114 protein-coding genes and 1 pseudogene are annotated in these 106937 nt (G+C 64.8%); 43 read left to right on the forward strand and 72 right to left on the reverse strand.

The features are described from left to right. Positions 1 to 176 precede the first annotated feature (176 nt). From CA234_RS12985 to CA234_RS13010, 6 genes are all read left to right on the forward strand, one after another. Positions 177 to 1265, forward strand: a complete 1089-nt coding sequence (locus CA234_RS12985; RefSeq protein WP_164521807.1) for a nuclease-related domain-containing protein — start codon at positions 177 to 179, stop codon at positions 1263 to 1265. A 470-nt stretch (positions 1266 to 1735) separates the two neighbouring features. Then, a complete protein-coding gene (locus CA234_RS12990; RefSeq protein ID WP_126001889.1) occupies positions 1736 to 2548 on the forward strand; it encodes a CsgG/HfaB family protein in 813 nt (270 codons plus the stop codon). Positions 2549 to 2617: 69 nt separating this feature from the next. Continuing rightward, positions 2618 to 2875: a hypothetical protein gene (locus CA234_RS12995; RefSeq protein WP_126001890.1), complete on the forward strand. Its 258-nt coding sequence runs from the start codon at positions 2618 to 2620 to the stop codon at positions 2873 to 2875. Beyond that, a complete protein-coding gene (locus tag CA234_RS13000) occupies positions 2865 to 3071 on the forward strand; it encodes a DUF5818 domain-containing protein (protein ID WP_126001891.1) in 207 nt (68 codons plus the stop codon). The genes CA234_RS12995 and CA234_RS13000 overlap by 11 nt, the downstream gene beginning before the upstream one ends. Next, positions 3068 to 3517 carry a hypothetical protein gene (locus CA234_RS13005; RefSeq protein ID WP_126001892.1) on the forward strand — a complete coding sequence of 150 codons (450 nt, stop codon included), beginning with the start codon at positions 3068 to 3070 and terminating at the stop codon, positions 3515 to 3517. The genes CA234_RS13000 and CA234_RS13005 overlap by 4 nt, the downstream gene beginning before the upstream one ends. 852 nt (positions 3518 to 4369) lie before the next feature. Next, positions 4370 to 4546, forward strand: a complete 177-nt coding sequence (locus CA234_RS13010; protein WP_126001893.1) for a DUF3606 domain-containing protein — start codon at positions 4370 to 4372, stop codon at positions 4544 to 4546. 66 nt (positions 4547 to 4612) lie between these two features. Here CA234_RS13010 and CA234_RS13015 read toward each other — a convergent pair whose 3' ends face one another. The 7 genes from CA234_RS13015 to CA234_RS13045 form a co-directional block, all read right to left on the reverse strand. Beyond that, the gene (locus CA234_RS13015) at positions 4613 to 4882 is read right to left on the reverse strand and encodes a hypothetical protein (RefSeq protein WP_126001894.1); all 270 of its coding nucleotides are present in this window, start codon (positions 4880 to 4882) and stop codon (positions 4613 to 4615) included. A gap of 14 nt (positions 4883 to 4896) precedes the next feature. Beyond that, complete coding sequence (locus tag CA234_RS13020) at positions 4897 to 5130, reverse strand: hypothetical protein (RefSeq protein WP_126001895.1); 234 nt, start codon at positions 5128 to 5130, stop codon at positions 4897 to 4899. 8 nt (positions 5131 to 5138) lie between these two features. Further along, a complete protein-coding gene (locus CA234_RS13025; RefSeq protein ID WP_126001896.1) occupies positions 5139 to 5435 on the reverse strand; it encodes a hypothetical protein in 297 nt (98 codons plus the stop codon). Positions 5436 to 5438: 3 nt separating this feature from the next. Beyond that, complete coding sequence (locus CA234_RS13030) at positions 5439 to 8702, reverse strand: error-prone DNA polymerase (protein WP_126001930.1); 3264 nt, start codon at positions 8700 to 8702, stop codon at positions 5439 to 5441. After that, positions 8699 to 10126 carry a DNA polymerase Y family protein gene (locus CA234_RS13035; protein WP_126001931.1) on the reverse strand — a complete coding sequence of 476 codons (1428 nt, stop codon included), beginning with the start codon at positions 10124 to 10126 and terminating at the stop codon, positions 8699 to 8701. The genes CA234_RS13030 and CA234_RS13035 overlap by 4 nt, the downstream gene beginning before the upstream one ends. Before the next feature lie 277 nt (positions 10127 to 10403). Next, positions 10404 to 11165, reverse strand: a complete 762-nt coding sequence (locus tag CA234_RS13040) for a protein ImuA (protein WP_206431190.1) — start codon at positions 11163 to 11165, stop codon at positions 10404 to 10406. A 278-nt stretch (positions 11166 to 11443) separates the two neighbouring features. Next, a complete protein-coding gene (locus tag CA234_RS13045; RefSeq protein ID WP_126001897.1) occupies positions 11444 to 11797 on the reverse strand; it encodes a hypothetical protein in 354 nt (117 codons plus the stop codon). A gap of 91 nt (positions 11798 to 11888) precedes the next feature. On the opposite strand from CA234_RS13045, the gene CA234_RS13050 reads away from it, so the two are divergent. Both CA234_RS13050 and CA234_RS13055 read left to right on the forward strand, forming a co-directional pair. Continuing rightward, positions 11889 to 13252 (forward strand): IS3 family transposase gene (locus tag CA234_RS13050; protein WP_241213488.1). Its coding sequence is split into 2 segments (ribosomal slippage): positions 11889 to 12236 and positions 12239 to 13252, totalling 1362 coding nucleotides; the frame shifts between segments, so codons are not numbered across the junction. 126 nt (positions 13253 to 13378) lie between these two features. Further along, on the forward strand, positions 13379 to 14059 hold the full coding sequence (locus CA234_RS13055) for a GIY-YIG nuclease family protein (RefSeq protein WP_206431191.1): 681 nt from the start codon (positions 13379 to 13381) through the stop codon (positions 14057 to 14059). A gap of 33 nt (positions 14060 to 14092) precedes the next feature. Here the strand turns inward: CA234_RS13055 and CA234_RS13060 are convergent, their stop codons facing one another. Then, a complete protein-coding gene (locus CA234_RS13060; protein ID WP_241213489.1) occupies positions 14093 to 15193 on the reverse strand; it encodes a tyrosine-type recombinase/integrase in 1101 nt (366 codons plus the stop codon). Next, positions 15190 to 16452 (reverse strand): hypothetical protein, encoded by a 1263-nt coding sequence (locus CA234_RS13065; protein WP_126001900.1) that lies wholly within the window; start codon positions 16450 to 16452, stop codon positions 15190 to 15192. The genes CA234_RS13060 and CA234_RS13065 overlap by 4 nt, the downstream gene beginning before the upstream one ends. 179 nt (positions 16453 to 16631) lie before the next feature. Between CA234_RS13065 and CA234_RS13070 the strand changes: the two genes are divergently transcribed. Genes CA234_RS13070 through CA234_RS13085 form a run of 4 tightly spaced genes read left to right on the forward strand, consistent with a single transcriptional unit; the run spans position 16632 to position 19055 of the window. Further along, entirely contained in the window at positions 16632 to 16874 is a 243-nt protein-coding gene (locus CA234_RS13070) for an AbrB/MazE/SpoVT family DNA-binding domain-containing protein (RefSeq protein ID WP_126001901.1), read from the forward strand. Further along, complete coding sequence (locus CA234_RS13075) at positions 16871 to 17260, forward strand: type II toxin-antitoxin system VapC family toxin (RefSeq protein WP_126001902.1); 390 nt, start codon at positions 16871 to 16873, stop codon at positions 17258 to 17260. The genes CA234_RS13070 and CA234_RS13075 overlap by 4 nt, the downstream gene beginning before the upstream one ends. A 47-nt stretch (positions 17261 to 17307) precedes the next feature. Further along, complete coding sequence (locus CA234_RS13080) at positions 17308 to 18192, forward strand: Shedu immune nuclease family protein (RefSeq protein ID WP_126001903.1); 885 nt, start codon at positions 17308 to 17310, stop codon at positions 18190 to 18192. Next, positions 18189 to 19055 (forward strand): restriction endonuclease, encoded by an 867-nt coding sequence (locus CA234_RS13085; protein ID WP_126001904.1) that lies wholly within the window; start codon positions 18189 to 18191, stop codon positions 19053 to 19055. The genes CA234_RS13080 and CA234_RS13085 overlap by 4 nt, the downstream gene beginning before the upstream one ends. 29 nt (positions 19056 to 19084) lie before the next feature. Here CA234_RS13085 and CA234_RS13090 read toward each other — a convergent pair whose 3' ends face one another. Further along, positions 19085 to 19405, reverse strand: a complete 321-nt coding sequence (locus CA234_RS13090) for a hypothetical protein (RefSeq protein ID WP_126001905.1) — start codon at positions 19403 to 19405, stop codon at positions 19085 to 19087. Positions 19406 to 19474: 69 nt separating this feature from the next. Between CA234_RS13090 and CA234_RS13095 the strand changes: the two genes are divergently transcribed. Further along, a complete protein-coding gene (locus tag CA234_RS13095; protein ID WP_126001906.1) occupies positions 19475 to 19678 on the forward strand; it encodes a hypothetical protein in 204 nt (67 codons plus the stop codon). Positions 19679 to 19686: 8 nt separating this feature from the next. On the opposite strand, the gene CA234_RS13100 is transcribed toward CA234_RS13095, so the two are convergent. From CA234_RS13100 to CA234_RS13200, 20 genes are all read right to left on the reverse strand, one after another. Beyond that, positions 19687 to 22518, reverse strand: coding sequence for a conjugal transfer protein TraG N-terminal domain-containing protein (locus CA234_RS13100; RefSeq protein ID WP_126001907.1), 2832 nt, complete (start codon positions 22516 to 22518; stop codon positions 19687 to 19689). Between the two features lie 23 nt (positions 22519 to 22541). Further along, positions 22542 to 23942 carry a conjugal transfer protein TraH gene (locus tag CA234_RS13105; protein ID WP_037448255.1) on the reverse strand — a complete coding sequence of 467 codons (1401 nt, stop codon included), beginning with the start codon at positions 23940 to 23942 and terminating at the stop codon, positions 22542 to 22544. Between the two features lie 65 nt (positions 23943 to 24007). Then, positions 24008 to 24832, reverse strand: a complete 825-nt coding sequence (locus CA234_RS13110) for a conjugal transfer protein TraF (RefSeq protein ID WP_126001908.1) — start codon at positions 24830 to 24832, stop codon at positions 24008 to 24010. A 231-nt stretch (positions 24833 to 25063) separates the two neighbouring features. Beyond that, positions 25064 to 25459, reverse strand: a complete 396-nt coding sequence (locus CA234_RS13120) for a hypothetical protein (RefSeq protein ID WP_241213493.1) — start codon at positions 25457 to 25459, stop codon at positions 25064 to 25066. Between the two features lie 24 nt (positions 25460 to 25483). After that, positions 25484 to 27322 (reverse strand): conjugal transfer protein TraN, encoded by a 1839-nt coding sequence (locus CA234_RS13125; protein ID WP_208413792.1) that lies wholly within the window; start codon positions 27320 to 27322, stop codon positions 25484 to 25486. Continuing rightward, the gene (gene trbC, locus CA234_RS13130; protein ID WP_126001910.1) at positions 27322 to 28065 is read right to left on the reverse strand and encodes a type-F conjugative transfer system pilin assembly protein TrbC; all 744 of its coding nucleotides are present in this window, start codon (positions 28063 to 28065) and stop codon (positions 27322 to 27324) included. Before trbC ends, CA234_RS13125 begins: the two co-directional genes overlap by 1 nt. A gap of 10 nt (positions 28066 to 28075) precedes the next feature. Beyond that, complete coding sequence (gene traU, locus CA234_RS13135) at positions 28076 to 29092, reverse strand: conjugal transfer pilus assembly protein TraU (RefSeq protein ID WP_126001911.1); 1017 nt, start codon at positions 29090 to 29092, stop codon at positions 28076 to 28078. Continuing rightward, a complete protein-coding gene (locus CA234_RS13140) occupies positions 29092 to 29361 on the reverse strand; it encodes a hypothetical protein (RefSeq protein WP_126001912.1) in 270 nt (89 codons plus the stop codon). The genes traU and CA234_RS13140 overlap by 1 nt, the downstream gene beginning before the upstream one ends. Next, complete coding sequence (traW, locus tag CA234_RS13145) at positions 29361 to 30017, reverse strand: type-F conjugative transfer system protein TraW (RefSeq protein WP_126001913.1); 657 nt, start codon at positions 30015 to 30017, stop codon at positions 29361 to 29363. Before traW ends, CA234_RS13140 begins: the two co-directional genes overlap by 1 nt. Continuing rightward, on the reverse strand, positions 30014 to 30550 hold the full coding sequence (locus CA234_RS13150; protein ID WP_126001914.1) for a S26 family signal peptidase: 537 nt from the start codon (positions 30548 to 30550) through the stop codon (positions 30014 to 30016). Before CA234_RS13150 ends, traW begins: the two co-directional genes overlap by 4 nt. Further along, positions 30531 to 31193, reverse strand: a complete 663-nt coding sequence (locus CA234_RS13155; RefSeq protein ID WP_126001915.1) for a type-F conjugative transfer system protein TrbI — start codon at positions 31191 to 31193, stop codon at positions 30531 to 30533. The genes CA234_RS13150 and CA234_RS13155 overlap by 20 nt, the downstream gene beginning before the upstream one ends. Beyond that, complete coding sequence (locus CA234_RS13160; RefSeq protein WP_126001916.1) at positions 31186 to 31545, reverse strand: hypothetical protein; 360 nt, start codon at positions 31543 to 31545, stop codon at positions 31186 to 31188. The genes CA234_RS13155 and CA234_RS13160 overlap by 8 nt, the downstream gene beginning before the upstream one ends. A 3-nt stretch (positions 31546 to 31548) precedes the next feature. After that, entirely contained in the window at positions 31549 to 34140 is a 2592-nt protein-coding gene (traC, locus tag CA234_RS13165; RefSeq protein ID WP_126001917.1) for a type IV secretion system protein TraC, read from the reverse strand. Position 34141: 1 nt separating this feature from the next. Next, positions 34142 to 35188, reverse strand: a complete 1047-nt coding sequence (locus CA234_RS13170; RefSeq protein WP_241213490.1) for a TraV family lipoprotein — start codon at positions 35186 to 35188, stop codon at positions 34142 to 34144. After that, positions 35185 to 36054 carry a DsbC family protein gene (locus CA234_RS13175; protein WP_126001918.1) on the reverse strand — a complete coding sequence of 290 codons (870 nt, stop codon included), beginning with the start codon at positions 36052 to 36054 and terminating at the stop codon, positions 35185 to 35187. The genes CA234_RS13170 and CA234_RS13175 overlap by 4 nt, the downstream gene beginning before the upstream one ends. Next, a complete protein-coding gene (locus tag CA234_RS13180; RefSeq protein ID WP_126001919.1) occupies positions 36041 to 37360 on the reverse strand; it encodes a TrbI/VirB10 family protein in 1320 nt (439 codons plus the stop codon). Before CA234_RS13180 ends, CA234_RS13175 begins: the two co-directional genes overlap by 14 nt. 3 nt (positions 37361 to 37363) lie before the next feature. Then, on the reverse strand, positions 37364 to 38167 hold the full coding sequence (locus tag CA234_RS13185; RefSeq protein ID WP_126001920.1) for a type-F conjugative transfer system secretin TraK: 804 nt from the start codon (positions 38165 to 38167) through the stop codon (positions 37364 to 37366). Further along, positions 38164 to 38730, reverse strand: a complete 567-nt coding sequence (locus tag CA234_RS13190) for a type IV conjugative transfer system protein TraE (RefSeq protein ID WP_126001921.1) — start codon at positions 38728 to 38730, stop codon at positions 38164 to 38166. The genes CA234_RS13185 and CA234_RS13190 overlap by 4 nt, the downstream gene beginning before the upstream one ends. Before the next feature lies 1 nt (position 38731). Beyond that, positions 38732 to 39022 (reverse strand): type IV conjugative transfer system protein TraL, encoded by a 291-nt coding sequence (gene traL, locus CA234_RS13195; protein WP_010339788.1) that lies wholly within the window; start codon positions 39020 to 39022, stop codon positions 38732 to 38734. A 61-nt stretch (positions 39023 to 39083) separates the two neighbouring features. Continuing rightward, positions 39084 to 39404, reverse strand: a complete 321-nt coding sequence (locus tag CA234_RS13200) for a TrbC/VirB2 family protein (RefSeq protein ID WP_126001922.1) — start codon at positions 39402 to 39404, stop codon at positions 39084 to 39086. Between the two features lie 381 nt (positions 39405 to 39785). Between CA234_RS13200 and CA234_RS13205 the strand changes: the two genes are divergently transcribed. Next, positions 39786 to 40250 (forward strand): hypothetical protein, encoded by a 465-nt coding sequence (locus tag CA234_RS13205; protein ID WP_206431192.1) that lies wholly within the window; start codon positions 39786 to 39788, stop codon positions 40248 to 40250. A 102-nt stretch (positions 40251 to 40352) separates the two neighbouring features. Beyond that, positions 40353 to 40940 (forward strand): XRE family transcriptional regulator, encoded by a 588-nt coding sequence (locus CA234_RS13210; protein WP_206431193.1) that lies wholly within the window; start codon positions 40353 to 40355, stop codon positions 40938 to 40940. On the opposite strand, the gene CA234_RS25205 is transcribed toward CA234_RS13210, so the two are convergent. Then, positions 40927 to 41907, reverse strand: coding sequence for a lytic transglycosylase domain-containing protein (locus CA234_RS25205; protein WP_277600216.1), 981 nt, complete (start codon positions 41905 to 41907; stop codon positions 40927 to 40929). The genes CA234_RS13210 and CA234_RS25205 overlap by 14 nt on opposite strands. A 108-nt stretch (positions 41908 to 42015) precedes the next feature. On the opposite strand from CA234_RS25205, the gene CA234_RS13220 reads away from it, so the two are divergent. Continuing rightward, entirely contained in the window at positions 42016 to 43311 is a 1296-nt protein-coding gene (locus CA234_RS13220; RefSeq protein ID WP_126001923.1) for a hypothetical protein, read from the forward strand. Between the two features lie 12 nt (positions 43312 to 43323). Here the strand turns inward: CA234_RS13220 and CA234_RS13225 are convergent, their stop codons facing one another. Beyond that, a complete protein-coding gene (locus CA234_RS13225) occupies positions 43324 to 43662 on the reverse strand; it encodes a hypothetical protein (protein ID WP_341786490.1) in 339 nt (112 codons plus the stop codon). Between the two features lie 502 nt (positions 43663 to 44164). On the opposite strand from CA234_RS13225, the gene CA234_RS13230 reads away from it, so the two are divergent. Then, positions 44165 to 44575: a hypothetical protein gene (locus tag CA234_RS13230; RefSeq protein WP_126001924.1), complete on the forward strand. Its 411-nt coding sequence runs from the start codon at positions 44165 to 44167 to the stop codon at positions 44573 to 44575. An 816-nt stretch (positions 44576 to 45391) separates the two neighbouring features. On the opposite strand, the gene CA234_RS13240 is transcribed toward CA234_RS13230, so the two are convergent. Then, on the reverse strand, positions 45392 to 46135 hold the full coding sequence (locus CA234_RS13240) for an isoprenylcysteine carboxylmethyltransferase family protein (protein ID WP_126001926.1): 744 nt from the start codon (positions 46133 to 46135) through the stop codon (positions 45392 to 45394). Beyond that, positions 46132 to 46374, reverse strand: coding sequence for a DUF2933 domain-containing protein (locus CA234_RS13245; protein WP_241213494.1), 243 nt, complete (start codon positions 46372 to 46374; stop codon positions 46132 to 46134). The genes CA234_RS13240 and CA234_RS13245 overlap by 4 nt, the downstream gene beginning before the upstream one ends. Before the next feature lie 273 nt (positions 46375 to 46647). On the opposite strand from CA234_RS13245, the gene CA234_RS13250 reads away from it, so the two are divergent. From CA234_RS13250 to CA234_RS13270, 6 genes and pseudogenes are all read left to right on the forward strand, one after another. Further along, the gene (locus CA234_RS13250) at positions 46648 to 48108 is read left to right on the forward strand and encodes an MBL fold metallo-hydrolase (protein ID WP_206431194.1); all 1461 of its coding nucleotides are present in this window, start codon (positions 46648 to 46650) and stop codon (positions 48106 to 48108) included. Continuing rightward, a complete protein-coding gene (locus CA234_RS13255; RefSeq protein ID WP_126001928.1) occupies positions 48105 to 49643 on the forward strand; it encodes a thymidine phosphorylase family protein in 1539 nt (512 codons plus the stop codon). The genes CA234_RS13250 and CA234_RS13255 overlap by 4 nt, the downstream gene beginning before the upstream one ends. After that, a complete protein-coding gene (locus CA234_RS13260) occupies positions 49640 to 50524 on the forward strand; it encodes a ribose-phosphate pyrophosphokinase (protein ID WP_062787958.1) in 885 nt (294 codons plus the stop codon). Before CA234_RS13255 ends, CA234_RS13260 begins: the two co-directional genes overlap by 4 nt. A 169-nt stretch (positions 50525 to 50693) precedes the next feature. After that, a pseudogene (locus CA234_RS13265) lies at positions 50694 to 50890 on the forward strand (hypothetical protein); the annotation flags it as partial. After that, positions 50864 to 51139 carry a hypothetical protein gene (locus tag CA234_RS24605; protein WP_206431196.1) on the forward strand — a complete coding sequence of 92 codons (276 nt, stop codon included), beginning with the start codon at positions 50864 to 50866 and terminating at the stop codon, positions 51137 to 51139. The pseudogene CA234_RS13265 and the gene CA234_RS24605, both read left to right, overlap by 27 nt. 344 nt (positions 51140 to 51483) lie before the next feature. Beyond that, positions 51484 to 52104, forward strand: coding sequence for a response regulator (locus tag CA234_RS13270; RefSeq protein WP_030541612.1), 621 nt, complete (start codon positions 51484 to 51486; stop codon positions 52102 to 52104). 143 nt (positions 52105 to 52247) lie between these two features. Here the strand turns inward: CA234_RS13270 and CA234_RS13275 are convergent, their stop codons facing one another. The 10 genes from CA234_RS13275 to atpD form a co-directional block, all read right to left on the reverse strand. Further along, on the reverse strand, positions 52248 to 54014 hold the full coding sequence (locus CA234_RS13275; protein ID WP_037448033.1) for an oleate hydratase: 1767 nt from the start codon (positions 54012 to 54014) through the stop codon (positions 52248 to 52250). 79 nt (positions 54015 to 54093) lie between these two features. Beyond that, positions 54094 to 54942 (reverse strand): F0F1 ATP synthase subunit gamma, encoded by an 849-nt coding sequence (locus CA234_RS13280; protein ID WP_021245233.1) that lies wholly within the window; start codon positions 54940 to 54942, stop codon positions 54094 to 54096. After that, positions 54939 to 56459, reverse strand: a complete 1521-nt coding sequence (locus tag CA234_RS13285) for a F0F1 ATP synthase subunit alpha (RefSeq protein ID WP_037448242.1) — start codon at positions 56457 to 56459, stop codon at positions 54939 to 54941. The genes CA234_RS13280 and CA234_RS13285 overlap by 4 nt, the downstream gene beginning before the upstream one ends. Then, positions 56443 to 57192 carry a F0F1 ATP synthase subunit delta gene (locus CA234_RS13290; RefSeq protein ID WP_037448029.1) on the reverse strand — a complete coding sequence of 250 codons (750 nt, stop codon included), beginning with the start codon at positions 57190 to 57192 and terminating at the stop codon, positions 56443 to 56445. The genes CA234_RS13285 and CA234_RS13290 overlap by 17 nt, the downstream gene beginning before the upstream one ends. A gap of 1 nt (position 57193) precedes the next feature. Continuing rightward, entirely contained in the window at positions 57194 to 57436 is a 243-nt protein-coding gene (locus CA234_RS13295; protein ID WP_017501321.1) for a F0F1 ATP synthase subunit C, read from the reverse strand. Continuing rightward, complete coding sequence (locus CA234_RS13300) at positions 57433 to 58134, reverse strand: F0F1 ATP synthase subunit A (RefSeq protein WP_021245230.1); 702 nt, start codon at positions 58132 to 58134, stop codon at positions 57433 to 57435. Before CA234_RS13300 ends, CA234_RS13295 begins: the two co-directional genes overlap by 4 nt. Next, positions 58131 to 58397 (reverse strand): ATP synthase subunit I, encoded by a 267-nt coding sequence (locus CA234_RS13305; RefSeq protein WP_017501319.1) that lies wholly within the window; start codon positions 58395 to 58397, stop codon positions 58131 to 58133. Before CA234_RS13305 ends, CA234_RS13300 begins: the two co-directional genes overlap by 4 nt. Next, positions 58394 to 58669 (reverse strand): AtpZ/AtpI family protein, encoded by a 276-nt coding sequence (locus CA234_RS13310; RefSeq protein ID WP_021245229.1) that lies wholly within the window; start codon positions 58667 to 58669, stop codon positions 58394 to 58396. Before CA234_RS13310 ends, CA234_RS13305 begins: the two co-directional genes overlap by 4 nt. Beyond that, positions 58666 to 59076 carry a F0F1 ATP synthase subunit epsilon gene (locus CA234_RS13315; protein WP_037448025.1) on the reverse strand — a complete coding sequence of 137 codons (411 nt, stop codon included), beginning with the start codon at positions 59074 to 59076 and terminating at the stop codon, positions 58666 to 58668. The genes CA234_RS13310 and CA234_RS13315 overlap by 4 nt, the downstream gene beginning before the upstream one ends. Further along, on the reverse strand, positions 59073 to 60485 hold the full coding sequence (gene atpD, locus CA234_RS13320) for a F0F1 ATP synthase subunit beta (protein ID WP_037448022.1): 1413 nt from the start codon (positions 60483 to 60485) through the stop codon (positions 59073 to 59075). Before atpD ends, CA234_RS13315 begins: the two co-directional genes overlap by 4 nt. A 329-nt stretch (positions 60486 to 60814) precedes the next feature. Between atpD and CA234_RS13325 the strand changes: the two genes are divergently transcribed. Continuing rightward, entirely contained in the window at positions 60815 to 61180 is a 366-nt protein-coding gene (locus CA234_RS13325; RefSeq protein WP_125964309.1) for a hypothetical protein, read from the forward strand. Positions 61181 to 61207: 27 nt separating this feature from the next. Here CA234_RS13325 and fabI read toward each other — a convergent pair whose 3' ends face one another. The 9 genes from fabI to copC form a co-directional block, all read right to left on the reverse strand. Then, positions 61208 to 61981 carry an enoyl-ACP reductase FabI gene (gene fabI / locus CA234_RS13330; protein WP_037448018.1) on the reverse strand — a complete coding sequence of 258 codons (774 nt, stop codon included), beginning with the start codon at positions 61979 to 61981 and terminating at the stop codon, positions 61208 to 61210. Beyond that, a complete protein-coding gene (locus CA234_RS13335) occupies positions 61978 to 63168 on the reverse strand; it encodes an acetate/propionate family kinase (protein WP_037448015.1) in 1191 nt (396 codons plus the stop codon). Before CA234_RS13335 ends, fabI begins: the two co-directional genes overlap by 4 nt. Then, a complete protein-coding gene (locus CA234_RS13340) occupies positions 63161 to 64588 on the reverse strand; it encodes a bifunctional enoyl-CoA hydratase/phosphate acetyltransferase (RefSeq protein WP_021245224.1) in 1428 nt (475 codons plus the stop codon). The genes CA234_RS13335 and CA234_RS13340 overlap by 8 nt, the downstream gene beginning before the upstream one ends. 3 nt (positions 64589 to 64591) lie before the next feature. Then, complete coding sequence (locus tag CA234_RS13345) at positions 64592 to 66313, reverse strand: alpha/beta fold hydrolase (protein WP_037448009.1); 1722 nt, start codon at positions 66311 to 66313, stop codon at positions 64592 to 64594. Between the two features lie 403 nt (positions 66314 to 66716). Beyond that, positions 66717 to 67115, reverse strand: coding sequence for a Cu(I)-responsive transcriptional regulator (gene cueR / locus CA234_RS13350; protein ID WP_007406402.1), 399 nt, complete (start codon positions 67113 to 67115; stop codon positions 66717 to 66719). Then, a complete protein-coding gene (locus CA234_RS13355; protein WP_037448006.1) occupies positions 67112 to 69469 on the reverse strand; it encodes a heavy metal translocating P-type ATPase in 2358 nt (785 codons plus the stop codon). The genes cueR and CA234_RS13355 overlap by 4 nt, the downstream gene beginning before the upstream one ends. A 107-nt stretch (positions 69470 to 69576) precedes the next feature. Beyond that, positions 69577 to 70251 (reverse strand): class I SAM-dependent methyltransferase, encoded by a 675-nt coding sequence (locus tag CA234_RS13360; protein ID WP_020820524.1) that lies wholly within the window; start codon positions 70249 to 70251, stop codon positions 69577 to 69579. 36 nt (positions 70252 to 70287) lie between these two features. Continuing rightward, positions 70288 to 71232 (reverse strand): copper homeostasis membrane protein CopD, encoded by a 945-nt coding sequence (copD, locus tag CA234_RS13365; RefSeq protein WP_037448002.1) that lies wholly within the window; start codon positions 71230 to 71232, stop codon positions 70288 to 70290. Between the two features lie 4 nt (positions 71233 to 71236). Further along, positions 71237 to 71614 carry a copper homeostasis periplasmic binding protein CopC gene (copC, locus tag CA234_RS13370; protein ID WP_037447999.1) on the reverse strand — a complete coding sequence of 126 codons (378 nt, stop codon included), beginning with the start codon at positions 71612 to 71614 and terminating at the stop codon, positions 71237 to 71239. Between the two features lie 132 nt (positions 71615 to 71746). Between copC and CA234_RS13375 the strand changes: the two genes are divergently transcribed. The 11 genes from CA234_RS13375 (at position 71747) to CA234_RS13425 (ending at position 80692) form a co-directional block, all read left to right on the forward strand. After that, positions 71747 to 72016: a hypothetical protein gene (locus CA234_RS13375; RefSeq protein ID WP_037447996.1), complete on the forward strand. Its 270-nt coding sequence runs from the start codon at positions 71747 to 71749 to the stop codon at positions 72014 to 72016. Further along, complete coding sequence (locus CA234_RS13380; protein ID WP_026109207.1) at positions 72016 to 72456, forward strand: periplasmic heavy metal sensor; 441 nt, start codon at positions 72016 to 72018, stop codon at positions 72454 to 72456. Before CA234_RS13375 ends, CA234_RS13380 begins: the two co-directional genes overlap by 1 nt. Continuing rightward, entirely contained in the window at positions 72453 to 73019 is a 567-nt protein-coding gene (locus CA234_RS13385; RefSeq protein WP_017501305.1) for an RNA polymerase sigma factor, read from the forward strand. The genes CA234_RS13380 and CA234_RS13385 overlap by 4 nt, the downstream gene beginning before the upstream one ends. A 67-nt stretch (positions 73020 to 73086) precedes the next feature. Further along, positions 73087 to 75039, forward strand: a complete 1953-nt coding sequence (locus tag CA234_RS13390) for a copper resistance system multicopper oxidase (protein ID WP_015449251.1) — start codon at positions 73087 to 73089, stop codon at positions 75037 to 75039. Further along, a complete protein-coding gene (locus CA234_RS13395; protein WP_015449252.1) occupies positions 75036 to 76223 on the forward strand; it encodes a copper resistance protein B in 1188 nt (395 codons plus the stop codon). The genes CA234_RS13390 and CA234_RS13395 overlap by 4 nt, the downstream gene beginning before the upstream one ends. Positions 76224 to 76313: 90 nt before the next feature. Beyond that, a complete protein-coding gene (locus CA234_RS13400) occupies positions 76314 to 76787 on the forward strand; it encodes a DUF305 domain-containing protein (RefSeq protein ID WP_015449253.1) in 474 nt (157 codons plus the stop codon). A gap of 58 nt (positions 76788 to 76845) precedes the next feature. Further along, entirely contained in the window at positions 76846 to 78381 is a 1536-nt protein-coding gene (locus CA234_RS13405) for a PAS domain S-box protein (protein WP_030089528.1), read from the forward strand. Beyond that, complete coding sequence (locus tag CA234_RS13410) at positions 78371 to 78994, forward strand: response regulator (protein ID WP_037447987.1); 624 nt, start codon at positions 78371 to 78373, stop codon at positions 78992 to 78994. The genes CA234_RS13405 and CA234_RS13410 overlap by 11 nt, the downstream gene beginning before the upstream one ends. Before the next feature lie 81 nt (positions 78995 to 79075). Further along, positions 79076 to 79483 (forward strand): response regulator, encoded by a 408-nt coding sequence (locus tag CA234_RS13415; protein WP_016743851.1) that lies wholly within the window; start codon positions 79076 to 79078, stop codon positions 79481 to 79483. A 103-nt stretch (positions 79484 to 79586) separates the two neighbouring features. Beyond that, entirely contained in the window at positions 79587 to 79961 is a 375-nt protein-coding gene (locus CA234_RS13420; RefSeq protein ID WP_234703093.1) for a hypothetical protein, read from the forward strand. Then, a complete protein-coding gene (locus CA234_RS13425) occupies positions 79958 to 80692 on the forward strand; it encodes a PepSY domain-containing protein (RefSeq protein ID WP_037447984.1) in 735 nt (244 codons plus the stop codon). Before CA234_RS13420 ends, CA234_RS13425 begins: the two co-directional genes overlap by 4 nt. Before the next feature lie 3 nt (positions 80693 to 80695). Here the strand turns inward: CA234_RS13425 and hutC are convergent, their stop codons facing one another. From hutC to CA234_RS13460, 7 genes are all read right to left on the reverse strand, one after another. Further along, positions 80696 to 81385 carry a histidine utilization repressor gene (gene hutC, locus CA234_RS13430; protein WP_230588639.1) on the reverse strand — a complete coding sequence of 230 codons (690 nt, stop codon included), beginning with the start codon at positions 81383 to 81385 and terminating at the stop codon, positions 80696 to 80698. Positions 81386 to 81576: 191 nt separating this feature from the next. Then, on the reverse strand, positions 81577 to 82014 hold the full coding sequence (locus CA234_RS13435; protein ID WP_004213035.1) for a DUF411 domain-containing protein: 438 nt from the start codon (positions 82012 to 82014) through the stop codon (positions 81577 to 81579). Between the two features lie 68 nt (positions 82015 to 82082). Further along, positions 82083 to 83324 carry an MFS transporter gene (locus CA234_RS13440; protein WP_015449261.1) on the reverse strand — a complete coding sequence of 414 codons (1242 nt, stop codon included), beginning with the start codon at positions 83322 to 83324 and terminating at the stop codon, positions 82083 to 82085. Further along, positions 83318 to 84304, reverse strand: a complete 987-nt coding sequence (locus CA234_RS13445; protein WP_015449262.1) for a copper resistance protein B — start codon at positions 84302 to 84304, stop codon at positions 83318 to 83320. Before CA234_RS13445 ends, CA234_RS13440 begins: the two co-directional genes overlap by 7 nt. Beyond that, positions 84301 to 86007 carry a copper resistance system multicopper oxidase gene (locus CA234_RS13450; RefSeq protein ID WP_015449263.1) on the reverse strand — a complete coding sequence of 569 codons (1707 nt, stop codon included), beginning with the start codon at positions 86005 to 86007 and terminating at the stop codon, positions 84301 to 84303. Before CA234_RS13450 ends, CA234_RS13445 begins: the two co-directional genes overlap by 4 nt. A 25-nt stretch (positions 86008 to 86032) precedes the next feature. Next, positions 86033 to 87058 carry an alcohol dehydrogenase AdhP gene (gene adhP, locus CA234_RS13455; RefSeq protein ID WP_037447976.1) on the reverse strand — a complete coding sequence of 342 codons (1026 nt, stop codon included), beginning with the start codon at positions 87056 to 87058 and terminating at the stop codon, positions 86033 to 86035. Between the two features lie 26 nt (positions 87059 to 87084). Beyond that, positions 87085 to 88605 carry an aldehyde dehydrogenase family protein gene (locus CA234_RS13460; protein WP_037447974.1) on the reverse strand — a complete coding sequence of 507 codons (1521 nt, stop codon included), beginning with the start codon at positions 88603 to 88605 and terminating at the stop codon, positions 87085 to 87087. 318 nt (positions 88606 to 88923) lie between these two features. Between CA234_RS13460 and CA234_RS25340 the strand changes: the two genes are divergently transcribed. Continuing rightward, positions 88924 to 89229: a hypothetical protein gene (locus CA234_RS25340; RefSeq protein WP_206431195.1), complete on the forward strand. Its 306-nt coding sequence runs from the start codon at positions 88924 to 88926 to the stop codon at positions 89227 to 89229. 104 nt (positions 89230 to 89333) lie between these two features. Here CA234_RS25340 and CA234_RS24615 read toward each other — a convergent pair whose 3' ends face one another. From CA234_RS24615 to CA234_RS13525, 12 genes are all read right to left on the reverse strand, one after another. After that, complete coding sequence (locus tag CA234_RS24615; protein WP_015449265.1) at positions 89334 to 89735, reverse strand: hypothetical protein; 402 nt, start codon at positions 89733 to 89735, stop codon at positions 89334 to 89336. 318 nt (positions 89736 to 90053) lie between these two features. Further along, positions 90054 to 90344 (reverse strand): hypothetical protein, encoded by a 291-nt coding sequence (locus CA234_RS13475; RefSeq protein WP_007406388.1) that lies wholly within the window; start codon positions 90342 to 90344, stop codon positions 90054 to 90056. Positions 90345 to 90572: 228 nt separating this feature from the next. Beyond that, complete coding sequence (locus CA234_RS13480) at positions 90573 to 91796, reverse strand: glycoside hydrolase family 130 protein (protein WP_016743863.1); 1224 nt, start codon at positions 91794 to 91796, stop codon at positions 90573 to 90575. Positions 91797 to 92128: 332 nt separating this feature from the next. Beyond that, positions 92129 to 92569, reverse strand: coding sequence for a four-helix bundle copper-binding protein (locus CA234_RS13485; protein WP_015449267.1), 441 nt, complete (start codon positions 92567 to 92569; stop codon positions 92129 to 92131). 14 nt (positions 92570 to 92583) lie between these two features. Then, on the reverse strand, positions 92584 to 93027 hold the full coding sequence (locus CA234_RS13490) for a DUF1622 domain-containing protein (protein ID WP_007406411.1): 444 nt from the start codon (positions 93025 to 93027) through the stop codon (positions 92584 to 92586). Next, the gene (locus tag CA234_RS13495; protein ID WP_007406380.1) at positions 93014 to 93736 is read right to left on the reverse strand and encodes a hypothetical protein; all 723 of its coding nucleotides are present in this window, start codon (positions 93734 to 93736) and stop codon (positions 93014 to 93016) included. The genes CA234_RS13490 and CA234_RS13495 overlap by 14 nt, the downstream gene beginning before the upstream one ends. Next, positions 93733 to 94461, reverse strand: a complete 729-nt coding sequence (locus tag CA234_RS13500; RefSeq protein ID WP_126001929.1) for a hypothetical protein — start codon at positions 94459 to 94461, stop codon at positions 93733 to 93735. Before CA234_RS13500 ends, CA234_RS13495 begins: the two co-directional genes overlap by 4 nt. Beyond that, positions 94461 to 96371: a 2Fe-2S iron-sulfur cluster-binding protein gene (locus tag CA234_RS13505; RefSeq protein ID WP_030089529.1), complete on the reverse strand. Its 1911-nt coding sequence runs from the start codon at positions 96369 to 96371 to the stop codon at positions 94461 to 94463. Before CA234_RS13505 ends, CA234_RS13500 begins: the two co-directional genes overlap by 1 nt. Positions 96372 to 96394: 23 nt before the next feature. Next, entirely contained in the window at positions 96395 to 96715 is a 321-nt protein-coding gene (locus CA234_RS13510) for a hypothetical protein (protein WP_007406382.1), read from the reverse strand. 59 nt (positions 96716 to 96774) lie between these two features. Next, positions 96775 to 96996, reverse strand: coding sequence for a hypothetical protein (locus CA234_RS13515; protein WP_004212658.1), 222 nt, complete (start codon positions 96994 to 96996; stop codon positions 96775 to 96777). Next, the gene (locus CA234_RS13520) at positions 96993 to 97472 is read right to left on the reverse strand and encodes a heavy metal-responsive transcriptional regulator (protein WP_007406417.1); all 480 of its coding nucleotides are present in this window, start codon (positions 97470 to 97472) and stop codon (positions 96993 to 96995) included. The genes CA234_RS13515 and CA234_RS13520 overlap by 4 nt, the downstream gene beginning before the upstream one ends. Positions 97473 to 97612: 140 nt before the next feature. Next, positions 97613 to 97969, reverse strand: a complete 357-nt coding sequence (locus CA234_RS13525; RefSeq protein WP_004212653.1) for a hypothetical protein — start codon at positions 97967 to 97969, stop codon at positions 97613 to 97615. A 243-nt stretch (positions 97970 to 98212) separates the two neighbouring features. Here CA234_RS13525 and CA234_RS13530 point away from each other — a divergent pair, with 243 nt between their 5' ends. From CA234_RS13530 to CA234_RS13560, 7 genes are all read left to right on the forward strand, one after another. Beyond that, positions 98213 to 98575, forward strand: coding sequence for a hypothetical protein (locus CA234_RS13530; RefSeq protein ID WP_007406428.1), 363 nt, complete (start codon positions 98213 to 98215; stop codon positions 98573 to 98575). A gap of 77 nt (positions 98576 to 98652) precedes the next feature. Continuing rightward, on the forward strand, positions 98653 to 98910 hold the full coding sequence (locus tag CA234_RS13535; RefSeq protein WP_007683334.1) for a hypothetical protein: 258 nt from the start codon (positions 98653 to 98655) through the stop codon (positions 98908 to 98910). Between the two features lie 63 nt (positions 98911 to 98973). Beyond that, the gene (locus CA234_RS13540) at positions 98974 to 100236 is read left to right on the forward strand and encodes a TolC family protein (protein WP_013039107.1); all 1263 of its coding nucleotides are present in this window, start codon (positions 98974 to 98976) and stop codon (positions 100234 to 100236) included. After that, positions 100233 to 101723: an efflux RND transporter periplasmic adaptor subunit gene (locus CA234_RS13545; protein ID WP_007406384.1), complete on the forward strand. Its 1491-nt coding sequence runs from the start codon at positions 100233 to 100235 to the stop codon at positions 101721 to 101723. Before CA234_RS13540 ends, CA234_RS13545 begins: the two co-directional genes overlap by 4 nt. After that, positions 101720 to 104863: an efflux RND transporter permease subunit gene (locus tag CA234_RS13550; RefSeq protein ID WP_007406408.1), complete on the forward strand. Its 3144-nt coding sequence runs from the start codon at positions 101720 to 101722 to the stop codon at positions 104861 to 104863. Before CA234_RS13545 ends, CA234_RS13550 begins: the two co-directional genes overlap by 4 nt. Before the next feature lie 11 nt (positions 104864 to 104874). Further along, positions 104875 to 105264 carry a copper-binding protein gene (locus tag CA234_RS13555; protein WP_007683329.1) on the forward strand — a complete coding sequence of 130 codons (390 nt, stop codon included), beginning with the start codon at positions 104875 to 104877 and terminating at the stop codon, positions 105262 to 105264. A gap of 248 nt (positions 105265 to 105512) precedes the next feature. Continuing rightward, positions 105513 to 106808 (forward strand): hypothetical protein, encoded by a 1296-nt coding sequence (locus tag CA234_RS13560; protein ID WP_013039108.1) that lies wholly within the window; start codon positions 105513 to 105515, stop codon positions 106806 to 106808. The last annotated feature ends 129 nt before the right edge of the window (positions 106809 to 106937 follow it).

The following is a 106937-nucleotide window of genomic DNA, read 5'->3' on the forward strand; positions in this document are numbered from 1 at the left end:
AAGGGGCCGCCGGTGCCAGAGAAGAATCTGGGGCTCGAACTGTGACAAGTTGCTAATTCAACAGGGGGAAAAGGGTGATTTCAAAGCCATCTACACGAGCTGAGGAACTGCTCGAGGCGAACGAGCTAATCGCTCGCGCAATGGCGGGGGAACCATCAGATCGCCTCCGCAAGAAGATGCTCGCTCACAGGCGCGGCATCATCGGCGAGAGGGAGACGGCCCATATCCTGGATCGCCTCTTCTTCGATTCAAAAGATCATGTTTTAATCCACGATCTACGAATCCCCGACGGGATCGGGAGCTTTGCTCAGTTCGATCACATCATCCTGTCACGCTTGTCGCGTAAGGCCTCTGTGGTGGAGGTGAAGAACTATTCAGGGCGCATGTCGCGCAACAAGCATGACGAATGGGTTGTCTGGTACGAGGGCCGCCGCAGGCCGGTTCAGATCCCCAACCCAGTTGCTCAAGCGCGCCGGCAGCGCGATGTCTTGCGTGCCTGGCTGAAAGCGCACGATCACGACAAAGCCTTCAGCGAAGTAGGCACCTTCGTCGTTATTCCCGCGGATGGGCAAATCGATCGCACGAAGATCACTGAGGCGCTGCCGGTCTACAAGATCGACAATTTTCACCGTGCCTGGGTGGCGTTCGCCGGCGTCAGCCCGGTCGGCAAGCTTTTCTCGAGTGGTGTACCCAGTGGAACCCTCGTCGCCATCGGCGCACAGCTCGCGGCCTCGCACGTCTCGGACGAGCAAACCATGGCGCAGCGGCTCGGCATCGAACCGAGATCCTATGCGCAGAGGAACGATGGCGCTGCCGAGCAGGTGGATGAACCTGCAGACGAGGAGCAGCTGGCGGCTGAAGCAGCAGAAGACGCCCTGGACCCGGATTGCCCCCTACCGGTGCGAGAGGAAGAGGGGGAGGACGAGGTTGTGGTTACGTCGGCCGAGGCGGAAGAGGCCGATGCTCCCACCCCGACTCTACCCGAACAGGCGGACGAGGAAGCGGTGCCAGTGGCCCAGCGCAAAGCGTCGCCGGCAGTTGTGATCTCGCCGGGCATCGCAGAGCGGGAGTTGCCCGATGGCCGCATCGCCTTCCTCGCTGCCCGTGACAACGAAGCTGCGAAGGCGCGCCTGAGCGCGGCCTGCGAGGGGCGCGCGAGGTGGCAGCCCCTCTTCCAGAACTGGATCTGCAACGACGACGCAGCGGCGCTTGAGATCCGCATGATCGTCGCAAGAGAACCGAACAGCGTCGAAGGAGAAATGTGATGGCAGGAGCACAATTTCCGACTGCAGAATCAATGCACGAAAATGCGAAGAATTGCCCGAGGTACAAGCGACTCACTCGTGACGTCCGAAAGGTGTGCAGTCAGGTTGGCATCGACTTGTCACCTGAGACCCGAGACCAGCTGATCGGTGATCTTTACGCAGAAGGCTATCTCGGCGGCAGAGAAACCCGAAGGGAGATCCGTCCCACGCTTGCGGAGCTCGCCGGCGCTGGCCGGATCGCCGCTGGCGACCTGGACCCATATCTGTGGGTCGTTCTCTGGGAAGCAGTGCTTCTGCCTCTGCTTTGGCTAGCGGCTGCCCCAGCGGGCGCGTCGCTCCGAGACCCGGCAATCGCGATCGTCCTGGCAGGCGCGATAACGACGCCGTTTCTCATAGTCCGTCTCCGCCAGATCTGGAGCCGCTGAAGCGGATCCGTGTCCATGAAATGCAAACACCACAGGAGGAACACCATGGGTAAGGTTCTACTGACCGCGGCCGCGTTGGCCCTGTCGATCGGCACCGCGAATGCACAGAAGATGGGCAAGGGGGGCACCGGCGTCGACGAGACATCCGAGGTGCCGAAGTGCGTGCAGCCGTTTGGCACGATGGCGATCGTCGAGAAGCGCAGCGCAGCGTCGCCGACCGACGGCCTCCCTCCTCAGATCGCGGCTATGATGCGAATGGCAGAGGCGCAGCAAAACGGCGGCCAGGCCCGTGTTGACCCGATCCCCCTCCTGAAGTTGCTAGCAGCCAACTCCAACTGCTTCCTGATCGTGGATCGCGGCGAAGGCTTCGATGCCCTGCAGCGGGAGCGCGAGATGGCCGGCTCGACAACTGCCGGCGCAAAGACGAACACGCTCCGCGCAGCCGACTATCTCCTCACCGCAAGCGTGGTCTACTCGGACGGGGACGCGGGAGGCTATGGCGGCGGCGCCGGCGGGATGTTCGGGGGCGGATTAGGCTTCAAGAGCAAGAAGCTGGAAGCCCAAGTCATGCTGGCGCTCGTGGAAGTCTCCACCGGCATTCAGCGCGCGATCGCCAGCGGCCAGGTCCGCAAGAAGGATCTCTCGATCATCGGCGGCGGGGTGCTCTTGAATGCCGGCATCGGCGCTCTCGGCGGCGGCTACACTAGCACCGACATGGGCAAGATCACCTCGCTCGCCCTGCTAGACGCATATCGGAAGCTCACCACCGACGCGAAGGTGCGGCTTGCACCCCCAGCGGCAGCGGCAGCTCCCGCTCCAGCGCCTGCTGGCGGCAGTGCGGCCCCAGGGCAGCAGTGAGGAGAGGGGGAGAGGAAGGGCGAGGATGCCAGCTGGGTGGCCTCCCCTTCCCTTCCTGAGAGGTGCGTGATGGAGCTTCAGGCTGATCTCTTTTCGGATGTCACCACACGTGAGATGGTCGAGCTGGAGGCCGAGCCTCGGCAGCCAATGGCCGCGCCGTGTGCTTGGCGGGACGCTGCGAACAAGCCTTGCCGGCGTCTCGCGCACGAGCCGGTTCTTATCGACGGCGAGCAGTTCATCTATCGAGGGCATCCGATGCTTCACTGCGTGCCCGAATGCTTTCGAGTGGCGATCAACCCAGCAACGGAGATTGACGATGGCGTCTGATCCCCCGATGCGGCTCTCCGGCAAAATGACCAGGACGCCGCGCGGACGCATGCTCTGCGACAATGGCGGCATGCACTGGCGGCTGACCGGGGAAGCTCTCTCAGAATGCGACGACGCCGACGAGGTAACGATCGAAGGTGTTCGACGCGGCCTCTCCGTGATCGAGGTCTATTACGTCGGAAGGGCCGGCGCATGAATGCTCCCATCCAGATCCAGGCAGCGCACTGCCCCTATTGCAGGAACATCCTGTTCCAGAATCTCAAGCGGCATAAGGTCCGAGGCTGCCTGACTTGCAAGCGGCCGATCGTCATCGCCCGCAGCCCCGTCGGTCGCCCGCGGCTCTACCGGATATACAGCGTGCTGGACGTGGGCATGACCCTCTATGCCCTGATCACCATCGCCCTGATCGCCTTCTTCGTTCTGACCGGACACGGGATCCACGGCTTCGTGAAGGGGTTTAGCATCGCCCTCTTCATCGTCGGCTCTGTGTTCTGTGTGGACGGTGTGCTCGCGATGAGGACGGCACGCGACAAGACATGGGGAAAGCAAAGGCGCGGAGTGGCTGCAAGAATGCTTGGTGTCGGCAAAGTAGCTGCAGGCGTACTTGCCTTTTTTATGGTATTCGTAGGCGTAACGCTGTGAGAATTTTGTAATGAATTGTCGCAGGCGGTTGATCATCGCGAGCCAGATGGTATTCACGCCGCACGACCCAAACTTCGTAGGCGCTCCGTGGTGGAGCGCCATTTTTTTGCCTGCCTTCGTCGAGAGCGCTTGCTGGGATGCTGGTCGTGCGGGTCCGTAATTCGCTGCAACAATCTTCCAGCCATGACGTTGTACGCCCCCGAACGGGGGGAAGTCATGATCGAGAGCCCAGCTTACTGTAACGACCGCGCGCGCGAGCACCGTGAGGCCGCTGAGGCAACGCCGCTCACCAACGTCCGCCAGAAGCACTTGCAGGCCGCGGACACGTGGGAGCGAATGGCTGCGCGGAAACCCACCCTCAGCCGCCATTTGGATACGCCGGCGGAAGACGGATCCTCGGAATAGCCGTAGCCGCCGCGCACGCTTAGGCGTGGCTATCAGCTTGTGCTTCGATCTCCGCTAACTTTGCGCGATGCTTCTCAATCGACCGCATCAGGAAGCTCGGCGCATCGGCGGAGGGGCGTCCGTCCCGCAACCTGCGCGCGCAACGAGAGTTCAGGCCGCATGACAGCAAAGCCGAATAAGAAATCCCGCCCCCAAAACGTCGCAGCCAAACGGCCGTCGAAGGGGTTCCTCAGAAGGAATCGCGGCCTGATTGCAGGAGCCGCAGGCGTGGCCGCCCTTATTGCAGGGGCAATCTACCAAACGCGGAAGGACGCTGATGAGCCGGGTAGCCGCTCAGGCGCTACCACCGCGTAGCGCCGAGCACCCGCTAATTGGCAGCGATCGATATCACCCGCCGAGGCAGCGTTCTCGGCGAGGCGCAGCGCTTTCGCTTCGAGAGGAGAAGATATGGCAGACGACAAGACGCAGGTTGGTGGCCAGGATCGCAAGCGCGTTTCGCTGAGCGAGGACTATGAGGTTCGAGACTGGATGGAGTCCTTCGGGGTATCTAAGGACAAGCTGGTCGAAGCAGTGAACGCCGTAGGGGATCGCGCCGACGATGTGCGAGCTTATCTGAAGCGTTAACCTGACGAGCGGTAGGCATCGCGCTGAGCAGAGCTGAGGCTCGCTCGGAGCGGGTCCGCAGCCCGCTTAACGAGCCGCCCCTCCCGCGCGAGGAGACGGCACATACGGGTAAGCCAAACGCACCACTTCGGCGGCTTTCTCGATTGCTTCCAGTTCCCCTGGTTTACCCTTCGGCTCGATCCGCCAATTAGATCTGGGCGCGTCGATGATCGGCAGAGCGGTCACTGGCCCGATCAGCTTCAGCCAATGCGCTTCATCTTCCCCCGCAGCGCCGGCTAGAAGGTGCGCAAGCAAATTGCGAATGTCGTCGGTCGTTGTGGGCTTCGTCTCCGGCATCGTGCCAACCCTTCCTAGCGCTTCAACACCGGAATGGGAGAAATGGTGGCATGCCCGCGGCGCCGGCACGTTGTGCAGCGCAGGCGGATCACCGCTTTCTGGACGCTGCTATCCCTGCCGAACCGCGAGAGGATCTTGTCGGCGGGCACGTTGATCGTCCGCCCGCATTCGCACACGATCCGCATATCGGCGCGCTCGACAGCCCACTCGCCCAAGGTCGTATATGGGCCTTCCACCTTAGCGGGCATGTCGCGCTCTACCGAAGATCATGCGGGGTCACCTCCTCGTAGCAGCCGGCCCGCCGCAGCTGCCGCACGATGCCGTTGAACGCAGCAGTCACCCCTTGGGACCGCCCGATCTCATTCTCTTGGCCCGCAGCGTCCCAATAGCAGGTCAGCGGCCACTTCTCGGGGCAGTGTGGCAGCAAGCATCGCAGCGCCAAGCGGATCTCCGGCAGATCCACGCGGGAGTTCGCGCACCTGGTCACGCCGGTCCTGAGAATATGCACCGAGAGCGCGATGACGACGCGCTGATGCCTGCCCAGCTTCGGCATCGATCAATGGAAGTCATGCGACTTGAACCGCACCACTTCCTCTGGATCCATGCCGTCCGCGTGGGGCGGCCAATACTGGTTGCGGGGCTCGGGGCTCCATCCCTTGTCGCCGCGATCAGGCGCGCCGGGATGCCGGCCTTCATCGCCACGACCCGTGCGATGCGGGAATGACATTTCGCCAACTCGGTGTAGAAGATCGCCGTGGTCGATGATGCGGTCGCAGATGATGTGGATCACATCACCTTCCTTCTGCACCCTGCCCTTTAGACCCACCATTGACGCCGACATGATGGTGCGGCGTTGGGCCTCGAAGCGGTCGGGCCAGAGGATTCCATTAGCGATATTCGTTTCGTCCTCGATTGTAATGAACAAGACCCCCTTCGCGGAACCTGGCTTCTGGCGGACCAGAACAATGCCGGCGACCTCGACGTGTCGGCCGTCGCGGATGTTCGCGAGATCCGCGCATTTGGTGACGCCACGCCGGCGCAACTCGTCTCGCACGAAGGTCAGCGGGTGCGCGCGCAGCGACAGCTGCAGCGAGCGGTAGTCCTCGATCACCTCGCGTCCGTCGGTGAGCGGCCGTAGGGCCACGTCGGGCTCCAGTCCTTCCGCGCTGAAACGCTCAGCAGCGCGATCAGCGGCTGCGAAGAGCGGCAATGGTGCCTCGCCGAGCCCCCTCACCTTCCAAAGTCCTTGCCGGCGATCGGCGCCGAAAGCGTGGAAAGCGTCGCCCTCCGCCAGCTTCTCGATCGATGCGCGCTGCACGCCCGATCGCCGCCAGACCTCTTCCACGCTGGTGAAGGGTGCAGTGCCCCGCGCGGCCACGATCCTGGCGCCATCGGCATTCGAGAGTCCACGGATCTGCCGTAGCCCAAGGCGCACGGCCAGGTAGCGGCCGCCGGTCTTCTCAAGCGTACAGTCCCAGCGGCTCGCATTGATGCAGGGCGGCCGCACCTCAACGCCGTGCTCGCGCGCGTCGCGCACGATCTGCGCCGGCGCGTAGAACCCCATCGGCTGCGCGTTCATCAGTGCCGCGCAGAACACATCCGGGTGGTGGTGCTTCATCCAGCACGAGGCGTAGGAGATCTTCGCGAAGGAGGCGGCGTGGCTCTCCGGGAAGCCATAGGAGCCGAAGCCTTCGAGCTGCCGGAAGGTGCGCTCGGCAAACTCGCGCGGGTAGCCACGCTCGACCATCCCCTCGATCAGCTTCTCGCTGAAGTGCGAGACCCCGCCGGTGAACTTGAAGGTGGCCATCGCGCGGCGCAGCTGATCGGCCTCGGCCGCGGTGAAGCCGGCGCCGACGATCGCCACGCGCATTGCCTGCTCCTGGAACAGCGGCACGCCGAGCGTCTTCTCGAGCACCGCGCGCAGCTCGGGCCTTGGATATTCCGGCTTCTCCAGCCCCTCGCGCCGCCGCAGATAGGGATGCACCATGTCACCCTGGATCGGGCCTGGCCGAACGATCGCCACCTGAATGACCAGATCGTAGAAGCGCTGCGGCTTCATGCGCGGGAGCATCGACATCTGCGCGCGGGATTCGATCTGGAAGGTGCCGAGGGTGTCCGCCTTCTGGATCATGCCGAAGACCGCAGGGTCATCGTCCTGCAGATCCTTCATCTCGACGTGCAGCCCCTTCTCCGCCTCGAGCAGGTTGAAGGCGCGGTTCATGCAGCCGAGCATGCCCAATCCCAAAATGTCCACCTTCATGAACTTGAGTGCGTCGATGTCGTCCTTGTCCCATTCGATGATCTGGCGATCCTCCATCGCTGCGGGCTCGATGGGCACCAGGTCATCGAGCCGATCATGGGTGAGGACGAAGCCCCCCGGGTGCTGGCTCATGTGCCGCGGCACCCCGATCAGCTTGCGGGCGAGCTCGAGTGTCAGCCGCAGCCGGCGATCGCCGATATCGAGGTTCAGCTCCTCGACCTGCTTGTCCCCTACCCCTTCGGCCGACCAACCCCACCCCAGGCCCGCAAGCGACGAGGTGAGGTCCTCGGGCAGACCCAGCGCCTTGCCGACGTCCCGAACCGCGCCTCGCGCGCGGTAGCGGGTGACGACGGCGGTGAGGGCTGAGCGATCACGCCCGTAGGTCTCATAGATCCACTGGATGATTTCCTCGCGGCGCTCATGCTCGAAGTCGACGTCGATATCGGGCGGCTCGCGGCGCTCGCCGGAGACGAAGCGCTCGAACAGCAGCTCGTGCTTGATCGGATCGATAGAGGTGACGCCGAGGACGAAGCAGACACACGAGTTGGCGGCCGAGCCCCGGCCTTGGCAGAGGATCCCGCGCCGGCGCGCCTCGCGCACGATCGCGTAGACGGTGAGGAAGTAGGGCGCATAGCCCAGCTCCTCGATCAGCTTCAGCTCGTGCGCGATCTGGTTTGTGTATGCCTCCGGCACCTCGCCGTCGAACATCTGGTTCACTGCGTCCGTCGCCAGCTGTTGCAAAGCCTCCTGTGCGGTGAGCCCGTCGATCAGCCGCTCATGCGGGTACTGGTAGGCCAGCTCGCCCAGGTCGAAGGTGCAGGCGCGGGCGATGTCGACACTCGCCTGCAGCGCATCGGGATAGGCGCGGAAGCGTCGGATCATCTCCTCGGGCGATTTCAGCGCGCGATCGGCATTCACCTCGCGCTTGTAGCCGAGCTCGTCCACGGTGCATTTCTCGCGCACGGCCGTCACCACGTCCTGCAGCAGCCGCGCGTCGGGTGCGTGATAGAGCACGTCGCCGGTCACCACGGCGCGCACGCCGGCGCCGCCCGCCTGCCTTGCAAGCGCATCGATCCGCACCGCGTCCCCGGGGCGCCGGCGCTGGAACAGCGCCATGTAGCCGCGGCGCCCGTAGACCGCCCTCAGATCGCGGAGGGCAGCCAGGTTCTCCTCGTCGGCCTCGTGCGGGAGCAGGATGGCAATGACGCCGTCAGACCAAGGCTCGAGGTCGCGCCAGTGCAGAAGGCATCTCCCCTTCCCCGCCCGCTTCTTGCCGACGGTCAGCAGCCGCGTGATGCGGGACCAGGCAGCGCGATCGGTCGGGTAGAGCAGCAGCCGGCGACCGCACGACAGATCCACGCGCGTGCCGGCGATCGAGCGCACGCCCGTTGCCTTCTGCGCCTCCCATGCTCGCACTACACCGGCGACGGTGCCGATGTCGCTGATGCCGATCGCGGGATAGCCGAGCAGCGCTGCGGCCGCGAACAGCTCGTCAGGGCTCGACGCGCCGCGCAGCAGCGAGAAGTGGGTGAGCACCTGCAGCTCGACATAGCGGCTCATCCGAACACACCATGGATCCACCAGGACAGATCCCCGGTGTTGTCCTGAAAGCCGTCGCCGCGGCGAAAGACCCAGTAGCGGCCGCCCTCCTCGTCCTCGACGCGGTAATAATCGCGAACCGCCCAGGTCTCCGCGTCTCTGCGCCACCACTCGCCGTGGACGCGCTCAGGCCCATCGCCGCCGACGATCGTGTAGCGCTTGCCCCGCCACTCGAACCGGCGGGGAGGCTGATCCGGGAGCAGCGCCAGCACGTTGAAGAGCGGCTCGGGCCGAGCGAAGAGGCGGATCGGGCGCTGCCAACCCGGCCACTCCCCCGGCTGCTCATTGGGATCGACCTGCGCGACCGCGCGCTCGGGTACATGGCTCTCGACAGGAGCGATGCGGAAGACCGCGCTGGGGCCGATCCTGCCAGCGATGACGTCGACGAGGCGCGACGGATCGCGCACCATCGTGTCGCCGGCGAGGACAGCGCCCAGGTCCATGGCATCGAGGGGCTCGGTGTGCGGCGCAGCGAGCCAGAACTGCTCGATGCCCATGCCGGGATCGATGCGGTCGATGCGGAGCTTCAGCAGGCGCAGGAGGTGCGTCACCTCTCGCGTCGGCCGCGATGTGCCGATCGCCACCACCTGCTCGCCGCCGTCGACGCGCAGACCCGTCAACCGGAGCGAGCGGGCGCCGAGCCCCCGCTCCTGCAGCACCTGCGCCAGATCACCCAGCAGATCGCCCATGACTTGCTCGATTGCCTCGGCGGTGCCGATCGGCTCGAGCAGCCGGCGCTCGACGAACGGCACCTCGGCGTCTTCGCGCGGCGTGATGGGTTCAGCTACCGCGCCCAGCGCCTGATCGAGGCGGGTGATCGCGGGCAGACCGAGGCGGCGGGCGAGCGGCCCGCGTGCGACGGGCAGGAGATCCGCAATCCGCTCGAACCCGAACTTCCGCGCTGCAGCTTGTGCAGTCGCGGATAGGCGAAGGGCGGCGATCGGCAGCGGTGCGAGCGCGTCAGCCGTCCTGCCAGGCTCAACCCGGGTCAGGTCGTCTCTGCCGTAGCGGGCGAGCGCATGTGCGGCACCAGGGGTATCGGCAATGGCCACGCGCGCGGTGAAGCCCGCGCGGCGGCAGAATGCCTGCAGCCGCCGGCAGAACCGCTCCTCGCCGCCATGAAGGTGCTCGCAGCCCGTCAGATCGATCCATAGGCCGTCGGTCGGGGTAACCGCCGCCGTCGGCGACCAGCGGCGCACGGCGAGCAGGGCGAGGCGATCGAGCAGCGCAGCATCGGCCTCCGGCTCCGCAGGGCGGAAGTCCAGGTCGGACACGAGGGCGCGGGCATGGGTCGCGGCCATACCGGGGCGGATGCCGAGCGCCTGCGCGCCTAGGCACGCGGCCACTACCTCCTCGCGGCGGCCGACCTTGCCCACCAGCGCCATCGGTGCGTCTGATGTGGCTTCAATATGAAAACGCGATGCTTCCGGAGTGCTTACGCCATGAGTTGCCTTGTACGGATTGCTGGCGGGCTCCGAGCGTCGGCCGAGCTCGCGCATCGGAGGCTTTGCATGCGCCGGCAGCGCCGCGATCTGTGCCTCGACGTCGGCGCGGGGATCCGCACCTTGCCGTGCCCAGCGGGCACCAGGTCGCCAGCCCCCGCCGCGCGGGACCGAGCAAGCGCCGGGATCATCGTCGACGGGGAGCTGAAGCGCTGGCCGCTCAGGCGGCCGCGATGCGGGCCGTTCCAACCTTCTCAGCCGCTCGATGGCCAAGTTCGGCAGGAACAGCGAGACGACCCGTCTCATCGCTACCCTCCACAATCAGGGAGAAGGATGCTCCACCACGCTGGCGCGCCAGCTCAACCGACCAGCGCGGCCGCCCCACGCCAGCGACGCTTAGTCGCTCGGACGGGGCAGCGCCGATGCGCCACCGGGTCCATGCAGCCGACGGCTCTTCCAGCGGATCCTGGTCGCGCCCGCGCCGGCGGCGCAGCAGCAGCACCGGCATGTCCGCCTCGGCCGCCACCAGCTGCAGGCGCCGCGTCGCGACCATCGACACCCGGGTTGCCTCGGCCACAACCACAGACGGGGTGCCGTCCCGCACGGCATCCTCAATTACGGCCAGGAGAGCGGCATCGTCACGCGGCTGCGCATAGATCACGCTGGAAGACGGTAGTCCCGCTTGGGCCAGGCCCGGCGCGTAGAGGTCGCTGCGGAAGCTCGCCCAAAGCACCGGGCCATTCGCCTCCGCGGCCTCGCGCGCGGCGATGCCGGCGAGGAACAGGGTCGTGGCGGCGTCGTCGACCACGGCGAGGCTCCGCGCGGACGCCTCGTGGAGCGCGCCGGCACGCAGCCCCCCTGCCCCGAGCCGACTGTCGATCGCGTCGACGCCGAAGGGCAGCACCCGGTAGTCGGCCGCGGGCGTCGCGATCGTGCGGAGGTGCGCTATGCTGGGCGCGAGGGACTCGAGGGCGGCGATCATCGTGTTCTAAGACTCTAAACGTTCCCTCTATGTTCCTTTACGGAGCACCTTTGGTCAAGGAGGGGCGAACACGTAGCTGTGGATTGATGGAACGGAGATGGAACAGGGGCGGCCGCGGAGCGCCGTTGCAGGCGTGGAGCCGACTGCTAGCGTCAGCGCATGTGGATAGAGCCAGCCTACAGCGGTAAACCGGAGCCATTGTAAGTGCGAGCGTTATTCAGGCCTATGACACGTCTCAGCTGGTGGCCGAAACGTGCCTAGGTACCTCTCACTCGTTCTCAGCGTACATCCAACATGCGGTAGATGAACGACAGAACCTTTTCGAACCAGGCCGGCCAGTTCAACGCCTTTCGGGCCTCAGCTGGGCTCTTACGCGCTGCCAGCCTTGTCACTCGCGACTCCATGAAGACGATAAAGACCGCAACTACGACAGAGAGAGTTAGGTTGATATAGACACTGGTGAATCCATCGATCAGTACCGCTTCGTGCGGCCGATGATTGGAAATTAGCATCCACACTGCCTTCCCAAAGAGGCGCATCTCCTCGTGAAGCGCACTGAGCGCGAAGTATCCAAAGATGAGTAGGAGGACGACGTGGAGTCGTGTTAACACTGCCGACAGAAAGCTAGACATAGCATTTGTCCGCCGTCAGCACCGATGGCACAGATTTGAGGTTGTGATTTAAGGAGGATCTGGGCTTCGTCGTAGTGACGAAGGAACGAAGATGAAGCTCAGATCCTCCAATGTAAAATCGCCCGCCAAGGCCCCAGCAGAGCGGGTAGTGAAGGACATCCGCCGACAGACCCGGCGCCACTTTTCGGCCGAGGACAAGATCCGCATCGTGCTGGATGGCCTGCGTGGGGAAGACAGCATCGCCGAGCTATGCCGCAAGGAAGGCATTGCCCAGAGCCTGTATTACACCTGGTCGAAGGAGTTCATGGAAGCTGGCAAGCGCCGCCTGGCCGGCGACACCGCCCGTGCCGCGACCACCGGAGAGGTCCAGGACCTGCGCCGCGAAGCCCGGGCCCTGAAGGAATGCGTGGCCGATCTGACACTGGAAAACCGTCTGCTCAAAAAAAGCATGGTCGCGGATGGGGGCAACGACGAATGAGGTATCCCGCATCCGAGAAGCTCGAGATCATCAGAACCGTCGAGCAGTCGCACCTGTCGGCCAAGCGCACGCTGGACCAACTCGGCATCCCTCGTCGGACATTCTACCGCTGGTATGATCGCTACCTCGAAGGCGGGCCGGAGGCGTTGGAAGATCGGCCATCGGCGCCGAGCCGGGTGTGGAACCGCATCCCGGCGGGCATCCACGACCAGATCATCGAGCTGGCGCTGGAACAGTCTGAGCTGAGCCCCCGGGAACTGGCCGTGCGCTTCACCGATGGGCAGCGCTACTTCGTGTCGGAATCCACGGTTTACCGCCTGTTGAAGGCCCACGACCTGATCACCAGCCCGGCCTATGTCGTGATCAAGGCTGCCGATCAGTTCCACACGAAAACCACGCGGCCGAACGAGATGTGGCAGACCGACTTCACCTACTTCAAGATCATCGGGTGGGGCTGGATGTATCTGTCGACCGTGCTCGACGACTTCTCACGCTACATCATCGCCTGGAAGCTGTGCACCAACATGCGAGCCGAGGACGTCACCGACACGCTGGACCTCGCCCTGGCGGCTTCTGGTTGCGACAGCGCCACGGTGCTGCACAAACCCCGGCTACTCAGCGATAATGGCCCCAGCTACATCGCGGGTGAGCTGGCGGAATACATCGAGGCCCGGAAGATGAGCCATGTCCGCGGCGCCCCGTGTCATCCCCAAACCCAGGGCAAGATCGAGCGCTGGCACCAGACCCTGAAAAACCGCATCTTGCTGGAAAACTACTTCCTGCCCGGCGACCTCGAAGCCCACATCGAGACCTTCGTCGAGCACTACAATCACCAGCGATACCACGAGAGCCTGGCCAACGTGACGCCTGCCGATGCCTACTTCGGCAGGGCTCCGGCAATCATCAAACTGCGCGAAAGGATCAAGCGACAGACCATCGAACATCGGCGCTTGCAGCACCGCAAGTTCGCCGCCTAACATCAACCCCCTGACGAGGTCCGCACTCCGCTAATCTACGCCGCGAGTTGTGCCGAATGTTCTGACGACGGACAGTACCAAAGCTCACAGATGGAGGCTTCGTTCCTCAAGAGGCGTGGTGGCCATTTGGCCTCCTTCATTGAGTACGACTCCGGCAAGGCTGTGTTTGTCGGCTTGTATGATGTGGTGGATGCTAGTCCGATCGGGCGTGAGCAGTTCTGGGCATTACCGGAGCAGATCGAGCTGAAACGCCTAGGAAATCCAGGTTGGACCACCGAAGATGGCCGGGACACCCGGCTCTACTTCGATCTGCGAAGGCTCGAGTATTATCAAGAATGGCGCGGTAAGTTGATCATCGAATGGCCACCGCACCGTTCGTGGGGCCGCCGCGCAAGCGAAACACCAATGTCGATTTTGGCGATCCGCGAAGAAAGCGCCTTCGACGGTGAGCTACCCTCGTGGGACCGACTAAACTATAGCTGGGCCGAACTGCAAATTCTGCCCTCGAAAATGAAATCGAAACTAGAGCAGTGGCGCGGTATCTATCTCATTTGGGATGAGAAGGACGGTAGATCATATGTCGGTTCCGCCTATGGCGGCGCCAATCTTCTCGGCCGCTGGATGGAGTATGCATCCACTGGGCACGGCGGGAACAAGAAGCTTCGCAATCGCGACCCGTCGACGTTCCGCTTTTCGATTTTACAGCGCGTGTCGCCAGACTTGAGTCAGGACGAGGTGATACAGATTGAAGCAACTTGGAAGATCCGCTTGCATACGCGTTCGGAGTTCGGGCTGAACGAAAATTAGACAAAGACTCGGCTCGACCCGACCCGTGTCACCCTACAGGAACCCCTCACCCGCATGCTGCCTGAACCGATCGTGGTCGCGCACATACTCTGCGACCATCTCCAACGAGCTGTGCCGGCTGTGCTCCTTCATCTTAAACAAGTTGGCGTTCTGTCGGCCTGCTTCGGTTAGAAAGCCTGCCCTCAGGCTGTGGGCTGAGAACGAATTCGACGAGTAGCCTGCCGCTGCGGCAGCCGCTTTCACAACCAGCGCCACACCCTGCGCACTCATCGCTTTGGCCGTAACGCGTCCTTGCGGTGTAAGTTTACGGAAGACAGGTCCTTCCGAGATCCCGGCCATTTCGATCCAGGCTCGATAGTGACGTACCGGCTCGAGCCGTTGCCCATCTGGGATTGCGACGCTTTGGCCCCTCCCCTCCTGGTCCGTCTTTGAGGAGCGGATCCGGACCAAAAGGCCGCGGCTATCGGCGGTGACGTGATCCGTCGTAACTGCGACCAACTCAGACCGCCGGAAGGCTCCCGCCATTCCGATGGCGAGCAATGCACGATCCCGGTAAGCACGCAGGCTCTCGCCCGCGACGCTGCGGAGCATATCACGCATAACGTCACTGTCGGCAGCGTGCTTCTTTGCAGGTCTCTCGTCCTTCTTGGCCTTCCGGATCCCCCGCATGACCCGCTCGAGGCGAGCGGCGTCGGGATGCGCCGTAGGTGGCAGCGCATTCGCTGCTCGGTGCGCGAAGACGATCGCCGCGAGACGGCGGCCGATTGTCGCTCTTCCGAGTGGGCGCGGGCCACGTTGAGAGATGACACGGCCTGCTTTGGTGCTAGGCGCTTGACGCGGCACAAAGCCTTCGTCTGCGAGCAAGGTGAGGAAGGCTGCGACGATCGCTGGCGACGCCGGCAGTGGTCGATAGCCGTTTTCAGCACACCAAGCGCAAAAGAGCCGCCAATCCGATCTGTAGGCGCGCAGTGTTGCCTCCGCCGACGCTCGTTCCACATATGCGTGTACCCGAGCACTATCGTGCCCGGCGAGACCGGGGGCGAAAGCCGCAGCCGGGGAGGAGGTTTCACGCACCACCGTCGGTTCGTCGGTATCAAACCCGGTTCCCTTTAAGTGCCAGAACGGATCGGTCACAACCCAGCGTCCCAATCAGGCGTGTCTGCTCGGAGGCCCGCTACCCACTCGAGGTCGGATCCTTGCCGACGCCAATACCCCAATACGCGCTCCTTCGGTGGAGCATAGAAAGGCTCGCGGCTCTCGACGTGGAGGATGGTGACCGCGTTCCAGACCTGTAGGTGGCCTTGACGAAGCACGTACGCAGCGTGACCTTTTGCATTTCTATCGTTGGCAAGAAGCGCCTCACCTTGGGCGTGGGTTCCACCTGCTCCAGCAACCCCTCTGCTGAACACAAATCTATAGGTATATTCGACCGAGGATAGGTCCGCGTCCGTTAGACCGGAGTCGGCGTCGAAATAGCAGCTTTGATCCAACGTGCAGGTGAGGCAGATTTCTTCCCCAATGACATCGCCGAGGCACTCTGGACTATGACAGGGTACCCGCTCAACCTGTGTGGTCTCGCCGCACACAAAGCAGCCCAGCGACTTCGCCTGATGAGTTTTGTCAGTCAGTTGAGCTAGCTTGGGCCAAGTGACCTGCCAGTCGCGATTAGAGGCGCGGTAGCAGTGAGGGCAGACGTACGCGCGCCGCCTCTTATCGAAACCGAAGAAATGTTGCGCTTCGGCAGGTGTGAGATGTCGGACCGCGATATCGAGCTGCGACAGCACCATGTTGTGGGTATCTTTGTCGTAGCCAAATGCCTCATATCGGCCGTCCGCGACCATTTCGGCTAGCCTGTGTTGCCAAGGCGTCTCGGCGAAAAGCTCACATGCTGCCGTCAAGATCGTGCGAACGAGGAGCGCCGGATCAAAGGAATTGACGGTTACCGAGTGCATGATCCTATTGCGGTCACGCCGAACTTGATCCCAGAAATTGCGAAATTGCTCGTCTAAGGGAGATGGGCATACGCAGTTGTGCACTTTAGACAGATCTTTTGCGTCGATGGTGCGGAAATCGCCGAAAGAAACGTCAGAGTTTACGCTGTTCTTAGGCCAATCAGCGGGGTCGCCTAGGAGTAAAAAAGGCGAGACCGCAGCGATCCGCCCCTTCAAAGCGAGTTCCATGCCCTGCTGCACTAGGCTGAACGCGTTTGCCAGAGCGGGCTGCGAGCGCCGCCAGAACTCTTCGACCTCGCGCTGCTCGATCGGCTGAGACCCCTTCTGCGCCGTGGCGCTCTCATAGTCTTGCACGGAGTGCATGGCGATCTGCCAAGCCAAATAGAGCTGGCTCAGTCCCGCAGCCTGAAAATCGTGGGGGCTTGGCACGTCTATGATCATGCCTTGAGCCTATCGGATTGGGTGAAATCCGGCCAGCATCTTTTTAGCGGGAATCACAGTTATCGCTAATTACATCGTTGGCAAGCGGCGCGTAGTGGGGCTTGCTCGACGATGCTGGCCTCAAATCGCCAGATGTGGTATATCGTCGAGCGCTTGCCACATCCGGAGTAATGCGACTCATGACAGTTCAAGTGAACATCACCCCTAACGGACGCATGAGCCTCCCCGCGAGCATCCGCAAGCGCTTGGGTCTGGTGGGCGGCGGCGCGGTGCTGCTGGAGGAAACCGAGGACGGGGTGGTTCTTAGGACCGTTCATCAGGCGGTGGCGCGAGCGCAGGCGATCGCCAAGAAATATGCCGGGCATCCGGACGCATCCGTGGACGCTTTCCTCGCCGGCCGCCGGACGGACAGCGGCGAGTGACGGAGGCGGTTCTCGATGCCTCCGCCATCCTGGCCCTGCTGAAAGGGGAGCGCGGAGGAAGCAAGGTCGCCGGCGTGGTGAGTGAGGCGGCGGTGGGGGTCTTCAATCAGGCCGAGGTTGTGAGCCATTTCGTTCACCTCGGCGCTCCGCTTGACGAGATCAGGGCGATGCTGGGTGCCTTGCCCTACACCGTCGTGCCCGCTGACGAGGCGCTGGGTTGGGAGGCGGGAGCGCTGCGCGCTGCGACCAGCGCGGCCGGGCTGTCGCTCGGCGACCGCTTCTGCCTGGCGCTTGCAAAGCGGTTAGGGGTCCCAGCCTTTACCGCGGACCGCGCCTGGAAGGATGTGGCCACAGACGTTGGCGCGAAAGTGGTGGCAATCCGCTGACCCCGGCCGCCTCGGATCAACCATTCATAAAGAGACAAAGGCCACTGATGCGACAACCGCCGGACGAAGCGCTCGCCTCCGCCTTCGCGCAATTGCTCGCTGATGACGGTCAGGACGAGAACGACATTCAGGCCTTCCTGGAACAGCATACCGAGCTGCTCGACACGAGCCCCTGGCTGCTGAACCACCGCCTCCATATGAACTGCGTGATTGCGAAATTTCCGATCGCTGGGCGCACCGCCGACTTCGCATATCTCACAAAATCGTCCGATCGCTGGATCTTGGTGCTGGTCGAGATCGAGCGCGCCAACAAGTCGCTGTTCACCACCAGCAGCAAACACGTCGGCAGCTCCTCTGCGTTCAACGAGGCACTCGCCCAGACAGCGGTCTGGCGCGACTATTGGGAACAGCACCAATCCGAGGTGCGCGAGCGTCTCCTGCCACTGCTCGTTCCTTCTCCCATGGCGCGCAATCGCATCGAGCTGCGCCGGGTGCTGATCATCGGCCGCTCGACCGGCAAGGATTTCAGCCAGGCACAGCGCGACCGGATCGCCAGCATCGAGGAGGATCAGAAGATCAAGATCCTGACTTATGACTCGCTTCTGCGCAGCTACCGGTCCGGATGGGGCGAGAAGAAATGCGTGCTGTCGCCGCGCTCGACCGGCTATGCCATCAAGCGGCTGGACGGCTTACCCAAGCTGCTCTTCGCCTATGTCCTGCCCGAGCACCTTTCGGTGCCGGTGCCGATCGAAACACGGCTGAAGGCGGAGGGCTACCAGATGGACGCCTGGCGCAACAATCAGCTGCTGCGCTTCAACGAGAAATGGGCAACCGAGCCGACCGACGAGGAAGCTGGCGACGTACACCCCGCAGTGCTCAGCGTCATCCGCGCGGCCGACCGAGCCCGTCCGTCAAAGGCGAAGCGGCGGTGAGCAGCCTGCGCTCGATCGAGCTCGGCCTGGTCGACGAGGTCTTCCGGGGCGGCGAGAAGGGTTATGTTCTCGATTTCTCAAACCGGACCTTCAGCGAGTTTTTCGTCCGCGAGCTCGATATCGACATCGACGCTCCCCAATATGCCGTCGACGGGACATCGAAGGCGAAGCGATTGCGCTGCTTTCTGGCGCAGGTCGACGACGGCACCGCGGCTCGGACGCTGCGCGTTCTGTGGGAGCAGCGTGAGGCGCTCCGTGGGCGCGGGACGCCGGATCCCATGCCTCGGGCAGCCGCTCAGATCGCTGGGTTGATCGCCAAACTCGAAGGCTCCGCTCCGCCGATGCCCGCCAACGTCGTGCCGTCGCCGATGCTCGACGCAATCGACTTTGCCCGGCTGCGCGACCGGCTGCTCGCGATCCGCGACCTCGAGGCGCATCGCCGTGGCTATGATTTCGAGCGCTTTCTGACCGACCTGTTCGACGCCTTCCGGCTCAAGGCGCGCGAGCCGTTCCGGCTTGACGGCGAGCAGATCGACGGCAGCTTCGAACTGGCCGACGAACCCTATCTGCTCGAAGCCAAGTGGCTCAACCGCAAGATCGGCGTCGCCGAGCTACATACCTTTCACGGCAAGATTGAGCAAAAGGCTTCTTGGGCCCGGGGTGTCTTCATCAGCTTCGGCGGCTTCACCGACGAGGGGCTTCGAGCGTTCGGCCGCGGAAAGCGCGTGATCGGAGTTGAGGGCAAGGACCTATACGATGCACTCGATCGCGGCATCGGGATTGACCGGCTGCTCGCCCTCAAGGTCCGCCGCGCGGCCGAGACCGGCGAGGTGTTCGTGCCGATTAGCGATCTTTCTCCGTGAAAGCCGGCCGGTGCTGAGATAGCCCCGTTTCAGCCGGACAGGTACAACATGGCCGCCAACGACATGCAGAAAATCGACAGCCAGATTGCTATCTGACCGACAATGTGAAGCACGAACCCGATCCAGCTATAGCGCCGCCGGAGAGCAAGGCCGCTTGCGACTGCTACAAAGAAGGCGATCACGACGGGTATTGAGATGGAAGGCGATCGCCTCAGGCTCGTATCGATGATCGGCATCAAGCCGAGAGCCATCACCAGCATCCATGAGAACCCGAACACTGCCCGATCAGCCATGTCCAGCTCAGGCGTTTCGCTTTCTACTTCTATTCGCCCCAGCTGATTTCTCGTCATTTGGCCGTGTCCTCAATGCCTTGTGAACAAACCTCGAACCTAGTATGTTTGAACGGTTCGGAGGTTCTTATGCTGACGCTGGATACTGCGACATTCGCGGCAACCAAGGATAATCCTGGTGGCCCTGTGATGCTCCTTGTAGATGATGGCGTCGAGCCGCACGGCCCCGTGACCGACGCCGACGGCAACGTGAGCAAAGCGAGCGCTGCTGCCTACCTGGTGGCGTATGCGATCTTGGCCGGCTTTGTGGGCTACCTCATTTTCGCTCTTTAAGGCGGCGGTCATTCCCGCAGCTTCGGATCGTCGAAGAAGCCGCGATTGTGGTCGCGGTGGACTTCCTGCTGCACACCTAGAGATCCCTGCACGGAGCTGGCCCGCGTCGCCTGGGCCGCTGTCCGATCATCGTTGAGCCTTGCTTCTCCGCTTTCGATCACCGCCTGCGCCGCGCGGGGATTGCCTCCGGTCGGAGCTGATGGGATACCCGATACGCCAAGCGGGCGGTACGAACCGGCGACATCCGCTGCGCTGTCGACGCCTGGTCTATCGACCTGGACAAGGTCTGGCTCATGCAACTTGCCGGCAATCTCCTCCCGAATGGAATCCTGTTTCTCGCGCATCCAGCGTGTCACCATCTCCTGCCGGACGGCGCGCTGATGGTCGCTGAGATCGGTCGCCCAGAGCTCGGGGGCGTCAAGGCCCGGGTTCGAAGCCTGCTGCGCGCGATACCATTGCGCGAGATCCTGGCTCATATTCTCGCTTAGCTGCATGCCATGTGTTTCGGCGTAACTGGCGTCGCGCGACAGCTGCTGCGACAATTCCTCGAGCTTGCGTGCTGTTTCAGTGTAAGACCGGGCCCGCGCCAGCGCCTGCTCGTGGGTCAGCGAGGAACTAGATGAGGTCGACGCGCGGCTGAACACGCCTGAGCGTTCATAGGTACCGTCAGAAGACGTGGCGCCCGTTCCATTAGCGTGCTCGTCCCGCACCCCACTGCTTGCCGTGCTCGAGCTGTCCGATGATCGAGTATCTGACGTGCCGTGACGTAGGAAGTCGTTCTGCTGACCCTGCGCCGAAACGCTGCCGCCAACGCCTGGAAGGCGCCCGAGAACCTTGCCGATCCCGCTCCGGCCGCCGCCGCCACTGCCACTGCCACTGCTAGAACCGCCACCGCCCACTCCCGCCGACAAAGATCCTGTCACTTGGTTGAGAGTGCCCGCGGACCGATCGTGGCCGTTCGAGACCGTCAGGCTCTGGCCCGTCGACGACCGATCCTCCAGCCCCTGCGAACTACTGCCTGTCGTGCGGTCGAACTGCTCGATCGAGGTGTTGGCCGCGCGGCCACTGCTCGAATCCCATCCCGACGATCGCTCGCTCGACGTGCCGTAAGCGCTGCGGTCAGTTTTGGTCCAGGTGAGCATCTCCTGCGCCGCGTTGTCGTACGCTTGGGATTGACGGTGGGCCTCGCTGGCCATCTGCCGCCACTCCGCAACCGTGCCGGTCGTGGCGGTCGGGGTGAAAGAAAGCCGCGAGATGGCGCCGCCTGTATCGAACACCTCCTGGCCGTTGCCGAACCCGTTGATGAGCGCTCCGTTATCTTGGCGCCACCCGATGCTCGCCGCGCCCCCCATGAAGCTGGGGGCAGTTGACCATTGGTCGGCCTGCCGCATGTTCGAAGTCGAGTTCGCCCAGCTGACATTCCCGTAGGAATAATTGCCCGTCGTCTGCTCCAGCGCGGCCGCCTCCGCCGCGTTTTGCGCCGGGGCCAGCATCGATGTTGCCTGCCCGGCGATCGACATGGCACCGCGGGCTAGGCCGGCCGCGAGGAATGGGATGCTCATCAGCATAAAGCCCGCGATCGTCGCCGTCTCCCCGTTCACCGCTCCGATGCCGGCATAGCTCCCAAGCGACATTCCGCCGCCAGCCACGCCGTTCGCCGCGCTTTCGGCGCGCGTCATGCAGATCATGTGAAGGATGACGTAAAGCGGGCCCCAGGACGCGAGATAGAAGAATCCCATCGCATAGCCCTTCAGCGTCCCCAGCCCAGTTTGGGGCAGCAGGAACAGCGGAAAGATGACGGGGAACATCGCGAAGAACACGACAGTGAGCACGATGTTCAAGATCGGAACCCAGGCCATGGCCTGCTGCGCGATCGAGTTGTAGGTGTTGCGCGCCTGAACGTCGGCGCGTGTCTGCGCGAAGGTATCGATCGTTGCCGCCCCGCTCCCGCCAGCCATCGAGTTGCGTGCCTGCATGAAGGCATTGATCGCCGTGTTCTGCCGCATGACGCCGATGAAGTCGTCGCCGGATCCCGTGAACGCCGAGTTCACGATCGGCACGTCGTGCTTGAGCTTGGCGGCAGCGACCGCGTTGCTGAGCTTGGGATAGACCTCCTTTGCCCATGGCTCGGCATTGGCCTCGATCATCCCGGCCCACTGGCCGTTGAGGCTGTCATAGGCCTGTCGGCAGGTGACGATGAAGTTCTGGACCGTCCCATCACCCTGGCGCTCCAGCCACTCCTGCGACCGCGCCTCTGAGCCGGGTCCGATGGCCGCCCATAGGTCCGTTGCCCGCGCCAGATTGGTGAGGGACTTCTGGTAAAGCATCACGTCGCCGAAGAGGCAGTTCTTGAAGTGACTCTCGAGGTTCGTCGAGAACTCGGCATCTCGGATCGCGAAGTTGCGGGTCGCGTCGAACAGCCGCGCACCATAAACCATTCCGTTAGTGGTGTAGTTGAGCTCGCCGGGCATCACGAAGACGGTCTCAGCGGTACGCGTGAGCCAGTCGCCGATTTGCGTTGTGAAGCTGGCGAGGACGCCCAGTCCGAGAGGTACGTTGGCGACCGTCGCCGGCGCGAGGCTCGGATTGATACGATCCGTGACCTTCACGTCGATCGTCGGCACCATGAGGCACAGATAAATGCCGGTCGCCTGCAAAAACCAGTTCATCCAGGCGCGGAAGTTGAGGGTGAAGGCGACGACGAGCAGCGAGTATGTCAGGCCCATGACCATCACGACCCGGATGAGCGACTTGTAGCCCCCTCCCCCGGCCCACGCTGCCACTGCATTGAAGGTGTTGACGAGATACTCGCCCCCGCCGACGGTGAAGACTTCGAGCACGCCGCAACCCTCCCCTCCCGCGCCTAGAGCAGGCCCTGCGCGTTCAAGCCCCGCGAGAAATTGAGCGCCGAGGACATGCCCGGCGTCATGCTGTTCTGCAGGGTCGATTCCAGCATGATGCTCCGGTTGATGATCTGCATCGTCACCTGGAGCTTGTTGCTAAGCTTGACGTCGCGCTGCGCGAACTTGGCGCGCGTGGCGGCGATCTGCTGGCGCCATTGCCCGGCCGTCTCCTGGTCCGCAGTCTGGTAGAAGACCTTCGCCTGCTCGACGCGGTCGAGCATGTTGTCGAGCATCGCGTTGAGAAGGTCGACCGCGACGATCTCAGAGAGCGTCTGAATCTCGCCGTCGGTCAACGCATAGTGGGCATAAGCCTGCACCGCGAGAATCTTGTAGATCGGCACGGTGGCCATGTTCAGGAGCTGCTTTTCGGCCGCGTCGAGCGCCGTGTCACTGCGGATCTTCGAGCTCATGCTCTTGATCATCGTCGCGATCCGCGGCCGAAGTGCACTCGCCTCGGGCACGCTCAACGTCTGGTCGGACACGTCCGTGCAAAGCTCGTTGTTGCACTTCAGGATCTTCACCTGGGGCGCACTGGCGGTGCCGTCCAACAGCGCCGTGACGACCGCCTCTTCGGCAGGACCGTAAATCACCACCTTCGGCCCCTGATCGCTGCCTGTCGGGGGCGTGGTGACGATCGTCCCGACCAGCGTCATCACATACTCGGAAAACGCCTGGTCAAAGGCACCGAATTTCGAGGATTTCTTCAGCGCCTCCCAGGTATAATTATGGGGATCACCGACGATCTGCTCCTTCATGTGAGGATCAGTGTTGCCGGCCAGCGTCCCGTCCCGTTGACCGCCGTTATTGCAGCCCTGCCGGGAAGCGGCCCAGTCCGAGAACACGCCTTGGCTGTTGCCGACCGCCTCGCAAATCGTCGACCGGGTGGTTTCCATTTGAGGCCAGATGCCCCCGACAAGCGCCTGAGCCGTTTCGCAGCTCGAAATGTTCATCTGGTTGAGGAGCTGCGCCTTCTGGCTGAACTCGTCCATGACCTTGCCGATCTCGGGCGACACACTGTCGATCGCCAGCTTGAAGGCAAAGCCCAGGGCGTTGTTGGCGGTCGCCTTTAACATCGCCACAATCTCGCTGGCGTTGATGAAGCTGAAGGACCCAGAGAACAGGTCGATGCCGCCACAGCCCGCACGCGCGCTCGGTAGCTGCAGGTTGAAGGGCGATACGCTCTTCTGCGGGAAGCGTGTCCACACGTTGCCCAGCGAATAGTATCCGGCCGACTGTCCCTGAAAGGCCGTTGGCCCGGTCACGTTCGCGGCGCCGCCGGCGTCGTTGAAGAAGCCGTTCATCTCCGAGGCGACATCGGCGCGCGCTACGCCGATCAGCGCGAAGTGGGATGCGGCGACCAGGGCCAGAGCGGTGCCGGCGCGGTGAGCCAGCCTCCCGAGCAGTCCCTTCTGTCGAGAGCCGGGCATCAGTAGTCGCTCCCCACTTTGGTGTTGGTGAGCATGAGGATGCGATCCATGATCTCATCTGCGCTCAGGATGCCGTAGCCGACCGGGATCGTTCGCTTCGTCGCGGTGTCAAACAGAACGAGGGCGGGCGTTTCGTTGCCCGAAACACCCATCCGCGCCCGCTGCCCGGAATCAACGACGTAGTTCGGAAAGTCCCGGCTCGGGCCCCCGTCCATGGACACAGCCATCACCGCCATGCGGTGGCTGTCGGCGACCGAGCGCAGGATCGGCGCGAACACCTCACAAGCGCCGCAGCTTTGCGCGTAGAAATAGAACAGGCCGTATCGCTGGCTGAGGTTTGTGAGGACCTGGTCGCGATCGGCCTTCCGGTTGTCGAGCCATGTCCGCTTCGCCACCGTGTTGACCGGGCGCTGTAGCGTGTAGTCGATATCCGGGTTTTGCCAGAGGGCGCGCTGCCAAGTGTCGGAGAACGTGGATGCGCGGTCCAGCTGCTCGCGCTGGAAGCGCACATAGGCGATGACATTCGCCTCCGATGGATCGAGGATAGCACGCGCCTTGAGTTCGTCCAGTTGCCGCGTGATCGCGGCGAGACGCTCGGCCGCGCTCGGTTCAGGCGCCGGCGGCTGACTATTGACCGTCTCGGCCGGCTTCGGCCTCGTACAATAGAACCACTGGCCGAGCCTGCGCTCGCCGCAGTAGAAATCGTCACCGCCACCCAGAGCCTCGACACTATCGTCGGCTCGTCCTGCGTCCTGCGCCCGCAACGGGGCAGCTACCGGCGCGACCGTCAGCAGGACCATCGCCAGCGTTGCCATCTTCGACATGTCTATCGTCCTTCCTCGGGGTCAGCCGCACCATCCTGGGATTGCGCGGGGTGGTTGGATGGGGTGGTCGGTGGCCTGTCCCAGGCCGCGATGTGGAGGCAGCAGTCGATCGGGGCCGTGGAGGAGGAGGCGGCGCTGCAGGCCGACAAGGACCGAGCAGGCGAGGTTTGGGCCTGCCCTACGGGGCCGGGTAGCATTGGGCTAGCAAGCAGGGATGCGATCATCGCCGGCTCAAAGAATGCGAAGCCCATGGTCCAACTCTCCTTTCGATAAGCGCAGCACGGACATCATCAGGGCGACGTCGATCAGCCGGGTTCCCTGATCCAGCATGCGGATGATCCCATTCATCAAAGGTCGCGCCGCACTCCGGCCCTCCTCGGTGGCGCGAAAGCAGTGGCTCTCCTCCGCGACCCAGCGGTTGGCGAGCATGTGCTCGATGGGCGCGGCAGCCGAAGTCGGATCCACCGCGCACTCGAACCATTCGCCGATCACGTGGCAGATCTCCTCCAAGCCAGGAGCTCGCCCGGCGCGGAACACGCACATGAAGATCGCCAGTTCGAACACCGTCATCTTCCAGTCGCAGCCGGGAGAGTCAGCGGTGCGCGGATCATTCGCCACGGCCGTCATGTCGATCACCCGGTTCTCTGATCGTCATGGAGTGCCTCCATGCAGGTCGTAGTAATTCTGAATCTTCGCCTGGATTTCGGTCATCGTCTGGACCTCATCCGGCAGCTTCGCCGCGTCGAGAAAGTCGGCGTAGACTTCTGTGAAATCCATCCTCGACAAGTCGAGCAGCTGAAACTCGGCGATGGTAAAGCCCTTGCATTGCTCGGACTTCGGGCTGCCCCAAGGCTTGTTGAGCTGGGCGCGGCCCTGTTCTTGCAGCACGCGGCTGAGCTTGCTCTCGAAGCAGCAATAGGCTGTCTTCTTCGTCTTGCAGATGCCCAGAAAGCTGGACGAGCACCACGTTCCGACCTTGTGGCACAGCCCCATGCGGTCCTTGATGTCGAGCTTCATCTCGTCCTGGGAGCAGGCGAACAACGCGAGGAAGGGCGTGGCGAGCGCTGCGATCGCTGCGGGCCCGCCGGCAAGCGCCGCCCCACCGGCCGCCAGCGTCAACGCGCCGGACACCTTGCCGGCGCAGCAATTGATGAGGCCGAAGACCGGCTTGTGACAGGTATCCCGCGTTCCGGAGAACACCGTCAGGTTGTTCGGATCGAACCCCTTCGAGGCGTCATCGATCGCGTGAAGCGCGACAAGCGCGTCCTTGAACTCTGTTGATGCCTCGCGCGTGATCGGCTCGCAGTCGCCGTTTATGCAGTAGACATCGTTGCCGCAGATATATTGCGGCGCATTCGAGGTAGGCGCGTCCGGTGTCGGACAGCGGTAGACCTTCTCCTTTACCTTGCACTCGCCTTGCTGCGGGTCGTCAAGGCACTCCTCGCGCAGAAACGTGCACTGGCGATTTCCTTCGAGATTGCCGCAATCGTTACCCTGCGAAAGCCGATGGCACGAATACTGCCGCTCCCACTGCCAGCAGGCCCGCGTGACGGCCACGCCGTTGATGGTGCGCGTGGTCGGCTCGCTGTCGACGCAGGTCTCGGAGGTGAGTTCACAAGTCTGCCCTGAGGTCGCGCCGATGCAGATGCCCTCGTCCCGATGCTCGTTGATGACCTGGCCGACAGTTTCGATCGTATACGGCCTGCCTGTGACCGCGGCGCTGTCGCACTCGTAAGTGATGATCTCGCCTTCGCGAATGTCCGGTTCGGTGCAAAAGCGCGGATTCCCCTGCAGGCAGACGTCGTACATGACGGTCTCGCGCGAGCGCTCGCGACAGACTCCGTTGGCGACGGGGGCGTTGAACGCCGGAACACAGCGGCGGCTCCGGTTGTCGCCACCCTGCGCGGCCGAGCGCGACCAGTTCTCGCAGGTATAAACAAACTTGTTCACGCCAGGCGTGACATCGACCACCAGTGGCACGCGGCACACCGGCGCCGTCTCGTCGACCTTGGTGCCGGTGTTGCAGGTCGCCTCGTAATAGCCAGCCGCGCCGGATCCGGGCGGCAGCGGCTGACACTGGCCACTCTCAGAGCCGATATTCTCGCCCTGCAGGTATGCCTCGGGATCATTTTCGACCGTCGTCGCGCGATTGGTGGTTGCGAGGATCTCGGCATTGCTGAAGGTGGCCCGTGTATGGTCTGGATCGGTCACAGTCCGATAGGAATCATTGGTGGAACGCTGAGCGGTTCCTGCGGCGACCAGCGCGTCCGGATCTTCGAAATAGGTGCTCTGAGGCTGGCTGGTGCCGGTATAGCCGGGCACGGCCGCGGCTTGAGCATCAGACGTCGGTACGAGGCTCTCGTCCTGCCGCTTGGCGTTGCCGAGGGCTTTTCCCTCCTCGCGCGCCTGCTCAACCGTCATCTGCTGAGCACCGGCAGGGCTGGCGACCAGGGAGACGCCGACGAGGGCGGCCACAAGAGTCCGGAGCATCACCGGCGCCGGCTCCGCGCGAGGTTCGCGAGCGCGACTGAAGCAATCCGGGCCCCTGGGCCATTCGCATCGGCGAAGGTGCTGAGAGCATAGTCGACCGTGACGTTGCCCTCCATGCGGTCATGGGGTGGGACCTTGCTTTCGCAGGAAAAGCCGGCGCACAGATCGAAGGTCGACGACACGGCAACATAGGTCGGGACCGCCTGTACGTTGAATGCGCGGAAGAGGCGCGGATCGATCCCGATGTTCGGCATGTCGTCCTTCTGAACGACCTGCCCAAGGCGGCTGACGAACTCCTTGGCCGAGTTGTTCGGGAAGCCGCGGAAGACGACAACGCCCCCGGCCTTCGCTGTGTCGGCGATCAGCTGCTTGAGCGAAGCCGGCGGCATGGACAGGCTGGCGAACACGATGAACTGCGGCGCATCTCCGCCCGGCACATTGGCATTCTTCGCCGCACCCTGGACCAGCTCGTCGAAGTCGATCTTGCCGTCCGGTCCCTTGGGCAGGTCCGTCGCTGCGACCCGCTGCATGTTGTCCATGCCCGATTTGCGAACGACCGTCGCCTCTTCGCGGAATTCGTCACCGCGGTCCTTCACCTGGTCGACGAAAGCCTGCGCCTCCGCAGCGAGGTCCGCCGCCCTCTTCTTGACCGTCTGCACGTCGAGCCCGTCGACGGTTTGGGCCAGTGCCGAGAGGCCGGCAGTGGCGAGAAGCGCGGTGATGCCGAAAGCCAAAAGGCGCATGCTTCCCTCCTCAGAACACGCAGCAGTTGCGTTTGCGCCAAACCAGGTAGCCCATGTCCTCGCCACCGGCGGGGAAGGCTCGGCCGGCATCCGGCGGCATGGTCGATGCGCCGATCGCGGAACAGGCGAAGCGCCCGCTGACCGTCGGTATCGGGTTCACCATCTGGAAGCGGTATTGCTGCTTCCGCATGATCGGCATGAGGTATTTCTTGCAGAGTCCCTCAGACCCCATCGTCCCCCACGCGAGGCCTTCGCGGTGCATCTTGTAGGCGAAGCGGGACAGCGCCAGGCGGGACGACTGGACATGCCCGATCGACGCGGGGATGTTGCCGTTGAGTGGATACATGCTGCCCTGACAGCCCGCGCACCAGAACAGAGCGTCCAGCGGGAGCGCGGCTGTTCCGGCGATACAGTCGCCCGCGCAGGCCGCCTGGGCGATAGGGTTGGCGAAGACGATCGCCTCTGGGTTGATGATCGCGGTGAGGGAGTCATCCTGCCAAAGCGGATCGATCTCCGTCATATAGGCGATGTCGAACGACGCCTGCTCGAAGCAGAGGAAGTCGGTCAGGATCTCCATCCAGTATAGGAGCGGATAGACGTACCAGTGGACATGCCATTTGGCCGTGCTCTGCGACCGCCCACCGACCATAGACGGTCCTGCTAGGTAGCCCTGGCCGATGTCGAAGCCTGGCGCGATGCGCGTGCCTCCAAGATTGGGGAAGCACCAGGGCTTCATCGTGACGTCGGCGAGCCTCACAGGCTCCCAGAACCCGACGGAAATGCCGATGCGCGGGAGCGGATCGGCGCAGGCACAGATTGGCGAAGCCGGATTGTTGGTGTCTGGCCGGCTGCCCGGCCAGATTTTCGCCCCGCCGATCGACAGCGGGAAGAGGCATGACCAGCAGACGTCGGTGATCGGGTTGACGAACTTGCCGGTGCAGGTCGGCGCCGCCTCGGCGCGTGGTGTCAGCGCCACCGTAACCGTCAGCAGGGCGAGAGCGCCCAGAAAGGCTCGTAGCCAACGCATTAGCGCCCCTCCCCCATCCGCTCGAGGAAAGCGTTGTCGGCGGCATTCTTCCGGTGAAGGTAGAGCCAAGTGTACAGCCCGGCTGCGACGAGCAACGCCAACGCGAGGCAGGGCGCCGCGCGTCCCAGTATGACGTGGACCTGCGCAAAGAAGGCTGTGACGAGGGCGAGCGAGAGGCAGAGGGCCTGCCACAACAGGCGCATGCGGCGCAGTGCCCGCGTCTCCGGAGCCGCCATCGGCGCCCGCAGCAGATCGAGCCACAACGGCATCAGCTGCGGCCTCCGGATTTGAGGACCGTTTCGGAAATCTGGAGCAGCTTGCCAGCCTGCGAGACGACGGCCGGAGTATGGCGGATGCCGAACTTGCTGGTGAGGCGACCCTCCTGGTCGAAGAAGAACCGGCGCTTACGCGTCGTCATGGACTCGATCGGCGAGCCGTTGACGAAGATGATCTTCGCGTTGAGCTCGGTGAAGCGCTCCGTCGCCCAATCGACTTGCCCGGCGTCGTCGCCGTCGACGAAGACCAGGGTCTGGCGCATCGACACGAAGTCGAGCGGATTGATCCTCTGGCCGGCGGCGGCGATCAATTGCCCCTTATGATCCCGGATCTCGCGCTCGAGCGTGATTGTCGGATCATAATTCCAGGTTCGCGCCAGCTCGGCCGGCGAAATCCCTGCCACTGGCGAAGGCCGCCTGACCTTGGCTTCCGCTCGCTTAGCAAAGGCCGCGTTCACGCGGTCCATCTCACCAGTCGCCTGGGCTCGCTTGAGCCGGGTCTCGATCGTCGAGAGCAAGTCTGCCTCGACGACCGGATATGTCTGCCCCAGTTGACCAAAATCCCGTGCCTCGCCCCGCTCGGATCCCGTGAGCAGCACAGCCACGCCCAAGCTGGCGATGCCGGCGAGCGGGGCCAACAGGCGGATCACAGGATCGCCTCCCCGGTTCCCACGATCTGTCGCTGACACGCGAAGCCGATCGCGGCGTAACGGGAGTCGAAGCCGTCCTTGTGGGGCGTACCGACATAATAGCAGCCGGCCGGGATCACGCCGCTCGGGCCGATAGCCAGCGCCTCGCCCAATTTCGTTTTCGGCTTTGTGTACGCGACGACCCGACCGTTGACAGTGACAGCGCTATGCCAATGCGCAACAACGTCTCCCGGCATGCCGTAGACGATCTTCCCGAACAACTGCGGCTTTGCACCGAAATGCGCACGCACCAGATCGCTCGCCGGTGGGTCGAAAAAGACATACTCACCACGAGCCGGCAGTTTGTTGCGATGGATGATGAATGCCCAGTTCGGCAGTGAGTCTGTCGTGTTGATCAGCAATGCATGATCGTCCCGCCAGTCGCTGATCGCGCCCAGAATGAAGCTGCCGACGACGAAGGCTCCCAACAGCCCCCATAACCGCTTGCGCGGCCGCCATGCTGGCGCAGGAGCGCTATTGGCCGTTGCCGCCATCTTGGCCTCCAAAGGTCGAGATCGAAGCACCTGGGACGCCAGCCGGTGCCGCTGGCATTCGACCGGGCATCGCCGGCTGCGCGCCAAGGTTTTGAGGCGCGGCAGCCATCGGGTCGATCGTGGCGGCAGGTCCGGCAAACAACTGGGGTGCCGCCGCAGGCGCCATTTGCTGCTGGAGCTGCTGGAGTTCTTGCGCGCTCGCCTGCCTGGGCGGATGCACCCCGCTCGCATACACAGCCTTTCTGAGGCTGTCGGTGATGTCGGGCACATTCTTGGTCAGCACCGCCTCACCGACCAGCACCACCTGGCCGCTCGCACTGCGGCGCTGGAGTTCGTGGTCGAGGGACGACATGAAGGCGCGCATCTCGGCCTCGACCTGGGCAGGCGGCGACGCCGACCGGGCCTGTGCGGACACATACTCGCCGACGATGTTGGACAGGCTCGCCTTGACGATGTGTTCCTCGCGTGGGGCGATGAGCGCCTTCGTGACCCACATCGACCAGACCAGCGCCAGGATGAGTGTGAGGCCGATCAGCAACTGAGCCCTTGTAAACCCGGCGAAGCCGCGGCGCGCGCGGGAGGCCGCGGCGGGTGCGGACGCAACGACAGGCGGGGGAAGGTCGAGTTCGGGCTGATCAGCCATTGACGTTGCTCCGCTTGGGGTCGCGCGAGGGCAGGATGCTGTTGCGGCGGAACACGATGATCGCGGTGGCAAGCAGCATGTGCGCGACGACGAGGACGTGCTTGAACGACTCCACGCGCGCCGCATCGGCGGCGACATAACGGCTCGCCATATTGTTGAGCTGGTGCATCATCCCGTCGAACGAGAGACCGCCGATCGCGAGGAAGAAGAGGACTAACAGCCCCCAGGTCATGAGCAGGGTCGAGGCGAGAAACCCTGCCATGTGGAGGTAGAAGTAGAGCAGGAAGCGGACGTCGATCTTACGCCTCTGCGCGGTGGTGCCGGGTTCGGCTTGGGCTTGGATCGTCGCCATCGTTCACTCCGCCGCGATCGCCGCCGGATCTTCGGCGGGCGTCGCCCATTTCTCGGGGTTGTTGGGAAACGCGATCCGCTCGATCGCCTCGTCCATGGTGAGTCCGTCCGCGACCATCTCCTCGATGGCGGCGAACGTGCGGGGGCTCGACGAGAAGAGCGCCGCGGAGAAAGGGTCGAGGACAAGTCGGCCGACGGCCAGGGTATCCGGCCCCTTGATCATGATGTCCGAATATTCGAACCCGTTGCGCTTCAGAGACCGGAGCAACGCGTCCGTGTAATCATCCATCTCGAAGCGATCGTGCTTCTTGAAGTCCGCGATCGTCTCTGGCTTCTGCTGGAGGATGACGAACCAGTCGCTATTCTCGAGCGCCGCGATCGAGCCGGCTGATTTGTAATAGTCGTTGAGCGATTGCGTCGCGGTGACCAGCGAGGCGCCATATTTGCGGCAGGTGCGCGCATAGGTCTCGATGAAGTCCGCCATCGCCCCGCCGCGCAGCATCTGCCAGGCTTCGTCGAGGAGCAGCGCCTTGGGGATCGAGCGATCGACCTTGCGCATCATCTGCTGCGACATGAACATGATCGCCGTCAGGACGACGCTGCGGAGTTCCTCGCGCGACGACAGGTCGGACAGCTCGAAGACGGTGAGCTGCGCCTGCAGCTCGAACGAGACCTCGCCCTTGAAGAACTTGCCGTAGGTGCCCGCACTGGAAAACGGCATCATCGCGATCGCAAGGTGGGATGCCAGCTCGTTGCCGGTATCGTTCAATGCCGCGATGACGTCGTCGATCGAGCCGTTCCGGCCGCTGGCCTCCCAGACCCGGTTGACGGCACCGTCGATCAGGCCTCGTTCGGTGTCGGTCAGCCGGTCGATGTGTCGGGACATCTGGTTCACGATCGCCTTGAGCATTGCCATGCAGTCGAGAAGATAGTCCTCGTCCTCGGCCGCCTGCCGCTCGTCGATCATCGAGAATGGGTTCAGACAGAAGCCGCTCGACATCGTGAATTCGACGAAGGCGCCGCCTTGCAGCTTGGCCGAGTGCTCGAACGACCGGCCATCGTCGATCACGACGACCTTGGACCCCGCGCCGCACAGCGATGCACATAGCTCCTGCAGTGCGACGGACTTACCGCTGCCGCTCTTCCCGAATACCGCGACATTGTGGTTGCCGGCGGCGTTCTCGAACGGGCTCCAGAAGAAGGGCTGGCCGCGCCGCCCGATCAGCAGCAGGTGCGGCGTGTGACCGCCCAGATATTCGCCCTGGATCGGCGCAAGGTTTGCCGCGGTCGTGCTCAGCATCGTCCGCATGCGCTTCATGCGCTCGAGATCCCGCGAGAGGCCGTTCGCCATCGTCATGGGCATGGCGCAGAGCAGCCCCATGACCTGCAGATAGCGATCGTCGAGCAGGTCCCATCCCGCTGCCCGGTAGACGGATTTCAGGATGCGTTCGTTCGAGTCCCCCCTGCCCTTCGGGGAGAAGGAGGTGACACTGTAGAACAGGCGCACCAGCTTGCGCCCCTGTCGGATCTCGTCGTTGACGAACTTCCACTCCTGCGACTGATCGCGGAGCTGGGGCAGGAACCGGGCGGACTTGGAGTCTGCCAGGCTCGTGGTCCGCATGAACTTGAAGCTGGCTTTGTTGTTGGACGCCTGCGGATCGGGAAAATCCAAACAAAGGTTCGTCGCTACCGGGCACGGCATCCGCAGCTTGTCGGCAAACATGTCGCCGATCAGCCGTGCGCAATCCCAAGGCGCCCAGCGCTGCGGCAAATTGCGAACCGAGAAGGAGCGCACGTCGAAGACGTCGGGGTAGATCTCGCCGATCTCTGGCGCACCATCGACCTCCTTGCCGGTTGGGCGGAAGCGCTCCGTCCGCAGCAGGATCCGGTCCGGATCGACGCGCATCTCGATGTCGCGCCGGACCGCCTGGTCGGCGATCGGGTCGAGCGGGTTGTAGCTGACCACGTCCTCGCCTGCCGCGGTGGTCGGCGAGGTGATGTCGTCGATCCAGCCTATCAGCGCAATCGGGTCCATCTTACGCGCCGAGACACCGATCGAGCCGAGCACGGAGACCAGGCCGTCCATCACGGCGACGATCTCCTCGTTCGAAACGCTCGAGCTTTCAGGTGTCGAATAGGAGATCGCGACGCGATGGTTGCGCAGACAGAATGGCGCGTCGGCCGAGAGCGACTTCCAGACCCCTTCGGTTAGGAAGTCGACGCGATGCTTGGCCATCCGCTCGTAGACGCCGCTCGCGGAATAGCGTGGCAGATACCATTTCGAGAGCCGCTCGCCGACACGCGGACTCATCCAGTCGTGGAACTGCAAACAACCCGGCGCTGGAATCCCTTCCGAGAGAAACTGGGTGAGTATCTCGCCAGTGCGCTCATCGGCCCCGACCAAGGGCGAGACCTCGATTACGAAGCCGCGGGACGAGGAGTTGTAGAAGATGCCGGTCTTGGGATCGTAGCTCCGATACGGCAGCCAATGGGCGAGCATCGGCACCGCCAGATCCGGCCGCTGCGCATCCGGGCGCTTGCTGTCGCCAAACACCCCTGACAGCAGGTTGTCGAACAAGCCGGGCTTGCCGCTCATCTCACTTGTCCTCCGGGACGGACGCCGGAAAGCTCGCGGCGCGAATGGTGGGGCTGGTCAGCGGCTTCAGGCCCGGCGTCTCGGTGCTAGTCGCAGCATCCTGCGCCGCGCCCTCCAGGCGGGCTTGGGCGTCTTCATAGGCTTGGCTCGCCTTCACGCGGGCCATCGCCTCGACGCCCGAGCTGGCCTTGCCGACACCTTCCAGCGCAGCGCGCTTCGCGTCCGGCGTCTGCGATGAAGTCTGACTATTCACGGCCGGCGGCGGGGCCGCGGCGCCTCGGGCGGGGTCCAAAGGAGGCTTGGCCTCGACGCCGCCGGGCGGCGGAGCCAAAGCCGCCGCTGCGGTCGTCGATGCGCCCGAAGACACTCGAGCATCATCGGAGACAGCTACGTTCGACCGGGCGGTGCTCCGCTCCGGCTTCGCTGTCAGACGCTTCGCGACGTCAGCCTTGATCGCGGCAACCGGGTCCGTTCCTCGCGCGCGAGCCGCAGCCACAACGGCGGGATCTGGCAGATTGGGATCAAACGCGGCGACATCGACCGTACCCGACGCCTGACGATCGACGGCCTCGACGAGGCTCAGCTGCGCAGGCTCGGCTGTTGCGGCATTGCGGTCGGGGATGGGTCTTGCGTCGGCGAGCGCCTGTGCCTGCCATTCGGACTGCACCACGGTGTGAACCGCGCTGGCCTCGTGGAGGCGGCCGCGCTCGTCGACATAAGGCTGGAAGACGATCCGAAGCACCTTCTCCCGCGTGCGGGCCGCGGCCGGTTCGCCGGCCGCGACCGGGGCCGGCGCGAGCGCGGTACGGGTTGCTCGCGGCGAACGTGGCGCCTGATATGGTCCGGCCGGGATCATCACGTCACCTGCCTCGCCCGAGATCATCGCCAGCGCGCGATCGTCGATCGTCGAGGAGGGCGCGCAAATCCCGTCGGGCGCTTGGCACGAGAAACTGCCCTTGACGTTGCCACCGAGGGTCGCGCACCCCGTCATTGCCAACAGGCCTGCGACGCACAGGGCGGAGCGGCACGAGCGTACGCGGGCGCTCACGACCGCGCGTCCTTGAACCAGCTGAGCAGGAACTCCTTGGGGCGATAGCCCTCGAGGACCGCGCCATCGCTCCGGACGATCACCGGCGTCCCGGTCAGGCCATGCTTGTGTGCGAACGCTTCGTTCGCGTCGAGGCCGGAGGTATCGCACGACGCGCCGCCCTTGAACGGTTCGCCTGCATAGGCGGCGTGGAGCGCCTCCTCCCGGTTCTTCGCGCAATAGACGCGATCGGCGATGTCGCGGCTACCCAGAACGGAGATAGGCCGCTCCACGACCCGCACATTCATGCTGCGCAGCACGTTCGTAAGGGCCCGGCAGTAGCCGCAGCGGAAGTCGGTGAAGACGGTGACCGTCTGCCCCGCAGGATTGCCCCACACTATCGCGCCGTCCTTCGGCAGGCCATCAAGCGAAAGGGTGGCGGGCCGAACCGGGAGCGACGCCTTCTCGACCCGGCCCTTAGTCGGCGAGATCGGTGATTCTTCGTCTCCCTCCGCCGCGGCGGCATTGGCTTTCGCAGCCCCGCCCACCAGCATATCAGGATTTATTTCGAGGAGTCGGGCGGCGGTGAGATCCTGCCGCGTCTCCATGTCATAGACCCGGCCGATGATGAGGTAGCGGGCCTTGGTGTCGACATAGAAGAGGTTCGCTCCAGCGGTTACCTCGCAAAGCCCCTTGACCTTCTCGCAGTCGACCTTGGTTAGCGGCGTCTTGGGCAGCCTGGTCTTCAGGAGACTGGCCACCTCTACGCTGCCCGGGCTGGCGATCTGTGCAGCGACGGCAACGCTGGCGACTCCCACGAGCGGCACGGCCAGCACCATCATGGCTTTCGGTGACAAGCGCCGGCGCAGACGATCAATTCCGAACATAGACACCCTCCAGGAAGACGATTTCGACATCGATGCCGGTCGGCATCTCGATCACCGGCTGATATTGCTCGGCGCGCTCGATCAGATATTTCGAGACCATGTCCCCGCTCTGGGCGACGCCTTCCCCGAACCCACCTTGAGCAATGTCTCCGAGCCCGAGCTTCTGACGCTGACCGTTCACGGTCACGTTGGGCTGCGTCAGGAAGGAATTGGCGTTCGCCGAAAAGCCGCGCCCGAAACCGCCGACCAGGCCGGCGATGAACGCTTGGCTGACGAGGCCGCCTTCCCGAGAGACGACCCGTCCACGCACGCCGGTCTTGCCACCGAAGGCGATGAAGCCTTTGACCTCGGAAACCGCATAGCGCCCGCCGGGCTGCGGGCAGGTCATCTTCTGCAGCTTGACGTAAACCTTCTCGCTCGAAAGCTCCCCGCGCGCTGCGCCGTTGATGAGGCAGCCCTGGATCTTGGTCGTGAGGAGCTTGCCGTTCTGCAGCACAGATCGCGCCGGACCGGTGATGCGCAGTACGACCGGGAGCGGGTCTGTTTGGCTATTCACTCCGGCTGCCGCATCGACGCCGACGATCACCTTGGCCGAGGCAAAGCTGTTGGGCGGTAGATAGTTCGGACTATCAGTGTAGACCGTGTTGCCCTTTGCAACCTTGGACGCGGTGCCTGCGTCGCCCGTCGAAAAGCTGACCATCTTGACCTCGGCGGACCGGCCCACCGGCATCGCAGCGGCTGCCGCCGCATCGGGTCGCTGGTACGCCTGTGGCCCATTGGGACCATACATCGCCGAGGGGCCGGGGGGAGGCGGAGGCGCCGTCGGGCGCTCATTCAGCTGCTTGCGAAGCTGCTCGTTCTCCGCCTGATACGCCGAGAGCACCCGCTGCCCATCGGCCTGCATCGCCTGGTTCTGGCCTTTCAGCGCTTCGATCTGCTCAGCGAGGTTGTCGACGCGCGCCGTCTGGCCATTCACCGATTTGAGCTGGTTCTCCGTCGAGGCGAAGCGGTTTTCCGAGAGTGCCATCCACTCCTGCTGGGAGAGATTGCGATTGACGAGATCCTTGGTGGAGACCTCGACTTTCTCCGCGTCGTCGCCGTCCGCGGTCTTTGCGCCGTCGTCGCTGCTGAAGATCCAAAGCGAGGAAAGGAGCAACCCCACACCACCGGCGCCGGCGAGCAGCATCCGCTGCTTGCGGCGAACCGCTTCGTTTCCGGCGAGCTCGCCGCCGACCGGCGAGACGCTCTCCCCTTCGGCCTCGTCGAGCGGCTTGCGCTTACGATTGAAGATGTCCGCAAAGGCCATGGTTTACCTCACGTTCTGGGAGACGAGGTAGGCCGTGGTGACCTTCCCCGGGGCGAGCCTGGGCTCGGCGATCGAAACGGCGAGCGCGCTGGCCGGCGCGACCGTGCGTTCCGTCAACTCGGTCGGTGCATCGCCGGTGTTCTCGATGCGCAGCACCTTGCCGGTGAGGTCCTGGCCGCGATATTCCGCGATCATCTGGACCTTCAGCTTGCCCACGTAGACCGGCTTCAGGGCCCGTTGGCGCATCTCGTAGCCGTCCGCGACGCTATTCGAGTACATGGCCTGAACAAGCTCGACCGCCGCATCCTGCGGGCCGGCAGCGACCTGCTGTGGCGATGCCTCGGCCGCCTTCTCTTTGGCGATCGCGGGATTCGACACAAACACCTGGGCGGCCTGATCTCCGGCGATCCGGCACACAAACTTGTAGACGTAGCCACGCTTGGTGGTGCCGAAGAACGACAGCGCCGGACGATTATAGCCCTCCGGCACGCTGAGGTAGATGTCACCGCGCACCGGCTCGTTTACGACCGAGAAGTCGTCCTGCGGGTTACCCGTCGAGATCTTCGACACGCTAGCGAACTCGTCCTCGACGAGACTGATGCGGGTCAAATCCTTGGCGGACGCCTGGCAGTCCACCTGCGCGCTGTCAGCGGCCATGATCGTCTGATCGGCCCACGCCGGCGGCGCGAACAGGAAGACCGCAAGCGTCACCAGGCAAGCGCCGATCATCCGGCTCAGGATGCAACTGATCCGAGACATGAGGATCGTGCCAGCTGCGGCGCTGCCTAAGGCATAGATAGCCGTCATTGATCTTGCTCCTTGCCGATACGGACCATGCCGAAGCCGATCAGGCGCAGAGACAGGCCCTGGTACTCCCAGTCGTAGCGGAAGGTCCGGCGCTCATTCGAAATCACCTTGTTTCCGACGATGGTGTGGAGCTCCCCGGTCACCTCGGACCGAAGGTTCTTCGGATCGATTTCCATCGACTGGATCGTGAAGAACTGTGAAATCGAAGAGCCACGCTGCTCGTTGACGATCTTGAGAAGATCGCCCTTGATCTTGCCCTGGGCTCTCGGCGCGGTGATCGCGAGTACCGAGTTCATCCAATATTCGAGGTTCTGCGGGCTCCGGTCGAGCGTGAGCACGACGACGTCACGCGTGATCATCTCGAGATATTCTCGGGACACGCCGGCGCTGCTGACCGTCACGGAGGAGCGAAGAACGGGTTGCAGCACGATCTCGCGGTCGCGCGAGATGCCGAACAGGAGGAGGAGCGCCGTCAGCCCAGCGAGCCCCACTGCGACAATCACCAACAGGTTGCGCTGCTTCAGAACGCGCTGGTTGTGCGCATGGCTGTACGAAAGGTCCATCTTACCCCGCCATCAATCGGAGGTACGAGGGTGGCGTGGCTCTCAGGCCGGTGAAGCCGGCCGGAAGATGCCAATAGGCCAAGTGAAGCAGCCAAGATGCTGCACGACCCGCTTTCGCTTTCTTAAGTCCCCACCAGCCGGCGAACGCTGCCGCCATGCCAATAAGGATGTGCTGGGTCATGATCCCCCAGACGAAGGGAATTACCATCGCCAGGAACTCATCCAGGGTCCACAGCCCGATCAGCTCGGGATCGTCCAGATGAGATGGGATCGCATACTTGTCTGCGGCCATTGCACCACCCTCCCCGCGAGCGCGACCGGGGCTGCCACCCCAACCGAGCCGTGCGGATGCTTCAGATCGTCGCCGTCACCGTGGAGGTGACGATCGGAATGCCGGTCCCGGCGCCGACGCCGACGCCGACCGGAATTGCGATCTGGCCCATCGAAAAGCGGCCCGATGCCAGCGCGACGATGCCGCCGGCGAGCGACAGGACGGTAATGATCTTGCCGCCCGACCCTTCGAGGAAGTCGGTGAACTTCGTCAGGGCGGTATCGAACGTGGTGTCAGCACCGGCGAAGGCCGGTCCGGCAAGGAGAAATAGCGCGATCACCAATGCGATGAGGGCGAGAACCGCCAGCTCCGCACGACCGCTGTACTTGAGGACAGTCTGCATCAGAGTTTCCCTTCAAACGGAACGCGACTGATCCGCGCCCAATCAAAAGGTGGTCAGGTCAAACGGCGGGCGGCAACGCACTTCCCCCCAGCCATGTTCGACTCGCGAAAGAATCTTGAACGGTTCAAGGAGGCGCCCCGCCTTGCGGGGCGGCACGCCCCTGCCTGCGGGGCACAATGCCCCAGACGTCGGGGCAAGCCGCCCCCTTTTCCGGGGCAGGCCACTTCCCGAGTCGGCATATGCGCTGATAATTGCCGTCATCGATGGCTCAGGTTAGATTCGCTAACCGGAGTCGGTGAATTCCCGTCGGCCGGGCAGAATTCTTGTCGACGATATGAGCACTCAAGACATGCTGATGAAGGACAGCCTGGTGCAGGTTCGATGACGGGAGATCAGTGCACGCTCGCGCTCAACATTTCGGAGCACCTGTTCAATCTGACGACGGAGAGCCTGCGCCTCCGCTCGAACGAGACCCGATGCTACCAGACCCTTGAGAGCCTGTTGGCGGAGCGTGTCCACTTACCTTGTGCGCTGGAGTCCCACGATCCGAAGACGATTCGTGATCATCTGTCGGCAATACCCACTACCGGTGATATCCGTATCAATCTCACAATCACGAAGTCGAGCGCAGACAGCCTAGATGCAGCAAAACGTCTTATTTCTGAGGGCTTAGGCTCTGAGATCAGCTTGGGCGACACCCTCTCGATCATGCTGTTTCTTTACATTGTCGATCAGAAGGCGGCGAAAATACTTCAGAGAATTGGGCTGGATAGTTCCGCTTGCGTCTCCTCCTCACAGCCCGCCGGCGACGACGATCCGCCAGATAACGTGGTCCCGTTCAGATAGTTAACGGCCACGCTGATCGTAACCGCACATCCATGCCGAGGGTTGATTAGTAGCTGCCCCTGTGTTTCGTTTCATACCGAACGTGCAACAGGAGACGGTAATTTGTCATCCTTTGCCCATATCGAGGCCTCGGACGAAGGCTGTTGTTCAGCCGGCGCCGATCAGCGGGACTTCATCCCGCTGATCCTTGAAGCGATGTCGGAGCATGGCATCGGACAGCGTAAGCTGGCGCTCAAGACAGGTATCAGCAAGACCCGCTTAGGACTGTTGCTTCATCATGATCCCGCCAAACGGGCAGCCATGTATCTATTTGAATTCCAGCAGATCCTCGACGCGCTGGACATCAATATCATCCAAGCCATCATCGCTGTAGAGACCTATCGCAATCCAAAGCTCTTCCTTGACGAGCGTTTCCAGACATCAATCGCGATGCTCGCGGAACTCTTCGAGGGTCTGCCGTCGATGCTGGTGGCTGCGCTCGACGAGATAGAGGGCATGGACGGGACCGAAGTGCGCAAGGAATGGGCTGGCCCGCTGCGGCAGGCCGTTGTGGAGAAACTGGTCAAGGAGGTGGGTGCGGTCATGGCGAGACGCGCTCATCTTGCCCACATATCAACGCTGAGCCTTCTGCTCTGGATGTCGGCAATGGCGACGGACTTGTTCGAGCCGCTGCTCCCTAATATAACGTGACCGTCGCCGCTCGGGCTATCGTCGGCCTTTGCATGCCCGACAAAGCCCTCACGTCCTGGGACAAATTCGGTGGCGTGAATCCCAGCAAGCGGCGCCAGTTAAGCAGGACGTTTTCGACGTAGGCCTGTGTCTCGGCGATCCTGGGCAAGGCTCCGTTCCTGATCCGCCCCGGACCGGCGTTATAGGCCGCCAGCGCCAGATGCACCTGTCCGAACCTGTCGAGTTGCTGACGCAGATAGAGAGCGCCACCGCGGAGATTTTGCTCGACATCATAGCGATTCACGCCAAGCCCCGCCGCAGTGTCGGGCATGAGCTGTGTCAGCCCAAATGCCCTTTTTGGGGAAAAGACGCCCGCGTCGTACCGGCTTTCTCTGATGATCATCGCGTCGAACAGGCCGACCGGTATTCCATATTCACAGGCGATGCTGCTCATCATCCCGTAGTAGCCGGACCGTCTCAGCTCGGTGCCTGCATCGAGAAACCCGGCAGGTTGATAGCCGTACGCGGGACAGCGAGCCGAAATGCGTCGGGGGGCGGTCGCAAATGCCGCCCCCCCGTTCATCCATTGTGGGATGGCAATCGGAGCAGCCGACAAGCCGGAATCGGTTGGGATCGTGGCGACGCCGACATGCGCGAATGGGTCTGAATCCCTTGTCTCGGTTGCGACCGGCAAAGCGGATGCAGCAAAGCTGCTGGCCATTTCAAAGGCTACCCAGCGCCGGCTCAGATCATGCGTTTTAAACGCGGGAGGAAGCGGTGCCGAAGCCAGCGTCTGGACGAGCTCGCCGCCATCCGGATCTGTCCCGGTCGTCAGCGGGATCCCGCCTTGGCGCTTGGTAGGCGCCGCCGCCGTCGACATCACGATGACTTCAGCCGTTCTCGAGGATTTTTCGCTTGGACGCGCACCCGCTTCCGTCGCGCACGATCCGCTGATCAGGGCAGCGCTTATTAGCAGTATCGCTCTCATAACGACCTCCGATTGACCAATCACCGAAGTGGAGATCGAACCGTTTCTTGTTGTCAACCGAGCCGAGCTGGGAAAGCATTTATCGACTATGCTTCGATTGGCAGCCTCATGTGGTTGATTGACCGACACAGCAGCGGGCTCGGTGGCGCCCGTATTCCCTTGCCCCCAACGCTTCAATCCGCGCTGATCCGCTGGTATGTCGGCGAAGGCTCACGCCAAGATGAGGATGCTGGAATCACCTTGGTGCAGCAGGCGCGCATCGGCGGCAAATGGCTTGCCTGCGACTGTCTCGGTGTCGATTGCACTCCGCCTGTTCTTACGCCGGCATTTCTATCGGAGGCTGAGACCTATTATCTGCGTCGCCTCACCAGCGCCAAACGACCGGAGCACGTCGCCACTTGCCCCTTCTTCCGCGACCAAGTCACCAACCGCATCACCCAGACCCGCAACCCGCTGACGCCGGCCGATCCCCCGGTCGGCTATTTTGAGGTGCTCCGCCCTGCGCCGGAGAAGCTGGCACAGCGCCCCGATAACGACGCGAGTGACGATCGCACGCGCAACGCGTCCATACCGCGGCTGGCAAGACTGCTCTGGCGCTTGATGAACAATGCTAGCCTGCACTTGGTGGCGCCATATTCGGAGGATACCGCCGAGCGGACGATCGGCGAGGAATTCAGGGCGCTTACGCGCGCGGCGGCAAAGATCGAGGTGGCGCCAGGCATCGAGCTGGGACGAGTGCTCTGGACACATGGGGACGCCCTGCACAGCAGAAGGGCCCTTGCCGGCATTCGCGAACTCGGCCGTCGATGGCCACGCGGACACGCTCCGCAAGGGTTTCTGGCCCTCTTTGCCAAGGCATTTCAGGGCTCGACAATCTTCCCGGCTGGTTCGGAGCCGATCGACGTCGCGAATCGCGTCCAGTCGCCCTCGGTGCGCGACAATTCGATCCACGGGCCGTATCTCGTCATTGTTGTAATAGGACAGTATCCAGAAGCTCACGGCTATGCGCCCCTGCGTGCCTATGCCCAACCAATCTATTCGGGCGTGCGGTTCATACCGGTCGAGAGCAATTTCGAGCGGGCCGTGCTGCAAGCGATTCTCCGCTCAAGGCGCGTTCTCGCACGCGGGGGCGTCGATCTGGCTCTCGAGAAGCCGATCTTTGATCGTCTGACCCCGCTCGGGGCCTGTCGGCCGGATTTTCTTGTAGAAGCGCGCTCGCAGGCGACGGGCGAAATCCGACAGCTTGTGATCCAGGCAATGCCTCGTAACGCTGGCATCGGATCGACGCCGGCTACGCAGCGGGCACTCGAGCAGATCGCCCCCGCCCTTCCGATCACCCCGAGGGATGTTGAGGATGATCAGGTCGCGCGGCTCATCGCCGAAGCGCTGCACCGACTTAACTAAGACTGCATGGCGCTAAGTCCACGACAATGTCGTGGCGAAGGCGCCCACAATTCCAAGCGTTACCGGGGTCGAAAGCAGGTAGAGCTTCTGCCATCGCCACCAGGTACTAGGGATGAAAAGGAGAAGGCCGCGCCCTGTAGTGAGCGTTGCCCACGCCTGCTCGCGGTAAAGTTGGACGAGAATGAGCCCCAGGGACATGATCATCGCGAGCGCGCAGCAGACCCCTGCCGCCGCATAGAGCGCGATCCAGTTGTGAAGTTCCACGGCCGAAAGATGTGCCACGATCCACAAATCTCCATCCGCTTTGCTTGTAACATTCGACGGAATGGTCTCGTTCCCGCCATCTTCCATGGCTCACAAACACCCTTCCCTTCACGAGGGGAAGCGACCGATAATGCAGCATCGCTCCAAATCGGAGACGATTTTCGGCGATCTCGGCCTGTACTCGGCCTACCACGGTCAGGAGCCTGAGGACCGTGCCAAGCCATCGACCATACACATCAACCGTTAAGGTATCATGCAGGTATCAGTGCTTGTTATCCTATTTCGTGGACGGGAACGCATCACGATTCACGACGACGGTATCAAGGCCTGGTCTGAGCTTGTTCAGTTTGTCGACGCTTCCTGGAGTGACAGTCATTCTACGGCGCCAATCTGCCCGCCCACCGCAGAGGAAGAGCGCGTACAACTATTCTTTTCCGAAACGGGCGCCTCCTACATTCTTGGGGAAGCCGATATTTCAGCGCTTGCAGCGCGCGTTCTGCCCATGAAAGACTAAGAGGTGCTGGCTGACCTGCACGGTCGATGACGGGCGTGGCGGTGGCCCTGAAACCTGTCTTTATTAGGATGTTCGATGTTCGCGTGCCTTATCATTGGCGACAGCATCGGTGTCGGAATGTCACGGGCGATCGGTGACCGATATGCCGGGCAATGTGATAAGCTGGTCGAGGAGCGGGCGACGGCCAGCCAGATATTGTCCTGGCGAACCCCGAACAAGTTCTACGGGACCACGCTGCTCGCTGTCGGGTCGAATGATGAGCCGAGCCGGCTGCTGGCACTCAAACTTACCAGACTTCGCCAAAATATTCCCACCCAGCGAGCGATCTGGATCCTGCCATATTCACGGACGCGCGCCTATCTCATAAACTCGATCGCGGTGACGTTTGGCGATGAAACCCTGGATCTTGCGCGCTTTCAATCAAAAGACCGCATCCACCCTGTCGATTATCGCGAGGTTGCGGCGGTCCTTCTCCCCGAGCGTTGAGTGACAGGCGGCGAGCATTCCGCAGGCGCGGCAATCGACTCCGATCCACGATGGAATCATCGGAGCTCTAGGTCTTGCCGAATACAGCGAGCTGTATTCTCCATTGCTCCAGATGTTGCAGCGCCGGTCGCAACCCATGTGCCAACGGCCCCAGTCCGTAAAGTTGATAGGAATCCGGTGGCGGCGAAGTCGTCCTCGAGACCAGACATGCCGCTTCCAGTTCCCTCAGGCGGACCGTAAGCACATTGGCGCTGATCCTCGGTATCTCTCGGCGAAGGCACGTGAAGCGGAGATCGTCTTTGCTCAGCGCTACCAGGATGTGCAACACCCAACGTGCACTCAGGGTTTGAAATATCGCGTCGGCTGCAGCGGGGTCTATTGATCGATGAACTTGGCTCTGTGACTCGATACCCATCCAATTACTCTCTTAACATCAAGGAGGCGGCGGGACTGCGCCAGATCTTCCGCGGCACCCGATCCTGGTGCGGCAGAGGGGCTGGTTATCCGCTACGGAAAAAGTGCTGAGACGAGAGTGCGAGCCGCGAGAGCGTTAGTTCCAACCGGAGGTTAAGGGCGCCTCGGCATGTGTTCATCCGGCTGACGGCGGACTGTTTCGGGGCGCGGGCGCACCTCTCGACGGCCGGCGCAACCCGAGTTTTGATGAACAACGTCGCATCGAAAGGCATAACAGATTTCCCTCCGTGCGATCCGCCGAAACGAGCGTGAGCCGCATCTCAAATCAACGTGCCGAGATGCGGTGGCCATCGGCGTAAGCTCCATCGCTCGAATGTAATACGCACCCCGACGCCCAACCCCTCAGCCTCGGCGCGGCCAATCGTGCTTTTTGGCTAAAGCCTGTTCCGCCCCCGATCGAGCCGCGCCTTGCCTCTCCATGGGCGTGCATGAACGGGAAGGACGCGCTGTCCGAGACATTAGCCGGGGAACGAAGGCTGGCACTCGTGCCATATAGTCGCGATACTCACTCCCGAATTCTGCGAGCGCCGCCTTCTCTTCATGCCGGGCTAGCCGGATGTACATCACGACCAGCACGGGGAACATGGCGAGCGTCAGTAACGTCGGCCATTGCAGCAGGAAACCGAGCATCACGAGGATGAACCCGATATATTGCGGATGGCGGACCCTGGCATAGATTCCCGTCGTCGCGAGCTTGTGAGCGCGCTGGGCTGCGTGAAGCGGCGCCCATCCGGCCGAGATCAGCCAGAAGCCCGTGCCGATCAGCACGAAGCTGGCAAGATGGAACGGGCCAAAATGCGGGTTGACCCTCCAGCCGAACATCATCTCCAGGAGGTGGCCGGCATCGTGGCTCCACCAGTCGACGCCGGGGAAACGCGACTGGAGCCACCCCGACAGCAGGAAGATGGTGAGCGGGAAGCCATACATTTCTGCGAAGAGCGCGACGATGAACGCACTGAACGCGCCGAAGCTGCGCCAGTCGCGCCGCGTTGCCGGCTTGAAGAAGCTGAACGCAAAGAGGATGAAAACGGCGGCATTGACCAGCGCGAGCCCCCACAGACCATAGCCATAGTCGGCGTGCGTCATCGCGGCTCTCCTTCGATGCGGCCGTTGGGATTGGCCGGCAAGCCGGCGGGTGCCTGACCGGCCTCATGGCCATGCTGATGCCCACCATGGCCGTGGTGCATGAACAGGTGCATGAGCGGGCAGGCGAGCAGGATGAGATAGGGCAGCACACCCAGGAAGTGCGCGGTGTGCTCGGTGAGGAGAAAGAAGCTGGCGACGAGCAGGAAGCCGATCAGAACGATCTTGCCGCGCTTGCGCATGCGATGGTCATGTTCGCCCATATGCCGTCCTCTTCTGGTCAACGTCCAGCCAGCATAGGCTCGAGTCCAAGGAGCAAGGTATAAGTAGAGACCGAAGTCCGCCGGGCATCGCGCAAGCATGGGTAAGGTGATCGATCGGATCGGCCACCGGCGTTCGCGCGACGCAGCTGTCGGGGAGCAGCAGTCGTGCTGCGGCTTTTGCGTATAGGCGTGCGGCGTCCGCGAACCAATGCTGCGCTCACGAACATAATCGTGAGAGGCAGGCCCGCGTCCATGCACAAGAGAAAGAAACGGCACTATTCCCGCAACCAGTCCGGCGTGACCGTCCTTGAGCGCGAAGCAAGGATCGATCTGGCCAAGCGCCCGGCCGATGGTCTCGGCGTCGCCTTTCTCGGCGGATCGGGAACGGTCACAGGGTCGCGTTATCTGGTGGACGATGGTGAAACTCAGATCGTTGTCGATTCCGGCCTGTTTCAGGGACCCAGGGATCTGCGCCGCCTTAATTGGGCGCCAATTCCACCCGAAGTCGCGGATGTCGGCCAGGTCCTGCTGACCCACGCTCATCTCGATCACTCGGGGGCGCTGCCGCGCATGGCGCGCCTGGGCTGGGACGGTACCGTCCTTGCAACGCGGGCGACCGCGGCCCTGTGCGAGCTCCTTCTTCCCGACAGCGGCCATCTGCAGGAAAAGGATGCGGAGTTCGCCAACCGGCACGGCTTCTCAAGGCACCAGCCGGCGCTGCCGCTCTACACCCAGGCCGACGCGCGTCTGGCATTGCAGCTCTTCCGCCCGATCGAGTTCGGAGCGTGGCATGCAGTCACGGACGGCATCAGGGTGCGCTATCATCGCGCCGGCCACATCCTCGGCGCGGCGTCGATCGAGATCGACTGGAAGGGGCGGACAATCCTCTTCTCAGGCGATATCGGCCGTTACGGCGATGCGGTGATGAAGGATCCCGAGCCGCCCGCGCGCGCCGACTATGTCCTGGTGGAATCGACCTATGGCGATCGGCGCCACGAGCAGGTCGATCCGACAAAGACGCTTGGAGATCATGTCGAGCGATGCGTCGAGAGAGGCGGGACGGTGGTGATCCCGGCCTTCGCCGTGGGACGGGTTCAGTCGCTTCTCTATCATTTCTCGCGTCTGCGCGCGCAGGGACGCCTCCGCGACATCCCGATCTTCCTCGACAGCCCGATGGCGATCAACGCGAGCGGGCTGATGTGCGATTTCATGGACGAGCATCGCCTGGCTCGCGCCGAGTGCGAAGCGGCGTGCAGCGTCGCGCACTATGTGCGCGAAGTGGAGGAATCCAAGGAACTCACCGCCAACCCCGCCCCCAAGGTCATCATCTCGGCCAGTGGAATGGCAACGGGCGGCCGCGTGCTCCACCATCTCAAGCGCTTCGCGCCGGATGGGAAGAACCTCATCCTCTTCTCGGGCTTCCAGGCGGCGGGCACCCGCGGCGCCGCCATGATCGGCGGCGCCCGGACGATCAAGATCCACGGCGAGTATATCCCGGTCGAAGCCGAGGTCGCCAACCTGACGATGCTCTCGGCGCATGCCGACAGCGACGAACTCATGCGCTGGCTCGGGTCGCTGCACGAGGCCCCGCGCCACGTCTATGTCACCCATGGCGAGCCGACCGGCGCCCAGGTCCTGGCGAAGCGTGTCTCGGAGGAACTGGGTTGGGCATGCAGCGTACCGGCGCTGGGTAGCTGGGGCATGCTCGCGTGAAGCCCGGGATCATCGAGGACGCCGAAGCAGAGCCTGTCGCGACGACGCTGCGGGCACGCCGCATCGGCCTGTCGGCTGCCGGAAGCGATCTGATCGCGGTCATGCGCCACGACTGTCCCGTCTGCCGCTCGGAAGGTCTTGCGTCCCGCGCGCAGGTCGCGCTGCGCGCCGGCGGGCGGGAAATCGTCGTCTCGCTGCTGCACAGCTCCGCGGAGACTCCAGCGCCCGGCGAGATCGGCCTCTCCGAATCCGCATGGCAGCGGCTCGGCGTCAGCGATGGCGATCCGGTCGAGATCGCGCACGCCCAGCCTCTCGCCTCGCTCGCCGAAGTGCGTCGGCGCACCTATGGCAATCGTCTCAGTGACGGGGCTTTTTCAGCGATCATCACCGACATCGCCGAGCGACGCTATAGCGATGTCCATCTCTCGGCGTTCGTCACGGCCTGCTCAGCGGTCCCGCTCGATACGGACGAAACGATCAGCCTGACCAGGGCGATGGTCGATGTCGGCGAGCGATTGCAGTGGCCCGGAACGGTCATCGTCGACAAGCATAGCGTCGGTGGCTTGCCGGGCAATCGCACCACGCCGATCATCGTCTCGATCATGGCCGCGGAGGGCCTGATCATGCCCAAGACATCGTCGCGGGCGATCACCTCACCGGCCGGCACGGCGGACACGATGGAGGTGCTGGCACCTGTCGACCTCGACGTTTCCGCAATCCGCAAGGTGGTCGAGCGCGAAGGCGGCTGCATCGCCTGGGGCGGCGCCGTCAACCTCAGCCCTGCCGACGATGTGATCATCGGCGTGGAACGGGTGCTCGATATCGATGCCGTCGGGCAGATGGTCGCCTCGGTGCTGTCCAAGAAAATCGCGGCCGGTGCGACCCATCTGGTCATCGACATCCCGGTCGGGCCGACCGCCAAGGTACGCGGCGCCGATGCCGCCGACACGCTCGAGCGGGCGCTGAGCTCTGTCGCCCAAGCCTTCGGGCTTCGCACGCGCGTGATGCGCGGCCCCGGCGCCGAGCCGATCGGACGGGGCATCGGTCCGGCGCTCGAGGCGCAGGATATCCTTGCCGTGCTCCAGGGGCAGCCGGGCGCCGAGGATCTCGCCCACCGGGCCTGCGAGCTGGCGGGAGGACTGCTTGAGCTCGCGGACGCAGCCCCGGCCCGCGAAGGTTATGCGCGTGCGCGGGCGTGCCTCGAAAGCGGCCGGGCCTGGGCCAAGTTCCAACGTATCTGCGAAGCGCAGGGCGGCATGCGGGCTCCACCGGTCGCCCGGTTCCAACAGGATATGATCGCTCCCTATAGCGGCCGCCTGGTGAGTATCGACAATCGCAAGCTCGCGACGGTCGCGAAGCTTGCCGGCGCGCCGATGGCCAAGGCCGCCGGCGTCGCGCTGCAGTGTCGGCTGAACCAGATGGTGGATGCCGGGGCTCCCTTGTGCACCATTCATGCCGAGAGCCCGGGCGAGCTCGACTATGCGGCGGCCTATGCGGTGAGCGACGGGCCGATCTTCGGGATTGAAGCGCTATGAACCGTCCCGTGCTGTTCGCGCTGTCTGGCAGCGAGGCCCTGGCACAGCCGCTATCCGCCGCGCTCGATGCAGAGGTCGGCACGATCGAGCATCGTCAGTTTCCTGACGGGGAAACCTATCTCAGGGTCGTAAGCGACATCAGCGACCGCGAGGTCATCCTGCTGTGCAGTCTCGATCATCCGGACGCCAAGCTGTTGCCGCTGCTGTTCGCAGCCGACACCGCGCGCGATCTGGGCGCTCGCAGGATCGGGCTCGTCGCCCCCTACCTCGCTTACATGCGCCAGGACATTCGCTTCCATCCCGGCGAGGCGGTGACGTCGCGAACCTTTGCCGCGATCCTGTCTCGCCATCTCGACTGGCTGGTGACGGTTGATCCGCATCTCCATCGCTATCATGCGTTGTCGGAAATCTACCGCATCCCGACCCAGGTCGTTCATGCCGCGCCGCTTCTGGCCTCGTGGATCAAGCGCAATGTCGCTCGTCCGCTGATCATCGGTCCGGACCTGGAAAGCGAACAGTGGGTCTCGCAGGTGGCGGCCGATGCCGATGCTCCGTTTCTCGTGTGCGAGAAAATCCGGTCCGGCGACCGTGACGTCACCATCTCGATTCCGAATGCCCCAGCGTTTCTCGATCGCCAGCCGGTGCTGGTCGACGATATCGCCTCATCCGGCCGAACCCTCGCCGAGGCGGCGCGCCAGCTGGTCGACATGGGGTTCACGCGACCGGATTGCGTGGTCGTGCATCCGCTTTTCGCCGGCGATGCAGCGCAAGTCCTGGGTGGGCTCGTCGAGAGGATCGTCAGCACGAACGCTGTTGCACATACTTCGAATGATATCGACGTGATGCCGGCGATTGCGGAGTCCGTTCGCCGCGGGATCTGAACGGTGCGCTGCGCGTCAGTTCTTCAGTACTCAATGCTCAATGCACGATGAAAACGAACGCCCGGCAAACGCCGGGCGCATTCCCATTCATTGAACCTAAGCGAGTCCGAACCAATCTTCCGGGAACTCCGCTTTCGGAGAAAGTCGCGGCAGGAAAGGAGGATATGTCATGTCGCACACACGCTCGTTCCTTTATCCCTTCATCGTTGCTCGGCACCCGCAGCTTGAGCCCGAAGTGAAGCCCGCCATCCTTGCATCCTGGGCGTCCGATCGCTCCGCCGTCGAGGGCCAACCGGCCCTCCGTCGCCCGCCAGCATCCCGGTGCCGGTCGACGATGTGATGGCAGCGCTGCGCTGGCTCGATCGCGCTGAGCGCGGCGCGGGCCTGGCATCCTTGGTTCGTCAGGAACAACCCGGTATCGGTGCCATCCTCGCCGGGAATATCGAAACTGCGACACGGAAGGCGGGCGATCTCTGCGATGATCAGCCTTCGATCTCACAACCCTATGATCACCGGTTCGTGCTGAATCGGATTCGCCGTGCCGTAGCGGCGCGCGAGCGGAGCTGCGATCCGCCCCGGACATCGGCGTTACGGCGCGCTGCTGACACAGAATAGCGATTATCAGCTTCTTGCCATGACAACATGACGCGTCGAGCTTAGGAGCAACCAGCGCGCTCATCCCCCAAGAGGCGTGCCCACTCCCGGCGGCAGCGTCTTGCGGCGCCTTGCCGCCGGGAGACCAGAGGGAGCGCCGCCCCGTTCGCAAGAGCGGTCATCTCGCAAAGTTCGGCACATGATGCCGGGTCGCTTACCCCCCTCTCGCCGAGCACCTGCCTTGCCTGTTGTGATGCGGCGGTATTTCGGCCTTGACCTTGGACCATGGTCCTACCCGTAGAAGGTCTCCCCTTTGAAGCTGTGCCCGCTGGGGTGCGCAGCAATGCCAACACGTCCGGGGGGCCATGGAGAGCAAGCGCGTCGTTCATGTCATTGATGACGAAGAAACAATCAGGAAAGCTGTAGGATTCACATTAAGGACAGCGGGATTTGCCGTCGAGACCTATGGCTCGGGAGTCGACTTTCTGAAAATTGCAGATGAAGCTGAAAGAGGTAGCATCGTTCTCGACATGCACATGCCGGACATGAACGGTCTACAGGTTCAGGCAGCGCTGACGCAGATGGATATAAGCATGCCAGTCGTGATGCTGACCGGCAACGGAGACATTGCGCTTGCTGTCCAAGCGATGAAGGCGGGTGCTGTCGATTTCCTGGCCAAACCTATCGAACGGGCGCTGCTGCTCGATGCGATAGACCGAGCGTTCGCGCGCATCGACACGGCCGAGGGGCGCGCTCTCGAAGAAGCCGAGGCATGCCGACAGGTCGATCTACTGACACCGCGCGAACGGGATGTTCTCGAAGGCCTTGCGCAAGGCCTTCCGAACAAGACCATCGCCTATGATCTGGGCATTTCTTCACGGACGGTCGAAGTCCATCGCGCGAGCATCATGTCCAAGCTTGGAGTCCGTACCCTTGCCGAAACCTTGCGGATCGCCTTTGCGGCTGGAATGGGAAGGCCGCTGTAGGTAAAGGCGGCCAGGGCTGCTGCGGTTGAATCTCTGCGTGTCACCTGATGGCGCGGACATAGTGCCTGCCGGGATGCATCGACGTTGTTCATCAGCTTTTGGCGGAATTTTCGTGAGCCCAGGCGAAGGGTCGCGCTTGATTGCTATCGCGAAAGGAGATGAAACTCTTCCAACAGCTGGGCGATCTCTGTGCCTTCAAGCTTCTTCATCAACAGCTTGCGCAGGAAGGACGGGCCGGGAATGTCGATCCCTTTGCTATCCCTAAGCGGCCCGATTGCGGCCAGAAGCGTGCGGATATCATAGGTTGAGTTGAACACTTCCGGCACGCCGCGTTCGACCTTCATCAGGGTGTAGACGGCCTCCATCGGCGTGCGCACCGAATATTCCGTCGTGAAGATACAATCACGCTGCTTCGACTCGGCAAACTGGCCGACAAAGGCGAAGTTGACCGCGCCCTCGGGCACCACGTCCGGCCGGTCGCCGGCCTGGCGCGGCATGAAGAAGGCGGTGATGTAGGGCATCATCACCGGCACGGTCTTCGCCCCCGTCGCGGCGAGGCCGGGGATGTCCTCGACCGGCACGCCGAGATGATAAAGCCATTCCTGCGTGATCTCCTCGCCCGTGCAGTCCTGCATCGGCTTCTTCACATAGTCGCCCGGCCGGTCGACGAACAAGGCATAGAACCAGGCGACGATCTGGTCCTTCGGCTGTTTCCTGAAGTGGGGTTGCCGGCTGACCGTCCAGCTCAGCAGCCAGCTCGAGTCCTTGACCGTGACGATGCCGCCAGTCACCACCGTGCCGCTGAACGGATCGCGCCTGGCGATCTTGCGAATGTACGCCGGAATGCGCGCGTCGAGCGTGGTGATGGTCGCCGACGCCCATTTGGTTTCCGGGATGTGCGATCCGAACACGTCGGGACGACCAAAGGCCGGGTCCTTGGCCGCGATCCGGCGCCACAGGTCCCAGGCCGGCGCCGGCCCCTCATTCAGCCTGGCCGGTGTATGATGATCGCCATTGTCGGAATTTTCGGTCAGCGATCCGATGGTGATGAAGACGAGATCATCGGCGCCGAGATCGACGCCGCCTTCGACGCCGTTTTCGATCCAGGCAATCCGGGTCGCCTGCTTGCGGCCGGGCTGGATGTCGAAATCGACGTCGGTGACCTCGACGCCGTAGCGAAATCTGACACCGCGATCCTGCAACCATTTGACCAACGGCAGGACCATCGATTCATATTGGTTGTAGCGGTTGAACTTGAGCGAGGAAAAATCCGCCAGACTGCCGATATGGTGGATGAAGCGATGCAGATAGAGCTTCATCTCGAGCGCGGAATGCCATTCCTCGAAGGCGAACATGGTGCGCCAGTAGAGCCAGAAATTGCTCCTGAGGAAATCATCGCCGAAGACTTCGTTGATCCGCTTGTTCTCCATCTCCTCCCGCGTCGCGAGGAAGACGGAGATCAGATCTTTTTGCGCGCGACCGCCGAGTGTCAGCAAAGCCTTGTCGGGCACATCCTGGCCCTGGTTCTGCGTCACGCGTTGAAGCGAAAAATTGGGATCGTCCTTGTTGAGCCGGTAGAATTCGTCGAGCACACTCGCATCCTCGATCTCCAGCGAAGGGATCGAGCGATAGAGATCCCAGAGGCATTCGAAATGCTCCTCCATCTCGCGCCCTCCGCGGATGACGAACCCCTTTTCGGGGACGTCGAGGCCGTCGAGCGCGCCGCCGGGAACATGCAGCTCCTCAAGGATGGTAATATGCTCGCCGGCGACGCCGCCGTCGCGGATCAGGAACGCCGCGCCTGCCAGTCCCGCAAGACCCGAGCCGACGAACCAGGCCGTCTTCCTGTCAGCGCCCTCAGGTTTGCGGGGCCGCACGAAAGCTTCGTAGTTCCCGCTACTATAGTGCATGCTCAACTCCATCCTTGATCCCGACGACAATGGCGGTTCTGCGGTTTCTTGCTGAACAGCAGAAATGCCTGCCCTGCATTCATTCTCGCCGATGTCGCCCGCCGCTCAGTTCGACGACTTCACTGGTGATCTGATCCTGACGCGTGAGGCGCTCCTCGAGGCGCAGGGCCTCGCCCTTGCGATCGATGTGGCTGCGGGCGGTCGCCATGGTGCGCAGCCGTGCCTCATTCTCGGCGACGAACGTCTCGACCGCAGCCGCGCAGATGTGGGCGAAGACATATTCCGCGGTCAGGTCGCCGATAAGGTCCGCCGCGTTGATATTGACGAGCGGCGGCAAATCCGCCGTGGACGCGGGGAAAGTGTCGAGGTCGAGCGGCAGGAGGCTCGCGCGCACGATCGAGACGCCCTTGCCGCTGCTCCAGACCGGATAAGCCATGGTGATGGGCACCGCGCCGACCTCGTCCAGATAGTCGTACAGCGCGTCGATGATGCTTGTCGCGAGTGCGGGCAGCGCATCGGCCTTGCTCGGCATGCTCGCGCTCCATGCGATGCGCAGACCGCGCTCGGCCGCAAGCGTGGCCGTGCGCGCGCCAATCAGAAGAATATGCCTGTCCTGCATGTCGGCCGCGGCGCCGTCGAGCAGCTGCTCCGGAAAGGCCCCGGCAAAGCCTTGCTCCGCACCGAACAGGATAAGGCCGCCTCTCGCACCACCGACCGCCCGCGCCGGAAAACGCGCCAGTGGCTCGTCAAGGCGGCGCGCCTGGCCAATGGCGGTGCGGGCGGTCTCCGCATAGCGTCGCACCGCAGGCAGCAGCGCGCGCGCCTGATGCGCCCGCTGCGCGGCGATGCCCTGCATGGCGTTGACCACCGCACCGAGCTGGCGGACGGTCTCGATCCGCTGGCCGATCTCGGCGAGGCGATCGCTCATGATGCAGAACCGGCCGGCTGGCTTTCGATCAGCGCTTTCACCGTCGTCATCAGAGCGGACCGCTGCGCGGTGTCGATCTGTCCAGTCCGCTCGATCTGCGCGCATAGATCGGGGACGTGATCGTCGATCCAGGCGGGCAGCCGCGTGCGGAGCGACGATATCTCCGAGACCGTCATGCCATCGAGCAACCCTTCGCCGAGCGCCACGACCAGCGCCACCTGGTCGACGACCCGTAGTGGACTCGACAGCGGTTGCACGAGCAAGGCGCGCAAGCGCTTGCCGCGTTCGATCTGGGCGCGGACACGCGGCTCGGGCTGCTCGCCGAAGCGGGTGAACATCTCGAGCTCGAGGAACTGCGCATAGTCGAGGCGCATGGTCCCGCTCGCGTCGCGCAGGACGCGAAGCTGCGTCTTGCCGCCGACCCGGCTCACGCTCGTGCCCACATCGATGGCGGGCTTGTGCCCCTGCGCGAACAGCTTCGCGTCGAGAATAATCTGACCGTCGGTGATCGAGATCAGATTGGTCGGGATATAGGCGCTGACGTTGCCGGCATCGGTCTCCGCGATCGGCAGAGCCGTGAGCGAACCGCCCCCCTTCTCCGTCGAGAGACGCGCCGCACGTTCGAGCAGGCGGGAATGGAGGAAAAAGACGTCGCCGGGATAGGCCTCGCGCCCGGGCGGCTGTCCGGTCAGCAGGGCGATCTCGCGATGGGTCGCGGCATGCTTGGTGAGATCGTCGAGCACCACCACCGCATGGCCGCCACCATCCCGAAAATACTCGGCCATCGTGAAGCCCGCGAACGGCGCGATCCATTGCAGCCCCGGCGCCGCGGCGGGGCTCGCCACGACGAAGATGGTGCGGTCCGGCGCGCCATGCCGCCGCACCTGGTCGACCACGCGCGCGACCGCCGAGCTTTTCTGGCCGATCGCGACATAGACGCAGATCATGTCGCTGGTGCGCTGGTTGATGATCGTGTCGACCGCGAGCGCCGTCTTGCCTGTGGCGCGGTCGCCGAGAATGAGTTCGCGCTGCCCCCGGCCGATGGCGAACATCGCATCGATTGCGAGCGTGCCGGTCTGCACCGGCTGGACGACGAGGTCGCGTTCGATGATCGCCGGCGCCGGCCGTTCGACAGGATCGAAGCGCCTGGCCCGGATCGGCGCGCCCCCATCGAGCGGACGGCCGAGCGGATCGACGACTCGGCCAAGCAATGCCTCGCCAACCGGCACGCGCACCACCTCGCCCGAGCCGGTTACGGTGTCTCCTGCCTCCACCTGGGCGGCATCGTCGAGCAGCACGCAGCCGATCCGGTCCCGGTCGAGCGTGTGGACGAATCCGGTCTGGCCCCGGGCGAAATAGAGCAATTCGTCGAGGCGCGCGTCCGGAAGGCCCGAGACCATGGCAACGCCGTCGCCGATCGATTCCACCCGGCCAATTGCATCGACACGCGGCCCGAGATTGGCGCGCGTGATGCAGCTCTGGGCCTGCGTCAGCCAGTCTTCAGGCGATCCGGGCATGATCGTCTTCATTGAGGCTCTCAACCATGGCGTCGAGATCGGCGCGCCAGCTGTTGCGCACGACGGCGTGGGGCGTGCGAAGCTCCGCGCCGGCGATGAGATCTGGATCGACTGCGAAGATCGGGGTCGCGGTATCCGGCAGGATTTCGGCAAGCGCGCGCGCTACCTGCGTCTGCAGATCGGCCGTCAGCGGCGCGGGCGTCGCGACGGTGACGGGCCCGGCGGCCGCCAGGCTGCGGCGATCCGCCTCGGAAAGGTCTCCGAGCCGCGCCTTGAGCGCGTCGACCATGGCCTGCACCGTCTGCTCGGGCGGGAGACGAGCGAGCAACGTGCCTGCCATCGAGGCGGCGAGGTTCGCTGCCTTTTCCCGCCACTGCGCCGCCACCCGCCCGCGTTCGGCATCGATCGCCGCATGGCCTTGCTCGACGACGGCGTCCGCCTCGAGCCTGGCCTGCGCGAGGAGGCGCTGGCGCTCCGCTTCGGCCTCGGTCCGGATCTCGGCGCGGCGAGCCGCCGCATCCGCGACGAAGCCGTCATTCTGCGTTTTGAGCGCCTGCGCTTCGGCCTGTGCCCGGTCCTTTGCCTCCCGCGCTTCGTCGAGCAGCGCCTGGGCCGATGCCTGGCGGGCAGCGATGGCATCCATCACCGGACGGAACAGGAAGCGTCCGAGCAGCCACACGAGGATGAGGACATTGACCGCCTGCAGCGCGAGCGTCCACCAGTCGATCCGCATGTCAGGCGAACGGGTTGGCGAAGAGCAGCAGCAGCGCGATCACGAGGCAGTAGATCGCCATCGTCTCGATCATCGCGAGGCCCACGAACAGCGTGCGCGAGACGGTGTTGGCGGCTTCGGGCTGGCGCGCGATCGCGTCCATCGCGGCGGCGACGGCCCTGCCCTGCCCGAGCGCCGGGGCGATTGCGCCGATCGAGATCGCGAAAGCGGCGCCGAGGATGCTGGCGAGATGGATCCAGTTCATGCGGGGGACTCCTGTTTGGATGGCGGGCGGGCGCCGTTCTCGCTGATAGCGCTCCCGATAAAGACCATGGCGAGCGCGCCGAAAATGTAGGCCTGGACCGCGCCGGTCAGCATTTCGAGCGCCATGAGCGGGATCGGGACGAGCAGCCCGGCGAGGCTCAGCACGACGCCGATCATGAAGACGCCGCTCATGACGTTGCCGAACAGGCGCACCATCAGCGAGAAGCTGCGGGTGAAGAGCTCGACGATATTGAGCGGGGCGAGCAGGATCGAGGGGCGCGCGAAGGTCGCGAGATAGGCCCTGGGCCCGAGCGCGCGGACGCCGAACCAGAGCGTCGCGCCGAAGACGATCAGCGCCAGCGCCGCGTCGGTTTCGAGGGTCGCGGTCGGCGGCTCGACGCCGGGGATCAGCGACGACCAGTTGGCGACCAGCAGGAACAGGAACAGCGTGCCGATCAGCGGCAGATAACGCTGCGGTTCCGCCTCCATCGTCTCGCGGATCTGGCCGGCGACGGTCTCGACGACCAGCTCGAGCGCCGCTTGGGCTCGGGTTGGGCGTAACGCAAGGCGGCGGGTCAGCAGCCAGCTTCCGATTGTAAGGAAGGCCATGATGCCCCAGGTCGTGGCGACCGGCTGGCTGATCGGCACCGGACCGATCGCGAACAGCACATGGCTTTCAAGTGGTGACGCGAATTTCATCGGGCGCCTCCGAGCCGGTGGAGCATGATCTGGCGCCCGCCCATGAAGCCGGTTGTTGCGGCAAGAAGCGCCGGCCACCCTTGCCGGCTGGCGATGACGAGAACCAGAATAGTGACGGCGAGACGCCCGAGCCTGAGCAGGATCGCGCGCGATGCCGGGCCGCCATGGGTGACGAGGTCGGCTTCTCTGGCGATGGCCGCGAAATGGGCGAGGCCGACCGCAAATCCGAGGGCCAGGAACAGGATGGGGGAGAGCTGGCTCATTGCCGGTGCATCCAGCGCCAGCCCGACCAGCAGCCGAGGGCGAGCCCGACGAGCAGGAGCGGCGCGGTCCAGAAGATGCCGCTATCCAGCCGGTGGTCGAGCCAGCGGCCGATCGCGAGACCGACCAGCGCGGGCAGGACGATCTGCCAGCCGAGCACGCCGATCTGGCCGAGATTGCGGGCGACGGAAGGAAGCCGCTGCGCAAGCCGCCGCCGTTCCGCGCGGGTCCGGATGGCTTCGACGATCGGCTGCTCGGGCTTGTCCGCGGTCACAGACCAAGCTCCCGGCCACCACCCTGCAGGGCCTCGACCATATGGCGGATCGCCTGCATCCTGAGCTTCGCCGACGCGGTCCGTTCGGATCGTTCGCCCTCGTCGCGCTCGCGGTAGCGCGCGAGCACGTCATGCTCGAGCGTTCCGAGGTCATCGCCGACATGGCCTTCGCGCGTCGCGACCGCGACCCCCGTGCCGTGGCTTACGGTCAGAATGCCGTTGCGCACCGCGCAATAGCCTGGAGCGCCATCGGCGCCCCGCCAGGAGACGATCGAGACGCCAAGCGCGGTCAGGAAATCGGCGTGGCCCGACAGGATGCCGAAACTGCCGCTGGCATCCTCGGCGCGAACCGACCTGACGTCCGTGTCGACGAGGATCGCGGTCGGATCGGTGATCCGCAGCTTCATGCGCCCTGCCCCACGCGAGAGCGTGCCTCTTCAATATCGCCTACCATGTAGAAGGCGCTCTCGGGCCAGTCGTCGGTCGCGCCGGCCAGGATGGCCGCGACGCCCTTCAGCGTATCGGCCAGCCCCACAGAACGGCCGGCTTGCCCGGTGAAGGCCTGGGTCACCATGAAGGGCTGGGTCAGGAAGCGCTGCAGCCGCCGCGCCCTGCCGACGATCAGCCGATCCTCGCGGCCCAGCTCCTCGATACCGAGCAGCGAGATGATGTCCTGGAGCTCGCGATAATGCGCGATCGTCTCCCGGACCTGCTGGGCGAGCGCGTAATGATGATCGCCCACGACCTGCGGATCGAGCAGGATCGACGAGGATCCCAGGGGATCGACCGCGGGATAGATGCCTTCGGCCGCCATGGCGCGCGAGAGCAGAATGGAACTGTCGAGATGGGCGGAGATGGCGGTGACCGCAGGGTCGGTGAAATCGTCGGCGGGCACATAGACCGCCTCGATCGCGGTCACCGCCGCTCCATGCACCGAGGCGATGCGCTCCTGCAGCGCGGCCACTTCGCTGGCCAGCGTCGGCTGGTAGCCGACGCGTGAAGGCATGCGTCCGAGCAGGCCGGAGACTTCGCTGCCGGCCTGGACGAAGCGGAACACATTATCCATGAGCAGCAGGACATTGCGCTTCTGCTCGTCGCGGAAATATTCGGCGATGGTGAGCGCGGTCAGCCCTACCCGCCAGCGCGCGCCCGGCGGCTCGTTCATCTGCCCGAAAACGAGCACGGTCTTGTCGATCACGCCCGAGCCGCGCATGTCCGTGAGCAGCTCATGGCCCTCGCGCGATCGCTCTCCGATGCCGGCAAAGACGGAAACACCTTCATAGCGCGCGACCATCGCGTTGATGAGTTCCATCACCAGCACGGTCTTCCCCACCCCCGCGCCCCCGAACATCGCCGCCTTGCCACCCTGGGCGAGCGGCGCGAGCAGATCGATGACCTTGATGCCAGTCTCGAACATCGCCGTCGCCGCGTTCTGGTCTTCGAGCGGCGGGGGTGCGCGGTGAATGGGCCTCAATGGAACATCCGGCCCAAGCGGCGCGCCGCCGTCACCCACCTGCCCGGTCGGCGTAAGGAGCCGCCCCAGAACCTTGTCTCCGACCGGGACCGCGATGGGGGCGCCCAAGGCCGTCACGCCGACATTACGAGCGAGACCGGAGGTCGGCTGAAGCGCGACGGCGCGGACGGTGCGGTCATCGATATGGCTCTGCACTTCCGCGACCAGCGGGCCTGACGATGCATCGACGCGCAGCGCTTCATTGACCGCGGGCAGCGGCCCTTCGTCGAACTCGACGTCGAGGACGGGACCGCGCAGCGCCGCAATCCGGCCGAGCCTGGCTATGGACGGTATCACGCCCATGCCGGTTGCCGGGTCAGACCATAATCATGCCCGACCGTGCCGCGATCATGACGGGACGGGTAGAAGTCGCTGCCCGCGGGCACGACATGGACGACAAGCCAAAAGTGCATTGGCTGAGCGTCGCAGGCAAGCCGCAGATTCGGCATACGTAGAGTTACCGATTCTCTCTGATTCAGCCTCGCCGAATAACGGCGGCGCGACGCGATGGGCCTCAGGCCAGGGCGCTATGCCCGATATGCCAGAGCTCAAACGCGAAGAGAAAGGTTCACCGTTTCATGCCCTATCCCGTTGATCAACTCGCCGCGCTCGCCAAAGCGAATGTCGGCCTGATGCTGAAGCTCGCCGAAGTCGCCCGGAAAGGTGGCGAAGAGTCGCTCGAGGTCGGCAACCGCGCCGCCGGCCGCTTCGCCGAAGAGGCGCGTGCCTCGATTGCGGGCGCGACGGACAAGACGTCGGACGCCGGCGCGGTCAGCCCGGCCGGACCGCGGGCACTGTTCGAGGACATGGCCACGGTCCGCGAGCATATGATTGCCGGCACAAGATCGGCGTTCGAGGAATGGCAGCAGGCCTGGCAGGCCGTCGCGAGCGCTCCGACGGCTCCCGGGGCGCTGGATGCCTTTGCTGCCATTGTCGGACCATGGTTCGGGCAGAAAAGCCCGGGCGACGGCGAGAAGCAGGCCACCAGCGACAAATAGGATAGCCCCCGATCGCGGCGAGCCGCCCTAGCCGAGCAGGTGCTGACCGCCATCGACCGGAATGATCGTGCCGGTGATATGGCGGCCGGCATCGCTCACCAGAAAGGCGGCGAGCCCTCCGACATCCTCGATGGTCACGAGCTGGTGCTGCGGGACCGTCGCCGCGGCCCGTTCGAGCAGCTCGTCGAAGCGGTCGATGCCGCTGGCAGCGCGGGTCGCGATCGGGCCTGGCGAGATCGCATGGGCGCGAATGCCCTTGGGGCCAAGCTCAGCCGCGACATAGCGGGTCGCGCTTTCGAGGGCCGCTTTGACCGGCCCCATCAGGTTGTAGTGCTCGACCACCCGCTCCGACCCGTAGAAGGTGACGCACAGCAGGCAGCCGCCATCCGACATCAGCGGCTCGGCGAGACGCGCCATGCGCAGGAAGCTGTGGCACGAGACGTCCATCGCCAGCGCGAAGCCTTCGGCCGAGCTGTCGACGACGCGGCCGTGCAAATCCTCCTTCGGCGCGAAAGCGATCGAGTGAAGCAGGAAATCGAGGCCGCCCCATTCGGACTTCACCCGCTCGAACAGGGCCTCCACTTCGCCCGGCACCCGGACATCGCACGCGGCGAGCCATTCGACTCCCAGGGTCTCCGCGACGGGCGCCACGAACGGCTCGGCCTTTCCGTTGAGATAGGTCGCCGCCAGTCTCGCCCCACAGTCGTGAAAGGCCTGGGCGCAACCCGCCGCGATGCTATGCGCGTTGGCGATACCGATCACCAGGCCGCGCTTGCCAGTAAGATCGACGAGAGGTTTCATGCTTTCGGCTCCTCACGCAGCAGATCGGCGGCGTGGATAGCGATCATCCTTTCCTCATCGGTCGGGATGACGCGGACGGCGACACGGCTGGACGGCGCGCTGATGACTGCATCTCCTCGGAGGTTCGCGTCCGCGTCGAGGTCCACGCCGAGCCAGCCGAGCCGACCGGCGACGCGGGCGCGAATTTCAGGCGAATTCTCGCCGATCCCGGCAGTGAACACGAATGTGTCGAGACCCCCGAGCGAGGACGCGAGAGCGCCGGCCTGGCGCGCGATCTGCCAGACGAAGAGCTCGATCGCTTCCCCAGCGGCGGGCGTTTCGCTGCCGAGAAGCGCGCGCATGTCGCTGGAGACGCCGGACACGCCCAAAAGGCCGGACTCACTGTAGAGGAGATGCTCGACTTCACGCGCCGTCATGCCCCTCTGCTGGAAAAGATAGAGCACCGCGCCCGGGTCGAGCGCGCCGCAGCGCGTACCCATCACCAGCCCGTCGAGCGCGGTGAACCCCATCGTCGTGTCGATGCTGCGCCCCCCGGCCATCGCGCAAAGGCTGGCCCCGTTGCCGAGATGCGCGGCGATCGTGCGGCCACCGCCTGTATCGGGATCGATCGAACGCAGCTGCCGCGCGATATATTCGTAGGAGATGCCGTGAAAACCGTAGCGCCGCATGCCCTCTTCGCCAAGCGCGCGCGGCAGCGCGAGGCGCGTCGCGATCGGGGGCTGGCCATGATGGAAGCCGGTGTCGAAGCAGGCGACTTGCAGCACAGCGGGGCGCAGCCTGGAGACGGCGCGGACCGCGGCGAGATTATGGGGCTGATGCAATGGCGCCAGTGGGCAAAGCGCCTCGAGCGCGGCGAGGAGTGGCGCGTCGACCCGCGCCGGCGCTGAATAGTCGGTGCCGCCATGAACGATCCGATGGCCGACCGCGATCAGATCGTCGCCGACCGAGGCTTCGATCTCCCGCAGCAAATCCTCGAGCAGCGTCTCGTGCGTGATCGTGCCGTCTTTCGTCCAGCGCCGCTCGGCAAGGACATCCCCCTTCGCATCGCGCGCGATCAGGTGCGGCTCAAGGCCGATATTCTCGATCTTGCCGCTCGCCAGCAAAGAGGGCTCATCAGTGCCCGGCTCGGCGTAGAGCGCGAACTTAAGGCTCGACGAACCGGCGTTGAGGCACAGGATTTCAGCCATCGCGGCGCTGTCCCGCAACGCCGGGAGCCGCCTTGGTCGCAGCCCGCGCCAGCAGCACCGCGAGCGCGCAGGAGGCGAGGCGCGTGCGCACGCTGTCTGCCCGGCTGGTGAGGATGATCGGAGCGCGCGCGCCGAGCACCACGCCTGCGGCATCGGCGCCGCCCAGGAAGGTCAGCTGCTTTGCGAGCATGTTGCCGGCCTCCAGATCGGGCACCAGCAGGATGTCCGCCTGGCCGGCGACCGGCGAGACGATACTTTTCTCGCGCACGGCCGCCTCGCTGATCGCATTATCGAGGGCGAGCGGGCCATCGAGCAGCGCGCCTTCGATCTGGCCCCGGTCCGCCATCTTGCAGAGCGCCGCGGCATCCAATGTGGTGCGCATTTTCGGATTGACCGTTTCGACGGCGGCGAGGATCGCGACCCTGGGCTGTTCGATCCCGATCACATGGGCAAGGTCGATCGCGTTGCGCGCGATGTCGGCCTTGTCCTCAAGCGTCGGCTCGATGTTGATCGCGGCGTCGGTGATGATGAGCGGGCGCGGATAGCCGGGCACGTCCATCACATAGGCGTGGCTGATCCTGCGTTCGGTCCGAAGGCCCGTGTCGGACGATACGACCGCGCCCATGAGCTCGTCAGTATGAAGCGAGCCCTTCATCAGCAGCGCGGCTTCGCCGGCCCGCACGCGCGCGACGGCTTCGGCGGCGGCGGCGTGGCTGTGCGGGACGTCGATCACCCGGAAGGCCGCAATATCGACACCGGCGTCCTTCGCCGCATTCGTCATACGCGCCGCAGGGCCGATGAGAATCGGAACGACGATGCCGGCGTCGGCGGCCTCAGCCACTGCGCGCATGGCGTCGGCGCTGCACGGATGGACCACGGCCGTGACGCACGCAGATCCGTCCTTGGCGCGCGCCATCAACTGGCGGAAGCGGTCGTGGCTGGCGATCCGCACGTCGGGAAGCGGCATGCGGGGCCGGCTGACTTTCTCGGTGGGCGCCTTGACCTCGGCCTGGCCGCTGATGACGGTCTCGCCCTTCTGGTTCACACAGGTGCAGTCGAGAACGATGACATGATGCTCGGCGCGCTTCTGCGCGACGGTGACGCAGGCCGTGATGGTGTCGCCGACGCCCACCGGGCGGGTGAAGCGAAGCGATTGGCCGAGATAGATCGCACCGGGCCCTGGCAGCTCGGTTCCCAGGATCGCCGAGATGAGCCCCGCGCCCCACATGCCATGAGCGATGACCCTGTGGAACATGTCCGTTTCGGCATAGACAGGGTCGAGATGCGCCGGATTCACGTCGCCTGACACCGCCGCGAAGAGCTGGATGTCGTCGGCGGTCAGCGTGCGGGTGAGGCTGGCCGTATCGCCGACGGCGATCTCGTCGAACGTGCGGTTCTCGATGAGGTTGGCGGCGGCCATGGCTCAGCGCTCCAGCACGTAGCGCCCGGGGGCATCACCGAGCGGCGGATAGTTCCGTTCGGGCGCGCCCATCGCCGGTGGGGCCGCCGCCTCGCCCGAGTGCGATCCAAGCCATGAACTCCATTCCGGCCACCACGACCCTTCGCGCACCTCGGCCCGCTCCAGCCAGGCATCGGGACCTGGCGCCGGGCCATCCTGCATCCGTGTCGCGATGCGATAATGGCGATGAGGATGCCCGGGCTCGGAGACGATCCCGGCATTGTGGCCACCGCTCGTCAGCACGAAGCGGATCTCCGCGCCCGTCAGCATGTGGAGCTTGTGGGTCGAGCGCCACGGCGCGACATGGTCGGTTTCCGTGCCCACCATGAAGATCGGCATGCTCAGCCCCGAGAGCGAGACCGGGTGGCCGCCGGCCTCGTAGCGCCCTTCGGACAGGTCATTGTCGAGGAACAGGCGCCGAAGATATTGCGCGTGCATGGCATAGGGCATGCGGGTGCCGTCGGCGTTCCATGCCATGAGGTCGGTCATCGGCTCGCGCTCGCCCATGAGATAGGTCGAGAGGATGCGCGACCAGAGCAGATCGTTGGACCGCAGCATCTGGAAGGCGCCGCCCATCTGGCTGCTGTCGAGAAAGCCGCGCGCCCACATCATCGCATCGATCAGGTTGATCTCCGCCTCGTCGATGAACAGACCAAGTTCGCCCGGCTCGCTGAACTCGGTCTGGGCGGCGAACAGCGTCACGCTCGCCAGACGCTCATCTTCATCGCGCGCCATCGCGGCCGCGGTGATGGCGAGCAGCGTGCCGCCGATACAATAGCCGGCCGCGTGGATCTTCTCGGTGCCGGTAATCACCTGGATGACATCCACGGCGGCCATCGGCCCAAGCAGGCGATAATCCTCCATGTCGAGATCGCGGTCGGCGCTGTCGGGATTGTGCCAGGAGATGCAGAACACGGTGTAGCCCTGCCCGACCAGCCAGCGGATGAGCGAATTTTCCGGCGACAGGTCGAGGATGTAATATTTCATGATCCATGCCGGCACGATCAGTATCGGCTCCGGACGCACCGTCTCGGTTGCGGGCGCATATTGGATCAGTTCCATGACCCTGTTGCGAAACACGACCTTGCCAGCCGTGGCTGCGACCTTCTCGCCGACCCGATAGGCCTCCGTGCCCGCTGCGGGCTCCCCGCGTACCAGGCGTTCCAGGTCGTCGCAAAAAAATCGCGCACCCTCGACAAGGCATTGTCCTCCGGTTTCGAGGATGCGCTGCTGGAGCACGGGGTTGGTCGGGATGAAATTGGTCGGGGACACCATGTCGAGCATCTGGCGGGTCGCGAACTCGACGATCGCTTCGTGGTGCCCGGTGACGCCGCTCACGCCGGTCGTCGCGGCATGCCACCATTGCTGCTGGAGCAGGAAGGCCTGCTCGATCAGGTCGAACGGATGGCGCTTCCAGGCTGCGTCGGCGAAGCGCCGATCCTGGGGCAGCGGATTGATCGCCGGCTCGGGATCGCTGCCGGATGCGCTGCGCATGGCATAGTCGGCGAGCCGCATCAGCTTGCGCCCGCCCTTGGCGGCGAGCTGCAGCTGCCTGCCTGGCGAGCAGAGAATGTGCGTCCACCAGTCGGAAAAAGACTGCGCCAAAGTGGCGGGCGACTGGCCTGAAGTCAGCTGCGCGATGGCGGCGAAGCTCGACCGATCCAGCGTCGTGGCCAGACCGTCCAACGGGTCAGGGATATTGCTTCGACTCTGCACATTTTCGCTCCTGCTGCGGTGCAACAAGCCCTGAAGCGCAGGAAGCCTCTGCGCACTCCGTAGTCCTACGGAGGGATTGCCTCGCATATGCCAGCCCCAGAAGTCAGAGCTCAGCACGACATTGCTGTATGAAAAGCGGCCAAATACGATCAGGAGGCTCAGTGCGGTCGCCCGGGCGAGCCAGCTATCCCGCCGAACCAGTCCCGCAATACCGGCGAAAGGGTCTGCGGGTTGCCGCCGATATGGCGAAGATCCTCCGCCAGCAGTGGCGGGCGGACTGCGAGGAAATATATCGCGAGGCCCGTCGTGAGAATGCCAAGTGCGATCAGCACCCCGGCCGCCAGAGCGGGTCTGGTCCGAGAGGCGGCCGGCGCTAACATTTTCTGTCGAGACTCAGTTCGGCGATGATGGGACAATCTGGCCGCTCGTCGCCATGACAGCGCTCGGCGAGATCGACGAGGGTCTCGCGCAGGGTCGTCAGCGCTTCGGCCTTGCGCTGCAATTCCTCCGCCCGCGCCAACGCGACCCGCTTTACATCGGCGCTGCTGCGGCCCGTGTCGGCCCACAGGCCGAGCAGGGTCCGGATCTCCTCGATCGGAAAACCGAGATCGCGGGCATTGGCGATGAACCGCAGGCGATGGAGGTCACTCTCGCCATAGTCGCGATAACCCGCTCCCCGGCGCGGCGGCGCCGGGATGAGGCCGATCTTCTCATAATGGCGGATCATCCGCTCCGAGACCCCGCTTTGCTTCGACGCCTCCCCGATGTTCACAGCGCTTTCCGGTTGAGGCGCAGCGCGTTGGTGACCACGCTGACCGAGGAGAGCGCCATGGCGGCGGCCGCGATGATCGGCGAGAGCAGGATGCCGAACAGCGGATAGAGCGCGCCCGCCGCCACCGGCACCCCGGCGACATTGTAGATGAAGGCGAAGACCAGGTTCTGGCGGATGTTGGACATGGTCGCCTGGCTCAGCCGCCGTGCCCGCACGATGCCCATGAGATCGCCCTTGAGCAGCGTCACGCCCGCGCTCTCGATCGCGACGTCGGTGCCCGAGCCCATGGCAATACCGACATCGGCGGCAGCCAGTGCGGGGGCGTCGTTGACCCCGTCGCCGGCCATCGCCACCACGCGCCCCTCGCTCTTCAACCGCGCGACGACGGCACTCTTCTGGTCGGGCAGTACCTCGGCTTCGACATCGTCAATGCCGAGCCGCCTTGCCACCGCCTCTGCTGTGGTGCGGTTGTCGCCGGTCAACATCACCACGCGAATGCCTTCGGCCTTGAGTGCGGCCAGGGCCTCCGGCGTCGTCTGCTTCACGGGATCGGCGATTGCAAAGGCGCCGCCGACGGTGCCGTCGACGCCGATGAAGATCGCGGTGGCGCCATCCCGGCGCAGGGCGTCGGCCTGCTCCGCCAGCGCGTCGGTTGCTATGCCCTCTTCCGAGAGGAACCGCGCATTACCGAGCACGATCCGGCGGCCGTCGACGGTGCCGAGCGCGCCGCGTCCGGTGGGGGAATCGAAGTCGGTGAGGTCGCTCGTGGGGATGCCGCGATCCTTCGCGGCCTCGACGATCGCCAGCGCGAGCGGATGCTCGGAGGCCCGCTCGACCGAGGCGGCAAGCCGCAGCAGTTCGGCTTCGTCGAAGCCGGGCGCCGGCACGATCTGGGTGACGGCAGGCCGGCCTTCGGTCAGCGTGCCTGTCTTGTCGACGACGAGCGTGTCGACCTTCTCCATATGCTCGAGCGCTTCGGCATTCTTGATAAGGACGCCGAGTCCGGCGCCGCGGCCGACGCCCACCATGATCGACATCGGCGTGGCGAGACCCAGTGCACAGGGACAGGCGATGATCAGCACGGCGACCGCCGCCACCAGCCCATAGGCGAAGCGCGGCTCGGGGCCCCAGATACCCCAGGCGATAAACGCGACCACCGCAACCGCGATGACCACGGGCACGAACCAGCCCGACACCTGATCGGCCATGCGCTGGATCGGCGCGCGCGAGCGCTGCGCCTCGGCGACCATCTGGACAATCCGCGCAAGCATGGTGTCGCGTCCGACCTTGTCGGCGACGATCACCAGCGCACCGGTCTGGTTGAGCGTGCCGCCGATCACCGTGTCGGCCTTGGCCTTGGTGACGGGCATGGATTCACCGGTGACCATCGACTCGTCGAGCGAGGAGCGGCCGTCCTCGACTACGCCGTCGACCGGCACCTTCTCGCCCGGCCGCACGCGCAGGCGGTCGCCGACCGCGACCAGATCGAGACTGATCTCCTCTTCGCTCCCGTCGGCGGCGATCCGGCGCGCGGTCTTGGGCGCGAGGTTGAGCAGCGCCTTGATCGCGCCCGAGGTCCGCTCACGCGCGCGCAGTTCGAGCACCTGGCCGAGCAGCACGAGAACGGTGATCACCGCGGCGGCCTCGAAATAGACGGCAACCATGCCGTCCTCGCCGCGGAAGGCAGGCGGGAACAGCTGAGGCGCGAGCGTCGCGACGACGCTGTAGATCCAGGCGACCCCCGTCCCCATCGCGATCAGGGTGAACATGTTGAGGTTGCGGGTCTTGAGCGAGGCCCAGCCACGCTCGAAGAACGGCCAGCCCGCCCAGAGCACGACAGGCGTCGCCAGCACGAACTGGATCCATACCGAGGTCGACATCGGCACGAGGCGATGGATCACAGGAAACAGGTGCGCCCCCATCTCGAGGATCAGCACCGGCAGGGCCAGCACCAGGCCAACCCAGAAACGCCGCGTGAAATCGACCAGCTCGTGGCTGGGACCGCTGTCGGCGGTCACGGTCGCGGGTTCGAGCGCCATGCCGCAGATCGGACAGGACCCGGGATGGTCCTGCCGGATCTCGGGATGCATAGGGCAGGTCCAGATCGTGCCCACGGGCGCTGCGAACGGCGGTGCCGGCGGGCCGAGATAGCGCTCGGGATCGGCGATGAACTTTGCCCGGCAGCCCGCGCTGCAGAAATGATAGCGTTCACCGCCATGATCGGCATGGTGCGCGGTGGTCGCCGGATCGACGGTCATGCCACAGACCGGGTCCTTGATGCCGGTCGCCGCTTTCGCGCCGCCGTGGCCGCCGCAGCAACCGCCGCCATGCGCCGCTCCATGTGTCTCGTTCATCGCCTTGCTCCTTTCGACGCCTGACGATCTAGGGTCTGACACCGTGTCAGGGTCAATACGTAATCGCCTAAGCGGCCAAATCGGCGTACCCGGTCGCTCGGCCGGGATCAGCCAAGGTCGTTCGCAACCGTAAGGCCCTGGGCCTGCGCCGGTCGATGCGCGGTAAGCAATTCGATCGCGCCGGTGATGGTCAAGAGCCGAAACGTCTCGGCCACATGCCTGAAGCCGGCCGCCGCGATCAGGCCGGGGAGCACGCCGTCGGCGTTGGGTCGGGTATCATCGATGCCATCGAGTCGCTGCACGGTCAGGCGAAAGGCGAGCCGCATGAGACCGTGCTGGCGGCCATAATCTGCGATCACCAGGCGGCCACCCGGGCGCAGCATGGCGAACATGGCGCGCAGGGTTGCCGCCTTCTCCCTGACCGGCATCTGATGCAGCACGAGACTCGATACGACAGCGTCGGCGGTGCCCGGGGCCACGTCCCTGGCAAATCCCTGACGCCAGTCGATATCGGCCTGCCGCGCAGCGGCCTTGTGCCGCGCGATGTCGAGCGCCTCGGCATCGGGATCGAGACCGATCACCTGCGTCCTGGGCTCGGCTTGCTTGAGCATCAGCGCGAAGCTGCCGGTGCCACAGCCGACGTCGACGACCGTCTCACCGGCTTTGGGCGCCAGGGCGGCGAGCATGGCGGCACGCCACCGCTTCTCCCGCGTCCACAGGCGGATCGCGCGATCATAGTCTTTCGTCGATCCGGTCCCGAGCGGCGGGGTGTAGGATTGCATTGGCTTCTCCCAACGCGAGGCGTCCGAAACGATAAGCTACATCGACATGGGCGGCGATAGTGTCCCCAGCCAGGCGACGAGCCCGAGAATGACGATCGCAAGCCCGCCTTCGACGAAGAGGCTCGCGCGCAACAGCGCCTGCGCCCGTGGCGCGTCCTCTTCCTCGATCGCCTGTGCCAGTGCCGGGGTCAGGCGGTAGCGGTTGAGCGCGGCAAGGCCCAGCATGCCCCCAAACAGCACCAGCTTGGCGATGAGCAGCAGGCCGTAGCTCGACTGACCGAGCGAGGCGATGTTGCCCGGGCCGACCAGAAACCAGCCGTTCACCGTCCCGGTCAGGATCAGCAGGGCGACGATGATCGTGCCGACGAGGGAGAAACCCCGCAGGGCTTCCTCGGCCAGTGTGACCTGGTCCATGTCTTCAGCGGCGACATCATCGGTTGCGAGCCTGGGAAGAACCAGCGCGAGGAAGGCGGCAAGCGCGCCGACCCAGGCGCCGGCGGCGAGCAGATGGATGAGATCGGCCAGCAGTTGCAGCCAGCCCGCCTCGCCTTCGCCGGCCGCGCCATGCCCGCTCCAGGCGAGGGTCGCGAGCGCGACCGCGCCCGCCAGAGTGGAGGCGATGAAGGCAGGACGGGATTGCCGGCGATAGAAGGGGATGCAGAGCAGAAGAACGAGGAGCGCGACGAGGCGCGCCTTCAGCGCCGTTCCCATGGAAGTGCCGTTGAACAGCTCTGCGACCATGGAAAGATCAGGCTGGGCGAGTGGCAGCCCGGTCATCGCCGCAGCCTGCAACGCGAACCCCAGCGCCGACAGCAGGAGGGCGAGACAGGCGAGACCGGCCACCATTGCCGCCATCGGCAGATGCCGCTGCACCATCCGGCCGCCGCCGGGCGCATAGAGCGCGAACAGCGGCAGGCCGAACAGCAGGCCGAGATCGACGTAGAGCGCCCAGCGGACGGCGACGAGTGCCACGTCGTTCATGGCGTCACTTGACGGTAAAGGCGAGATTGCCCTGGATGCGGTGCGTGTCGGTCGAGACGACGTGCCAGGCGACCTGATAGCTGCCCGCCATGAGCGGCTTGGCGAGCGTCAGCACGAGCGTCTTGTCGCCTTCGACGGACGTCTTGAAGCCGGTTACCGTCATGCGGTGGTTGGGCATGCCGGGCATGCCGGTCATCACGATCTCGGCGCCCGACAGCTTCGGCATCAGACCTTCACTGAAGGTGAGCGTTATACGCGACGGCGCCGGGACGCTGGCGTTGGCGGCGGGCGTCGAGGACACGAGCTTGGGATGGGCGTAGGCCGGAGCAGAAACACTCAGGCCGACGGCGGCGATGGCTGCGAGCGGCGAAAAGAAGCGCATTTGGACATTCTCCTGTCAGTGACATGAGAGAATACGCAGCCGCGACCTGCACCCCTCGCAATTTTCTTTTTGTTCCCGGACAAGGGTTAGAAGACCACCCTGCGTATTGAGAAGAGAAGACGGAGAAACATCATGGACCACCTCGACGACATGCTCAGCCGGTTGCGGGAAGCCCCCCTCGATCCCCGGCTTGCCGGGCTGGACAGCCGCGTCATGGCCGAGATCGCCCGGCTCCAGGCCATGCCGCGCCTGAGCGCCACGACCTTCGGTGTCGCAGCCGCGGTCGCGCTCTTCATCGGCATCGCCGGTTCCGCGGTGCCAGTGCGTTCGGCAGATGCTGCGGCATCGCCCTTCGACGCGCGGCTCGCGCTCGCTCCTTCGACGCTGCTGAGCGCGCAATGATGCGCGATCGCCGCGGCCTTCTCCTTCTCGTGCTGCTGACGTTTGTTGCGGCAGTAGCGGGGGTCGTGATCGGCCGGCTCTATGTCGTGCCGGCGCCCCCTGTCGAGAATGAGCTGCACGACCTGCTCCATCGCGATCTCAAGCTGGATAGCGCGCAACATGCACGGCTCGAGGCTATCGAAGCCCGCTACGCCATCCGCCGACAGGCCCTGGAAGCGGAACTGCGCGCCGACAATGCATGGCTCGCGCAGGCCATCAGGTCGGAACATGGCTATGGGCCTCAGGTCTCCGCCGCCGTCGACCGGTCACACCAGGCGATGGGCGCGCTGCAGAAGGAAACGCTCGAGCATATCTTCGCGATGCGTGCGGTGCTCCGCCCCGACCAGACGGTGAAGTTCGACGACGCCGTCGTGAAAGCGCTGACGGCCGAGAAAAAATGACGCTCCACCTCCCCGACTGCTCGGACGGGGAGCTTGCGGCTCTGGCGCTGGGGGGCCGGCAAGCGGCCTATGGCGAGCTGGTCCGCCGGCATCAGGGCTGGGTACACCGTCTCGTGCGCAGCCATGTCGGTAGCCCCGACGAGGCGCTCGACGTCACTCAGGCGAGCTTCGTGGCCGCCTTTTCCGCGCTCAGCCGCTATGATGGGACGCGGCCCTTCCCGGTCTGGATGTCGCGGATCGTCATCAACAAATGCCACGACTGGCGCCGTCGCCGTGCGGTCCGCAATTTCTTTTCCTTCGCCCTTCCTCTGGGCGAAGCCGAACATATCGTCGACGACGCCCCCTCGGCCGACCGCGCCCTGGATGCCGAACAGCAACTCGCCGAGGCGATGACGGCGATCGCCGCCCTGCCCGCCTCGCTCAAGGACACGCTCATCCTGCGGACGATCGACGAGAAATCGGAAGCCGAAACCGCCGAGATCCTCGGCATCTCCCAGAAGGCCGTCGAGACCCGCCTCTACCGCGCCCGGGCGCGCCTCGCGGAAAGTTTGAAGAAAGTTTGAGGGGCAGGCGGGTGGGCTGCGTATTTCCAATAGGTCCGCCCTCTTTCCGCAAGCTGAGACAAACCGAATGATTTCTGCCCTCGACCGCCGCCAGTTCCTTCGCGGCGCGGCCCTCGCCGGTGGTGGCGCCGCATTATCAGCCTGGCTGCCTGCCTGGGCGCAGACCATCTCGCCGGGGATGCGACCGACGCTACCGACCGTGTCGGGCGAAGACATCACGCTGACCATCGCCCGGCAGTCGATGAGCATCGACGGGCGCCAGTTCCGCGCAATCGGTCTCAACGGCACGGTCCCCGCCCCGCTGATCCGGCTGCGCGAAGGCCAGCGCGTGCGGCTCAACGTCGTCAATCAACTCGAGGAGGACAGCTCGATCCACTGGCACGGGCTGATCCTGCCGGCCAATATGGACGGCGTGCCGGGCGTGTCTTTTCCGGGCATCAAGCCGGGATCGAACTACCTCTACCAGTTCCCCGTCGTGCAAAGCGGCACCTACTGGTATCACAGCCATTCGGGCCTGCAGGAGCAGGAAGGCCATTACGGCCCGATCATCATCGACCCCGCCGGTGCCGATCCGGTCGCCTATGACCGCGAGCATGTCATCGTGCTCGCCGATCACAGCGCACTCTCGCCGCAGGCGATCTTCCGGCGTCTCAAGGTCAACCCCGGCCATTTCAACTTCCAGCGCCAGACGCTGGCCGGGCTGCTCTCGGGCAAGGACCAGCCACTCAAGGACCGGCTCGACTGGGGCCAGATGCGGATGGACCCCGCCGACATCTCCGATGTCACCGGATCGACCTACACCTATCTCGTCAATGGCCATGGTCCGATGGACAACTGGACCGCGCTCTTCACCCCGGGCGAGCGGGTGCGGCTGCGCGTCATCAATGCGTCGGCGATGACCACCTTCAACGTCCGCGTACCCGGCCTGCCGCTCAGCATCGTCCAGGCCGACGGGCAGAATGTGGTGCCCGTCACCGTCGACGAGTTCCAGATCGGTGTCGCCGAGACCTACGACGTCGTTGTCAGCCCAGGCGAGGACAAGGCCTATACTCTTGTCGGCGAGGCCATCGACCGCTCGGGTATGGCGCGTGCCACGCTCGCGCCGCGCGCCGGCATGGCTGGCGAGGTGCCTCCCTTACGCAAACGGCCGCTCGCCGACATGAAGGACATGGGCATGGACATGTCCTCGATGCCGGGCATGGAAGGCATGGACATGTCGGGCGGCGCTATGCGGGGCGTCGATCCGACGGCCGAGAAGAACGCGTCCGCGCGCCTCGCGACCGGCGCGGCGGCAGCGATGGCGACCATGGACAACAGCGCCATGGCGGGCATGGACCATTCGGGGATGGATCATTCCGCGATGAGCGGGATGGATCATGGATCGATGGCCGGCATGGACCACGGCGCGATGGGCGCCGATGGCCAGATGGCGGGCATGGATCATGGCGGGCACGCGATGGGTTCGATGAAGATGCGCGACTTCTCGAACGCGCCGCAGGTGAAGCGCGATCCGAGCGTCCAGACCATCTCGCCGATGCCCGTCGACCGCACCGGCGAGCCCGGCCAGGGCCTCACCGACGTCGGCCACAAGGTGCTCGTCTACAAGGATCTGATGGCGCTCGAGCGCAATCCAGACGTGCGCGCGCCGAGCCGCAGCATCGACATCCACCTCACCGGCAACATGGAGCGGTTCATGTGGTCGTTCGACGGCGAGAAAATGTCGGACCATCACGAGCCGATCCCGTTCATCGAAGGCGAGCGGGTGCGCGTCAATCTCATCAACGACACGATGATGGGGCATCCGATCCACATCCACGGCCATTTCTTCGAGCTGGTGACCGGGCATGGCGACCATGCGCCGCGCAAGCACACCGTCATCGTCCAGCCCGGCGGCAAGGTGAGCTGGGACTTCACCGCCGACGCGGTCGGGGACTGGGCCTTCCACTGCCATCTCCTCTACCACATGCATGCAGGGATGATGCGGGTCGTGAGCGTGCGTCCGAAGGGAGACGCGCAATGACCCGCATCCTCACGCCGCTGGTGAGCGCGATCGCCCTTCTCGCCGCCGCACCCGCCTTTGCCCAGGATCATTCGATGCACGACATGCCCGGCATGGCGCCGCCGGGCGGGGCGCGGCCGGCGCAGGAGAAAAAGAAGGACAAGGCCGCCGCGCCGCGCCCCAAGCCCACTGCCAGGCCGCGCGCTCAGAAGCCAGCGCCGGACACCATGCCGGCAATGGACCATTCGCAGCACCAGACCACTCCCGCGGCGCAAGCAAATGCGGCCGGTCAGCCGCAATCCACGTCTCCCGCAATGCCGGAGATGCCGGGCATGGACCACTCCCAGCATCAGGACGGCGCGATGCCCGACATGCCCGGGATGGACCATGCGCAGCATGGCCAGACAGCGACGCCGGGAACGCCCGCCATGCCCGGCATGCAAATGACCGGCACCGCACTTCCGGCCGGCAATGCGCCCCCGCCGCCGCCCCCAGGCGACCACTTCGCCGATCGGGATTTTCCCGGCGGCGAGATGGCGCGCTCGCGCGACATCATGATGAAGGACAGCGGCGGCAACAATTTCGGGCAGGTGCTGCTCAACCTGTTCGAGTATCAGGCGCATAGCGGCCGCGATGGCTATCGCTGGGATGGCGAAGGCTTTTACGGCGGCGACATCAACCGCCTCTGGCTCAAGAGCGAGGGCGAAGGCGAGTTCGGCCGCGGCATCGACAGCGCCGAGGTGCAGGTGCTCTACAGCCGGGCCATCGACCCCTATTTCAATCTTCAGGGCGGTATCCGCCAGGACTTCGGCCGCGGGCCCGACCGCACCTACGCGACGATCGGCGTCGAGGGCCTGGCTCCTGGCATGTTCGAGGTCGAAGGCGCGCTGTTCCTCTCGACCAAGGGCGATGTTCTGGGCCGGGTCGAGGGCTATTACGACCAGCGCATCACCCAGCGCCTGATCTTGCAGCCGCGCGCCGAGGTCAATTTCGCCGCGCAGGATATTCCGGAGAACGACATCGGTTCGGGGCTGGTCAACATAGAGCTCGGCGCGCGCCTGCGCTACGAATTCAGCCGCCAGTTCGCACCTTACATCGGCGTTTCCTATCTGCGCAAAGCCGGAGACACGGCGCGGCTGTCGAGGCTTGCGGGCGAGGACGTCCATGCCACCAGCTTCGTCGCCGGCGTTCGCTTCTGGTTTTAGCATCAGGACGGCTGATGGCGGGGGCGAACAAGAGAGCGGGGCGTTACACTCATACCCAGGTCGGCCGGCGCCGAGCGAAGGAGATACGCCATGGACCATTCGTCCCACATGAACACCCGGAAGATGGGTGCCTATTGGAGCCTTGCCGTTCAGACCGTCATCAGCGGCGTCATCATGTATCTGGTGATGTTCGTCATGATCGACGGGCTCGACAGCTTCTACAACAACCTCAACATGCTCTACATGACGCTGATGATGGTCGCACCGATGGTGGTGCTGATGATCCTCGCCATGCGACACATGTTCGTGTCGAAGGCCGCCAACATCGCGCTGATCGCCGCGTCGCTGGTCGCCTTCTTCGGCAGCTTTGCACTCATCCGCACCCAGACCACGATCGGCGACACGGCCTTTCTGCGCTCGATGATCCCGCATCATTCCGGGGCGATCCTGATGTGCCAGGAAGCAAAGCTCAGCGATCCGGAAGTCATCCGGCTTTGCGAAGCGATCAAGCGCTCGCAGCGGCAGGAAATCGACGAGATGAAGGCCATACTCGCGCGGCGCTGAGTGGCACGGTCGGGCTACGCCCGGATACGTGCGCCCGGCCAGGTATGTGAGCCGGCCGATGGTCGACACGAGGCGCGGGGCGGACGAGATTGCCAGGGAGGTGGTGCGGCTTGCGCCGTTGTTCCTGCGACAGGCTGGCGGCCATGTCCTGACGCTGCTCGATCCTGCCGGGATCGTGCTGAGCTATAATGAAGAAGGCGAGCGTGCCGAATGCTGGCCCCTCGATCGCGTCCTGGGACAGCCCCATGACCTGTTCTACCCGCCCGACGAGATTGCGGCCGGCCGCCCGTGCGCAGACCTGGCGGCCGCCCTTCACGAAGGCACGCTGGAGCGCGAAGCGTGGCGGGTCTGCGAGAACGGAGCGGAGTATCTCGCGCGCCTGACGATCAGCGCCCTGTTCGAAGGCGACGCACATCGAGGCTTTGCCTGCATCAGTCGCGATGTCACCGACGAGGCGGCGGTCCGGGCGTCAATCGAGACCCGCGAGCAGCATCTCCAGTCGATCCTGGCGACCGTCCCCGATGCGATGATCATCATCGACGAGACCGGCGACATCACGTCGTTCAGCGCGGCCGCCCAACGCCTGTTCGGCTATTCGGAAACCGAGCTCGTCGGCCGCAACGTCTCCTGCCTGATGCCCCAGCCCGATCGCGACCGGCATGACGAATATATCGCGCATTATCTCCAGACCGGCGAGCGCCGGATCATCGGCCTCGGCCGCGTCGTGGTCGGCCAGCGCCGCGACGGCTCGACCTTCCCGATGCAGCTGTCGGTTGGCGAGGCCGGTGAAGACGGGCAGCGGTTGTTCACCGGCTTCATCCGGGATCTCACCGCCAAGGAGCAGGATGAGCTCAGGCTCAAGGAACTGCAGGCAGAGCTGGTCCATGTCTCCCGGCTGAGCGCGATGGGCACGATGGCCTCGACCCTCGCGCATGAGCTCAACCAGCCGCTTGCCGCGGTCGCGCTCTATCTCGAGACGATCCGCGACATGCTCGACGAGCGGGACGACGAACCCTTCGTGTCGCTACGGTCGGTGATGGATGATGCGGCACAGGAAACGCTGCGGGCCGGCCATATCGTCCGGCGCCTGCGCGATTTCGTCGCCCGCGGCGAGGTCGACAAGAGCCTCCACGATCTGCCGCAGGTTGTCGCCGAGGCGAGCGAGCTCGCGCTGGTCGGTGCACGCGAGCGCGGCATCCGCAGCTTCTTCGCGGTCGATCCCGCCGCGACGCCGGTTCTCGTCGACAGGGTGCAGATCCAGCAGGTGCTGGTCAACCTGATGCGCAACGCCATCGAGGCGATGGCGGCGTGTCCTGTTCGCGACCTCAAGGTAGCGACCAGGTTGCGCCCTGACGGGCTGATCGAGGTGACCGTGGAGGATACCGGCCCCGGCATCGCCGACGAGGTCCGGGAGCAGCTCTTCACGGCGTTCAAGTCGACAAAGGCCGACGGCATGGGCCTCGGCCTTTCGATCTGCCGGACCATCATCGAAGCGCATGGGGGCCGTATCTGGATGGAGCGCCCCGACCGCGGCGGCGCGCGCTTTCATTTTACCTTGATCCATGCGCGGGCGGAGGAGGAACATGGGGGATAGACGCGTCATCCATCTGGTCGACGACGAGGAGAGCATCCGCAAGGCGGCGAGCTTTGCGCTCAAGACCGCGGGCTACGACGTCGTGACCTATGCCTCGGGCGTGGAGTTTCTCAAGGAGGCGAAGTCGGCGGCCGTCGGCTGCGTCATCCTCGACGTGCGCATGCCCGAGATGGACGGTCTCGAGATTCAGGCCGCCATGGCAGCACGCGGGGTCAATATGCCGGTCATCGTCCTGACCGGCCATGGCGACGTGTCGGTTGCGGTGCAGGCCATGAAAGGCGGCGCGGTCGACTTTCTCGAGAAGCCCTTCGAGAAAGCCGCCCTGCTCGGCGCCGTCAGCCGCGCGTTCGCGCGTCTCGACGATGTCGACCTTCGCACTCTGGAAACCTCTGAAGCCGGCGTGCGGGTCGCTGCACTGACGCCCCGGGAGCGTGAAGTGATGGAAGGGCTGGCGAACGGCCTGCCCAATAAGACGATCGCCTATGACCTGGGCTGTTCATCGCGAACGGTCGAGGTCCATCGCGCGAGCCTGATGGCCAAGCTCGAGGTCCGCAATTTGTCCGAAGCCCTGCGGATCGCCTTTGCCGCGGGCATGGGCCGCAAGCCGAAGTGACTGCGACCTCTACGTAGCGACGGGACGAGGCGCGATATGCGATCGATGGTGCAATCGTCACACGGGTGTCCGCTTCTCGCAATGCCATCGGTCCGTTCCACTCAGCATGATGGCAGATACACCATCCTCGTCTCCGACGACGATCCCGGCGTGCGGCGTGGCCTCCAGCTGCTGCTGAGATCGCGCGGCTATGCCGTGTGGGGATATACGACCGGCCACGCGCTGTTGGCCGACCCCCGCGCGAAGGAGGCAGACTGCGTCATCCTCGACTATCGCATGCCCGACATCGACGGATTCGCGATGCTGCGTCACCTTCGCGAGATCGGATGGTCGGGACGCGCGATCATGATCTCAGGCTTTCATGACACGCTGCTGGCCTCGCGGGCCGCTGAGGCGGGCTTCGATCATGTTCTCGCAAAGCCGCTGATCGGCAGGGCTTTGCTCGAAGCGTTGGACCGGCACCGCATCGAGACGCTTCGAAAGCATTGAATTGTGGCGGCCGGCCCCCGGCAGCCTCAGCCCGGCGCGATGTGGAAAGCCGATCTGCGCCGTCAGACTCTTCGATGCAGGTTCGGGACAGCCCATCCCCGATTTGAGCGAGGCACAAATCCGCGCCGCCGCTCGGCGCATCTACAGCGGCACCGGGGACATCGTCGCAGCCCGGCTGCTGACGACGGCGCCACTGGAAATGCAGGCGCGCAAGCCTCCCTATTGGCAGGTCGAATTCGATGCCTGGAACCGGCCAACCCTGTATCTCTCTCCGCAGACCGGTGAGCTGATCTCGCGCCGCCATGCGCTGTGGCGCGTGTTCGATTTCGCGTGGATGCTGCACATCATGGACTATGACGATCGCTCCGACGTCAACAATCCGCTGCTGCGCGTGGCGACCTGGAGTGCCCTTGCCATGGCGCTGGCCGGGGCTTGGCTGCTGCTTTGGTCGTTCCCGCGGCGCAGGAAGAAGGCATGAAGAAAATCCGGTTCACCCCGCTCATTTTTCGGCGCATCCACAAATGGGTCGGCCTGATCCTGGGCGTGCAGTTTCTCCTTTGGGCTCTGAGCGGCTCGATGATGGCCTTGCTCGATCAGGAGAAGGTCGGCGGACACAGTGCGCAGGCCAGCCATCAGCACGCCCTACCTGCCGGTGACTATATTGCGCCGGCAAAGCTCGCTCTTGATGGTCCCGTGCTCGGCATCGCCTTGCGGTCCCTTGCCACACGCCCCGTCTACGAGCTTCGATCCACCACGGGCACGCGGCTAATCGACGCGACGAGCGGCGCCCCGGTTCGGGTCGACGAGCAGGTCGCGCGCGACGTCGCGACGATGGTGAATGAAGCACCGATCCGCAAGGCAACGTTGCTCGCCGAACCGAATGTGGAAGCGCGCGAGCACGAAGGCACCATGTGGCGACTGGATTTCGCGGACGCAGAGAACAGCAGCGCCTACATCTCCGCCGACACCGGCCGATTCCTGGTCATGCGCGGCGACACATGGCGCACCTGGGATTTCTTCTGGATGCTCCACAATATGGACTATATGAACCGCACCAGCTTCAATCACCCGCTGATCGTCTTCGTTGCGTTCGGTACTTTGTGGCTGTCGGGGACGGGCTTCTACCTGCTGTTTAAGAGCTTCAGTCGCGCCGACGTGCGATGGTTGCGGCGCAGGCGCAAATCGGCCGTCAAGTTGGGCGCGGGCTGATCGCTAGGTCCCAACAGAAAAAGCCGCCGATAGCTCGAACCGATTGCCCGGGTGCGTGAGCCAAGCGTGCGATACGAGACGTCCGCGACTCCAGGTTCTGCGCGTCATCATTAGCACTGGTTCTCCTTCAGCGAGGCCCAGCATTGTTCGCATGGCTGTATCCGGCATCGCCGCGCACACCCGGTGCTCTACTCGCTCGAGCGGGGCAACACGTGTCAGATATTCATTCGGCGTCGAGGCGCTGAAATCCCTCTCTCCGTAGCGTGGCGCAGCAGATGCCAGCACAAAGCGCTCCTCGACCTGAATTGGGAATTCGGTCTCGTGATGGACGATAAGCGAATGGAAGAGGCGCGTGCCCAAGCCGACTTCCAGCAGAGCTGCCCTTTCCGCATCAGCCCGTATCTCGATATTATAAATGACGCGCGCGCGATAGGCGTGGCCCCTGCCGCGCACCTCCTCCGCGATGTTGCGGATCTCGATCAGCTGCCCGATCGGCCGGGGCTCGGCGACAAAGCTGCCCCGCCCCGCCCGCCGTACCACGACACCGGCCGATTGCAGTTCCCGCAACGCCCGGTTTGCGGTCATGCGCGAGACTTTGAACGTCTCGACGAGCTCGGCCTCTGACGGCGTCTGGTCGCCGGGCTTCAGGCGACCTTCCCGGATGTCCTCGAAAATGCTGTCTTTGATCGCCACATAGCGAGGTTGCTTCTCCGCACCGGCAGCGTCGACCGCGGGTTCGCCCACAGAAGCAGCTTTCGTCCGGGGAGCGGATGCGCGGCTATGGGGGCGAGCGGGAGCATGCATCAAATGACTATACAGGTGGGGGCGAGCAAGTCCCAGTCATTCAAACAGGAAATCACCAGCGAGAGCCGAGGCGTGCGTGATCAATGCCGCGCGAAGACCTTCTGGCCCGAACTGCCGAACGACACCACCGCATAGGGTTGGCGGGCGGCGCCTGCCACTTCCATGCCCTCCGAGCCGATCGGCATCCCCGCCACCGCAATGCCTCTGACGCCTACGGGACGGGTTGCCAGCAGGCGCTTGATATCGGCGACCGGGACATGGCCCTCGATCAGATAGCCATCAACCATCGCGCTGTGGCAGGATGCCAGCGTGCCCGGCATGCCGGCCCTCCGCTGAAGCGCCCCGCGCGACGCATCGTCGCGCATGACGACCGTGCGGCCCAGCTTCGCGCGAAGCGCCTGGGCCCACTTCTCACAGCATCCACAACCCGGGTCCCGGTGGACGACGACATCATTCGCCGCAAGCGCTGCGCCGGGCAGGGCGAGGAACAGCAAGGCGGCAGAAAGACGGGTCTTCATGAACGGCTCCCGGAAGCATGCGATAGGGTTCCTAATGATCTATACGCATTGATGCCCCCTACCCCTCATCACGCTGAAGATTTCACGATGGCGCGCGGCCTCCAGGCGAGCGGCAAGGACACAAGCAGCGCCAGCGACAGACCACCAATCCCCCACAAGACTAAGTGCTGCGCCCCGGGAGCGACGACGGCGATCGCCAGCGGCGCGAGCGCCTGCCCGATGCTGGCGGCGGAATGCTGGAGACCGAGCTTCAGACCCGAAGGGGCTGCCGCACCGCTGATCCAGAAGCTGGTGACCAATCGAAGGGTTGCCGAGCTCCAGCCGGCAGCAACGATGATCCCACTGAGTTCGGCCATGCTCGCGGCGACAGGGAACAGGAAGAGCGCCGCAGCCAGCAGGCCGAGCGTCAGCCCCGCAAGCCGCCTCGGCATGGTCACCAGCCAATCGAGCCTCGCATGGAAGATCTGTGCTGCCAGCATGCCCAATCCGCAGAGACTGAGCATCCAGGCGATCTCTTCGCGGCTCAGCGAAATGACGCTCCGCGTCACCAGGAGATTGACATGCATCGCCGCCAGCCCGCCGCCCGCGACGATCGTGACGAAAAGCAGGATCAGCGTCGCGCCGAGCGTCGGCGCGGGCAGGTCTCCGCCATCGATGCAAGGTGCACACCAGCGCGGCAGACGCACGGCGCAAAGCGCCGCCCCGACGGCACCGATGCCGAAAGCGAGGATCATGAGGGGAGCGCGGGGCAGGATCGCGGCCGAGACCTCCGCCACCAGCGGACCGGCGAGATCGCCCAGAAACAAGAAGGCGGTCAGCCAGGTGAAGCGCCGCGCCTGGTCCGCGCGCTCGTTTGCGGCAAAGCTCGCGCAGAGCAAGCCCAACGGTATGATGGCGGCCGACGCCATCCCCGCCACCAGGCGCAATGCATAAAGCTCAGGCAGCCCGACGAGGCCGATCGGCGCGGTCACCAGGGCGAGGATGACCAGCGCTGCGCGCAACATCGCCCGATAGTCGACCCGGTCCGCGATCCAGCCCCAGAGCGGCGCCGCCAGCAAGGCTGCCAGGGGATGGACCGCGGTCAGGCTCGCGACATGAAAATCATGAGCGCTTGACGATAGCGCGCCACGAGCCGGGTCGACCAGTGCCGGAAGGAAGGCGAGAATGGCCGTCTGTCCCGCCGACGCCGCAGCCGCCGCGAGCAACAAGACGAAAAAGGAGGCCGGCCAGCGACCGTTGGCTTGCGATCCAGCCTTGTCACGCGGCGCGTTCGCGGTCGACCCCTCGAGTGGCCATCCGCGGATCACCACCAGGCGCGCAAGCCGATCACCAGCCTGTGTTCGGAAGGCCCTTCCCCGCGCAGGCGACGGAAATCGGCCGTGCCGTCAAATGCGCGCTCCCAGACGAAGCCGATATAGGGCGCGAACTTGCGCGACACCTCGTAGCGCAACCGTCCGCTCAGCTCGACATTGCTGAAGCCGCTGCCGAGCTGCCGATCGCTCGACCGCTTCGAATAGATATTGGTCTCCACCTGCGGCGTAAGGATCAACCGATTGGTGAACAAGACCTCATAGGACGCCTTGGCGCGCGCCGCGAGACGCCCATCGGTTCCTACATAGCCGGTGAGCTGGACGTCGAACCAATAGGGCGCCAGTCCCTCGACGCCGGCGGCCAGCCAGGTGGTCGCACCCTTGCCGAGATCCTGCCTGACCCCGAGCAGCGTGCCCCAGAACGGGTTCTTGCTGTGCCACCACAGCGCCTCGACGCTGCTCTCCGGATCGAGACGTTGGTCGCGGGAGTTCTTGAGCCCCTGGCTGCGCAGCCAGAGCTTGTCATTGTCCTGACCCTTGGTGACGAGCACGGTCCAGCCCACGCCCTGACCCTCGTTGCCGCTGGTGAACTCAAGCTCATCGACAAGTATCTTGGGGATTGAGAGCTTGTCGGCCATCTCATAGCCCGGCAGCGTCGAGTTGCGGTAGCCGTCGGCATAATCGTCCGAGTTGCGCGCGTCCGGCGGGGCCTGGCCGCCCTGCATCGAGCCCATGTCCATCGTGGCGCCGTTACCGGACGCCTTCGTGTCGGTCATATCCATGCCCGGCATGTCCATGCCCGCATGGTCCTGAGAGCCTTGCGCGGAAGGGGTGTGCTGAGCGGGAGTGGCCGTTTGGGCAGGGGTGGCGGCGGGCGACGGGGGCGAGGCATCCTGCGCGAGGGCGGGAGCCGTGATCGCCGGCGCCAGGAAGAGGGCAGCGCCAAGAGCGATGCCGCGCGAGGGGAAAATCCGGATCATGCGACCACCACCTCCCGGAACATGCCGGCCGCCATGTGATAGAGCAGATGGCAGTGGAAGGCCCATCGGCCCATGGCGTCGGCGGTGACGCGGAAGCTCACCCGCTGGGCGGGCTGGACCACGACCGTATGCTTGCGGACCTGGAAGGCGCCGTCCGGGCCTTCGACATCGCTCCACATGCCGTGCAGATGCATCGGATGCGCCATCATCGTGTCGTTGACGAAGGTGACGCGCAGCCGCTCGTTTGGCTTGAAATGAAGCGGCCTGGAATCGTTGAGCTTGATGCCGTCGAGCGACCAGATGAACCGTTCCATATTGCCCGTCAGATGCAGCTCGATGTCGCGCTCGGGCTCGCGCGGGTCGGGATCGCCGCCCGGCGTGCGCAGATCGGCCAGCGTCAGCACGCGCCAGCCGCGCCCGCGCAGCCCGGCGCCGGGATCGTCGAGATTGGTGCGCGGATAGTCGACGCGCATGTCGGTATTGGCGCCATATTCGGTGCGGGCGTGCCGTGCCCTGGCCGGCATCTCGGTCATGCCGTGCCCGGCATGCGCGTCGCCTCCCATTGCGCCCATCGTCGCCATCGCGCCCATCATGTCGACCGGCTCGAGCCAGGTCCGGGCATCGAGCGGCGGCACGGCTGCCGCCATGCCCGGGGCCGGTGCGATCGTGCCACGCGCATAGCCGCTCCGATCGATCGCCTGCGCGAAGATGGTGCGGGCGCCGCCCTCGGGCATGGTGAACTCGACGTCGTAGGTCTCGCCCGGGCCGATCCGGAATTCCTCGACCGTGACCGGCTCGACCGGCTGCCCGTCGGTCGATACGACCGTCAGCTCGACCCCGGGGATCCGCACGTCGAAGAACGTCGCCGTCCCCGCGCCGACGAAGCGCAGGCGCACGCGCTCGCCGGGCGCGGCGATACCGGTCCAGTTGCCGGCGGGCGGCGCGCCGTTCATCAGATAGGTGTAGGTCGCGGCAGAGACATCGCTGTAGTCGGTCGGGTTCATCCGCGAGCTGTTCCACATCCGCCGCCGCTCGAGCGCCTTGCCCAAGCCCATGGTGCCGACATCCTTGAGGAAATCGCCGGCGGTCGGCTGCGCAAAATTATAGTAGCTGCTCTGCTTCTTGAGATTGAGGAAGATCTGCAGCGGCGGCTCGTCCGACCAGTCGCTGAGCACGATGCAATAGTCGCGATCGGGCGCCCGCGCCGTCGGCACCTGTTTTGGCTCCACGATGATCGCTCCATAGAGTCCCGTCTGCTCGGCGAGCGTGTGAGCGTGATACCAGTAGGTTCCGCTCTGGCGGACCTCGAAGCGATAGGTGAAGGTCTCGCCCGGCGCGATGCCGGCAAAGCTGATGCCGGGCACGCCGTCCATCTCCGCCGGCACGATGATGCCGTGCCAATGGATGCTCGACATCTCCTTGAGGCCGTTGCGTACGCGCAGCGTGACCGTGTCGCCTTCGCGCAGGCGCAGGACCGGCGCGGGCACGCTGCCGTTCACGGCGGTCGCGATACGGCGTTTGCCGGTGAAGTTGACCGGCAGCTCGGCGATCTCGAGGTCGAACTCGGTCCCGCTCAGCTCAGCGGGCAAGGTTGGTGCGGATCGCGCGAGAAGCGCCGGGGCGAAACCGGCGACCGCGCCGCCGATCGCCAGCCCCTGGACGAAACGGCGCCGCGCGATCGGCCGGATATGTAAGGGAGACATGAACTGTACTTTCGCGAAGTCGGCTTCAGGCGAGGTCGAGGACGATCCGGCCCTCGATGTCGCCATGATGCATGCGGGAGAAGACGTCGTTGATGTTCTCCAGCTTGTCTGCATGGACCGTGGCCTTGACCTTGCCCTCGCCGGCGAACGCCAGTGCCTCGAGCAGATCGAGCCGCGTGCCGACGATCGAGCCGCGCACGGTAATGCCGTTCAGCACGGTGTCGAAGATCGACAACGGGAAGTCGCCCGGCGGCAGGCCGTTGAGCGCGACCGTGCCGCCGCGCCGGACCATGCCGAGCGCCTGCTGGAACGCCTTGGGCGAAACGGCGGTCACCAGCGCCCCGTGCGCGCCGCCAATGGCTTTCTTGAGCGCTGCCGAAGGGTCCTCGTTGCGCGCGTTGACCGTCAGTGTGGCGCCAAGGCGTGTAGCGAGGTCGAGCTTGCTATCGTCGATGTCGACCGCGGCCACATTGAGACCCATGGCTCGGGCATATTGCACCGCCATGTGGCCGAGCCCGCCAATGCCGGAGACGACCACCCACTCGCCGGGTCGGGCCTCGGTGGCCTTCAATCCCTTGTAGACGGTGACGCCCGCGCAGAGGATCGGCGCAATGTCGAGGAAGTCGACATTGTCGGGAAGGTGACCAACATAGTTGGGATCGGCGAGGACATATTCGGCAAAGCTGCCATTGACCGAATAGCCGGTGTTCTGCTGTTCGTGGCAAAGCGTCTCCCAGCCACCCAGGCAATGCACGCAGTGCCCGCAGGCGGTGTAGAGCCAGGGCACACCGACCCGGTCGCCTTCCTTCACATGGGTGACGCCGGCACCAATGGCGGCGACATGCCCGACGCCCTCATGGCCAGGAATGAAGGGCGGGTTGGGCTTGACCGGCCAGTCCCCTTCTGCCGCGTGCAGGTCGGTATGGCACACGCCGGTTGCCGCAATCTTGACCAGGACCTGCCCGGGGCCGACCGTCGGGATCGGCGCGTCCTCGATGACCAGGGGCTTGCCAAATTCGCGGACGACCGCCGCCTTCATGGTTTTCGCCATGTCCGTTTCTCCTTTTAAGCGGGGGGTCAGAATAGGCCGAGCGCGTGCTCGTCATAGGAGACGAGCAGATTCTTGGTCTGCTGATAATGATCGAGCATCATCCGGTGGTTTTCACGCCCGAAGCCCGATGCCTTGTATCCGCCGAAGGCGGCATGGGCGGGGTACTGATGATAGCAGTTGGTCCAGACCCGCCCGGCCTCGATCGCGCGGCCGAGCCGGTAGGCGGTGTTGCCGCTCCGGGTCCAGACGCCCGCGCCAAGACCGTAGGCGGTGTCATTGGCAAGTGCGATCGCCTCCTCGACCGTCTTGAACGTGGTGACCGACAGGACGGGACCGAAGATCTCCTCCTGGAAGATGCGCATGTGGTTCTGACCCACGAACACGGTCGGCTGCACGAAATAGCCCTGGTCGAGCGCACCGCCCGGCAGCGCCCTGGCGCCACCGACCAGACACTGCGCGCCCTCGGCCTTGCCGATATCGATATAGCCCAGGATCTTGTGGAGCTGGTCCTCCGACGCCTGCGCGCCGACCTGGACCGACGGGTCGAGCGGATCGCCCTGGCGGATCGCGGCGACGCGCGCCACGGCGCGCTCGATGAAGCGGTCGAAGATCGACTCATGGATCAGGGCGCGCGACGGGCAGGTACAGACCTCGCCCTTGTTGAAGGCGAACAAAGTAAAGCCTTCGAGCGCCTTGTCGAAGAAGGCATCGTCCTCGTCGAGCACGTCCGCCATGAAGATGTTGGGCGACTTGCCGCCAAGCTCCATCGTCTGGGGGATCAGATGGTCCGCCGCGGCGTGCATGATCTGCTTGCCGGTGACGGTCTCGCCGGTGAACGAGACCTTGGCGATGCGCGGATTGGCGGCGATCGCCTGGCCAACGGTCCGTCCCGGGCCGGTAACGACATTGAGCACGCCGGGCGGCAGGATGTCGGCGGTGAGCTCGGCGAACATCAGCAAGGTGAGCGGCGTCTGGGATGCGGGTTTGATGACGGTGCAGTTGCCCGCCGCCAGCGCCGGGGCGATCTTCCACGCCGCCATCAGCAGCGGGAAGTTCCACGGGATGATCTGGCCGACGACGCCGAGCGGCTCGCGGAAATGATAGGCCATGGTGTCCGCATCGATCGTCGAGATGCCGCCTTCCTCCGCCCGGATGCAGCCGGCGAAGTAGCGGAAATGGTCGATCGCGAGCGGCACGTCGGCAGCGCGCGTCTCGCGGATCGGCTTGCCATTGTCGATCGTCTCGGCAAGTGCCAGCAACTCCAGATTGTCTTCGAGCCGGTCGGCGACGCGATTGAGAATCCTGGCGCGTTCGGCGGGCGCGATCCTTGCCCATTGATCCTTGGCGGCGTGCGCCGCATCGAGCGCGCGCTCGACATCTTCCGGCGTCGACAGCGCGAACTCTGCGATCTGGGCGCCATTGATCGGGCTCGTGTCGGCGAAATACTCGCCGCCCGCAGGAGCGCTCCAGCGGCCTCCGATGAAATTATCATAGCGGTGTCGGAAGGAGGCCGCCGCGTTAATGGTCCCGATCGCCTTCTCGAACATAACCTGACTCCATCTCTATCGATGGCCTGACGGAGTAATCTCTTTGCCCGGGTGGCCTATAAGTAAGTTCCGCAGAAGGTAGTCTGGTATCGGGGTCGCGGGCTTGAGGGTCAGACACGCCAACAGAGCCGATGACTATTCATCGACTCCTGAACGTATTCGCGCACGCCTGATCGGAATTATGCCGAGACAGGCGTTACTCGGCCGAGTCTTCTTTTGGCGAGGGCGGCGCTTGGCATTCCAATTCTGGCGTTACGCCCGGACGCGCTTTAGGCTCACCCAATCGCCTTTCTGAAGCGTCCCGTCCCTCACGCGGAAATGAGCATAATGGTCGTCGAAAATCTGGTCGACTTCGACATGACCGACAAGACGGCGGTGGCGCGGCGTTGCGTGATAGACTTCGAGTATCTGCCCGATGTGCGCGCCATCGGCCTTACCCAGGCAGGCCACTGTGCCGCCCGCATCCATACGGACGATCTTGCCGCGCATGAACAAGCTATGGCCGATACCCTGTGCGAGGAGCGGCGTGCTGCCAAAGAGCAGAAGCCAACAGCAGCACCGACGCCAAGATGTTTTCGCATCGCTGTTTCCTCTGTCAAGTCAGACGCTCGGACCCGGTTTTGAAAGCTGGGAGCACGGGGCGACGCTGGGCATCGTCAAAGAACTGGCCCGCCGCGGGGGAACGGCGGGCCCTCAGCCCCTGGGGTCTGTTCTCGGGGCTGGAAACCTCACATGTCGCTCATCGGCTTGTCGGCCATGGGCTTGGCGGTCTTCTTCTTCGCCGCCGGCTTGGCCTTCTTCATCGGCATCTTGCAGCAGCCACTCTTCGCCTTACCGGCCATGCCCGAGCCGTTCGATGCAGGCGAGCCGCCGGACATGCCGGCCATCCCCGACATGCCCTGTTGATCCTGCTGGGCCGGTTGCCCCTGCTGCTTCTGCGCGCCGGCCTGATGATCCTTCATCATCTGATCGTGCATCTGCTGCCCGCCATGATCCATGCCCTGCTGGTGGGCATGGGCCGGCGCAGCCTGCGCGGGCGCGGGCGTCGACTGGGCGAGAGCGGTGCCGGCGGCGAAGGTTAGCGTCGCGAAGAGGCTGACGGGCGCCGCGAGAAATGTCGTCTGTCGCATTGAGGGTCTCCGAGTGTTCTTCCTGTTGCCCGATCGACGTTCCGATCCCGGCAATTCCGAAGCTTCAATGCTGCTAGCGAGACGCTGTCTGTATACGTAAGTTACGAATCGAAATCCGATCGGCCGTGTGCCTGCTGGAGCAGGCGCGTAAAATGATGATCCGGGATCGATCAAAAATGTGACCCGGCCTGGTTTTCTCGTCCTGAGACCGGCCAGAAAAGCGATTGGCCCGCCGTGGGAACGGCGGACCAAGGCTTCGGTTGAAAGCGGCCATGATCTTGTCCGTCAACCTTGTCGTCTGATGGAATGATGGCAGGGTCAGCAACCACCGTCCGACCTGTGTGACATGCCGGAGGCGCCGTCCTGGTCCTGCGAATCCCGCATCGCCATTCGATGGCCCTGCATCATCTGGCCGTGCATCTGCTCCTTACCGTGAGCCATGCCCTGCATGTGGGCAGGATCGGGCTGGGCAGGCGCCGGCCTGGCCTTGAGGGTCTCCTCAAGATCGGGCATGCCCGGCGGCATCCCGTCCGCCAGCACCGGTCCGGCACTGACGGCGAGGAAGCCGAGAGCTGCGAGCGAAGCGATCATTGCCGTCTTCTTGCGCAAGTATCCATTCCTTCAAGTCTGGGTTTCCCGTTCGATCGAGCATATGCCCGGTCGATTGTCGCCCCTTCCGGAGCTTGCCCGTGAAATGGTGTCACCTTCCGCCTTGCTGTATACGTAATGTGCGAAGTCCGTCTCTGAGATGGCCATAAATTATCGCACTGGCATCGTTGTTGTGCCGATGTGTAACTATGGTTCGGACTCGAGAGCAGGACAGGTCGGCAACAGTGACTAATCCATGGCGGCCAGCAGACGCTCGAGAGGAATAGTGGCAAAAGTGGTGAAGCTGTCAGCAATGGCATAAGGCAGTACCAGCACCCGATTATGTACCATCGCGCCGCAGCTGTAGGCTACGTTTGGCACATAACCTTCGCGCTCATCCATGTCCGACCGCAAAAGCGGTAGCTTCGTCCGCGCCAGCAGCTTCGAGGGATCGTCACGGTCCAGCAGGCACGCCCCGATGCAATAGTTCCGAACGGCGCCGACTCCATGAGTTACGACCAGCCAGCCTTCGTCGATCTCGATCGGCGATCCGCAATTACCGATCTGGACAAACTCCCAAGGCCAGCGAGGTTCGATGGCTTTCGCTCCGCCACTCCAGTCGTGAATGTCCGCGGACGTCAGGAACCAGATATTTTCGTTATCCTCGCGCCCAAGCATGGCAAAGTGCCCGGCAATGCGTCGGGGGAAAAGCGCCATGCCCTTGCTACCGGTGGCATCCCCACGCAGCGGTCTGAGTTCGAATGTCCGGAAGTCCGGCGTGGACAACAACTCCTGCCGGACGGACTGGCCGCTAAATGCCGTATATGTACCGAAATAGGTGGCTCGGCCATCGTCGTCCAGGAAGCGGACCAAGCGAAGGTCTTCGATGCCACCACGCTGGCTGGGGGTTGTCGGAAAGATCACGATCTCCGAGAGATCGTGGCTGCCATCGCACTTGATCCGAATGCCCGCGTCCGGCCCGTCCTCGCCGGAGATGTTTTCAGTCTCCAGCACGAGCGGCATGGGGCTCGGAGGATTGATTGCTATGGTTCCGTCCGCGGCGCAAAACCCGGTGCGAAAGGTGACGGAGGAGATATGCCCCTCGCCCACGCCTCGCAGGGAAAGAATGAATCGGAGAGAGTTTTCAGGTACAGCAGACTGATCAGGATGCAGGACGATGCTCGGATTGAAAAGCGCTGCTGCCTCATAGGAATATTCGTTGCAAAAATGGGCACCGATCAAGAGCGCCTGTTCATGGGTGACCTCGCAATCACAGACGATGATGCCATCAACCTCGTGGAACCGCCGCAAAAACAGGGACGGAACCTCACGATGCCTTCCCGAGAAATCATCAAGAATGCGTTGCAACTCATCGTGGAGCGATGCTGGGTCGAGCGCCAGGACGCGGTCGGCGATGCGCTGCGCACGTGGCTGATCCGGTACCGCATATTTATAGGTTTCCGTCGACGGCATATAGGGTCTGATCACTACCCTTGCTGGATTGGGGCGGAGCAATTCGGGTAGCCGGTTGACAAATTCGGCGGTTGACACTGACTTCTCCAATACAGATCGACCGTGGAGCGTTCACGCAATCGTAAAGATGGTGCTCGGCATTACCCGACTATCGGGTGGCGGCACGGAAGGCTCCGGCGATGGCGGGTGCGATGATTTCCGCCGTTGCCGGATACTCGGACTTTGTGCCACGTGCCATGATCGCTGTCCTGGCGTAGTTGTCGGACACACAAGCTGTGACCGGGGGCTCTGGCCTGAACGTGACTATGTGGGGCACGTGCGAAGCGCGCCGCTCAGCTCGACATGTCCGCCATCGTTCGGCAGCTCGCCGCGCATTTCTTGCAGGTGGCCGAGCAACGCGCGATCCGCTGGTCCGCGCTATGGCGTCCGCATTCCTCGGCGCAGCGCTCGCAAGCGTCGGCGCAGGCGCGGCAGACGATGCGGTGCAGGGCAGATTCCCGCAGCATCGAGTTGGCGGTCGCCTGGCACAGTTCCGCACAGTCGTTCAGCATGGCGATCAGCGACGCCGTAGCTGACGCGCCGCCTTGCTTCGTCAGCCAAGCGGCGGTTTCCAGGCACATGCGGTGCGAAGCCACGCAATCGTCGATGCAGTCCGTCATCGACATCGCCATCCCTTCCATTCGATGCTGCTGCGCCGCCGCCGGCACAGCCAGCGTTCCGGCGGCGGCAAGGCCGGCGCCGGCCATCAGCAATTCGCGTCTCTCGATCATCATGCACCTCCCATCTGCTATCCCTTGAGCGCTGTGCCGCATCCGGCGGCCTCAGCCGTCGCAGGCGACCCATCCGACGCCGCACGCGCCTTCTCCCGCGCCATCCGGGTTTCCTCCCAGGGCCAGTGGCCGTTGATCTCGACCCCGAGCGAGATGCTCAGGAAGGTCCGCACCAGCACCAGCCCGGCCAGAACGATGAGATCGTCGAGCGTTGGGTTGATCACCAGCGACTTGACGATGTCGCCGGCGACCAGAAATTCCAGGCCGAGCAGGATGCTGCGGCCGAGCGCCGAGCGGAACGCGCTATAGGCCTCGGTTCGGTCGCCCGCCCTCGCCCGCCGCGCAAACAGAAAGGTTGCGAGCCCCGCGCCGACCAGGATGGTCAGCGTGCCCGCCAGTTCCAGGCCGATCACCGCGAGCCGGAAGAAGGCGCTCAGCCAGTCGGCCTCAATGGTGATCATACCAGCCTCGCTTGCGGATATTGTTGAAGCTGTCGGTGGCGTGACAGGCATAGCATTGGTCGACGCGCGCCTTCGATCCGGCTGCGCGCTGCGAGACCATGCTGAAATGCTCCATGAAGTGACTCGGCGGCGCCTTGTGGCACTCGGCGCACTGCGTCGAATTGACCGATGGATGGCGGTAATTGGCGATCTTCCAGCTGTCGGTCTTGTGGCAGCTCGCGCAGTCGGTGCCGAACAGGCCCTGGTGCGGATCGCGGAACGCATGGCAGCTCGCGCAATTGAGCGCGGTCTCGGGGGTCAGGCTTCGAGTGTTTGTCGACATGCCCGCCAAAGGCTGCCGCCACTTCGCCATGTCGAGCAACGCGGCGTGATCCATGCGGATGATGCCGCGCTCTCCCTCATGTTCGACGTGGCAGGAGGTGCACTGCGTCGCTTTCGCGTGGAACTGCGTCGACTGCTTCGTCCCGAAATCGGTGCCCGCATGGCAGGTGAGACAGGTCCGGGTTTCGACGCCCTTGCCCGGCGTGTGGCAGGCCGTGCATTGGCCGGCAAAGGACTGGTGCGCGCTCGAGAGCGGGCCGGGCGAGACGAGCTGCGCCACCAGGCCGGCATCCCTCGGCGCGTCCGATCGCATCCGGATCGCGACCGCGGCGACCATCACCAGCAGGGCTGCGATGAAGACGGCGTAGGAAAGACGCTGCCAGCTCATAGCCAGCGCAGCCCGTAATAGATCGCCGCGCCGACGTGGAGCGCGAGCAGCGCGAAGATGAGACAGCCCAGCAGGATGTGCAGGAACCGCCACCGCGCGAACAGGGTGTTGGTTGCCTCTTCGGCACGGATCGCGAATTCGGTATCGGCCAGCGCTGCGGCGATCCCCGCCTTGTCCTGGGGGCGCTGGCCCGCGGACGCATCCCCGGCGACGAACAGATAGCGCTTCCAGCCCGACAGCGGCGGGGCTGCGGTATCGGCCTGCGTCGGCGCCGCCGGCTCCTCGAGGAAGGCGGCGCGAAGCGAGGCCAGTTCTGACCTGCGTCCGCGCAGCGCCCGACCAAGCTGGGCAAGCAGGTAGCGGCCGATGAAGCCGGTGATGACCGTCATCAGCAGGAGGACGGTCAGAAGCAGGCCGACCGGGCTTTCGAGCTTGTGCGCGGCGTGGACCAGACCCAGGATCGGCGCCAGCACGCCGGCATAGACGTGGATGGCGAGCAGGGTTGGCTTGCTGACGACCCGGGAGAGCGCCTTGTCGACCCAGGCGATGTGCTTGGCCGCGACATAAGGAAGCGTCAGCAGCATCAGCACGAGCGCTGCGATCCCGATGATCCCGCCGGCCAGGCTACCCGGAAAGCGGGGCGACACATGCACGAGATAGCCGAACGGGAACAGCAGCAGGAACGCGACCAGCAGGCCCACGGCAATGTCGCTGCGTTCGCGCATCAGGCTTCGACCACGAGCGGCGTGCCCGTCCCCTTCGCCTGGCACGCGAGCACATAGCCTTGCGCCTTGTCGGCGGGCGCAAGGCCGGATTCGACCTCCATCGTCACTTCGCCCTGCAGCAGCTTGACCACGCAGGCGCCGCATGTGCCCGCACGGCATGCATAGGGGATCTCGACGCCCGCGCCCTCGGCCGCCTCCAGCACGGTCTCGTCCGCGGGCAAGGCCGCCGACACCCCCGACACGGAGAAGGTCACCGTGCTCGGCGCCACCTCGGCGCTCGGGGCCGGCTTATCCGCTGGCGGGGGCGCGGGCTTGACCTCGAGATCCTCGTGGTCGGCCGGCAGCGAGGCCGGACCGAACGCCTCGGTGTGCAGCTGCGCTTCGGGGACGCCGAGTTCCGCCAGCACGCCGCGCATCGCGCCCATCATCGCCGGCGGGCCGCACATATGGATGCGCCGGCTCGCGATCTCCGGCACCGCGGCCAGGATCATCTCGCGCGTGATCGGCCCTTCGGGGCCCATCCAGACGGTGCCGGGCGCGCGCTGCATCGCGGCGACGACATGGAGGTTGGGAAAACGGCGTTCGAGCCGCTCGAGCTCGTCGCGGAACACGAATTCCTCGGTCGACCGTGCGCCGTAGAAGAAGAAGATATCACCCTTCCACGCGGTGTCGGTGAGATAGCGCAGCACCGACATCATCGGGGTGATGCCGACCCCGCCCGCGATCAGCACGATGCTCTGGGCATCCGTTCCCGTGAAGGTGAAGGCGCCGAACGGTCCGCTGACCTTCAGCAGATCGTCGGCGACGACCTTGTCGTGCAGGTATCGCGAGACCACGCCCTGCTCCTCGCGCTTGACCGTCAGTTCGACATAGGCCCGCTGGGTCGGCGAAGAGGCGATCGTGTAGGAACGGCGCGCGGTCTTGCCCGCTTCGGGCTCTACCTCGACCTGCAGGAACTGGCCCGGCAGGAAGTCGAACGGCAGCCGGTCGGCGGTCGGGTCCGCGAGCCGGAAGGTCAGCACGCTCGGCGTCTCTCGCACGATCTGGACCACGCGCAGCTGCCCCGCCCAGCTTTTGGGCTTGCGCAGCGACGCCCCAGCGGGTGCGGCCGCATTGCTCGGCGCGAGCCCGGCGCTGTCGGCAACGGGTGCAGGCGCGGGCGCAACCCTGGTAGCGGGAGGGGCAGCCTTCGGCTCCGGCTTTGCTGGAACCTTGGCGGTGGCGACACCGCCGGCGATCGCCCCGATCCGCCGCAGGCGGAAGATCTGCAGCGCGATAAGCGTGGCGCTCACCAGCCCCAGGAACAGCATGAGAAGGAGGTGCGAGGGCGAGATGCCGAACCAGTGATCGGCATGGCCGGGCGCGGCCTGGTCGATGTCGAGCTGATCGCGCAGCCAGGCAAGCCCGACCTCCCGGGGCGGCTGCAAGCCCCCGATCGCGCCCTGCGCGGCGGTGCCGGAGCGGAACAGGTCGGTTCCCTCGCGCAGGCGCCGCGCCGCATCGAGCCGGGCCGAGACCGTGGTCGCACGCGCGCCGTCGGCCGAGGCGGCGTTGATCATCGCCAGACCCGTGCTTACCCGTTCGCCGGCCTGCGCAGCGACCCGCTGCCTTGCCGCTTCGTCAAGCGCGGGAAAGGCGAGCAGCTGCGAGATGAAGCCGGTCCGGCGCGATTCGTGGCCGTGCTCATTCTCCCCTTCCCCATTGATCATGCGATCCATCATGGGGTTCATCATCTTCGCCATGTCCGACGACCCCGGCTCTGCCGGTGCGGACATGCCCCCGCCGGCCGGCATGCCTGCGCCATGATGCGCGGCATGATCCTCGCCCTCCTGCGCGCCCGCGCTCGCGGACAGGCTGAGAGCGATTGCGCAGCCGAGGCTCAAGCGTCGAAGGCTGATCCGCCTGGACATCCTCATCCCCTTAGTGTGCGAGCCTACATATCCTTCATCGGCATCGCCGCATTGCCCGGCGCGGGATCGGGTGCCGGCGCGGTCTGGTTGCCGGCCCCGGCGCGCATCGCGTCATGGTCCATCGCCTGACGGTGATGCCGCTCCATCTCGGCCTGGTTGCTCATCGCGTCCATCGGCGCCGCGTCTGCAGCGTTGCCGCTGTCGGTCAGGACCGGGGTGGCGGCGACGCTGTTCGCCGCGGGCGGCACCGTCTGGTCGGCCTGGCGGTCGCAGCCCGAAAGCGCGAGCGCCAGCAACAGGCTTCCGCCGACAAGTGGAAGGGCTTTCTTCGCATGGTCGATCATGGCTTTGCTCCTTGGCTTGAAAACTGTGTCCGGGCGCCATCCCTGGCGTCCGGACCGGCTCATTGCGCGCTGCGCAGAATCTGGAGACACCGGTCGTGCGAGAGGTTCATCGGGTTGCGCCCCTGCCCCTTCATCTCGCCATGATCATGCGGCGTCTGGAGACCCATATTGCCCTCCATCGCCCGGCAACTCTCGACCTGCGCCGAGGTCGGCCGCGTGGTCACACAGGCGCCTAGAAGCAGCGCCGGCGTGAGGACGGCGATCAAACGCATTTTCTTCATGACAAAACCCCTTTCGCTCGTGGTGATCGTTCGTCCTGCGCTGCCTGATGTTTCTTGTTATGCTGCTGGTCTTTCCGCCGCGCCGTCAGGAAGGCGAGGATCGGGCAATCGGAGACCGGCACTTCGCCCGGGCATTCGTCGGCGAGCATCCGCAGCATGTCGCGGATATCCGACAGGCGCTCGAGCCGGGCTTCGGCGTCCGCGATCTTGGCAAGCGTGATATCGAGCACGGCCTGGGCATGCGCGGTGTCCGACGCCCTGAGCGCCAGCAGCTGCCGGGCCTGTTCGAGTGTGAAACCAAGCTCCTGCGCCGAGCGGATGAAATTGACGCGCTCGAGGTCGGTCGCGTCGTAGAGCCTGTAGCCCGCTGCCGTGCGCGCGGGCTCGCGCAGCAGGCCCATCCGCTCATAATAGCGGATCGTATCCCGCCCCACGCCTGCGGCCGCGGCCAGTTCGCCGATCTTGAAATTGCCCATGTCATCCGCTCGATCATGCCGGTTGGACCATGGTCCAGGGTCAAGCGGTTTCGCTTTGACCCCGAACGGTCTCCTCGTCGCCGGCGGCCCGCTGCCCCGACGCGTCGCAGGGCAGCCCGTGCCGCCGGGCCACCGGCTTGTCAGTTCTTGCGAAGCTCGACGATGTCGTGCCTGGCAGGCGTGCCGTCGGCGACGGACACGTGCGCGAAGTGATCGTCAAAGATATGGTCGATCGTCACATGGCCGACGAGCTGGCGGTGATAGGTCGGCGCCACGCCCTTGGACGGACCCGGATGGGTCACGACGCGATAGACCTCGAGCTTCTGGCCGACCTCGGCGCCATCGGCCTTGCCGATGCAGACGACCGTGCCGTTGCTGCCCGTGTCGACGATCGAGCCGCGCATGAACAGGCTGTGCCCGATGCCCTGGGCCATAGCGGGGACGGCAGCAAGCATCGAAATGCCGGCAAGCGCGACCATGAGAGTTTTTCTGACCATATTCACCTCCTTGGATGGTAAGCCACCGCCCGGACTTTGCCGAGGGGAAGAGCGTCTCTTCAGGCTTGGGACTACGGTCCCGGGTCCAGCCTCGATATACGTAGAGGCCGCAGCCGATCTTCTTCCCCGGGCCGGATCTTTATTGACGCGGAGTTGACGGAATCAGCCGTCAGCACTTCAAAATCCGCGCGGCGCGAGACTTTGGTTGGCTGCGCCCGCGAAACCCGCTAGATATCGAGGCCCGTGAAACGCCTGCTCGCCCTCCTGCTCGTCATCGGAGCGCTGTCCGGTCTCTTCGGAGCCCAGATGGCGGCCGCGCACAGCGTGCCGCAGGCGGCAGGCGCGCCGCTGGCCAAGGGCATGGATGCGGACTGCATGGCGATGATGGCCAAGCAGCAGCCTGCGCCCAGCGAAAAGCCCTGCAAGGGCCTGACGCTCGATTGCATCGCCGCGATGGGGTGCGTGATCCCGCTGGTCGCAGCGGACCTGGCAGGCGGCGTTGCGCCTGCGCGTCTCTACGACGCGCCCAGCTTCTGGACGACCGACACGATATTGACCGGCAAGGCGGTTGCGCCCGAGCCGGATCCTCCCACCAGCCTTGCCTGATTGAACGAGCACGGGCTGCGCGCATCGATCGATGCGTGCGCGCCCGGTTTCCTTCTTTTCAGTCAAAGGTTTTCGTGATGATCAAACTGCTTCCGGCCGCCCTTGTGGCGGCCCTCAGTCTCGCCGCGCCTGCGCTTGCAACCGACGCGAGCCGCACGCCGCAAGGCCATTGGGAATGGCGGTCGGCGCCGCAATATGGTCCGCGGGCGACTGGCCCTGCGCGTGTCCGCATATGGGTGCCCGACAGCCGGGACATGGCCAGCTGCGATTGCGCGATGATGCAGGCAAGCGCCGCCGACTGCATGCGCGGCGCAGTCAGGTCGGACAAGGGCTAAACCCGCTCCGGAGCGGCGCGTCACATCTTGGCGCGCCGCATCTGTCATGAGGGGATGATATCCATGATCATGATGCCGAGGCGCGCTGTGCGACGCCTGTTGCTCTCTATCGGTGCGACGCTTGCGAGCGCCTGGGCCGTGCCGGTGTCGGCCGGCCCGCTCACCTACGAGCAGGCCGTGAGGCTCGCTGCCGCCAACGCGCCAAGCCTCAAGGCGCGCGCGGCGGCGACAGCCGGCGCCCGCTCTTCGGCGGTCGCGGCCGATCGCCTGCCCGATCCGACGCTCGACCTGGGCCTGCAGAACTTCCCGGTGAGCGGCCCCAATGCCGGCAGCTTCACGCGCGACGATTTCACTATGGCGACGATCGGGTTCAGCCAGACCTTCCCCAATCTCGCCAAGCGCCATGCACGCGCCGCGCGCGCCGCGGCCGATATCGGTATCGCCGAGGCGGGCGAGCTGGTCGAAGGCCGCAACGTGCGGCTCGAGACCGCCCTCGCCTGGGTCGATCTCTATTATGGAGAACGCCGGCTCCGGCAGCTCGACCTGCTCGATGCCAGCCTCGACGACCTGCAGAAGACCGTGACCGCACGCCTGGCGTCGGGCAGCGCGCGCCCGAGCCAGGCGCTCGAGCCCGACCAGCTCCGCGCCGCCATCGCCGATCGCCGCGCCGAGATGGCTGCGGTGGTGGCGCAGGCGCGGGCCCGGCTCGCGCGCTATACCGGCGACCCCGACCCGCAGGCGACGGGCGACCCGCCGATGCTCGATGTCGATCCGATCCGGCTACGGGCCGGGATCGATGCGCTTCCCGCCCTGCGCGCGCAGGACGCGCGGATCGCAGTCGCCGAAGCGGACGTGCGTCTCGCGCGCGCCGACAAGCGCCCCGACTGGAAGGTCGGCGTCACCTATGGCCGGCGCGATCCCATGTACGGCGACATGGCCTCGGTCGGCGTGTCGATCGACCTGCCGCTGTTCGCCGGCAAGCGCCAGAACCCCAGGATCGCTGCAAGCGAGAGCCTTGCGCAAGGGGGTCGGTTCGACCGCGAGGCGATCCGCCGCGAGCTGGTGGCGCAGCTCGACGCCGATCTCGCAGACCATGCCATGCATCTCTCCCGGTTGCGCAATGCCCGCGAGACGCTGGTGCCACTCGCCAGGCACCGCGCCGAGCTCGACCGCGACAGCTATGGCGCCGGCAAGCTCGACCTTGGCGCCGCGCTGCTCACGACGCTCGGGCTCGCGGAGGCCGAGGTCGAGGCGCTCAACCGCGAAGCCGACGTCGCGCGCGACGCGGTCCGCATCACTATCACCTATGGGGAGGAGCGGCCATGACGCTCGATAAATCCGCGCTGCGCTGGGGCGCATCGATCCTGGCTGTCGCGCTGCTGGCCGGCGGCACAGGCTATTGGGCTGGCCATCGCCAGGCACCGCAATCGGAGGCGACCACGCCCGCCGGGGCAGGCAAAGTCCTTTACTGGTACGATCCGATGTTCCCCAACCAGAAGTTCGACAAGCCCGGCAAGTCGCCCTTCATGGATATGCAGCTCGTGCCGCGATACGCGGACGGAGGAAGCGCCGGCGCGGCCCCCACGGTCGCCGTCGATCCCGCCGCGCGGCAGAGCCTGGGATTGCGGGTCGTCGCGGCGAAGATGGGCAGCCTTGCCTCGGCCCTCGAGGTCACCGGCACGATCGACTTCAACCAGCGCGACGTCGCCGTCATCCAGGCGCGTTCGGGCGGGTTCGTGAGCCGCGTCTATGCGCGAGCGCCCGGGGACGTGGTCCGCGCCGGCGCGCCGATCGCGGACCTGCTCCTGCCCGAATGGGGCGGCGCGCAGACCGAATATCTGAGCGTCAGGCGGCTCGGCAAGCCCGACCTCACCGCGGCCGCGCGCCAGCGACTGCGGCTGATGGGCATGTCCGACGGCCTCATCGCCAGCGTCGAGCGGAGCGGACGCCCGAACGGCGTGGTGACGATCACGACGCCGATCTCGGGCACGATCCAGACGCTCGACGCCCGTGCCGGCGTGACGCTCGCCATGGGCCAGACGCTCGCCCAGGTAAGCGGGCTCGGCACCGTCTGGCTCAATGCCGCGGTGCCCGAAGCGCGCGCGGGCGATGTCCGGGTCGGCCAGAATGCCAGCACCACGCTGGCGGGCTTCCCCGGCGAGCGCTTCGCCGGCCGGGTGATCGCGATCCTGCCGACCACGCAGGCCGACAGCCGCACGCTCACCGTGCGGATCGAGCTGCCCAACCGGGACGGCCGGTTGCGGCCGGGCATGTTCGCCAGCGTCGCGCTTGGCGGCGATGCCAAGCCGGCGCTGCTGGTGCCGAGCGAAGCGGTGATCCGCACGGGCAGGCGCACGCTCGTCATGCTGGCCGCAGGCGACGGGCGCTATCATCCCGCCGAGGTCCGCATCGGCCGCGAGGCAGGCGGCGAGACCGAGATCCTTGCCGGCCTGTCGCCCGGCGAGAACGTCGTCGTCTCGGGGCAGTTCCTGATCGATTCCGAGGCGAGCCTGTCGGGAATCGAGGCGCGGCCGATCGGCGGCGGTGCGGCATCGGCGACCATCGCCGCGCCGGCGTCGAAAGCCACGCTGTACGAGACGACGGGCAAGATCGAGCGGATCACGGCCAATTCGGTGACGCTCAGCCACGAGCCCGTTCCCGCGCTCGACTGGCCGGCGATGACGATGACCTTCGCGCTCGCCAATCCGGGCATCGCGCGCGGCTTCAAGGCGGGTGACCGGGTCCGGTTCGGGTTCGACCGGCCCCCGGCGGGACCGACGCTGCGGCATATGGCGAAGGTGGCGGGCCAGTGATCGCCCATCTCATCCGCTGGTCGGTGAGGAACCGCTTCTTCGTCGTGCTCGGCATGCTCGCGCTGGTCGGCGCGGGCCTGTGGGCGGTGCGCTCGACCCCGATCGACGCGCTGCCCGATCTTTCCGACGTGCAGGTCGTGATCCGCACTTCCTATCCGGGTCAGGCGCCGCAGATCGTCGAGAACCAGATCACCTATCCGCTCACCACCACCATGCTGTCGGTGCCCGGCGCCAAGACGGTGCGCGGCTATAGCTTCTTCGGCGACAGCTTCGTCTATGTGATCTTCGAGGACGGCACCGATCTCTACTGGGCGCGCAGCCGCGTGCTCGAATATCTCAACCAGGTCCAGGGTCGGTTGCCGGCCAGCGCCCGCAGCGCGCTCGGGCCGGACGCGACCGGGGTCGGCTGGGTCTATGAATATGCGCTGGTCGACCGCACCGGCCGGCACGATCTCTCGCAGCTTCGCGGGTTGCAGGACTGGTTCCTGCGCTACGAGCTGAAGACCGTGACCGGCGTGGCCGAAGTCGCCAGCATCGGCGGCATGGTCAAGCAGTACCAGGTGCTGCTCGATCCGGTGAAGCTCGCGGCCTACGGCGTAACCCACGCCCAGGCAGTGCAGGCGATCAGCCAAGCCAATCAGGAAGCCGGCGGCTCGGTGCTGGAAATGGCCGAGGCCGAATATATGGTCCGCGCCTCGGGCTATCTGAAAACGCTCGACGATTTCCGGGCAATCCCGCTCAAGACTGCGGCGGGCGGCGTGCCCGTCCGGCTCGGCGATGTCGCCACGATCCAGGTCGGCCCCGAGATGCGGCGCGGCATCGCCGAACTGAACGGCGAAGGCGAGGTCGCCGGCGGCGTCGTTATTCTTCGGTCAGGCAAGAACGCCCGTGAGACCATCGCGGCGGTCAAGGACAAGCTCGCCGATCTCAGGAAAAGCCTGCCGCCGGGCGTCGAGGTGGTCACGGTCTATGACCGCTCGCAGCTGATCGATCGCGCGGTCGAGAACCTCACCCGCAAGCTGGTCGAGGAGTTCATCGTCGTCGCATTGGTCTGCGCCCTGTTCCTCTGGCACGTCCGCTCGGCGCTGGTCGCGATCCTGACCTTGCCGCTCGGTGTGCTGGCCGCGTTCGTCGTAATGCGGTTCCAGGGGGTGAACGCCAACATCATGTCGCTGGGCGGCATCGCCATCGCCATCGGCGCGATGGTGGATGCGGCGGTCGTCATGATCGAGAACGCCCACAAGAGGATCGAACGCTGGGAGCAGGATCACCCGGACAGACATCTCGATGGCGAGATGCGCTGGATCGTCGTCACCGAGGCGGCGGCCGAGGTCGGGCCGGCGCTGTTCTTCAGCCTGCTGATCATCACGCTGTCGTTCATTCCGGTCTTCACCCTGGAGGCGCAGGAAGGCCGGCTGTTCGCGCCGCTCGCCTTCACCAAGACCTATGCGATGGGCGCGGCCGCGATCCTGTCGGTGACCCTGGTGCCGATCCTGATGGGATGGCTGATCCGGGGCCGCATTCCGGCCGAGCAGGCCAATCCGGTCAATCGCTGGCTCACCAATATCTACCGGCCCGCGATCGACTGGACGATGAAGCGGCCCAAGGCAGTGCTGCTGATCGCGGCTCTGGTGTTCGCCACCACGGCCTGGCCGCTCAGCCGGCTCGGCGGCGAGTTCATGCCCAATCTCGACGAGGGCGACCTGCTCTACATGCCCTCGGCGCTGCCGGGCCTCTCGGCCGCCAAGGCGAGTGAGCTGCTCCAGCAGACCGACCGCCTGATCAAGACCGTGCCCGAAGTCGAAAGCGTGTTCGGCAAGGCCGGCCGCGCCGAGACCGCGACCGATCCCGCGCCGCTCGAAATGTTCGAGACGACAATCCAATTCAAGCCCCGCGACCAGTGGCGGTCGGGCATGACGCCCGAACGCCTTGTCGACGAGCTCGATCGCCGGGTGAAGCTTCCGGGTCTCGCCAATATCTGGGTGCCGCCGATCCGCAACCGCATCGACATGCTCGCGACGGGCATCAAGAGCCCGATCGGGGTCAAGGTGTCGGGCAGTGACCTCGCCGAGCTCGACCGCATCGCGCATGATGTCGAGACCGTGGCCAGGAGCGTGCCCGGCGTCAGCTCGGCGCTCGCCGAGCGGCTGACCGGCGGACGCTATGTCGATGTCGACATAGACCGCGCCGCCGCCGCGCGGTTCGGGCTCAACATCGCCGACGTCCAGGCCATCGTCTCCGGCGCGATCGGCGGCGAGACGATCGGCGAGACGGTCGAGGGCCTCGCCCGCTATCCGATCAGCGTGCGCTATCCGCGCGAATTGCGCGACAGCCTCGAAAGGCTGCGGGCGCTACCGATCCTGACGCCCGCGGGCCAGCAGATCACCTTGGGCACCGTGGCAAACGTCTCGATCGCCGAGGGACCGCCGATGCTCAAGACCGAGAATGCCCGGCCTTCGACCTGGGTCTACGTCGATGTGCGCGGGCGCGATCTTGCCTCGGTGGTCGGCGATCTGCAGCGTGCGGTGGCGAAACAGGTCAGGCTCTCGCCTGGGGTCAGCATCGCTTACTCTGGCCAGTTCGAATATCTCGAGCGCGCGGTCGACCGCTTGAAGCTGGTCGTGCCCGCGACGCTGCTGATCATCTTCGTGCTGCTCTACCTCATCTTCGGCCGCTTCGACGAGGCGGCGCTGATCATGGGGACGCTGCCGTTTGCGCTGACCGGCGGCATCTGGACGCTTTATCTGCTGGGGTTCAACCAGTCGATCGCCACCGGGGTCGGGTTCATCGCGCTCGCCGGCGTCTCCGCCGAGTTCGGGGTGGTGATGCTGATCTATCTCAAGAACGCGCTGGCCGAGCGCGGCGCACATCCGGACGCTGCCGAGGTCGAGGCCGCCGTGCGCGAAGGCGCGCTGCTGCGCGTCCGTCCCAAGGCGATGACGGTGGCGGTGATCCTGGCCGGCCTGCTGCCGATCCTGCTGGGATCAGGCGCGGGTTCGGAGGTCATGAGCCGGATTGCCGCGCCGATGATCGGCGGCATGCTGACCGCGCCCTTGCTCTCAATGTTCGTCCTGCCCGCCGCCTACCTGCTGTTGCGCCGGCCCAAGACCGATCCCATCCCTCAACCCGTTTCATCATGAAGGAGAAGACGATGAACCATGCACGACTGACCATTGCCCTCGGCCTCGCCGCCCTGACTGCCGCGTGCGGCAAGAAGGCGGAGGCCCCCGTTGCGACTGAGACCAACGAGGCGGCGCCCGCCGCGACCATGAGCGGCGACATGGGCAACATGTCGATGGCGCCTGACGCGAACGCCGCGATCAAGGCCAAGGGCCATGGCACCGTCACCGCGATCGACAAGGCGGCAGGCACGATCACGCTCGATCATGGTCCGATCCCGGAGGCCAAGTGGCCCGCGATGACGATGGCGTTCAAGGCCGCGCCGTCGATCACCGATGCGGTCAAGGTCGGCGACAAGGTCGATTTCGACCTCTCGCTCAAGGGCAGCGATGGCGAGGTCACCGCGATCGCAAAGCAGTGATCCGCTAAGTTCGACCGGAAAAAGCTGGTTGCGTCGCCGCTCCCGGGCGGCGACGCCCGTGCCGGCCGTCTGCCTGGCTGTGCGCCCGGTCGACGGTTGCGACCGGCAACGCCCAATGCCAGCGGCGTTTCCCTGCGCGATCACCGACAATTTGAGCACGCTTCGCGGATCGCACATTGAACGTGCAAGCCGCCCTTGCTCGCGATAGCCTGAACGGCAAGGAGCCCAGTTTAGATGACCCAGCCAGTATGACCTTGTTACCCGCGACACATCATGATCTCGTGAGCGAGCTTGTCCGTCGTTGGCGAGACGATCCCGGCGCCACCTATCGCTCCTGGTTTCTGTGGGACGAACGGCTGAAAAACTTCCGCTCCATCCGTCGCGGGCTGCAGCAGGTGGTCGCAGAAATCGAAAGTGGGCGGTTCGGCGTCGCCTATCGCGGCTCGTCACTGGAAACGGTTGTCCACTCGATCGCCGAACAGCGGCAGATCTTCAAGGGCGCCGACCATGCCTGGCTGTGGAAGCCCAAGCTGCGCATTCCAGACATCTACGAAAGCCCGGACAACCAGCGGGCGTTCGGTCGCCTGCTCGACAATTGCTCGTGCTGCGATACCGCCGAGGAGATCATCAGCCACATCCGCAGCATAGACGCGCTCAAGATCAAGGGGCTGGGGCCGGCGGCGGCCAACCTGCTCTATTTCCTTCACCCGACGCTGGTGCCGCCCTTCAATACCGCGATCGTCAAGGGCTACAATGCCGTCACCGGCGCCAAGGTGAAGCTCGGGTCATGGGATCATTTTCTCGCCATGCGCGCCGGCATCCTCGACCTCAACGACCGTTACCGCGAGTTGCTCTCCAACGATCTCGGCGCGATCGGCGGACTGTTGTTCGACATTGGCTCGGGCCGCTATCCCGCGCCACCGCTGGAGGATGACGCAACGGCGGCCGACGACTGGCTCGGCAGATTGGAACATGCCAGAGCGGAGGCAAGCCGGCTCGACAAGACAGCCGCCGCGCAGGGCGAAACCGATCGCACGCACGCCGAAATCCAGGCCTGGCTGCGCGACCTCGGCCATGCCCTCGGTTACGATGTGTGGATCGCCGCCAATGACCGCGGTCGACTTCACGCTGGCTGCCCGCTTGGACAGGGATGCCTCGAGCGCCTTCCAGACGCCATTGCGACCTCTCCCGGAGCGGACTCGATCCGCCTCATCGACGTGTTGTGGCTGGCGAAGGGTGGCGACGGCGTCGCCGCCGCGTTCGAGGTTGAACATTCGACCTCGATCTACTCGGGGATCGTGCGCATGCTCGATCTGGCGCTGTCGGGGAGCGATCTGCACGCTGCCGCCGGGCTATTCCTGGTCGCACCGAATGCGCGCGAGCAGGACGTTCGCGCGCAACTCCGTCGCCCGGCTTTCAGCCGTATTGCCGATCTCGACTTCGCCTATCTGCCCTATGGCGAGCTGGAGAGAAACAGGGACGCGATCGCTCGTTTTGGAACGGGATTGAAGGCCATCAAGGCGATCTCAAGCCCCCTTCCCTGAAAGGGGGCGTTTGCGGGAGGGGGCGGAATCCTACGCCAAGCTCGCCCAGATAGCCGGCGCGAGATCTTACTTGTTGCTGCCTTCTACGGTCGCGCCAGAAAGGCGACGGCTCAGTTCTATCCGGCGATG

It is taken from the genome of Sphingomonas sp. ABOLE, from assembly GCF_003950455.1.
Lineage (GTDB): Bacteria > Pseudomonadota > Alphaproteobacteria > Sphingomonadales > Sphingomonadaceae > Sphingomonas > Sphingomonas trueperi.

Coding starts and splice junctions, on each gene's coding strand:
- CA234_RS13295 (WP_017501321.1), bottom strand. CDS start 57,436: ATGAACTGGATCCATCTCGCCAGCATCCTCGGCGCCGCTTTCGCGATC.
- CA234_RS13305 (WP_017501319.1), bottom strand. CDS start 58,397: ATGAGCCAGCTCTCCCCCATCCTGTTCCTGGCCCTCGGATTTGCGGTC.
- CA234_RS13560 (WP_013039108.1), top strand. CDS start 105,513: ATGACCTTGTTACCCGCGACACATCATGATCTCGTGAGCGAGCTTGTC.
- fabI (WP_037448018.1), bottom strand. CDS start 61,981: ATGAAACCTCTCGTCGATCTTACTGGCAAGCGCGGCCTGGTGATCGGT.
- CA234_RS13260 (WP_062787958.1), top strand. CDS start 49,640: ATGAACCGTCCCGTGCTGTTCGCGCTGTCTGGCAGCGAGGCCCTGGCA.
- CA234_RS13500 (WP_126001929.1), bottom strand. CDS start 94,461: ATGCGCGAACGCAGCGACATTGCCGTGGGCCTGCTGGTCGCGTTCCTG.
- CA234_RS13520 (WP_007406417.1), bottom strand. CDS start 97,472: ATGGGCAATTTCAAGATCGGCGAACTGGCCGCGGCCGCAGGCGTGGGG.
- CA234_RS13535 (WP_007683334.1), top strand. CDS start 98,653: ATGATCAAACTGCTTCCGGCCGCCCTTGTGGCGGCCCTCAGTCTCGCC.
- CA234_RS13160 (WP_126001916.1), bottom strand. CDS start 31,545: ATGGCGACGATCCAAGCCCAAGCCGAACCCGGCACCACCGCGCAGAGG.
- CA234_RS13380 (WP_026109207.1), top strand. CDS start 72,016: ATGCGCGATCGCCGCGGCCTTCTCCTTCTCGTGCTGCTGACGTTTGTT.
- CA234_RS13495 (WP_007406380.1), bottom strand. CDS start 93,736: ATGAGCTGGCAGCGTCTTTCCTACGCCGTCTTCATCGCAGCCCTGCTG.
- CA234_RS12985 (WP_164521807.1), top strand. CDS start 177: ATGCTCGCTCACAGGCGCGGCATCATCGGCGAGAGGGAGACGGCCCAT.
- CA234_RS13140 (WP_126001912.1), bottom strand. CDS start 29,361: ATGCCGTTGTGGCTCGATCTGCTGCGGGCGCCGATGGCGGCTCCGGAG.
- traU (WP_126001911.1), bottom strand. CDS start 29,092: ATGCGTTGGCTACGAGCCTTTCTGGGCGCTCTCGCCCTGCTGACGGTT.
- CA234_RS24615 (WP_015449265.1), bottom strand. CDS start 89,735: ATGCGACAGACGACATTTCTCGCGGCGCCCGTCAGCCTCTTCGCGACG.
- CA234_RS13340 (WP_021245224.1), bottom strand. CDS start 64,588: ATGGCCGCCGCCAACCTCATCGAGAACCGCACGTTCGACGAGATCGCC.
- CA234_RS13155 (WP_126001915.1), bottom strand. CDS start 31,193: ATGGCTGATCAGCCCGAACTCGACCTTCCCCCGCCTGTCGTTGCGTCC.
- CA234_RS13275 (WP_037448033.1), bottom strand. CDS start 54,014: ATGCACTATAGTAGCGGGAACTACGAAGCTTTCGTGCGGCCCCGCAAA.
- CA234_RS13125 (WP_208413792.1), bottom strand. CDS start 27,322: ATGCTCCGGACTCTTGTGGCCGCCCTCGTCGGCGTCTCCCTGGTCGCC.
- CA234_RS13450 (WP_015449263.1), bottom strand. CDS start 86,007: ATGTCTCCCTTACATATCCGGCCGATCGCGCGGCGCCGTTTCGTCCAG.
- CA234_RS13205 (WP_206431192.1), top strand. CDS start 39,786: ATGACGGGAGATCAGTGCACGCTCGCGCTCAACATTTCGGAGCACCTG.
- CA234_RS13325 (WP_125964309.1), top strand. CDS start 60,815: ATGCTGAAGCTCGCCGAAGTCGCCCGGAAAGGTGGCGAAGAGTCGCTC.
- CA234_RS13355 (WP_037448006.1), bottom strand. CDS start 69,469: ATGAACGAGACACATGGAGCGGCGCATGGCGGCGGTTGCTGCGGCGGC.
- CA234_RS13410 (WP_037447987.1), top strand. CDS start 78,371: ATGGGGGATAGACGCGTCATCCATCTGGTCGACGACGAGGAGAGCATC.
- CA234_RS13020 (WP_126001895.1), bottom strand. CDS start 5,130: ATGCCCGCTAAGGTGGAAGGCCCATATACGACCTTGGGCGAGTGGGCT.
- CA234_RS12995 (WP_126001890.1), top strand. CDS start 2,618: ATGGAGCTTCAGGCTGATCTCTTTTCGGATGTCACCACACGTGAGATG.
- CA234_RS13285 (WP_037448242.1), bottom strand. CDS start 56,459: ATGCCCGGATCGCCTGAAGACTGGCTGACGCAGGCCCAGAGCTGCATC.
- CA234_RS13480 (WP_016743863.1), bottom strand. CDS start 91,796: ATGCCGTCGACGGAAACCTATAAATATGCGGTACCGGATCAGCCACGT.
- CA234_RS13280 (WP_021245233.1), bottom strand. CDS start 54,942: ATGAGCGATCGCCTCGCCGAGATCGGCCAGCGGATCGAGACCGTCCGC.
- adhP (WP_037447976.1), bottom strand. CDS start 87,058: ATGGCGAAAACCATGAAGGCGGCGGTCGTCCGCGAATTTGGCAAGCCC.
- CA234_RS13025 (WP_126001896.1), bottom strand. CDS start 5,435: ATGCCGAAGCTGGGCAGGCATCAGCGCGTCGTCATCGCGCTCTCGGTG.
- CA234_RS13505 (WP_030089529.1), bottom strand. CDS start 96,371: ATGTCCAGGCGGATCAGCCTTCGACGCTTGAGCCTCGGCTGCGCAATC.
- CA234_RS13220 (WP_126001923.1), top strand. CDS start 42,016: ATGTGGTTGATTGACCGACACAGCAGCGGGCTCGGTGGCGCCCGTATT.
- CA234_RS13040 (WP_206431190.1), bottom strand. CDS start 11,165: ATGATCGCCGCCCTCGAGTCCCTCGCGCCCAGCATAGCGCACCTCCGC.
- CA234_RS13015 (WP_126001894.1), bottom strand. CDS start 4,882: ATGCCGGAGACGAAGCCCACAACGACCGACGACATTCGCAATTTGCTT.
- CA234_RS13270 (WP_030541612.1), top strand. CDS start 51,484: ATGGAGAGCAAGCGCGTCGTTCATGTCATTGATGACGAAGAAACAATC.
- CA234_RS13360 (WP_020820524.1), bottom strand. CDS start 70,251: ATGCAATCCTACACCCCGCCGCTCGGGACCGGATCGACGAAAGACTAT.
- CA234_RS13290 (WP_037448029.1), bottom strand. CDS start 57,192: ATGCGGATCGACTGGTGGACGCTCGCGCTGCAGGCGGTCAATGTCCTC.
- CA234_RS13425 (WP_037447984.1), top strand. CDS start 79,958: ATGAAGAAAATCCGGTTCACCCCGCTCATTTTTCGGCGCATCCACAAA.
- CA234_RS13240 (WP_126001926.1), bottom strand. CDS start 46,135: ATGACGCACGCCGACTATGGCTATGGTCTGTGGGGGCTCGCGCTGGTC.
- CA234_RS13010 (WP_126001893.1), top strand. CDS start 4,370: ATGGCAGACGACAAGACGCAGGTTGGTGGCCAGGATCGCAAGCGCGTT.
- CA234_RS13110 (WP_126001908.1), bottom strand. CDS start 24,832: ATGTCGAAGATGGCAACGCTGGCGATGGTCCTGCTGACGGTCGCGCCG.
- CA234_RS13405 (WP_030089528.1), top strand. CDS start 76,846: ATGGTCGACACGAGGCGCGGGGCGGACGAGATTGCCAGGGAGGTGGTG.
- CA234_RS13120 (WP_241213493.1), bottom strand. CDS start 25,459: ATGACGGCCGTGGCGAATGATCCGCGCACCGCTGACTCTCCCGGCTGC.
- CA234_RS13230 (WP_126001924.1), top strand. CDS start 44,165: ATGTTCGCGTGCCTTATCATTGGCGACAGCATCGGTGTCGGAATGTCA.
- copC (WP_037447999.1), bottom strand. CDS start 71,614: ATGCGCTTCTTTTCGCCGCTCGCAGCCATCGCCGCCGTCGGCCTGAGT.
- CA234_RS25205 (WP_277600216.1), bottom strand. CDS start 41,907: ATGAGAGCGATACTGCTAATAAGCGCTGCCCTGATCAGCGGATCGTGC.
- CA234_RS13245 (WP_241213494.1), bottom strand. CDS start 46,374: ATGCGCAAGCGCGGCAAGATCGTTCTGATCGGCTTCCTGCTCGTCGCC.
- CA234_RS13515 (WP_004212658.1), bottom strand. CDS start 96,996: ATGAAGAAAATGCGTTTGATCGCCGTCCTCACGCCGGCGCTGCTTCTA.
- CA234_RS13030 (WP_126001930.1), bottom strand. CDS start 8,702: ATGAGCCGCTATGTCGAGCTGCAGGTGCTCACCCACTTCTCGCTGCTG.
- CA234_RS13545 (WP_007406384.1), top strand. CDS start 100,233: ATGACGCTCGATAAATCCGCGCTGCGCTGGGGCGCATCGATCCTGGCT.
- CA234_RS13385 (WP_017501305.1), top strand. CDS start 72,453: ATGACGCTCCACCTCCCCGACTGCTCGGACGGGGAGCTTGCGGCTCTG.
- CA234_RS13555 (WP_007683329.1), top strand. CDS start 104,875: ATGAACCATGCACGACTGACCATTGCCCTCGGCCTCGCCGCCCTGACT.
- CA234_RS13095 (WP_126001906.1), top strand. CDS start 19,475: ATGCTGACGCTGGATACTGCGACATTCGCGGCAACCAAGGATAATCCT.
- CA234_RS13415 (WP_016743851.1), top strand. CDS start 79,076: ATGCCATCGGTCCGTTCCACTCAGCATGATGGCAGATACACCATCCTC.
- CA234_RS13200 (WP_126001922.1), bottom strand. CDS start 39,404: ATGCAGACTGTCCTCAAGTACAGCGGTCGTGCGGAGCTGGCGGTTCTC.
- CA234_RS13065 (WP_126001900.1), bottom strand. CDS start 16,452: ATGATCATAGACGTGCCAAGCCCCCACGATTTTCAGGCTGCGGGACTG.
- CA234_RS13490 (WP_007406411.1), bottom strand. CDS start 93,027: ATGATCACCATTGAGGCCGACTGGCTGAGCGCCTTCTTCCGGCTCGCG.
- CA234_RS13525 (WP_004212653.1), bottom strand. CDS start 97,969: ATGGTCAGAAAAACTCTCATGGTCGCGCTTGCCGGCATTTCGATGCTT.
- CA234_RS13540 (WP_013039107.1), top strand. CDS start 98,974: ATGATCATGATGCCGAGGCGCGCTGTGCGACGCCTGTTGCTCTCTATC.
- CA234_RS13390 (WP_015449251.1), top strand. CDS start 73,087: ATGATTTCTGCCCTCGACCGCCGCCAGTTCCTTCGCGGCGCGGCCCTC.
- CA234_RS13400 (WP_015449253.1), top strand. CDS start 76,314: ATGGACCATTCGTCCCACATGAACACCCGGAAGATGGGTGCCTATTGG.
- CA234_RS13180 (WP_126001919.1), bottom strand. CDS start 37,360: ATGGCCTTTGCGGACATCTTCAATCGTAAGCGCAAGCCGCTCGACGAG.
- CA234_RS13035 (WP_126001931.1), bottom strand. CDS start 10,126: ATGGCGCTGGTGGGCAAGGTCGGCCGCCGCGAGGAGGTAGTGGCCGCG.
- CA234_RS13510 (WP_007406382.1), bottom strand. CDS start 96,715: ATGATCGACCATGCGAAGAAAGCCCTTCCACTTGTCGGCGGAAGCCTG.
- CA234_RS13460 (WP_037447974.1), bottom strand. CDS start 88,605: ATGTTCGAGAAGGCGATCGGGACCATTAACGCGGCGGCCTCCTTCCGA.
- traL (WP_010339788.1), bottom strand. CDS start 39,022: ATGGCCGCAGACAAGTATGCGATCCCATCTCATCTGGACGATCCCGAG.
- CA234_RS12990 (WP_126001889.1), top strand. CDS start 1,736: ATGGGTAAGGTTCTACTGACCGCGGCCGCGTTGGCCCTGTCGATCGGC.
- CA234_RS25340 (WP_206431195.1), top strand. CDS start 88,924: ATGAGCATAATGGTCGTCGAAAATCTGGTCGACTTCGACATGACCGAC.
- CA234_RS13225 (WP_341786490.1), bottom strand. CDS start 43,662: ATGGAAGATGGCGGGAACGAGACCATTCCGTCGAATGTTACAAGCAAA.
- atpD (WP_037448022.1), bottom strand. CDS start 60,485: ATGGGCGTGATACCGTCCATAGCCAGGCTCGGCCGGATTGCGGCGCTG.
- CA234_RS13315 (WP_037448025.1), bottom strand. CDS start 59,076: ATGAAGCTGCGGATCACCGATCCGACCGCGATCCTCGTCGACACGGAC.
- CA234_RS13395 (WP_015449252.1), top strand. CDS start 75,036: ATGACCCGCATCCTCACGCCGCTGGTGAGCGCGATCGCCCTTCTCGCC.
- CA234_RS13445 (WP_015449262.1), bottom strand. CDS start 84,304: ATGATCCGGATTTTCCCCTCGCGCGGCATCGCTCTTGGCGCTGCCCTC.
- CA234_RS24605 (WP_206431196.1), top strand. CDS start 50,864: ATGGCAGCGCTGCGCTGGCTCGATCGCGCTGAGCGCGGCGCGGGCCTG.
- CA234_RS13175 (WP_126001918.1), bottom strand. CDS start 36,054: ATGTTCGGAATTGATCGTCTGCGCCGGCGCTTGTCACCGAAAGCCATG.
- traC (WP_126001917.1), bottom strand. CDS start 34,140: ATGAGCGGCAAGCCCGGCTTGTTCGACAACCTGCTGTCAGGGGTGTTT.
- CA234_RS13335 (WP_037448015.1), bottom strand. CDS start 63,168: ATGGCTGAAATCCTGTGCCTCAACGCCGGTTCGTCGAGCCTTAAGTTC.
- CA234_RS13375 (WP_037447996.1), top strand. CDS start 71,747: ATGGACCACCTCGACGACATGCTCAGCCGGTTGCGGGAAGCCCCCCTC.
- CA234_RS13005 (WP_126001892.1), top strand. CDS start 3,068: ATGAATGCTCCCATCCAGATCCAGGCAGCGCACTGCCCCTATTGCAGG.
- CA234_RS13045 (WP_126001897.1), bottom strand. CDS start 11,797: ATGTCTAGCTTTCTGTCGGCAGTGTTAACACGACTCCACGTCGTCCTC.
- CA234_RS13435 (WP_004213035.1), bottom strand. CDS start 82,014: ATGAAGACCCGTCTTTCTGCCGCCTTGCTGTTCCTCGCCCTGCCCGGC.
- trbC (WP_126001910.1), bottom strand. CDS start 28,065: ATGCGCCTTTTGGCTTTCGGCATCACCGCGCTTCTCGCCACTGCCGGC.
- CA234_RS13070 (WP_126001901.1), top strand. CDS start 16,632: ATGACAGTTCAAGTGAACATCACCCCTAACGGACGCATGAGCCTCCCC.
- CA234_RS13000 (WP_126001891.1), top strand. CDS start 2,865: ATGGCGTCTGATCCCCCGATGCGGCTCTCCGGCAAAATGACCAGGACG.
- CA234_RS13190 (WP_126001921.1), bottom strand. CDS start 38,730: ATGGACCTTTCGTACAGCCATGCGCACAACCAGCGCGTTCTGAAGCAG.
- CA234_RS13080 (WP_126001903.1), top strand. CDS start 17,308: ATGCGACAACCGCCGGACGAAGCGCTCGCCTCCGCCTTCGCGCAATTG.
- copD (WP_037448002.1), bottom strand. CDS start 71,232: ATGAACGACGTGGCACTCGTCGCCGTCCGCTGGGCGCTCTACGTCGAT.
- CA234_RS13250 (WP_206431194.1), top strand. CDS start 46,648: ATGCACAAGAGAAAGAAACGGCACTATTCCCGCAACCAGTCCGGCGTG.
- CA234_RS13150 (WP_126001914.1), bottom strand. CDS start 30,550: ATGGCGGCAACGGCCAATAGCGCTCCTGCGCCAGCATGGCGGCCGCGC.
- CA234_RS13300 (WP_021245230.1), bottom strand. CDS start 58,134: ATGAAATTCGCGTCACCACTTGAAAGCCATGTGCTGTTCGCGATCGGT.
- CA234_RS13185 (WP_126001920.1), bottom strand. CDS start 38,167: ATGACGGCTATCTATGCCTTAGGCAGCGCCGCAGCTGGCACGATCCTC.
- CA234_RS13485 (WP_015449267.1), bottom strand. CDS start 92,569: ATGATGATCGAGAGACGCGAATTGCTGATGGCCGGCGCCGGCCTTGCC.
- CA234_RS13090 (WP_126001905.1), bottom strand. CDS start 19,405: ATGACGAGAAATCAGCTGGGGCGAATAGAAGTAGAAAGCGAAACGCCT.